The sequence below is a fragment of the Streptomyces sp. NPDC045470 genome (assembly GCF_040646595.1).
GTDB lineage: Bacteria > Actinomycetota > Actinomycetes > Streptomycetales > Streptomycetaceae > Streptomyces.
This window is the reverse complement of sequence record NZ_JBEZAN010000002.1, coordinates 1-115,343: the sequence shown is the minus strand read 5'-3', so window position 1 is coordinate 115,343 and position 115,343 is coordinate 1. Positions and strand designations below refer to the sequence as shown.

Genomic DNA, 115,343 nt, shown 5'->3' with positions numbered 1-115,343 from the left:
CGCACTTCAACGAGACATCGAGTCGGGGAGGTTCAAGGCTGAAGAGAAGCTGCCGGCGGTGCGGCAGATCGCTGAGCGGTTCGATGCTGCCGCCGGTACCGTGTCCAAGGCTCTTCAGTTGCTCGTTCAGCGCGGCCTTGTTCGTGCGGACTCCACGCGCGGGTACTTCGTGAACAGCCGCGAGGAGAGGGAAAAGAAGCAACCGAGCCCGGAGTTTTCGGCGATCATGCGGGAGATCGAGTCGATCCGTGATCACGTGGCTCGCCTTGATGGGCGCCTCCGCGAACTGGAGGAGCAGCAAGACCAGGGCTGACGGGGGTAGCCAACCGTTGTGCGCGTTGGGCTAGCCCGTCAATTTCGGTGGCCAGTTGCCGTAAAGCTTCCAGCAGTTGACGACGCTCGCTACCCGTCAAGGTCACGGTCGTACCCCCTAGTTGCCCGCCCTGGGTGTCTCGCTTCGGACAACCTCGAAGCTATGGCGGGACCCCAGAGCGACCCCGGAAAATCCTTCCGGGGTCCCTTGGAGAACCGAGGTGAGGGTTGAGATATGCGAGGAATGACGCAGCAACTGACGATCGGCGAGCGCGTAGCTTGGTACCGGCGCCGCCGCGGTCTGTCTCAGGAGGTGCTGGCCGGCTTGGTCGGTCGTACCGCTGACTGGCTCGGCAAGGCCGAGAACAATCGCATCGGACTCGATCGCCTCTCGGTGATCCGTTCCCTGGCACACGCACTCGATGTGTCCATTGGGGACCTCATCGGCGAGCCGACACTGCTGGAGTGGTCCCGTGACAGTGGGCGCCACACCGTACCCGCGCTTCGCGAAGCTCTCATGGACTATCGGCTTCTCACGCCTCTGATCGGTACGCCCACGAGTGGTGAGCCACCTGCACTATCGGCTCTGCGCACTGACGTACGCGAAGTCTGGGACGCCTATCAGGATTCACGGTTCGGCTTCGCAACCCGCCAACTCCCATTGCTGCTAGCTGATGCGCTACTTTCTGCACGGTCCTACTCGGGAAGGGAGCGCGAAGAAGCGAACGAACTGCTTGCGCTCACGTACCAAGGCGCTGCCATGGTGCTAGGAAAGCTCGGCGAAACCGAGCTAGCCTGGATTGCAGCGGATCGCGGTCTCGCCGCAGCACAGGAAAGCGGTAACAAGGTCATCGCAGGCTCTCTATTTCGATCGGTGACACACTGCCTATTGTCCAACGGTCGGTTCGAGACCGCGATGCAACTCGTCAACGACGCCGCTGGATTCCTCGAATCTGGCCTTTCAGGCGCGTCGCCGTCCTACCTGTCCGTTTACGGGACGCTGTTCCTTACCGGAACAATGGCAGCAGCTCGCGCAGAAGACAGGGCTACGGTCCAAGCATTTCTGCGCGAAGCAGAAGAGTCCGCGACCCGGCTCGGCGCCGATAGCAACCACATGTGGACAGCCTTCGGCCCAACGAACGTGGCTATTCACCGCGTGGCCGCTGCCGGCGAGCTGGGGGACGTGCAAGTAGCCGCAGACCTCGGCCCGCGGATCGACACCAGCGGGCTGCCGGTTGAACGACGCGTACGGCATGACCTGGAAGTAGCGCGAGCCCTGAGCGCCTGGAACCGCACTGACGAAGCCGTCGCCATACTGCTCACGGCCGAGCAGCTCGCTCCTGAGCAGGTGCGACACCACTACATGAGTCGTGAGCTGGTACTCGGCTGGGTCCGTGGCACGCGCGGACGGCCGACAGTACCAGTCAGGGAGCTAGCCGACAGGCTTCACGTGCTGTGAACTGGTTAGGCTCGGGCATGTGAGCGATAACGAACACGAGACGAAGATGGCGCGCCCGCGGATGGCCTCGGGCGCGTTGTTCTTTGATTCCCGAGGCCGTGTCATGCTCCTGGATACGACCTATAAGGACTACAAGGAGATTCCGGGAGGTTATGTAGAGACCGGCGAATCACCGCTACAGGCGTGCGTCCGTGAGGTCAAAGAGGAGCTAGGTATCTCGCCAGAGATCGGTCATCTACTCGTTGTGGACTGGGCCCCCGGAACGAAAGAAGGGGACAAGGTCCTCTACATCTTCGACGGTGGCACGCTATCGTCTGACGCGGAGGAGCGGATCGTGTTGCAAGCTGAGGAACTGCGCGATTACGCCTACTACCCGGTTGACCGTATCGAGAATCTTACGATTCCTCGCTTGGCTCGGCGTATTCGGGCAGCAGTCAAGGCGCGCGAACAGCGCTCCTTTCTCTACCTGGAGCATGGTCAAGAGGTAACCAGGCAGTTGGGCTAACGCGTAATCATCGCCCCGACGCATTGAACGAAGCTGCGGCGAAGAGGACGATGGCGGCAGAGCAGATGATCGGAGGGCGGGAGCCATGGGCTGGGTGGACCCTCAGTGGATTCCGACGTTGCAGCGGGACGGCCGGTATGTACGGCTCCTGAACCTGACCCAGCGCCTCCTGGAGGAGCGCGAGCAGAAGCGGGGGCAGCCGGTGCCGAAGTGCAGTTGCCAGGGTGGTGAGGTCACGGTCCGGGACGCAGACGGGAACGAGACCGCGGTTCAGTGTGAAGCATGCCAGGGGACAGGTGAGCTACCGACCTATGCCGACAACGAGGACGACGGCCAGGCCACAGACGGCCGGTAACCAGGAGGCCGCCCGTGGACGAGACGTGGACGAGATCCTGGTGATGGTCGCTACGCCAGCCTCTCCGCGCAGGTCAGGGGGCATGGTGCTGCTTCACCGGGCACGGTCTTGAAAACCGTCATGGCGGTTACGCCACCGTGGGGCAGCGCCAGGGGTCCTGGCGCTGCCCCACGATATGCCGTCCGCAAGTAGATCCAGGACGGATGGGCTGTCCGGCGGCTTACGCCTCCGAGTCCCCGTCATCGGCCGGACTGGCCTTCCGGCGCTTGCGGGCCCGTTCGTAGCTGGCGACGGCTTCGGGCGCGCCTTCGGCCGACCACGGCTCCCAGGAGCGCAGCTCGTAGGTGACCTGGGTGACTCCGTTTTCCTTGACCCGGTGGGCGACGATGTCCCAGCCGAGCACGAAGCGGAGTTCCCGGAGCCGCTTCTTGGGGTCGCCCTTGTGGGTTTCCTGGGCGACTACCTGTATCAGCTCGGCCGGCGTGTGCTCACCGCGCTCGGCAAACGCCTTGAGGAGTTCGCCGATGCGCTCCCAGGGGTTGGGGCGGTTGATCGCGCGGGCCAGCGCGTCCCCGTAGGGGTTGAGGCTCTGGAAGAACGCCTTCTTGCCGTTGTTGTGCGGCTGGCAGAGCGGCTCCAGGTTCTCCAGTTCGGTCTTGCCTCCCCATGAGCGCGGGACGATGTGGTCGATCTGGAGCTTGGCGTCCTTGGGACCGGCGCCGCACATTGCGCAGAACCTGCCCTTGACCGTGAAGACTTCCGCCTGGAGCTTCGGGGAGATGCGTGCGCCTTTGTCGGTGACCGGGGTCTGGCTCCACCCCTCGATGCGGTAGACCCAGTCGCCGCTGCCCTCGCGCCGGTAGGAGTTCACGGTGAAGTGGTCGCGCACTTCCCGGAGGCGGCGCTGACTGTGCACGTTGCCCTTGCCGAACACCTCCCGGGAGCGTTCGACCCACTCGCCCATCGTCGGCGGGTCGGACCGCCGTTCCAGCAGAAAGCGGCACGCCTCAGCCGTTTCCCGGTTCGGGAACAGCTCCGCGATCTCGCTGCTGTCCGGCTCCGGCAGCGGGCGCTGCTCCTGTCCGCTCGGCTCGTTCATGATGCGTCTCCCGTCCCGCCGCCCCATGGCTGGCGATACGGACGATCTTATGGGCGGCATGAGCGAACGGGCAAGTGATTTGGCCATGCCGCCGCAGTAGATGATTGGCGGTTTCGTGGTGTTGACCTGCAAGGATGTAAAAATCGTCGCCGCCGGAAACTGCGTGAGCAGAACGACTTTCCGGCGGCGACATCTGGTCGTGATGTTCAGCTTGGTAGGAGGCGGAGCCGTGTCGTCACCCCGGCTTCTGGTGCGGCCAGGCACGCGCTTCGTCGCAGCGGGCCGCCGACTGGTGATCGGGCTGAGGGTGAGAGGGGTCCCGCGTGGGCGGTGCCGGCGTACGCAGCTCCCGCCGTGACTGTGCAGGTGGGAGGAGGGGCCGCTCCGCCTGCTGGGGCCGTCTGTGGGCCGTGAAGGGACAGCCAGCAACCCCCAACGACCACCACCAACCACCATGACGGAACGCTCGTGGGGCAGGTCACAGAGACGCGTCTGCGACACTGGAAGAACCATGCCTAAGCCCGGAGAACTCACTTTCGTCGCGCCGCGCGGAGCCAAGAAGCCCCCGCGGCACCTTGCCGATCTCACCCCCGCCGAGCGGCGCGAAGCCGTGGCCGCGGTCGGTGAGAAGCCGTTCCGTGCCAAGCAGCTGTCGCAGCACTACTTCGCGCGGTACGCGCACGACCCGGCGGAGTGGACCGACATCCCGGCCGCGGCGCGGGAGAAGCTGGCGTCGGAGCTGGTGCCCGAGCTGATGAGTGTGGTGCGGCACATCTCCTGTGACGACGACACCACCCGCAAGACGCTGTGGAAGCTGCACGACGGGACCCTCGTGGAGTCCGTGCTGATGCGCTACCCGGACCGGGTGACGATGTGCATCTCGTCGCAGGCCGGGTGCGGCATGAACTGTCCGTTCTGCGCGACGGGGCAGGCCGGGCTGGACCGGAACCTCTCCACCGCCGAGATCGTTCATCAGATCGTCGACGGCATGCGGGCGCTGCGTGACGGTGAGGTGCCGGGTGGGCCGGCCCGGTTGTCCAACATCGTCTTCATGGGCATGGGCGAGCCGCTGGCGAACTACAAGCGGGTCGTGGGGGCGATCCGGCGGCTGACCGACCCCGAGCCCGACGGGGTGGGGCTGTCCCAGCGTGGCATCACGGTGTCCACGGTCGGTCTGGTCCCGGCGATGCTGCGGTTCGCGGACGAGGGCCTGAAGTGCCGGCTCGCGGTGTCGCTGCACGCGCCGGACGACGAGCTGCGCGACACGCTCGTACCGGTCAACACGCGCTGGAAGGTGCGGGAGGTGCTGGACGCCGCGTGGGAGTACGCGGAGAAGTCCGGACGGCGGATCTCGATCGAGTACGCGCTGATCCGGGACATCAACGACCAGGCTTGGCGCGGTGACTTGCTGGGGCGTCTGCTCAAGGGCAAGCGGGTCCATGTGAACCTGATTCCGCTGAACCCGACGCCCGGGTCGAAGTGGACCGCGTCCCGTCCCGAGGACGAGAAGGCGTTCGTCGAGGCCGTCGCCGCGCACGGTGTGCCGGTGACCGTCCGCGACACGCGCGGACAGGAGATCGACGGCGCCTGCGGGCAGCTCGCCGCCGCGGAGCGCTGACCGCCCGCTGGTACGGTGTGATCGAACAAATGCACATTCCGACAGGGGAGCGCCACAGCGCTGAGAGTGCGGCAGTGTCACGGACCGAGCGTCACGGACACCGAGGTGCCGCAGACCCTTGAACCTCGCCCGGGTCATTCCGGGTAGGAAGTTCGGTCGTCACTCATGCTGTTGCGCCCCGTCCGGCCTTCTTCGCGAAGCGCCGGGCGGGGCCGCGTCTCTTCCTGGCCAGCCAGGAGGAATTCAGTGAGCACCAACAGAAGGATCACCGTCACGGCGCTGGCCGTCGCGGCCGGCATGACGGCGCTCGCCGCGTGCGGCTCGGGAGGCAGCGGCGGCGGCAAGGATCCGAAGACCGTCACGCTCGTCAGCCACGACTCCTTCAATGTCTCGAAATCCGTGCTGGCGGAGTTCACCGAGCAGACCGGTTACAAGGTCGACGTGCTCAAGGGCGGGGACGCGGGCAAGGCCGTCAACCAGGCGATCCTGTCGAAGGGCAACCCGCAGGGTGACGTCTTCTTCGGTATCGACAACACGCTGCTGTCGCGCGGGCTGAAGGCAGGGATCTTCACTCCGTACCAGGCCAAGGGGCTGGAGAGCGTGCCCGCCGAGCTCCAGCTCGACAAGGCGGAGCACCGGGTGACGCCGGTGGACTACGGCGACACCTGCGTCAACTACGACCGGGCCTACTTCGCCGCGCACAAGATCGGGCCGCCGAAGACCTTCGACGACCTGCTCAAGCCCGAGTACAAGGGGCTGCTGGTCACCGAGAACTCCGCCACGTCGTCGCCGGGGCTCGCCTTCCAGCTCGGCACCATCGCCGAGTACGGCGAGTCCGGCTGGCAGGACTACTGGAAGAAGCTCAAGGCCAACGGCGTCGAGGTCGTGGACGGCTGGGAGCAGGCGTACAACGAGCGGTTCTCGGGTTCGGCGGCCGGTAAGGGCAAGGGGGACAAGCCCCTGGTGGTGTCGTACGCGTCGAGCCCTCCGGTGGAGGTGCTGGGCAAGAAGCCGGAGCCGAAGGAGGCGCCCACGGGCGTCGCGGTCGGCACCTGCTTCCGGCAGATCGAGTTCGCGGGCCTGCTCAAGGGCGCCAAGAACGAGAAGGGCGGCAAGGCGCTGCTGGACTTCCTGCTGAGCAAGCGGTTCCAGGAGGACATGCCGCTCCAGATGTTCGTCAACCCGGCGCGTCAGGACGCGAAGGTGCCGGAGCTGTTCACCAAGTACGGCGAGAAGATCGACAAGCCGGGGACGGTGGCTCCGGAGACGATCACCAAGAACCGCGAACAGTGGATCAAGCAGTGGTCCTCGCTCGTTCTGAAGTAACCGGCCGCGCGAGGCGGGCGCGCCGCGGACGGGCAACGGCCGGCCGGCTCGCCCTGATGGCGCTGCCGCTCGCCTTCTTCGCGCTGTTCTTCGCCTACCCGGTCGCCGCGATCGTCGGGCGCGGGCTGAAGGACGGCGGGCAGTGGCAGCCGGGCCGGGCCGGGGAGGTGCTCTCCGACCCGGACGTCCTGCGCGTCCTGTGGTTCACCGTCTGGCAGGCGGCGGCCTCGACCGGGCTCACGCTGCTGATCGCGCTCCCCGGCGCGTATGTCTTCGCGCGCTTCGAATTCCCCGGAAAGAGGCTGCTGCGGTCCGTGGTCGCGGTGCCGTTCGTCCTGCCCACGGTGGTGGTGGGGTCGGCGTTCCTGGCCCTGGTCGGGCGTGGCGGGGTGCTGGACGACCTGTGGGGCGTACGGCTGGACACGTCGGTGTGGGCGATCCTGCTGGCGCACGTCTTCTTCAACTACGCCGTGGTCGTACGGACCGTCTCCGGCCTCTGGGGGCAGCTCGACCCGCGGCAGGAGGAGGCGGCCCGGGTGCTCGGGGCGTCCCGTTGGGGCGCCTGGCGGCGGGTGACGCTGCCCGCCCTGGGGCCGGCCGTCGCTGCTGCCGCCCTGATGGTCTTCCTCTTCACCTTCACCTCCTTCGGCGTGGTGCAGATCCTGGGAGGGCCGACGTTCTCCACTCTGGAGGTGGAGATCTACCGGCAGACCGCCGACTTCCTGGACCTCCCCACGGCCGCCGTCCTCACCCTGCTGCAGTTCGCCGCCGTGCTGGCACTGCTGGCCCTGCACGCCTGGACCGTACGGCGGCGGGAGGCCGCCCTCACGCTCGTCGACCCGGCGCAGACGGTACGGCGGCCGCGCGGCGCGGGCCAGTGGGCGCTGCTGTGGGGGACGCTCGTCGTGATCGTGCTGCTGCTGGTGGTGCCGCTGGCGGTGCTGATCGAGCGGTCCTTCGCGGGGCCGGACGGCTACGGGTTCACGTTCTACCGGGCGCTGCAATCCGCCGCCTCCATGGACAGCACTTTTGCCGTCGCCCCCTTGAACGCCTTGTGGAACTCGCTCGCCTACGGGGCGGCCGCCACGCTGATCGCCCTGGTGGTGGGCGGACTGGCCGCGGCCGCGCTGACGAAGCGGGGCGGCAGGCTGGTGCGGGGGTTCGACGCGTTGCTGATGCTGCCCCTCGGGGTTTCGGCCGTGACCGTCGGCTTCGGCTTTCTGATCACTCTCGACGAGCCGCCGCTCGACCTGCGCTCGTCGTGGTGGCTGGTGCCACTGGCGCAGGCGCTGGTCGGGGTGCCCTTCGTCGTACGGACCATGCTGCCCGTGCTGCGCGCGGTGGACGAGCGGCTGCGGGAAGCGGCCGCGGTGCTGGGAGCCTCGCCCTGGCGGGTGTGGCGCGAGGTCGACCTGCCGCTGGTGCGGCGGGCCCTGCTGGTCGCCGCGGGCTTCGCCTTCGCCGTCTCGCTGGGCGAGTTCGGCGCGACGGTCTTCATCGCGCGACCGGACAACCCGACGCTGCCGGTGGCCGTCGCACGGCTGCTGGGACGCGCTGGAGAACTCAACTACGGACAGGCCATGGCACTGTCCACGATCTTGATGGTGGTGTGCGCGGGCGCGCTGCTGGCGCTGGAGCGCATCCGCACCGACCAGGCCGGAGAGTTTTAGATGGCGGGACACGCCGATACGGGACGCGCCGACACGGCGGACGGGGCACTGCTGCGGCTGGACGACGTCACCGTCCGCTTCCGCACCGGGCAGCCGCCGGCGCTGGACGCGGTCGACCTGAGCGTCGCCGCGCAGGAGACCGTGTGCGTGCTGGGGCCCAGCGGCAGCGGCAAGTCCACGCTTCTGCGGGTCGTGGCGGGACTGCAGGCCGCCGACGCGGGGCGCGTCTTCCTGGAAGGACGGGACCAGTCGGGCGTGCCCACCCACCGCCGCGGCCTCGGGCTGATGTTCCAGGACCACCAGCTCTTCCCGCAGCGCGACGTCGGCGGGAACGTGGCCTTCGGCCTGCGCATGCGAGGCGCGTCACGTGCCGAACAGGAGCGTACGGTTGCCGAACTCCTGGACCTGGTGGGTCTGCCCGGCGCCCAGCGGCGTGCGGTGGCGGCGCTGTCCGGCGGCGAACAACAGCGGGTCGCGCTGGCCCGCGCACTCGCACCGCGGCCACGGCTGCTGATGCTGGACGAGCCGCTCGGCCAGCTCGACCGCGGCCTGCGGGAGCGCCTGGTCGTCGAACTGCGCAGAGTCTTCGGCGAGCTGGGGACGACCGTGCTGGCCGTGACGCACGACCAGGGCGAAGCCTTCGCGCTGGCCGATCGGGTGGTGGTCATGCAGGAGGGGCGGATCGCGCAGAGCGGTACCCCGCTGGAGGTCTGGCAGCGCCCCGCCACCGAGTTCGTCGCCCGCTTCCTGGGCTTCGACAACGTGGTGGAGGCGACCGTACGGGGCGGGTCCGCCGACACCCCCTGGGGGAAGATCCCGGTACCGGACGGCACACCGGACGGCCCGTGCCGCCTGCTGGTGCGCCCGGCCGGGGTGCGCATCACGGCCGCCGCGGACGGGCTGCCGTGCAGGGTAGCGGCCCGCACCTTCCGCGGTACCCATGTCGCGCTGCTCCTCCAGCCGGACACCGGGCCGCAGGTGGAGGCGGCCTGCGCGCTGCGGGACGCCCCACAGGACGGGGAGCCGGTGGGCGTCACCTTCGCGGCCGAGGACGTCGTGGTCCTGAACCGCTGAGGGACGCCCACCACCGGGACGCGTGCCCGCGCTCGTACTACGGGGAGCTGGTGCGGCTGCCCGCCGTGGTCCGGGCGTCGCTCACGGCCGACGGCCCGTCCGGCGCCTTCGCTTCCTCCGCGGGAGCCGGTACGGCCGCCGGCCCGGACGCCGTACCGGTCGTGCCGCCGTCCTCCGGCTCGCCGAACCAGGCGACCGCGACGGCGCCGGCCACCGCCACGACGAAACCGAGCACCGCCATCCAGGCGAAGCCCGGCCGGGAGGAGTCACCGAGCCACAGCACCCCGAGGATGCCCGGTACCACCGTCTCGCCCACCACCAGCGCCGCCGTGGCACCGTTGACCGAACCGATCTGGAGAGCCACCGTGTGCAGGTACATACCGCCGATACCGGCGACGAGAATGGCGTAGAGCGCCGGGTCGGCCAGGAGCGTGGGCAGGTGGAACGGGTCGACGCCGTTCAGTACGCGCACGCCGACCCCGAGCGCGCCGAAGCCCAGGCCGGACAGCAGGCCGGCGAGGATCGCGGCGCGGCTGCCGAGCAGCCGGACGGCCAGCGTTCCGCCGCCCATCAGCGCCACCGAGGCGATCAGCAGCCACCAGTGGGTGGTCGTCGAGGCGTCCCCGCCGCCCTCCGGCCCGGCCGCGGTGGCCAGCAGGACCAGCGCCGAGCAGACCACGCCGATGGAGACCCACTCGCGGCCGTTCAGCCGGATGCCGAGCAGCTTGATGCTGAGGACGGCGGTGATCACGAGGTTGGCGCTGATGACGGTCTGCGAGAGGAAGAGCGGCAGCATCCGGGCGGCCAGCGCGCCGAGGCCGAACCCCACGAAGTCCAGCACCGTACCGACCATGAACTCCCACGTCACGGCGGCCTTGGCGGTGGAGGAGAGACTGGGGCCGCCGTGTGCGGTGACGCCGGTGGTGGACGCGGCGGCCGCCTCCCGGCGCGCGGACTTGCGCGACCCCACCGCTTGCAGGACCGACCCCGTGCCGTAGCAGGCCGAGGCCGCTACCGCCGTCAGAAGACCGATGAGCACCGAGAACTCCGTTTCGCGCACTGCCTGGTTTTACCTGTGCATTACCTGACTGGGAGACGTGGTTTCGGGGGCGTGAGTTGCCTCGGACGGTCGAGCAGATGCCGCGGGACCGGAACCGGGGACTTCGCCGAGGCGGGCCAGCGCTTCCGGCGCCTCTTCCACCGAGTCGACCAGAGCGATCCTGCCGGACATGGCGCGTTCCGCGGCGAGCGCCTGCAACAGCGGCCAGGCGGGCAGCCTCTCGGTCCAGTGGACACGGTCGACGAGCACCATCGGGGTCGGCTCACCCCGCGATCCGTAGTAGTTCGGAGTCGCGTTGTCGAAGATCTCCTGCACGGTGCCCGCCGCGCCGGGCAGGAAGACCACGCCGGCGTTGCAACGGGCCAGGAGGCCGTCCTCACGGACCGCGTTGACGAAGTACTTGGCGATGCGGGACGCGAAGGCGTTCGGCGGTTCGTGCCCGTAGAACCAGGTGGGGATGCCGACCGAGTCGCCGCCGCCCGGCCAGCGGCCGCGTACCTCGAAGGCGGCCCGCGCCCAGTCCGTCACCGAGGGAACGAACCGCGGCACCTTGGCGAGGAGCGCGAGGCTCTCGTCCAGCATGGCGTCGTCGAAGGGCGCGGCGTAGGCACCGAGGTTCGCGGCCTCCATCGCGCCCGGACCGCCGCCCGTGGCGACCGTCAGGCCGGCCCGGGCGAGCCGCCGCCCCAGCCGGGCCGCGCCTGCGTACGCGTCGGAACCGCGCTCCAGCGCGTGCCCGCCCATGATGCCGACGACCCGGGCGCCGGTGACGTGCTCGTCCAGCGCGTCCGAGACGGCGTCGTCGTGGATGCTGCGCAGCATCGAGGCGAGGATGTCGCCGTCCGACATGGTCCGCTGGTACCAGGCGTAGGCCAGGGCGTCGGGGGTCGCCGGGTAGCCGGCTTCCGTGGCGAGGGCGTCGAAGAGTTCGTCGGGCGAGTAGAGGCCGCCGCGGTACGGGTCGAACGGCAGGTCCGGTATCGGCGGGAAGACCAGTGCGCCGGCCGCCCGCACGCTCGCGGCGGCCTCCGGTTCCATCCGGCAGCCGAGGAAGACGGCGTCGGACACCGGCGTGCCGAGCAGGGCGGAGGTGCGGCCGGTCAGGTCGACGGACTGGACGCGGTAGCCGCGCAGACTGCCCGAGGCCAGCACCCGGTCGAACGCGGCGAGCGTCTCGATCTCGCGGTCGCTGCCGGGGTGTCGCGGCCGCTCGACGGGGCGATGGGGTGCGGGGGACGCGGGGGGCTCGGAGTTCGGCTGCACGCCCGTCATCGTAGGCGGGAGGCGCCGGGGCCCGGCGGCGAGGGCGGGGTGGCGGGCGGCGTGACGCCGGGTCAGGGGAGCAGGGGGAGGGCGGCGAGTTCGGCGATGGCCCAGGTCAAGGGGGCCAGGACGACAAGGAGGGCCAGGACGCGGAGGGCGGCGGCGCGGTGGAGGAGCGAGCGGGGCGTCCCGAGGCGGCGGAGGGCGGCGGTGGTGTGCTCACGGGCCCAGCGGGCTTCCAGCGCCGCGGTGAGGGCGCTCGCGGTGACGCAGGCCAGGACGAGGGCCGCGCCCAGCCCGGTGAGGGGGCCGAGAGGCCGGGCGGGGGCGGCTTCGTACACCTTCACCGCCGCATACGTACCGGAGGCGACCGCGCAGAGCACGCCGAGCGGACGGCCGACGCGCCGGGACTCCTCCTGGAGGACGCGGCCCGCGAGGAGGCGGACGGCGCCCGGGCGGCCGGCCGCCAGCAGCCGGCCGGACAGTTGCGTCAGGCCGGGGCCCGCCAGGACCAGGCCGAGGGTGGACAGCGCCCAGCCCGCCAGGACTCCCGGCGGGCTCCCGACGAGGCGCTCGGGCAGCGGGAGGAGAGCGCCGGCGTCGTCGGAGCCCCGGCTGACGTAGGTCTCCAGGGCGAGGCCGGCCGCCGTCAGCGTGATTCCCCACGGGAGCGCGGCGGGCACGGCGGAACGCGAGCTGTCGGTGGCCGTGGCCGTCAGGGGCTCGCCGGCTCCGGTGGCCGCCCGGGCGCCGCGCCGGCCGCCGCGGACGTCCTTACGGGGGCGCAGGACGACGGCGGTCGCGCCCGCAGCCGTCAGGGGGACGACGGCGAGCAGCAGCAGCGCGCCGGCGGGCGGCAGGGCATGGCCCGCGCCGAGGAGCTGGGTGGCGGAACCGGTGGCGGTCGCGCCGCCCAGGTCGCCGCGGAGCGCCAGGAAGACGAGCAGCGCGAGGAAGCTGCCCAGGACACAGGAGACGGCGGTGGAGGTGGCGGCGATCAGGGTCAGCCGGGCAGGCCCCAGCCCGGCGGCCGACATGCCCCGTTGAGGACGGGACGCGGGGTCGGTGCGGGCCGCGGACACGGCGAGCTGGGTGGTGGCCGCGACCGGGACGGCGCACCAGAGAAGGCGTACGAAGGCGTCCGTGGCCGACGCGGGGTGGGCGGCGGCGTGGCCGAGGACGGCCAGGAGGAGGAAGCCGGTGCCCGCGGAGGCGGCGGCCACGAGCAGGCGGCGGAACAGGACGAGGGGGTGGGCCCCGCGGGTCAGACGGAGAGCGAGCACTCTGCCCTGCTTTCCTTCTCGGGGGCGGGGGCCTTGAGACCGACGCGACGGCCGTCGAGGAGGGCCACGGTGCGGTCCGCGAGGGTGTCGGCCTCGGGTTCGTGGGTGGCGAGGACGACCGTGATGCCGTGCGAGCGGGCCGCCGTGGTGATGGCGCGCAGTACCTGGGCGGCGTCCGCGCGGTGCAGCGGCGCGGTGGGCTCGTCGGCGAACAGGACCTGCGGCGCGCAGGCCAGGGCGCGGGCGACGGCGATCCGCTGGCGCTGCGACTGGTCGAGGCGGCCGGGGCGTTGACGGGCGCACAGGCCCACGTCCAGGCGGTCCAGCCATTCGCCGGCGGTCTGCTTGGCGGCGCGGTGACCGACGCCGCGCAGCAGCAGGGGGAGGGCGGCGTTCTCCCAGGCGGTCAGCTCGGGGACGAGGTGCGGTTCGGTGTCCACCCAGCTGAACCGGTCCAGGCGCAGCCGTTCACGGCTGAGCGGCGAGAGCGTGTGCACGGGTGAACTGTTGAACCAGATCTCGCCGCTGTCCGGGACAAGTTGGCCGGAAAGGCACCGCAGGAGAGTCGACTTGCCGCAGCCGCGCGGCCCGGTGACGGCGAGGATCTCGCCCTCGCGGACACCGACGGAAACCCCGGCGAGCGCGGGGGAGCCGGCGTACGTGTGGTGCAGGCCGCGCGCCCAGAGAACGTCGTTGTCAGGTGGGGCCACCATCTGCGCACCTCATGCTCGTCGCGTCCGATCGTTCCCCCAACCGGGTGAACGACCATGGAGAGTATCGGTCACTGGCACGGTAAGGAGTGGCGACCCTCGGTATTCGGCGCTCGGCGCGCACCACGGCTCAGGTTCACTCAAATGGCCGCTTATATGAAGAACTTGGGCGAAGGGTGAGCGGCAGGGGCTCGCGGGAGGTGCGGGGCGGGCGGGGGAAGGCGGGCGGGCGCCCGGGACCCGCGCTCGTCCGTGCGCCGCGCCTGCCCGGAGGGCGTGCGGGGCCTGGGTCCATGGCCGTACGCGCATCACGGGCGGGCGCGCGAGCCCGCTGAGCGGGCTCGTCCGTACCGGCAGGTGGGCAGGCGGAGGCGACAAGCCCGCGGCCCCGCCCCGGACCGCGGGCCCGGGGCGGGGCCGCGGCCCTTCGCCGCTCGCTCCGCGACCCCGGGCCCGCGCCGCCGTTCCGTACTTCTCAGAGCTTCGCCCAGGCCTCCGTCAGCGTGCCGCGCAGGATCTGCTCGATCTCGTCGAAGACCGGCTGGTCGGCGATGAGCGGCGGGGCGAGCTGGACGACCGGGTCACCGCGGTCGTCGGCACGGCAGTACAGGCCGTTGTCGAAGAGGGCCTTGGAGAGGAAGCCGTACAGGACGCGCTCGGTCTCCTCGTCGTTGAACGATTCCTTGGTGGTCTTGTCCTTGACGAGTTCGATGCCGTAGAAGAAGCCGTTGCCGCGGACGTCGCCGACGATCGGCAGGTCGTGGAGCTTCTTCAGGGTCGAGAAGAAGGCGTCCTCCTTGTCCAGCACGTGCTGGTTGAGGCCCTCGCGCTCGAAGATGTCGAGGTTGGCGCAGGCTACGGCGGCGGAGACCGGGTGGCCGCCGAAGGTGTAGCCGTGCAGGAAGGTGTTGTCGCCCTTGTAGAACGGCTCGGCCAGCCGGTCGGAGATGACGCAGGCGCCGATGGGGGAGTAGCCCGAGGTCATGCCCTTGGCGCAGGTGATCATGTCGGGCACGTAGTCGAACTTGTCGCAGGCGAACATCGTGCCGAGGCGGCCGAAGGCGCAGATGACCTCGTCCGAGACGAGCAGCACGTCGTGCCGGTCGCAGATCTCGCGGACGCGCTGGAAGTAGCCGGGCGGGGGCGGGAAGCAGCCGCCCGCGTTCTGCACCGGCTCCAGGAAGACGGCGGCGACGGTGTCCGGGCCCTCGAAGAGGATCTGCTGCTCGATCTGGTCGGCGGCCCAGCGGCCGAACGCCTCCGGGTCGTCCCCGAAGAGCGGCGCCCGGTAGATGTTGGTGTTCGGGACCTTGTGCGCGCCGGGGACCAGCGGCTCGAACGGGGCCTTGAGGCCCGGCAGTCCGGTGATGGACAGGGCGCCCTGCGGTGTGCCGTGGTAGGCCACAGCGCGCGATATGACCTTGTGCTTGGCGGGCTTGCCGGTGAGCTTGAAGTACTGCTTGGCCAGCTTCCACGCGGTCTCGACGGCCTCACCGCCGCCGGTGGTGAAGAAGACCTTGTTCAGGTCGCCCGGCGCGTGGTGCGCCAGCCGCTCGGCCAGCTCCACGGCCTTGGGGTGCGCGTACGACCAGATGGGGAAGAAGGCCAGCTCCTGGGCCTGCTTGAGCGCGGTCTCGGCGAGTTCGGCGCGGCCGTGCCCGGCCTGGACGACGAAGAGGCCGGCCAGCCCGTCGATGTAGCGCTTGCCCTTGTCGTCGTAGATGTTCGTGCCCTCGCCGCGCACGATCGTCGGCACGGGGGCGTTCTCGTACGACGACATGCGGGTGAAGTGCATCCACAGGTGGTCGTAGGCCGTCTTCGAGAGGTCAGCGGTCATGGCTATCTGGTTCCCCAGGTGTAGGTCTGCTTGCGGAGCTTGAGGTAGACGAAGCTCTCGGTGGTCCGGACGCCGGGCAGCGTGCGGATCCGCTTGTTGATCATTTCCAGGAGGTGGTCGTCGTCCTCGCAGACGATCTCGATGAGGAGATCGAAGGAGCCCGCGGTCATGACGACGTACTCGACCTCTTCCATGGCCGTCAGGGCGTCGGCCACCGGGTCGAGGTCACCTTCGACGTTGATCCCGACCATCGCCTGCCGTCGGAAGCCGACCGTGAGGGGGTCGGTGACCGCGACGATCTGCATCACGCCTTGGTCGAGCAGTTTCTGTACGCGTTGCCGCACCGCCGCCTCGGACAGGCCGACGGCCTTGCCGATCGCGGCGTACGGACGGCGGCCGTCCTCCTGGAGCTGCTCGATGATCGCCAGGGAGACGGAGTCGATCGACTGGGTGCCGTTTCTGTCACGAGTGGCCACATCCCTCACTGTGCACGAGCCTCGTCAGTCCCGCAACCCCGATTCGATGAAATCAGTTGTCTACAGATCTCGGCGCCACTGATTTCGTTGTTCATCCTTTACGGGTATGTCGAAAACGTTGACTTCCTGGCTAGGGTGGGCATCTCAAGCACTGGACACCTGACTAGGAGGGGTCGCTCGTGACCACCGAACTGCGTCGGCTGCGCAACTACATCGACGGGGAGTTCCGGGACGCCGCCGACGGGCGGACCACGGAGGTGGTCAACCCGTCCACGGGCGAGGCGTACGCCACCGCTCCGCTGTCCGCCGCCGCGGACGTGGACGCCGCGATGGCCGCCGCCGAGGCCGCGTTCCCCGCCTGGCGCGACCTGGTGCCGGCCGAGCGCCAGAAGGTCCTGCTGAAGATCGCCGACCGCTTCGAGGAGCGGGCCGAGGAGCTGATCGCCGCCGAGTCGGAGAACTGCGGCAAGCCCGTCGCGCTCGTCCGCTCGGAGGAGATCCCTCCGATGGTGGACCAGATCCGGTTCTTCGCGGGCGCCGCCCGGATGCTGGAGGGCCGCGCGGCCGGCGAGTACATGGACGGTCTGACGTCCATCGTCCGCCGTGAGCCGGTCGGCGTCTGCGCGCAGGTCGCGCCGTGGAACTACCCCATGATGATGGCGGTGTGGAAGTTCGCCCCGGCGCTGGCCGCGGGCAACACCGTCGTCCTCAAGCCCTCCGACACCACGCCCGCCTCCACCGTGCTGATCGCCGAGATCATCGGCGGTGTGCTGGACGAGCTGGGCCACCCCCGCGGCGTCTTCAACGTCATCTGCGGCGACCGTGACACCGGCCGTCTGATGGTCGAGCACCAGACCCCGGCGATGGCCTCGATCACCGGCTCCGTACGGGCCGGTATGCAGGTCGCCGAGTCCGCGTCCAAGGACCTCAAGCGGGTCCACCTGGAGCTGGGCGGCAAGGCGCCGGTCGTGGTCTTCGAGGACACCGACATCGCCAAGGCGGTCGAGGGCATCTCGGAGGCGGGCTACTTCAACGCGGGCCAGGACTGTACGGCCGCGACCCGGGTGCTCGTCCACGAGTCCGTCCACGACGAGTTCGTGACCGCGCTCGCCAAGGCCGCCGCCGACACCAAGACCGGCGCGGTGGACGACGAGGACGTGTTCTACGGGCCGCTGAACAACGCCAACCAACTGGCACAGGTCAAGCGCTTCATCGACGGCCTGCCCGCGCACGCCAAGATCGAGGCGGGCGGCCACCAGGTCGGCGAGAAGGGCTACTTCTACGCCCCGACCGTCGTCTCCGGCCTGAAGCAGGACGACGAGATCGTCCAGCAGGAGGTCTTCGGCCCGGTCATCACCGTCCAGTCCTTCCGGGACGAGGACCAGGCCGTCGAGTGGGCGAACGGGGTGGAGTACGCGCTGGCGTCCTCGGTATGGACCAAGGACCACGCCCGGGCCATGCGGATGTCGAAGAAGCTGGACTTCGGCTGCGTGTGGATCAACACGCACATTCCGCTGGTCGCCGAGATGCCGCACGGCGGGTTCAAGAAGTCCGGTTACGGCAAGGACCTCTCGGGCTACGGCTTCGAGGACTACACGCGCATCAAGCACGTGATGACGTCGCTGGACGGCTGAGTCCGCGACCGCGGGCGGGCGGGAGTCCGCGGGCGGGCCAGGGGCCTCCGGCTCCCGTCCGGCTGCTCGCCCGCCCCGCGCCGCCTCGTCCCGCCCTCCGCCCCGCCGCTCGGCACACCGTCGTGGGCAGCGCCCCGGCAGGCGACGTTCTGTCGCTTGCCGCCGCTGCCCACCGCGCGTGAGAGTGCTCGCCATGGCTGAACTTTCGCGGCGTTCGCTGCTACGGGGCACGGTCGGTACGGGGACGGCCGGGGCGCTGGCCGCACTGGCGGCCGGATGCGGAGTGCCCGCCGCGTACGTCGCCCCCGCCGACCGCGCGGTCCCCGACCGCTCGGCCCGTGACCGGCGCCTGACCTTCGCCAACTGGCCGCTCTACATCGACGTGGACGAACGCGACCAGCAGCGGCGGCCGACGCTGGAGGCGTTCGAGCAGCACACCGGCATCTCGGTGACGTACACCGAGGAGATCAACGACAACGACGAGTTCTTCGGCAAGATCAGCCCAGCCCTGATGAACCGCCAGCCGACCGGCCGCGACCTGATCGTCGTCAGCGACTGGATGTGCGGCCGCTTCGTACGCCTCGGCTGGGTGCAGGAGATGGACCGGTCCCGGCAGCCCAACGTCGCGCGCCACCTCGACCCGCTGCTGCGCACCCCGCACTTCGACCCCGGCCGCAAGCACAGCGTCCCCTGGCAGTCGGGCATCACCGGCATCGCGTACCACCGCAAGAAGCTCGGCCGGGAGATCCGGCACACCGCCGACCTGTGGAAGGACGACCTGCGCGGCCGGGTGACGCTGCTGTCCGGGCTGGACGAGTCCTTCGCGATGCTCATGCAGGGCGACGGCGTCGACATCACGCGCTGGACGGAGACCGACTTCTACCGGATGACGGGACGCATCCGCCGCCTCGTGGACAGGAAGCACATCCGGCGCTTCACCGGCAACGACTACATCAAGGACCTGGCCTCGGGGGACGTGCTCGCGGCGCAGGCGTACTCGGGCGACGTCATCCAGCTCAAGGAGGACAACCCGGACATCGAGTTCGTGGTGCCGCAGGAGGGGGCCGAACTGTGGGCGGAGAGCCTGATGATCCCCGGCCGCGCGGAGCACAAACACAACGCGGAACAACTGATCGACTTCTACTACCGGCCGGAGATCGCCGCCGAACTGGCCGCCTGGGTCAACTACGTCTGCCCGGTCCCGGCCGCGCGGGACATCCTCGCCTCCTCCAAGGACGAGAACCGCGCCACGCTGGCCGAGGACCCCCTGGTCTTCCCGGACGGCGCGATGCGCGACCGACTGGCCATCGCCCGCGACATCACGTCCAAGGAACGCCCGGCGTTCGCCAAGGAGTGGAACGGGATCGTGGGGCTCTGAGCGGGCCGGGGCATCGCGCTGTTCAGCGGCGTACGCCCTGCGTGACGGCTTCCTCCAGGGCCGTACGGAGTCGCTCGTACGTGGGAGCGAGCTGCCGCAGCCCCGCTTCCAGCGCTTGGTCGTCACCGGAGACGACGGGGTACTGCAAACTGCCGAGGACGCGGGACTGTTCGGCCAGGAGGGCGGCCGGGGTGCTCAGGCCCAGTGAGGCCAGGCATGCCGCTGCGTCGTTGAGGCGGTGGGCGCCTACCTGGACGGCGAAGTCTCCGAGCAGGGCGCGGGTCTCGGAGGACAGGGCGCCCTTGGCGACCTGGTCTGCCAGTGCTTCGACCGCGGCGGCTCCGCCCAGCGTTCCCGGCGGGACCGGCAGGTCGTCGCGGCCGGCCAGCCACCGTACGGCGCCGGGCAGGGACTGCCACAGGGCGTCCGCCGGGTCCACGGCTCGCTCTCGGGTGAAGGCGGAGCGCATCACGTACGTGTCTTCGGTGTACGCCACCGTCTCCGCGCGCCAGGCGGCGGCGAATGCGGGGGCGGGCAGGGTGGCGTACGGGTGGGCGTGCGGATCGTGGAGGAGGACGGTGTCGTTCTCGACCGCCAGGACGACCAGGTAGTGGTCGGCGCCGATCGCGGTGCCGGAGCCGTGCTGGTACAGGAGCAGGCCCATCTCCAGCGGGCCGGCCAGGACAGGGCCTTCCGCGCAGGCGGCGCGCAGGCGGGCCAGGGCCTCGTCCTCGGTGCCGCCCGCACCACGGACGCAGCTCAGGCCGAGTGCCGAGACGGCGGCTTGCAGGCCCAGCTCCGGGTGCCAGCCGTACGGGTCGAACAGGGGCATGGTGCCGCCGATGAGCTCGAAGCCGAACGGGGAGCCGGTGAGGGTCTCGATGACGGCGGTCGACGGGGCGGCGGGGCCGAGCACCATCGCGAGGGAGTTGCTGTAGCAGTACGGGCCGGATCCGGTGTAGGTGAGCATGGGGTCCTCGGTGAGGGAAGCGGGGATGGGCGGGTACGTCCCTCAGTGCACTGCTTGACACCGTGACAAGGTCAAGTGCGTTCGTAATTGGCCGGGTGTGAGCGGGAATTGAGCCCGTGGCAGACTCGGCGGTCATGTCGGAGATCACGCAGGATTTGAGCCCCGCTGTCACGTTCGGACTGCTCGCTGCCTGGGCGCTGCACGACGCGGAGGAGGTGGTCCTCGGGCCGCGGTGGATCCGGGATCACCTGCCGGAGCTGCGGAAACGGTGTCCCGGGGTGCCGGAACGGCTCTGGACGGCGCTGGAGGGCGTCGATCAGCGGGAGTTCACGGTCGCGGTGGGCGCCATGGCGGTGATCGTGGCCGCCGCCTCGGTGCGCGGGCACCGCACCGGAGGCCGGTCGGCCTTCTTCCAGGGTGCGGTGGACGGGTTCGGGCTGCACGGCCTGGTGCACCTGGCGCAGGCCGCAGCCGTACGCGGCTACACCCCCGGCTCGGTCACCTCACCGCTGATCGTCATCCCGTACGCGGTGTGGGCGCGCCGCAGGCTGCGGCGCGCGGGGCGCCTCAGGCCCACGGACGCGCGCGGGGCGGTGAGCGGGACGGCCATGGCCGGAGCGGCCACGGCCCTGTCCCACTTCGTGGCGCGGCGGCTGGTCAGGCGCTGAGCCGGGGGCGGGGCCAGGGCCGTGGCCTGGCCGGGGGCCGGGTACGCGCGTCAGAGCGCGGCGCGTACGGCGGCCACCCGGTTGGTCGTGACGGCGTCCACGCCCGCGCGCTTGAGGCGGCGCGCGGCGCGGGGCGTGTCGGTGGTCCAGGCGGCGAACAGGTAGCCGTCGCCGTGCGCCCGTTCGACCAGGTCCTCGGTGACCAGGCCGAAGTGGTAGTTCAGCCAGCGGGGTCGGACGCGGGCCAGCAGCTCGGGGCGGGGCGGGGCCGTGCGGCACCAGGACAGGGCCAGTTCGGCGGCCGGGTCGGCAGCGCGGACGGCCAGCATGGACAGCCCGCCGCCGCAGTAGTACGCGCGGTCGGCGGCACCGGACTCGTGGACCTCGCCGACGGCGGACTTCGCGGCCGCCGGGTCCGGCAGGTCGATCAGGGCACGGGCGGACGGGTACTCGGCCGTGAGGGCGAGGGCGTCGCGCAGCGTGGGCACACCGCCCGCCGTGACCTCGTCCACCTGGGCGTACGTCAGCGAGGAGAGCAGGCGGTCGTGGTCCCACAGGCGTTCCAGCGTCGGGTCGTGCAGCAGGACCGGTATCCGGTCGGCGGTCAGCCGTACGTCGATCTCGACCGCGTCGGCGCCCGCTTCGAGCGCGGCGCGGAGCGAGGCGAGGGTGTTCTCGCGGTGGTCGTACGGAGCGCCGCGGTGACCGATGACCGCGATGCGGCCGGTGGCGGGTGCCGGTGCGGCCGGACGGGCCGACGGCTTCCGTGGCGGCGCCGGGGCCGGGGCGTGGCGCGCGGCCCTCACCGCGGCCACGTCGCGGTGTAGTCGTCGATCTCCGCGGCCAGCGCCGCCTTGGCGGAGACGTCCATGAACGACGCCTCGACGGCGTTCTTGGCCAGGGCGGCGACCCCGGCGGCGTCGAGGTCCAGCAGGCGCGCGGCGACGCCGTACTCCAGGCACAGGTCCGTGCCGAACATCGGCGGGTCGTCACTGTTGATCGTCACCAGCACCCCCGCGTCCACCATCTCCTTCAGCGGGTGCTCGTCGAGGGTGCGCACGGCGCGGGTGGCGATGTTCGAGGTCGGGCAGACCTCCAGCGGGATGCGGTGCTCGGCGAGGTGGGCCAGCAGCTTCGGGTCCTGGACGGAACTGGTGCCGTGACCGATCCGCTCGGCCCGCAGGTCGGTGAGCGCGTCCCAGACGGTCTGCGGGCCGGTGGTCTCGCCGGCGTGCGGGACCGAGTGCAGGCCCGCGGCGATGGCGCGGTCGAAGTACGGCTTGAACTGCGGGCGCGGCACACCGATCTCCGGGCCGCCGAGCCCGAACGAGACCAGGCCCTCCGGCCGCAGGTCACAGGCGATCCGCGTGGTCTCCTCGGCCGCGTCCAGCCCGGCCTCGCCGGGAATGTCGAAGCACCAGCGCAGCACCACGCCCAGCTCGGTCTCCGCCGCCCGGCGCGCGTCCTCGATGGCCTCGACGAACGCCTCGTCGGGGATACCGCGGCGGGTGGAGCTGTAGGGGGTGACGGTCAGCTCGGCGTAGCGGATGTTCTGCCGCGCCATGTCGCGGGCGACCTCGTACGTCAGCAGCCGGACGTCGGTGGCGTCGCGGATGAGGTCCACGACGGAGAGATAGACCTGGATGAAGTGGGCGAAGTCGCGGAAGGTGAAGTAGTCGGTGAGCGCCTCGGGGTCGGTGGGGACCGCGGAGTCCGGGTGGCGGGCGGCCAGCTCGGCGACGATGCGGGGGGAGGCCGATCCGACGTGGTGGACGTGCAGCTCCGCCTTGGGCAGTCCGGCGATGAAGGCGTCGAGATCGGACAACGGTTCCTCCTGGTCGAGGGGCGAGCTGGGCGTGCGGTGGACGGTGGCCATCGTATGCGGGCCCCCGGCGGCCCGAACGGTGCAGGTCTTGGCGAAACGGTGCAGGTCTTAGCATGAGGCGGACCGTGAACATGGGGGGAATGTGGGGATGTCGATGTCCGACAGTCAGCAGCCCGAGCCGCGCGACCCGTGGGCGCCGCCGGAGGACCGGAGCCGGCGGCCCGCGCCGCCGGCGAGCGCGCCGACGGCCGGTGCGGCTGCGGGCGAGACGGCCGGTGCGACGGCCGGGGGTGCGACGGCCGGGGGTGCGACGGTGACGTCCGGGCCGCGGTCGACTGGCCCGGTGAAGGCTGCGTCCGCGGGGAACGAGCTTGCGGAAGGCGGGGTTGCGGAGGGCAGTGTTGCGGTGGCTGCGCCCGTGACGGACGGGGGGAGCGCTTCGGAGGGTTCGGACGGGGCGAGTGCTCAGAGCACTACGGGCAGGGCTGGTGGTGCGAGTGCCTCGGGTGCCCCGGACGGGGCCGGTCGCGCGAGCGGTTCGGACACCGCAGGCGGGGCCGGTCGCGCGAGCGGTTCGGACACCGTGGGCGGGCCCGCTGTCCCCGGCGGGACGAACGGTTCCGACCTGCTGAGCAAGCCGGTGACTCCGGGCGGACGGTACGACGTTCCGCCGCCGCCACCCGCGCCGGGTACGGCGGAGACGTACGCACCTCCTGGTGCCCCCGGTTCCGGAGTGCCGCCCATACCCGGCGCCGGGGCGGACGGGCAGCATCCCGAAGCCCCGTACGGCGCGCCCCGGCCTCCCTACGGCTCCCCGCAGCCCCCGTACGGCCCCGCCGGCCCGGGCGGCGGCCCGGGGCAGGAGCTGCCGCCGGGCTATCAGCCCTACTGGGCGCCTGCCGGGCCGAACAACGGCTACGGCACGGCCGCGCTCGTCCTCGGGATCGTCGGCGCCACCCTCTGCTTCACGATGGTGATCGGCTTCCTCCTCGGCGTGCTCGCGATCGTTTTCGGCATTCTCGGGCGCGCGAAGGCGGCCAGGGGCGAGGCGGACAACGGCGGGAGCGCGCTGGCCGGGGTGGTGCTGGGCGGTGTGGCCCTGCTGCTGAGCGCGTTCATGCTCTGCTGGGTCGTGATGGCGTCCGCCACCGACGAGGGCGGCGACGACCCGTGGTACCCCGGCTACTACGACGGCGGAGACTCCGGCGGCTCGTCGTCCGGCGGCTCCGGTTCCGACGACGACGGTCCGGACACGTACCAGGCCGCGCCTGCCCCTGGCCCGCGCCCGTACGAGGCCGTGTCCGCCGACCCGGCCGCGGTCCCCGTCCTGTCGGCGCCCTCCCGCGGCCGGCTCGTCGTCTCGGCCTAGCCCTCTCCGCCTAGCCCTCTCCGGCTAGTCCTCCGCGGAACCCACCCCCGTCTCCGTCCCTGTTCCCGTCCCCGGTTCCCACTCCGCTCCCGTGGCCAGCCGCTGCCGCGCCTCCATCAAGGCGAAGCCGAGCAGGTTGAGGCCGCGCCAGCGGGCCGGGTCCTGGGCGCGCTCGTCGTCGGCGGTCAGTCCGATGCCCCATATCCGGTCCATCGGGCTGGCCTCGACGAGTACGCGGGAGCCGGTGCCGAGCAGGTAGTCGCGCAGGGCCGGGTCCTGGCCGAATTTGTGGACGTTGCCCTCGACGACGTACTCGAAGCGGTGCCGCTCCCACTCGGCGCCGTCGAAGCCGCGCACCGAGCGGCCGGCATCCTTCGCCTGCTTCGGGTGGGTGGCGGAGACGGCCCGCCGCTCCGCCTCCGCGTCGCCGAACAGCCGCGCCTTGCAGGCCATCATCCAGTGCTCCGCGGTGGCGTACCGCACGCCGTCGACCGTGAACGGAGCGGGCCACCACTGGCTGAAGCAGCTCGCGCCGAGCTGTCCGTCGCGCCGCGGCGCATGGCCCCAGAAAAAGATGTACTCGAACCGCTCACCGGCCGCCGCGGCGATCAGTTCCGCCACCGACCGCGGCTCGTTCCGTTGCTCGTTCATCCCCGTACCCCCCGTGCTGTTGTGCATCATGCCGGGATTCTGTCAGCGGGCACTGACAACGTGTCGGGGTGCCCCCCGACGGAAATCGCAGAATCCGTCGCGTAACCAAAAGGCAACAACGGAATCACTTGTTGAGACCCTGCACCTCTGTCAAGATCAGCCATCGATTCCGGAAAGAGCTACGCCTGGGTGTGCCGCCGAGCGGCCCCGGCGCCCGGCGGAGGAGAGCACCATGGTTCAGCGATTCGACGTGCACGAACGTTTCGCCGAGGGCGCGCAGTTCCTCGCCGGCGAGCTGCGGGACGGCAGTTCCGGCCGCACCCAGCAGGTGGTCGATCCGGCCACCGGCGAGCAGGTGTACAGCTACCGGCTGGCCTCGACGGCGGACGTGGACACGGCCGTACGGGCCGCCGCTGACGCCTTCCCCGGGTGGGCGGGCGCGACCCCGGGCGAGCGTTCGGACGCCCTGCACCGCTTCGCCGCCGTCCTCGGCGAGCGGGCCGGTGAGCTGGCGTACGCCGAGTCGGCGCAGTGCGGCAAGCCGGTCAAGCTCAGCGAGGGGTTCGACGTACCGGGGTCGGTCGACAACGCGTCCTTCTTCGCGGGCGCCGCGCGGCACCTGGAGGGCAGGTCGGCGGGGGAGTACAGCCCCGACCACACTTCCGTGATCCGCCGCGAGCCCATCGGCGTCGTCGGCTCGATCGCGCCGTGGAACTACCCGTTGCAGATGGCGGCCTGGAAGGTGCTGCCGGCCATCGCCGCGGGCAACACGGTCGTCCTGAAGCCCGCCGAGATCACGCCGCTGACCTCGGTGATGTTCGCGCAGGCGGCCACCGAGGCGGGCATCCCGGACGGTGTGCTGAACATCGTCTCCGGCGCGGGCCGGGAGGCCGGCGAGCACCTGGTCGCCCACCCCGACGTCGCCATGACCTCCTTCACCGGTTCCACGGCCGTCGGCAAGCGGGTCGCCGAGATCGCCACGAGCACCGTCAAACGGCTGCACCTCGAACTCGGCGGCAAGGCACCCTTCGTGGTCTTCGACGACGCCGACCTGGAGGCGGCGGTGCACGGCGCGGTGGCCGGTGCCCTGATCAACTCCGGGCAGGACTGCACCGCCGCCACCCGCGCCTACGTGCAGCGCCCGCTGTACGACGCGTTCGTCGGCGGCGTCGCCGACCTGATGGCGACCGTACGGCTCGGCGACCCGTTCGACCCCGCCACCGATCTCGGGCCGCTCGTCTCGCACGCCCAGCGCGACCGGGTCGCCGGTTTCGTCGAGCGCGCCCGGTCGTACGCCACCGTCGTCACCGGCGGCGAGGCGCCCCAGGGCGACCTGGCGAAGGGCGCGTACTACCGGCCCACGCTCATCACGGGCGCCCCGCAGGACAGCGAGGCCGTACAGCACGAGATCTTCGGCCCGGTGCTGGTCGTGCTGCCCTTCGACAGCGACGACGAGGGCATCGCGCTCGCCAACGACACCCCGTACGGCCTGGCGGCCTCCGCCTGGAGCCGGGACGTGTACCGCACCGGCCGCGCCACCCGCGAGATCAAGGCGGGCTGCGTCTGGGTCAACGACCACATCCCGATCCTGAGCGAGATGCCGCACGGCGGCTACCGGGCCAGCGGCTTCGGCAAGGACATGTCGTCGTACTCCTTCGAGGAGTACACGCAGGTCAAGCACGTCATGTACGACAACACCGGGGTCGTCAGGAAGGACTGGCACCGGACCGTCTTCGGGGACCGCGCCTGACCCGGAACGGCCGTCGTCGCCCGCTGACCACCGGGCTCATCAGGAAGGGCACCGCGCATGGAGGACAGTCAGCAGCCCGGGAGCCTGTCGCCGCCCGAACGCGCCGCCGTACGGCGCAGCCTCACCGACGGCCGGATGGCCATGACCCGGCGGTCGCTGCTGCGCGCGGCCGGGGCGGGGGCGCTGGCGCTCGGCGGTCCCGGCGCACTGGCGGCCTGCGGCATCCCGCCCGCGGGCCGTACGGACGCCGGACGGTCCGTGGACCACTCGGCGCAGGAGAAACGTGTCGTCTTCTCCAACTGGACGGAGTACCTGGACGTCGGCGACGACGGCAAACGCCGGCCGACCCTGGACGCCTTCACCCGCCGTACCGGGATCACGGTCAAGTACACCGAGGACATCAACGACAACGACGAGTTCTTCGGCAAGATCCAGGCGCAGCTCGCGGTCGGCCAGGAGACCGGCCGGGACCTGATCGTGCTGACGGACTGGATGTGTGCGCGGATGATTTCGCTGGGCTGGATCCAGCGGCTGGACACGGGGAACCTTCCGCACGCGTCCGAGCGTCTCGCGCCGCAGTTCCGCGCCCCGGACTGGGACCCCGGGCGTGTCCATTCCTATCCCTGGACCGGCATTCCGGCGGTCATCGCGTACAACGCGAAGGCCACCGAGGGACGCACGGTCGATTCCGTCAGCCAATTGCTCGACGATCCGCGGCTGAAGGGGCGGGTCGGATTCCTGTCGGAGATGCGGGACAGCGTCGGGCTGACGCTCCTGGACATGGGAAAGCGCCCCGAGGACTGTACGGGCGACGATTTCGACGCGGCCGTCGCCCGGTTGCAAAAAGGCGTGGACGGCCGGCAGATCCGCCGGTTCACCGGCAACGACTACATCAACGACCTCAGCAAGGGCGATCTCGCCGCGTGCGTGGCCTGGGCCGGGGACGTCGTCCAGTTGCAGCAGGACAACCCGGATATCAAGTACGCCGTGCCGAAGGCCGGGTACATGACGTCGACGGACAACCTGATGGTGCCGAACCGGGCCCGGCACAAGAAGAACGCCGAGCGCCTCATCGACTACTGCTACGAACCGAAGGTGGCGGCGCGGATCGCGGCGTACATCAATTACGTGAGTCCGGTCGACGGTGTACGCGAGGAACTGGCGAAGATCGACCGTGACCTGGCGGACAATCCGCTGATCCCCCCGGACCCGGAGACGGCCGCCAGGTCGCATTCCTTCCGGGCCCTCAGCGCCGGGGAGAGCAAGGAATTCGCCCAGAAATTCGCCGATCTGACGGGAGCCTGAAAAGGCCCCGGGGCCTTCCCGGTTCCCGAGCAGGCCCCGGGCCGGTCCGGGGCCACCCTCTCGGGACCGCCCCCGCCCCGCCCTCCGACCCACGGGACCACCCATGACACAGACCTCCGGCGGCGATGTCCGCCTCTCCGGGATCAGCAAGTCCTACGGCTCCTTCACCGCCGTCCACCCGCTCGACCTGACGGTCCCGGCGGGCTCCTTCTTCGCGCTGCTGGGCGCCTCCGGCTGCGGCAAGACCACCACCCTGCGCATGATCGCGGGCCTGGAGGACCCGTCCACCGGCACCGTCGCGCTGGACGGCAGGGACGTCACCGCGCTGCCCCCGTACAAGCGCCCGGTCAACACGGTCTTCCAGAACTATGCGCTCTTCCCGCACCTGGACATCTTCGAGAACATCGCGTTCGGTCTGCGTCGCCGTGGCATCAAATCCGTGAAGAAACAGGTCGAAGAGATGCTCGACCTGGTCGAACTCGGTCCGATGGCGCGCCGTAAACCCCAGCAGCTCTCCGGCGGCCAGCAGCAGCGCGTCGCGGTGGCCCGCGCCCTGATCAACCATCCGCAGGTGCTCCTCCTGGACGAGCCGCTCGGCGCCCTCGACCTCAAGCTGCGCCGCCAGATGCAGCTCGAACTCAAGCGCATCCAGACCGAGGTCGGCATCACCTTCGTGCACGTCACCCACGACCAGGAGGAGGCCATGACCATGGCCGACACGGTCGCGGTGATGAACGGCGGCCGGGTCGAGCAGCTCGGTGCCCCCGCCGACCTGTACGAGAACCCCGGCACCACCTTCGTCGCCAACTTCCTGGGCACCTCCAACCTCATCGAGGCCGAGGTGGTGACGGTCGGCGGCGACGACCTGCTGCTCACCGCGGGCGGCAGCAAGCTGCGGCTGCCCGCCGGGCGATGCCGCACCGCGGCCCGTACCGGCGGCACGGTCCTGGCGGGTGTACGGCCGGAGAAGATCAGCCTCGCGCACGCCGGCGACGCCGGCACGATCGCCGACGGCCGCAACCGGCTGACCGGCCGCATCGCCCACGCCGGGTTCCTCGGCGTCAGCACGCAGTACGTCGTCGAGACCCCGGGCGCCGGACGCCTCGCCGTCTACGAGCAGAACGTCGAGCGCGACGCGCGCCTGGCGCCCGGCGCCGAGGTCGTCCTGCACTGGAATCCCGCGCACACCTTCGGCCTGGACGCCTCCCAGGACATCGGGGCCGGCGCGGACACCGGCGAGGAGACGGCATGACGACGACCACCGAGGCGCCGCCGCCCGCCTCCGAAGGCGTGCCGGAGGTCCGGGCGCGCGCCACCCGCAAGCGCCTCGTCCCGTACTGGCTGCTGCTCCCCGGCATCCTGTGGCTGGTCGTCTTCTTCGCCGCGCCCCTCGTCTACCAGGCGTCCACGTCGGTGCAGACCGGCTCCCTCGAAGAGGGCTTCAAGGTCACCTGGCACTTCGCCGCCTACTGGGACGCCCTCGGCGCGTACTGGCCGCAGTTCCTGCGGTCCGTCGGCTACGCGGCCACCGCGACCGTGCTCTGCCTGGTCCTGGGCTATCCGCTCGCGTACCTCATCGCCTTCAAGGCGGGCCGCTGGCGCAACGTCGTGATGATCCTGGTCATCGCCCCGTTCTTCACCAGCTTCCTGATCCGCACGCTGGCCTGGAAGACGATCCTGGCGGACGGTGGCCCGGTGGTCGGCGTACTGAACTCGCTGCACGTCCTGGACGTGACCGGCTGGCTCGGGCTGACCGAGGGGCAGCGGGTGCTGGCGACGCCGCTGGCGGTGGTCTGCGGTCTGACGTACAACTTCCTGCCGTTCATGGTGCTGCCGCTGTACACCTCGCTGGAGCGCATCGACCCGCGGCTGCACGAGGCCGCCGGCGACCTGTACGCCCGCCCGGTCACCACCTTCCGCCGGGTGACGTTCCCGCTGTCCATGCCGGGCGTGGTGGCCGGCACCCTGCTGACCTTCATCCCCGCGGCGGGCGACTACATCAACGCCGAACTGCTCGGCTCCACCGACCAGAAGATGATCGGCAACGTCATCCAGTCGCAGTTCCTGCGCGTCCTGGACTACCCGACCGCCGCCGCGCTCTCCTTCATCCTCATGGCGGCCATCCTCGCCATGGTCACGTTCTACATCCGCAAGTCCGGGACGGAGGACCTGGTCTGATGGCCGTGCTCCGGTGGCTGCGCCGCCACCTCGTCGTACTCGCGGGCCTCGGCACGCTCGGGTACCTGATCCTGCCCAACCTGGTCGTCCTGGTCTTCTCGTTCAACAAGCCCAACGGCCGCTTCAACTACGAGTGGCAGCGCTTCTCCGCGGACGCCTGGACCGACCCGTGCGGCGTCGCCGACCTGTGCGGGTCGCTGGGCCTGAGCCTGCGGATCGCGCTCTGGGCGACGGTCGGCGCGACCGTACTGGGCACCATGATCGCCTTCGCGCTGGCCCGCTACCGCTTCCGGGCCCGGCCCGCCGTCAACACCCTGATCTTCCTGCCGATGGCGATGCCCGAGGTGGTGATGGCCGCCTCACTGGCCACCCTCTTCCTCAACATGGGCATCCGGTTCGGGTTCTGGACGATCCTGATCGCGCACATCATGTTCTGCCTGAGCTTCGTCGTCACGGCGGTCAAGGCCCGCGTGATGAGCATGGACCCGCGCCTGGAACAGGCGGCCCAGGACCTCTACGCGTCCCCCACGCAAACGTTCCTGCGGGTGACGTTGCCGATCGCCGCGCCCGGCATCGCGGCGGGCGCGCTGCTCTCCTTCGCGCTGTCCTTCGACGACTTCATCATCACCAACTTCAACGCCGGCTCCACCGTGACGTTCCCCATGTTCGTCTGGGGATCGGCGCAGCGTGGCACACCCGTGCAGATCAATGTCATCGGAACGGCGATGTTCCTCATCGCCGTGCTCTGCGTCCTGGGAGGGCAACTGCTCTCCGGACGCCGGAAGAGGAGCTGAGAACCATGGCACGAGCTGCCATGACCACCCCCGCCCACGCCCTCGCGGACGCCGCACCGGTCTCCTTCTGGCTGGACGACGAGGACCGTCCCGCCGCCCTGCCCGCCCTCGTCGGCGACGAACGCACCGACCTGCTCGTCGTCGGCGGCGGCTACTCCGGACTGTGGACCGCGCTGCTCGCCAAGGAACGCGACCCCGGACGCGACGTCGTCCTCGTGGAGGGCCAGGAGGTCGGCTGGGCCGCGTCCGGCCGCAACGGCGGCTTCTGCGCGGCCTCTCTGACCCACGGCCTCGGCAACGGCCTGGACCGCTGGCCGGACGAGCTGGCGAAGCTCGAAGAACTCGGCGCCCGCAACCTCGACGCCATCGAGGACACCGTCGCCCGGCACGGCATCGACTGCGCCTTCGAGCGCACCGGCGAGATCGACGTCGCCACCGAACCGCACCAGGTCGCCGAGCTGAAGGAGGGCGCCGAGCTGGCCGCGCGGCTGGGCCTGCCCGGCGTGGAGTTCCTGGACCGCGACGCGGTGCGCGACCAGGTCGACTCCCCGACCTTCCTGGCCGGGCTCTGGAACCGTACGGGCGTCGCCATGCTCAACCCCGCCCGCCTCGCCTGGGGCCTGAAGCGGGCCTGCCTGGACCTCGGTGTACGGATCTACGAGCACACGCCCGCCACCGCGCTCGCCGCCGACGGCGTGGGCATGGCCGCCCGCACTCCGTACGGCCGGGTCTTCGCCCGCCGGATCGCCCTCGGCACCAACGTCTTCCCGTCCCTGGTGCGCCGCGTCCGCCCGTACGTCGTCCCCGTCTACGACCACGCGCTGATGACCGAGCCGCTGTCCGCCGAGCAGCAGGCGGCGATCGGCTGGCAGGGCCGCCAGGGCCTGTCCGACAGCAACCACCACTTCCACTATTTCCGCCGCACCGCCGACCACCGCATCCTGTGGGGCGGCTACGACGCCGTCTACCGCTTCAACGCGTCGGTCCGGGCGGAGTACGACCACCGGCCCGCCACGTACGAGAAGCTGGCCCGGCACTTCTTCCAGTGCTTCCCCCAACTGGAGGGGCTGCGCTTCACCCACGCCTGGGGCGGCGCCATCGACACCTGCTCGCGCTTCTCCGCCTTCTTCGGCACCGCGCACGCCGGACGGGTCGCCTACGCCGCCGGATACACAGGCCTGGGCGTGGGCGCCACCCGTTTCGGGGCCGAGGTGCTGCTCGACCTCCTGGCGGGGGAGCGGACCGAGCGCACCGAGCTGGAGATGGTCCGCAGGAAGCCGCTGCCGTTCCCGCCGGAGCCGCTGCGCTGGGCCGGGATCGGGCTGACGCAGTGGTCGATGACGCGGGCCGACACCCACGGCGGGCGACGCAACCTGTGGCTGCGCGCGATGGACAAGGCGGGGCTCGGCTTCGACAGCTGAGGCGCCGACGGGCCCCCGGTGGGCGCGTTCCGTACCCGGTCGGTGTCAGGGACCCGCCGCCCGCCCCTCGTGCGCGCCGGTACACCACTCCGCGCCCCCGCCTGCTCCTGTCTTCCGCGAAAAACCCCGGCAAACCCGTGTAAGGATGCCGCCTCCGTCGCCTCTCACCGGACGGACAGCGGTCCGAGGGGGCCGCGGAAGCGAGGAGACATGGACGCCGCGGGGGCGAAGAACGCAGTGGAGTGGCTGGTGACGGCGGCAGCGGACCCGGACACCTGCCGGTGGGAATGGGAGCGCAACCCCCTCGGGGTCGCCCTGCTCCCGGCCGGCCGGCTCTGGGACGTGCTGATCGTGCCCGGCGCCCTGGGACGCCCGACCCTGGACGTACTGACCCGCGTACTGGACCTGCCGGGCCCGGTCCTCGCCGACTTCGGGGACACCCGTACGGGGTTCTTCGTGCCGCCGGGCACCGCGGCACGCTGGCTCGGCACGGGCGTGCGCGGCGCGGGCGACGGTAGCTGGATCGTGGTGCCGTACCCGGGGCGGGCGACCGGCGGGGTGCGCTGGCTGGTCGTCCCGGACGGCACCGGCCGGCTCACCGAACCGGCCGTGCTCGAACTGGCGATGCACGAGGCCGCCGCCCGGCTCGCCGGGGACCGGTGAGGAAACCGGCGCGACAGCACCGTGAAACAGGACACAGTCGCGCTTCCCCCCGGCGCGGCGTTGAGTGTTTCGGCCCCCGCATCCGTGGTCCCGGGTGGGACGCCCGACAGGGCTCCCCGGCCGGCCGGGCGTGTGGGGCGCCCGCCGCCGTGGTCAGGTGCATCTCAGGGGGAATCATGCGCACATCGGAGTACGTTCTCGGGCGGCTGGGCGTCGAACCGGCGACGGAATCGGTCTACCGCGCCCTGCTGGCGCAACCGCACGCCTCGGCGGCGGAATTGGCAGCCCGTACGGGAATGACCGAGCAGGAGGCCGAGCGGGCCCTCGGCCGGCTGGCCGGCCTCGCCCTGGCGCACCCTTCCACGGAGCGCCCCGGGCGGCTTCACGCGGTGAGCCCGCGCCTGGGCGTGGACATGCTGCTCGCCCGGCAGCAGGCCGAACTCGCCGCGCAGCGACAGCGGGTGGAGGAGAGCCGGGCCGCTGCCGCCCGGCTCGTCTCCGCATTCGCCACGCACCAGCGTTCCGTCGCCGACCACGGGGTGTTCCGGATCACGGGAGCCGACCGGATCGGCGACCAGGTGCGGGAGATCGGCGCTCTCGCCGAGGAGGAATTGCAGGTGTTCGCCGCCGGGCAGCCGTACCCGTCGTCCGACGCGTCCGCGTCCCCGCGCCTGCACGAGGACCCGCTCGCCCGCGGAATCCGGATACGCACCGTCTGCCTCGACAGCGCCCGCAACGATCCGGACGCCGTGGCACACGCCGAACGGCTGGCGGCGGCCGGCGCGGAGGTCCGTACCGCCGCCGTGCTCCCCACCCGCATGGTCGTCGCCGACCGCCGCTCCGCGCTCGTCTTCACGGCCGGCGAGGGCGCCACGGAGGCCGCCGTCTCCGTACGGGTGCCGGGCGTCGTGGCCGCGCTGAGCACGCTGTTCGACGCCGTGTGGGCAGCGGCGGAACGGCTGGGCCCACCGCCGTCCCGGCGCGCGGCGGACGGCTTCACCCGGCAGCACCTCGCCGCGCTGCACCTGCTCGCCGAGGGCCACACGGACGCCACGGTCGCCCGGCGGCTGGGCGTCTCGGCCCGGACGGCGCGCCGGATCGCCACCGAAGCGATGACGGGGATGAAGGCGCGCAGCCGGTTCCAGGCCGGGGTGCTCGCCGCGCAGCTCGGCTATCTGCCGGCGTCGTCGCCCCAGGCACAGCGCACCGCGTGAAGCGGAAAGCCGCTCTTCGGCACCTGCCTGCGCGCCGACGTCTCCCGACGGGTGCGCATTCCGCCGACGAGGTGTACGGCTCGGTCGGCGACGGCCGTGCAGCCGGGCGCGGGCAGCGCGGCCTCGCGGGCACCGAACGCGGCGGCTCGGGTGGCGGGTTGGGCGGCGCGCCTCGCCGGTGAGTCCCGTGCGGGCCGCGGGGGCGCAGAAGCGGGGGACGCGGGCCCGAACGGGCCACGGCCGGTTCGGGCCACGGCCGGTTCGGGCCACGCGGAGGGCCTTTCCCGCGTGGGGCGGTGGCTGGAAAGTCGTGGATGTCAGCGAGATGTCGTCCACGACGTAGAAAGTTCTTGAACTCTCAAGTACTGTGTCGCTGTCACCGCGCCCGGGCCGACCGGTCCGGCGCGCCGCCATCCGGAGAGGAACCATGACGTCCCAAGCCGTCCACTCGTCCGGCCCGACCGCCGCCGACGCACCTGACGACACCCGGCCCTGGACGACGGCCGCGGCCGGCTCCTTCGGCGTGCTGATCACCGCGGACCGGCCCGGTACCCCGGTCGACGCCGTACCCGTACCGTGGTTGCGCGACCTGACCCGCCGTCACCACATCGTCGCGCTGCGAGGGTTCACCGCCCCGGCCGACGCCACGGAACTCGACGCCTACGCGCGCACCTGGGGCGAGGTGATGGAGTGGCCGTTCGGCACGGTCTTCGACGTACGCGCCCACCAGGACCCCGAGGACCATGTCTTCGACACCGGCTTCATGCCGCTGCACTGGGACGGCATGTACGTCGACTTCGTGCCCGAGTTCCAGGTCTTCCACTGCGTCGCGGCCCCCGGCGCGGCCGAAGGCGGCGGCACGCTCTTCTGCGACACCACCCGCGTCCTCGCCGACGCGGACGCCGAGACCCTCGAACGCTGGCGCGGCCTGACCCTGCGCTACCGCAACGCCAAGGTCTCCCACTACGGCGGCCTCGTCGTCTCACCCCTGATCGAGCCGCACCCCGACGCCGGCTTCCCGGTCATGCGGTTCCTCGAACCGGTGCCGGACGGTGAGCACATCATCAACCAGCCCGACGTGAGCGTCGACGGGCTGGAGGGCGAGGCGGCCGCCGCCGAACTGGCCGCCATCCGCGCCGCCGCGTACGACCCCCGGCACGTGTACGTGCACGCCTGGCAGCAGGACGACATCGTCATCGCCGACAACTACACCCTGCTGCACACCCGCGTGCCCTACCGCCGCGGACTGCCGCGCCACCTGCGCCGCGTCCACGTCCTGGGCGATCCCCCGCTGCCCAGCCACATCCACGACCACCGAGGCGCCACCGGGGCCGACACCCAGCGAGGGACCGCATGACCGTGACGTACGAGCAGCACGCCGAGCGCGGGGAACAGGGGGAGGACGAGGGCGACGCCGCGTACGCGGCCCGCACGGAGCAGTACACCGCCCGCGTCCTGGAACTGCTGCTGCCGCACCGCAGGCCCGCCGGCGTGCCGGCGGACACCCGGGCCGACGGGGGAGACGGTGCCGGCAGCGCCGACAGCCGCGGCCACGACAGCCACCTGCCCGGACAGTGCTTCGCCGAACAGCTCACCCAGATCCGCGGCTTCGTCGCCCGCCGCGAGCCGGTGCTGCTGACCCTGCCGGCGTTCCCCTGCAAGTCGCCCAACCCCGCCAAGGTCGTCGGCCACCTCCCCGACCTCGGCGAACTGCTCTCCCTGCGCTTCCTGGACGACCTGTGCGCCGCGATCGGCGCGGTCTACCCGCCCGGCGCCCGGCTGCTGATCTGCTCGGACGGCCATGTCTTCGGCGACCTCATACGGGTGCCGGACGCGCACATCGACGCGTACGGCAAGGCGCTGCGCGACATGATCGACGCCAACGGCCTGCGGCACATCGACACCTTCGGCCTCGACCACGTCTACGACGGCCGCACCTACGACGAGAAGCGCGCGCTGCTGGAGAAGGACTACGCCCAGAGCGTGGAAGAACTGCGGGCCGAGGTACGGGCCGGCGGACCGGCGCTCAGCCACTACCGCGGCACCATCCGGTTCCTGGTCGAGGACACCGCGGACTGGACCGGCTCCAAGGCCCAGTTGCAGCGCGAGTGCCGCAGCCGCGCGTACGGCGTGCTGCGGCGCAGCCGGGCGTGGGGCGAGCTGATAGCCCACCACTACCGGCAGACCGTACGGCTCTCCATCCATCCGCAGACCTGCGGCTCGGCGAAGTTCGGTATCGCGCTGCTGGAGGCGGCGGACAACTGGCTCACGCCCTGGCACGCCGTCGTCGTGCAGACCGGCACCGACCGCTTCCGGCTGATGAAGCGGCACGAGGCGGAGCGGGTGGGTATCCCGGCGGGCCCGAGCTGGCGCCCGAGCCACTACATCGCGTCGGAGCTGTTCGGCGTGGCGAGCTGACCGTCCTGCTCCCGGTGCGGGCGGTCCGCCCACCGCCCGCACACCGCCGCGCAGGCCGCTAGCAGCACCCCGGCCAGGCACCAACTGGCCAGTACGTCCAGTGGCCAGTGATAGGCGCGGCGCACCAGGCCCACGCCGACCGCGAGGTCGAGCAGCCCCACGGCGGCCGCCGGTGCGGGTCCGTACGACCGTCCCGGGCATGCGGCCCACGGCGCGGCGAGCAACAGGGCCACCGCCCCGTACGCGACGGCTGCCGTCGCCCCGTGGCCGGACGGGAAGAAACCGGCGTGCGCGCCGCCCGCCATCTCCGGCGGGCCCGGCCGGGCCAGCCACGTCTTCACCGGCACCACCAGCGCGGGCACCAGGGCCATCGTCACCAGGGCGGCCACCGGCGGCAGCCACCAGCGCGCGGCGGCCGCCCGCCGTCCGCGCCAGGCCGCGTACAGCGCGGCGAGCGCCAGCACCGGTAGCGCGACGGCCGCGTTGCCGAGGTCGGCGAAGAACTCCGCCAGGGTGGACGGCACCGGGCTGTGCACGACGGCGCGGCCGAATCGTTCGTCCAGCGCGCGCAGCGGACCGCCGGAAGCCACTTGCCAGGTGAGGGCCGCGAAGAGCGCGGCGCACAGCACACCCACCCACAGGAGGGAGCGGAGGAAGGCGGTCGGCCGCCTCGGAACAGGGGGGGTGGTTCCGAGGCGGCCGTGCTGACCGGATCGCCGCGCGCCCCGGGGGGTCTGGGGCGGGCGGCCGTCCGGTCGGTGAGGATTCCCGGGGCGCGGGGCCCCGGACCCGTGCGCGAAGGCACGGCCTGGCCGGAGCCGGGGAAGCGTCGGCCGGGCGTCACCCACAGTCCCCTGCGGGCGGGGTGTCTCTCTCATCTGCAGAAACCGTACGGCAGTGAGCCGGGGCCGGACAGCCGGATCACCTGCCCGCCATGGGCCCCGCACACATTCTTCACGACCAAACGCTCAGTTACTTCGGGTCACACCGTCCCGAGCGCACCCTCGATGATGTCCAGGCCCTCGTTCAGCAGGTCCTCGCCGATGACCAGCGGCGGCAGGAAGCGCAGCACGTTGCCGTACGTGCCGGTGGTCAGCACCAGCAGGCCCTCCTGGTGGCAGGCGGCCGCCAGCGCCGCGGTCGCCTTCGGGTTCGGCTCCTTGGAACCGGACTCCACCAGCTCGATGGCGATCATCGCGCCCCGGCCGCGGACCTCACCGATGATGTCGTGCTTCTCCGCCATCGCCGCCAGGCGCGGCTTCATGATCTCGCCGATCCGCCGGGCCTTGGCGTTCAGGTCCAGCTCGCGCATGGTCTCGATGGAGCCGAGCGCCGCCGCGCAGGCCACCGGGTTGCCGCCGTAGGTGCCGCCCAGACCGCCCGCGTGCGCCGCGTCCATCATCTCGGCGCGGCCGGTGACGGCGGCCAGCGGCAGGCCGCCCGCGATGCCCTTGGCGGTCGTGATCAGGTCCGGGACGATGTTCTCGTCCTCGCACGCGAACCACTGGCCGGTACGGCAGAAGCCGGACTGGATCTCGTCCGCGACGAAGACGATGCCGTTCTCCTTCGCGAACTCCGCGATGGCGGGCAGGAAGCCCTTGGCCGGCTCGATGAAGCCGCCCTCGCCGAGCACCGGCTCGATGATGACCGCGGCCACGTTCTCCGCGCCGATCTGCTTGGTGATCTGCGAGATGGCCTGGTCGGCGGCCTCCTTGGCGCAGTTCTCCGGGCCGGTCAGCCAGCGGTAGGGGTAGGCCAGCGGCACCCGGTAGACCTCGGGCGCGAACGGGCCGAAACCGTGCTTGTACGGCATGTTCTTCGCGGTCAGCGCCATCGTCAGGTTCGTCCGGCCGTGGTAGCCGTGGTCGAAGACGACGACCGCCTGGCGCTTGGTGTACGCGCGGGCGATCTTGACGGCGTTCTCCACGGCCTCCGCGCCGGAGTTGAACAGCGCCGACTTCTTCGCGTGGTCGCCCGGCGTCAGCTCGGCGAGCTGCTCGCAGACCTCCACGTACGGCTCGTACGGCGTGACCATCACACAGGTGTGGGTGAAGTCCGCGAGCTGCGCGGTGGCGCGGCGCACCACGGCCTCCGCGCTGTTGCCGACCGAGGTCACGGCGATGCCGGAGCCGAAGTCGATGAAGGAGTTGCCGTCGACGTCCTCCAGGATGCCGCCGCCCGCGCGCTTGGCGAAGACGGGCAGCACCGCCCCCACACCGCCGGCCACGGTGGCCTGCTTGCGGGCCCACAGCTCCTGGGACTTCGGGCCGGGGATCGCGGTGACGACGCGACGCTCCTGGGGGAGGGCGGGGCCTCCGGACAGTTCGGTCATGGCAGTCTCCTGGGGGTGGAACGGGACGTACTGAAGACGTACTGAAGGGGTTGTGCTCGCAGGCTAGGGGGAGGAACGGGGCGTCGGCATGTTCCGTTCGGGAGAAGTGCGCGTGTTGCGTTGTCCGCACCGGACATAGCGGCGTCCCGCGGCCAGTAGATTGAACGGCGGCAATGCGCGGGAACAGCAGGGCGCACGGGCGGAACCGTTTCCGTCCGGCGTCCGGACGTCTCAAGGGGGACGAGGGGCACCGGATGGACACCGAGGGCACGCAGCACGACGCACCGCACACCCGCACCGACCACCCCGTACCCCGCCCCACGGCACCACCGGTCCCGTCCGCACCGCCGGCCCCGAGAATCCCGCCGGTGCCGCCGGCTCCGCCCACCGCCCCCGGGGACGGCGCGTTCCTGCGCTGGCTGCGCGCCCCCCGCCGGGCCGCCGCGCCCGGCATCTGGACGTACGGGCACGTGCCCCGGCCCGAGGAGAGCCCCGACCGGGTGCCCACCCGGCAGCTCGTCACCGGTGCGCTGATCTCGTTCCTGTGCGGCTGGCTGCTCTGGTCGCTGCTCTGGAACGGCTACCTAGGCCCGTACTGGCTCTACCCGCTGCTGCTCCTGACGCCCGACTCCTGGCGCTCGGCCGGCGGCGACAAGATGGTCTTCGTCTGGGCCACGTACCTCTACTACGCGCTCTGCCTCGCCCTCCTCGTCCTCGTCTTCGGGCGCCTCGGACGCTGGGCCGAACTGGGACGGCGTTGCCTCGGGCCCGTACTGCGCCGCGCCCGGGAACGCCGCCCCGACGCCGTACCGGAGCCGCAGGAGGACCGCGCCCAGTGGCCCGCACTGCGCGCGGGCGGCGCGCCCGACGCCGCCGACAAGCTCGCCGCCGAGGCCCTCGCAGGACGCATGAACGACGTCGACGTGGCGCGCATCGAACGCGCCTGGCACTCGGTGCGCTCCGGCAACAACTCCCTCGCCTCCTTCACCGACGCCGTCCTGCGCCACGGCGCCGCCGCCTGCCCCCACCCCTCGGGACGGCGCGACCTGCCCGCCCGGACGGCCCACCACGACCTGCTCGCCCACCAGGTGCGCATCGGCACCGCCACCGACCACCCGCGCAACCCCCACCAGCACCGCGGTACGGGCTTCGCCCTCGACCCGGCGCTGCTGGGCACCTCACTGCTGGCCGTCGGCCCGCCCGGCTGCGGCAAGACCACCCGCGTGGTGCGGCCGGTCGTGGAGGCCATGTGCCTCCAGGCGCTGGCCGGACGGAGCGCGGTGGTCGCCGTCGGCGCGGCCGGCTCCGCCCTCGGCCCGGACGACGCGTTCGACGTGATCGTCCGGATCGGCGCCCCCGAGCCGGACTGCGACCTCGACCTGTACGGCGGCACCACCGACCCCGACGAAGCGGCCGGCATCCTCGCCGAAGCGCTCGTCGGCGACCTCGCCGCCACTCAGCCCGGTGGCGACAGCCGGCGCGCCGCCACCGCGCTCGGCCAGTTGCTCGGCCCGTTCCGCGCCGCACACGGCCGCTTCCCGTCCGTCCCCGAACTCCGCGAACTCCTCGACGGCTCGGACACGGCGCTCGCCGCACTGCGGACCGCCCTGAAGACCACCGAGTCGCACCCGCAACTGCGCGAACTCGACGCCCGCGCACGGCAGTCCGGGCGCCCCGGCGACATCGGCGACCTCCTCGCCGACCGCGTCGCCCTCCTCGACCGCCCCGCCTTCGCGCCGTACTTCCGCCCCGAGGGCGGCGACCGGCAACTCTCCCTTCGTGCCCTGGACCGTCCGCTGCGCGTCCGCGTCGACCTGCCCGAACGCGGCCACGCTGAGGCGTCGCGCATCCTGGCCCGGCTGGTGCTGGCCCAGTTCACCGAGTGCGCGGCCGCCCGCGGCGACCGCTCGCTCTTCACCTGCCTGGTCCTGGACGACGCGGCGCACACCGTCACCGCCGAATCCCTGCGCGGCCTGCAACGGCTGCGCGCCGCCAACGCGGGCGTCCTGATGACCCTGCGCTCCCTCGACGACGTCCCCGAGACGCTGCGCAGCGCGCTGCTGGGCGCGGTGGGCTGCCGGATGGCGTTCGCGGGCGTGACGACCTGGGACGGGGCGCGGTTCGCCGAGGTGTGGGGCAAGGAGTGGGTAGAGACGCGGGACGTGACCGATCGCCAGATCATCGCCGAGGGCGCCGCGATGAAGGCGTTCCACCTCTTCCGCCACCTGGTCACCGGCAAGGCCGTCACCGCCAAGGCCGTCACCGTCCGCACCGTCGAACGCGAACGCTGGTCCGCCTCCGACCTGGCCAACTCCGTCCCCCCGGGGCACGGGGTGCTGTCGGTGACGTCGGTGCGAGGGGAGCATGCGCCGCCGGTGTTGGTGGATCTTCGGAGGTGAGGAGGGCCCCGGTGTCCGGTGTCCGGTGTCCGGTGAGAGTCAACCGGTGGACGCGCCGGATGAGGAGTGACCCGCCGCAGTCCCGGGGCGGATCGCCTACTTGTCGCCGGTGAACCCCTCGAAGTCCCCGCGGTCGGCCATCTCGCCGAGCCGCGTCGAGGCGGCTTCCCGCTCCGCCCGCCGATCGGCCGTACGCGACGGGGCATCGCCGGAGGAATCCGGTACCACCCCCGTCGCCGTGATCTCCACCAGTTGGCCCGGATAGCCGAGGACCGTGACGCCCACGAGCGTGGACGTGTGCGGGCCCGTGGAGAGGGCCGAGGCGCGGACCTCCTCCCAGGCGAGGGAGAGCGCCTCGGTGGTGGTGGCGGTGACGTACACGGTGCTGGCGATCACCTGGTCCAGGCCGCTGCCCGCCGCCTCCAACTGGGTGGCGAGATTGGCGAGGACCTGGCGGGTCTGGGCGGCGGGATCGCCCGGGCCCACGAGGTTGCCGTCCGCGTCCAGCGGGACGGCGCCCGCGCTGAAGACCAGGCGCTCACCCGCCTCGACGACGGCGGCGTGCGAGTAGTGCGGGGGCGGGAACAGAGCGGGCACGGTCGTGAAGCGGGCCATCGGGCTCCTCCGGGGCAGCGTCTGCGGTGCCGTATCGGTCGGTGCCGATGAGCTCACGGCAGGGCCGGGCGCGTCCACCGGTTATTCCCGGGTCCGGCCCGGCCCGGGCGGTCGCGCCCCGCCCCGGGCCGCCCCACCCGTACGGCTGCATCTCCGGACGCTCGCACCCCCGCACCCCACCACTGAGGCAGAATCGGCAGCGACCGTTCATACGGGACGGCGAAGAACCGACCGCCGCCAGCACGCCCACCGACGCCCCGAAGGTCCCATGCCGCACACCCTCGCCTCCCTGGCCCACCACTCCGCGCTCAAGCTGACGGTGCTCGCGGGCGAGGACCGGCTGGACACCCCGGTGCGCTGGGCGCACGCCAGTGAGCTGATCGACCCGGTGCCGTACATGGAAGGCGGCGAGCTGCTGCTCATCACCGCCCTCAAGCTGGACGCCGAGGACCCGGAGGAGACCCGCCGGTACGTGCGGCGCGTCGCGGGCGCCGGTGTCGTCGGGCTCGGCTTCGCGGTCGGCGTCAACTACGCGGACGTGCCGCAGGCGCTGGTCACCGCCGCCGCCGAGGCGGAGCTGCCGCTGCTGGGCGTGCCCCGCAGCACCCCGTTCATCGCCATCAGCAAGGCCGTATCCGCCGCGGTCGCCGCCGACCAGTACCGCGCCGTGACCGAGGGCTTCGAGGCGCAGCGCGAGCTGACCCGGGCGGCCCTCGGCACCGAGGGCCCGGCCGAGCTGCTGGCCCGGCTCGCCGCGCACCTCAAGGGCTGGGCCGCGCTGTACGACGCGTCCGGCTCGGTGGTCGCCGCGGCCCCCGACTGGGCCGCCCGCCGCGCCGCCCGCCTCGGCGGCGACGCGGGGCGGCTGCGCGAGCGCCCGGCCCCCGCCAGCTCCGTCGTCAGCGACGCCGAGGGCGACGACCGCGTCGAGCTCCAGTCCCTGGGCACCGGCCGCCGCGCCCGCGGCGTCCTCGCGGTCGGCACGGGCGCGCCGCTGGGCACCGCCGAACGCTTCGCCGTGCACTCCGCCGTCGCCCTCCTGACCCTGACCACCGAGCGCTCCCGCGCCCTCCAGGAGGCCGAGCAGCGGCTCGGCGCGGCGGTGCTGCGGATGCTGCTGGCCGGCGAGCCGGACCACGCGCGGGCGGTCGCGGGCCGGCTCTACGGCGGGCTCCTGGACGCGCCCTTCCGGGTGGTGGTCGCGGAGCCGGTCGCCGCCGACGGCGCGGAGTCCGGCGACGCGCCGTCCGCCCTGGACGCGCTCGCCGACGCCATGGAGTCGGCGGCCGCCCGTACCGGCGAGGCGGTGCTGGCCGTACCGGAGGGTGCCCGGCTGGTCGTGCTGGCCGCCGACGGAGGGGCCGCCGTCGAGGCGTGCGCGGAGCACGCGGTCGCGACCGAGGCCCGGTACGGCGGGCAGCCGCTGCCGCGCGGCCGCACGGCACGGGCGGAGGCGGGGCGGTCCGGGGCGCAACTGGCCGTCGGCCTGTCCGCGCCGTCCGGTCCGCGGGACGCCGCGCACGCCTACCGCCAGGCCGGACAGGCCCTGTCGGTCGCCCGCCGCCGCGGCCGGGTGCTCGTCGAGCACGAGGACGTGGCGGCCGGTTCGGTGCTTCCGCTGCTGGCCGACGACGCCGTACGGGCCTTCGCCGACGGCCTGTTGCGCGCCCTGCGCGAGCACGACGCCACCGGCCGCGGGGACCTCGTCGCCTCCCTGCACGCCTGGCTGTCCCGGCACGGCCAGTGGGACGCGGCCGCCGCCGACCTGGGCGTGCACCGGCACACCCTGCGCTACCGGATGCGGCGGGTGGAGGAGATCCTCGGCCGCTCGCTGGACGACCCGGACGTACGGATGGAGCTGTGGCTGGCGCTGAAGGCGACGGCGGCGGTCGCGGACCCGTACGGGGGCGGCTCCGGGGAGCGGCAGGCGTAGCGGGCCGGGGAGAAGAGGCGGTCCGGTCGTGGCGGGCCGCGCCCCGCTCCCGTATACCGAGGCGGCGGACCGGTCGCGGTGGCCCGCGCCCCGCCCGCGTACGCCAATGCGGCGGGCCGCGCCGTACGACTACTCCGCGCCGGACAAACGCCGCGGACGCACCCCGCCCCTACGGTGGACCCAGGCCCGAGAGGGCCGTCCGTACCACCCCCACTTCGGAAGGGCCGGGACCCCTGTGACTTCTCCCACCGCCTTTTGGCTCGCCGGTCGCCAGGCCACCGGCGAGGACACCTTCGACGTCACCTCCCCCTGGGACGGCCGTCTCGTCGGCACGGTGAGCGTTCCCACCGAGGCCCAGACCGAGGAGGCCGTCGCGGCCTCCGTCGCCGTGCAGGAAGCGTTCGCCGCCACCCCCGCCCATGTGCGGGCCGCGGCACTGGACCACGTACAGCGGCGTCTGGTGGAGCGCACCGAGGAGATCGCCCGGCTGATCTCCGCCGAGAACGGCAAGCCCATGAAGTGGGCCCGCGGCGAACTGGGCCGCGCCGTGTCGGTCTTCCGGTTCGCGGCCGAGGAGGCCCGCCGCTTCAACGGCGGCGAGGCACAGCGTCTGGACACCGACGCGGGCGGCGCCGGCCGGCTCGCCCTGACCCGCCGCTTCCCGCGCGGCACGGTGCTGGGCATCGCGCCCTTCAACTTCCCGCTCAACCTCTGCGCCCACAAGATCGCCCCGGCGATCGCGGCGGGCGTGCCGATCATCCTCAAGCCGGCCCCGGCCACCCCGCTGTCCGGCCTGATCCTCGGCGAGCTGCTGGCCGAGACCGACCTGCCGGCCGGCTCCTGGTCGATCCTGCCGGTGACCAACGACCGGATGCCGGCGCTGGTGCGGGACGAGCGGCTGCCGGTGATCTCCTTCACCGGTTCCGAGCAGGTCGGCTACGCGATCATGGACTCGGTGCCGCGCAAGCACTGCACCCTCGAACTGGGCGGCAACGGCGCGGCCGTGGTGCTGGCGGACTACGCCTCCGAGGCGGACCTGGACTGGGCGGCGCAGCGCATCGCGACCTTCTCCAACTACCAGGGCGGCCAGTCCTGCATCTCCGTGCAGCGGGTGATCGCCGACGCGTCGGTCTACGACCGGCTGGTCCCGAAGATCGTCGCCGCGGTCAACGCACAGGTCACCGGCGACCCCTCGGACGACGCGACCGAGGTCGGCCCGCTGGTCAGCGAGGACGCCGCCAAGCGCGTCGAGGCGTGGGTGGACGAGGCCGTCGGCGCGGGCGCGAAGCTGCTCGCGGGCGGCAAGCGGGACGGCGCCTCGTACGCGCCGACCGTGCTGGAGGACGTGCCCGCCGGCGCGACCCTCGCCTGCGAGGAGGTCTTCGGCCCGGTCCTGAGCCTGACGAAGGTGGACGGCGAGGAGGCGGCGTTCGCTGCCGTCAACAACTCCAAGTACGGCCTCCAGGCGGGTGTGTTCACACACGACGTGCAGACCGCGTTCCGGGCGCACCGGGCGCTGGAGGTCGGCGGTGTGATCGTCGGCGACGTGCCGTCCTACCGCGCGGACCAGATGCCGTACGGCGGCGTCAAGCAGTCCGGTGTGGGCCGCGAGGGCGTGCGCTTCGCGATGGAGGACTACACCTACGAGCGGGTGCTCGTGCTGACCGGTCTGGACCTGTAGGACCCGGCCGCCGGTACGGACGTACCGGCCGGACCGACGAGCAACGCGCTCCGGCACCCTGTCCCGGAGCGCGTTGCCTCCCCCGTTCCCCCGTGCGGCGGTGCTGTTCTTCCCCCGTGCCCCCGCACTCTTGTGGTGGTACGGCGACCGTACGCGCCCGCCGCGCGCCGGGGCGTCCCGTCACAGGTGGAAAACCGGATGTGACTTCCGCGGTACCGGCGGCCCGGACGTACGACTTCCGCGGTACCCGCACGGCCTCCTCCGGGCCGACGACGCGCCGTACACGCCGGGTTACGCTGCGGGCGTGCGCATGCGCGGGGTGGCCGGGGAGGTGCGACGGCGGGTACGGAGGGTGCCGCCGCTGACCCTCGACGCGGGCATCGCGGCGGGCTTCGCGACCGTCTCGCTGCTGCTCGGCCACGACAACGTGCCCGCCGGCTGGGAGCGCCTGGACGGCCTCGGCTCCGCGCTGACCTGCCTGATCAACCTGCTGGTCGTGGCCCGCAGGCAGGCCCCCGCCACCGTGTGCCTGACCGTCTTCCTGCTGTGGGCCGGCTACATCGCGCTGGACTACTGGCCGGTCGTCAACAGCCTCGCCGGCCTGATGGCCCTCTACACCGTCGCCGCCCACCGCCCGCCGCGCGTCGCGGCCGGCTGCTCGGTCCTGCTGGCCGTGCTCTGGAACTTCGCCGGCCTGACGGGCGAGGAGAGCTCGTGGGCCACCACGCTCGGCCAGAGCGTCCTGTACCCGGTGATCCTGTGCTGGTTCGGCAACGTCGCCCGCACCTCCGCCGAACGCAACGTCCGCCTCGCCGAGATGGCCGGACAGCTCCGCCGCGAGCAGGAGGAGAACGCCCGGCGCGCGGTCGCCGAGGAACGGGTGCGCATCGCCCGCGAACTGCACGACGTGGTCGCCCACCACATGTCCGTGATCTCCGTGCAGGCCGGACTGGCCGGGTACGTCTTCACCTCCGACCCGGACACCGCCCGCCGCGCCCTGGGCACCATCGCCGGGACGAGCGGCGAGGCCCTGGAGGAGATGCGGCGGCTGCTCGCCGTACTCCGGGTGGACCCGCGGGAGATGGCGGGCGGGCCGGCCGCCGCGGACCGCCGGGAGACGGGCGGAGGCGAGCCGGCCGACGCCTACGAACCGGCGCCCGGCCTCGACCGGATCGGCGCGGTCGTCGCCCGGGTGCGGGCCGCCGGACTGCCGGTCGCCCTGCGCACGACGGGGGAGCGGCGGCCGTACCCGCCGGGGCTGGAACAGTGCGCCTACCGCGTCGTCCAGGAGGCTCTGACCAACGCCCTCAAGCACGCCGGGGCCGCCCGTGTCGACGTGCGGATCGACCACGGTGCCGACCGCCTCACGGTCGAGGTGCGCGACGACGGCAGCACACCCGGCGCTTCCGGCTCTCCTGTGCCGCACGTCCCGCCGAGCGGAGCCGCGGCCCCACCACCGGCACCGTCGGCATCCGGCCATCTCTCCACCGGACACGGGTTGATAGGGATGCGCGAGCGGGCCAGGATTTACGGCGGCAGTCTGCGCGCCGGTCCTGTTCCGGGCGGCGGCTTCCAGGTGCTGCTCACCCTGCCCGTCCATCCCGCGGCGGGCCCGGCGCCGCCGCGGAAAGGGACGACAGAGCATGATCAGGGTGCTGGTGGCCGATGACCAGGTCCTCATCCGGGCCGGTGTCGCCGCCCTGCTGCGGGCCGCGCCCGACGTCGAGGTGGTCGGCGAGGCGTCGGACGGCGAGGAGGCGGTCCGGCTGGCCGCCGACCACCGTCCCGACGTGATCCTCATGGACATCCGGATGCCCGGGGTCAGCGGCATCACGGCCACCGAACGCATCCTGCGGGCCGCGGCCGAGTCCGGCGGGCCGGCCCCGCGCGTCGTGGTGCTCACCACCTTCGACCTGGACGAGTACGTCTACGCCGCGCTGCGCGCCGGAGCCAGCGGCTTCCTCCTCAAGGACACGCCGCCGCAGCGGCTGCTCTCGGCCATCGCCACCGTCGCGGGCGGCGACATGCTCTTCGCGCCGAGCGTGACCCGCAGGCTGGTCGAGGCGTACGCCCAGCGGCTGGACGAGCCCACCCCGGAGGCCGCCGACGGGCCGGAGTCCCTCCAGGCGCTCACCGCCCGTGAACGGGAGGTGCTGCGGCACACCGCCAAGGGCCTGTCCAACCCGGAGATCGCGGCCCGCCTGGTGATCAGCGAGGCCACCGTGAAGACCCATCTGAACCGGACGATGGCCAAGCTGGGGCTCTGCAGCCGGGCCCAGGCGGTGGTGCTGGCGTACGAGACGGGGCTGGTCACGCCGGGCACCCGCTGAAGACCGGGACACCGCGGACACCGGCCCTCTCCCGCCCCGCCTGCCCCCGGAGGGGCGCAATCCGGACGGCGGCGCTCACCCGTCCGCCCCCGTCGGTGCCGCGAACCCTGGTGCAAGTCGAACGGAACGGGTACAGACTCACAAGTAGCACTGACCGGTAGCCGGACGGCCGCGGGACACCGTACGCCTGCCCGCACGGCGCGGCACCGTACGGAACGCCGGATTCCGTGCCGGCCGACCGCACGGTCCCCGGCGGACCGCCGACCCACTCCGAGACCCGACTCCGCGGCGAGGTGAGCCCCTCATGACCGCTCCATCCACCCGCAATGTGTCCGAGCGCGAGGCCCGGCAGGTCGCCGAGGCCGCCCGGGAGCAGGACTGGCGCAAGCCCAGCTTCGCCAAGGAACTGTTCCTGGGCCGCTTCCGGCTCGACCTCATCCATCCGCACCCCACCCCCGCCGACGAGGACGCCCAGCGCGGTGAGGAGTTCCTCGCCAAGCTCCGCGACTTCTGCGAGACGAAGATCGACGGCGCCCGGATCGAACGCGAGGCGCAGATCCCGGACGAGACCATCGACGGTCTCAAGGAGATCGGCGCGCTCGGCATGAAGATCGACACGAAGTACGGCGGCCTGGGCCTCACCCAGGTCTACTACAACAAGGCGCTCGCCCTCGTCGGCTCCGCCAGCCCGGCCATCGGCGCGCTGCTCTCCGCGCACCAGTCGATCGGCGTACCACAGCCGCTGAAACAGTTCGGCACCCAGGAGCAGAAGGATGTCTTCCTGCCGCGCTGCGCCCGTACGGACATCACGGCGTTCCTGCTCACCGAGCCGGACGTGGGCTCCGACCCGGCCCGGCTGGCGACCACCGCCGTGCCGGACGAGAGGGGAGACTACGTCCTGGACGGCGTGAAGCTGTGGACCACCAACGGCGTCGTCGCCGACCTCCTGGTCGTCATGGCGCGCGTCCCGAAGAGCGAGGGCCACAAGGGCGGCATCACCGCCTTCGTCGTCGAGGCCGCCGCCGAGGGCGTCACGGTCGAGCACCGCAACGCCTTCATGGGTCTGCGCGGCATCGAGAACGGCGTCACCCGCTTCCACCGCGTACGGGTGCCCGCCGCGAACCGCATAGGGCCCGAGGGCGCCGGCCTGAAGATCGCGCTGACCACGCTCAACACCGGCCGCCTCTCGCTGCCCGCCATGTGCGTGGGCGCCGGCAAGTGGTGTCTGAAGATCGCCCGCGAGTGGTCGGCCGCCCGCGAGCAGTGGGGCAAGCCGATCGCGAGGCACGAAGCGGTCGGCTCCAAGATCTCCTTCATCGCGGCCACCACCTTCGCCCTGGAGGCCGTCGTCGACCTCGCCTCCCAGATGGCCGACGAGGACCGCAACGACATCCGCATCGAGGCCGCGCTGGCCAAGCTGTACGGCTCCGAGATGGGCTGCCTGATGGCCGACGAACTCGTCCAGATCCGCGGCGGCCGCGGCTTCGAGACCGCCGCCTCGCTCGCCGCCCGCGGGGAGCGCGCCGTGCCCGCCGAGCAGATCCTGCGCGATCTGCGCATCAACCGGATCTTCGAGGGCTCCACCGAGATCATGCACCTGCTGATCGCGCGCGAGGCGGTGGACGCGCACCTGTCCGTGGCCGGTGACCTCATCGACCCCGACAAGTCCCTGGGCGACAAGGGCAGGGCCGCGGCCAAGGCCGGCACGTTCTACGCCCGCTGGCTGCCCAAGCTGGTCGCGGGCCCCGGCCAACTGCCGCGTACCTACGCCGAGTTCGGCGACCTCGCCGGGCATCTGCGGTACGTGGAACGCGCCTCCCGCAAGCTGGCCAGGTCCACCTTCTACGCCATGTCCCGCTGGCAGGGCCGGATGGAGACCAAGCAGGGCTTCCTCGGGCGGATCGTCGACATCGGCGCCGAACTCTTCGCCATGAGCGCCGCCGTCGTACGGGCCGAGCACCTGCGCGCCACCGACGACCACGGCCGCGAGGCGCGCCAGCTCGCCGACGCGTTCTGCCGGCAGGCCCGCATCCGCGTCGACGAACTCTTCGGCCGGCTGTGGACCAACACCGACGACCTGGACCGCAAGGTCGTCTCCGGCGTACTGACCGGCACCTACGCCTGGCTGGAGGAAGGCGTCGTGGACCCGAGCGGCGACGGCCCGTGGATCGCCGACGCGACCCCCGGACCGACGACGAAGGAGAACGTGCACCGGCCGATCCGCTGACCCGGGCGGGGCGCGCTTCACCCGGGCTCCCGGAGGAACGGGAGGCACCTCCAGGTGAAGCGCGCCGCCGCGACGTTCCGCGCGGCCGATCCCGGGGCGGGACGTGGGCCGCGGTCAGCCGTTGCGGTGCATCGCCTGGCGGATCCAGCCCGCGTAGGCGGGCGCGCTGGTGTAGAGCCCCGGGCCCTCGCTGCACCGCACGCCCGGGGCGCCCGGGCCCGACGTGACACCGATGAGTTCCCAGCGTCCCTTCCGGTCCCGCCGGAGCTGGGGGCCGCCCGAGTCGCCGTGGCACGCCATGGCCTTCGGCAGCCGGCTGATCGTGCACAGGCGGGTGCTGCCCGCGTAGCCCGGTGCGCACTCGGAGACGGCTCCCCTGCGCGTGTCGAGCTCCTGGAGCCGGTCGGGGAAGACGCCCTTGGCGGGGTCGGAGGCGGTGTCGTCGACGGTGCCGAAGCCCAGAATCCGGGTCGGCGTGCCGGGCCGCCCCGGCTTGCCGGCGATGCGGACGGGCTTCTCGGAGACCGGGCGGTCCAGACGGATCAGAGCGATGTCGTCGCGGTTGGCGACGACGTTCTCGCCGTTCTCGTAGCCCGGGTGGGACACCGTCTTCGCGACGGACCGGACCGTGCCCCCGGACTTCTTCCCTCCACTGCCGATCCGGACGGTGCCGTCCAGGGTGACGAGCGTCGGGTCCACGCAGTGCGCCGCGGTGAGCACCCACTTCGAGTCGATCAACGACCCTCCGCAGACACCCTTGAAGGTGGGGTCGTCCACACCCGTCACCGGGACCGACACCATGAACGGGTAACGCTGCGTCGCGTCCCTGCCGTTGACGACGGCTTCGGCGCTGCCGGACAGCATGGCGGCGCACGCCGCGCCCGTCAGGGCCACCGCGGTGGTGCGCGCCACCGTACGGCGCGAGGACTTCAGGCTGAACACTGGTTCTCCGATCGGACGAGCGTTTGCGGCCTGTTCAGCCTCCGCCGTCGAGCGGAACCGGTCCATCCGGTCAGCGGGCCTGTCCGGGGTTCGGCCAGGTGGCCCGTCCGGGGTGGGGAAAACCCCAGGAACCCCCAGGCCCCCAGGCCCCCAGGGAAAGCCCAGGTCGACACGTGCCGCGTCCGTCCGCACGACGACCCGTCCGCGCCAGGCGTACCGCCGGACGGAGCAGCGCCGCCCAGCGCTCCGCCGCCTCGGCGGGGCCGCTGTCCGGCGGCCGGTACGCCGCCGGGGGCGTCGTCCGTGCCGTGTCCGTACGGTCGCACGCGCCGCCGACGGTCCCCTGCGGCTCACCGCACCGCCCGGACCGGCGACAATGGTCCCCATGACGGACACCCTCGCTGACCCGCATCTGCGCTTCACCCCCGCCCCGCTCACCGGCGGCGGCGACGGGCCGCGTGACATCGTGATCCTCGGTTCGACCGGTTCGATCGGCACCCAGGCCGTCGACCTGGTGCTGCGCAACCCCGACCGCTTCCGGGTGACCGCGTTGTCCGCGGCCGGCGGCCGGGTGGCGCTGCTGGCCGAGCAGGCGCATCTGCTGCGGGTCCGTACGGTGGCGGTGTCCCGCGAGGACGTGGTGCCGGCCCTGCGCGAGGCGCTGTCCGAGCGGTACGGGGCGGGGGAGCCGCTGCCGGAGATCGTCGCCGGGCCCGACGCGGCCGCCGAGCTGGCCGCGTCCCCCTGCCACACCGTGCTCAACGGCATCACCGGCTCCATCGGCCTCGCGCCCACCCTCGCCGCCCTGGAGGCGGGCCGCGCGCTGGCGCTCGCCAACAAGGAGTCGCTGATCGTCGGCGGCCCGCTGGTCAAGGCCGCGGCGCGCCCCGGCCAGATCGTGCCCGTCGACTCCGAGCACTCCGCCCTCTTCCAGGGCCTGCTGGGCGGCCCCCGCAAGGAGGTGCGCAAGCTGGTCGTCACCGCCTCCGGCGGGCCCTTCCGGGGCCGTACGAAGCAGGAGCTGGCGTCCGTCACGCCGGAGCAGGCGCTCGCCCACCCCACCTGGGCGATGGGCCCGGTCATCACGATCAACTCCGCGACCCTGGTCAACAAGGGGCTGGAGGTCATCGAGGCACACCTGCTGTACGACGTGCCGTTCGACCGGATCGAGGTCGTCGTCCATCCGCAGTCCTACATCCACTCGATGGTGGAGTTCACCGACGGCTCCACCCTGGCCCAGGCCAGCCCGCCCGACATGCGGATGCCGATCGCGCTCGGCATCGGCTGGCCGGACCGGGTGCCGGACGCCGCTCCCGGCATCGACTGGACCAGGGCCCACCGGTGGGACTTCCTGCCGCTGGACACCGAGGCCTTCCCGTCCGTGCCGCTGGCCTGCCACGTCGGCGATCTGGGCGGCACCGCGCCCGCCGTCTTCAACGCCGCCAACGAGGAATGCGTCGACGCGTTCTTGCAGGGCGGGCTGCCGTTCACAGGAATTGTCGATACGGTCGCCGAGGTGGTCGCGGAGCACGGTACGCCGGCCAGGGGAACCTCCCTGACGGTCGCGGACGTCTTGCAGGCGGAAACCTGGGCGCGCGCCCGCGCCCGTGAGCTGGCCGCCCGAGCGGCCCGTACGACATCGGAGGCTCGCGCATGACGACATGGATGACCGTTCTGGGCATAGTCGTCTTCGTCGTCGGCCTGCTCTTCTCGATCGCCTGGCACGAGCTCGGACACCTGTCCACGGCCAAGATGTTCGGCATCCGGGTGCCGCAGTACATGGTGGGCTTCGGGCCGACGCTCTTCTCGCGCCGCAAGGGCGACACCGAGTACGGCATCAAGGCCATACCGCTCGGCGGCTACATCCGCATGATCGGGATGTTCCCGCCGGGGGAGGACGGCGCCATAAGCGCCCGGTCCACCTCGCCCTGGCGCGGCATGATCGAGGACGCCAGGTCGGCGGCCTTCGAGGAGCTGCAGCCGGGCGACGAGAAGCGGCTGTTCTACACGCGCAAGCCCTGGAAGCGCGTCATCGTGATGTTCGCCGGGCCGTTCATGAACCTGATCCTCGCCGTCGTGATCTTCATGAGCGTGCTGATGGGATTCGGGATCAACACCCAGACCACCCAGGTCGGCTCGGTCTCGGACTGCGTGATAGCGGCCTCCGCCAAGACCGACAAGTGCACCGCGGGCGCCAAGGACTCCCCGGCCAAGGCCGCGGGCCTGCGCGCGGGTGACAAGATCGTCGACTTCGACGGCAAGCCGGTACCGGACTGGGCCACCCTCCAGCAGAGCATCCGGGACACCACGGGCCCGGCGACCATCACCGTCGAGCGGGACGGCAAGCGGCAGCAGCTGCACGCGAACCTGATCGAGAACAAGGTCGCCAAGACCGACGGCAACGGCGCGTACGTGCCGGGCGAGTACGTCACCGCGGGCTTCCTCGGCTTCACCCCGGCCACCGGCATCGTCCCGCAGTCCTTCGGCCAGTCCGTGGACCGCATGGGCAGCATGGTCGAACAGGGCGTCCAGTCGCTGGTCCACCTGCCCGCCAAGGTCCCCGACCTGTGGGACGCCGCCTTCAACGGCGGTGAGCGCAAGCAGGACTCCCCGATGGGCGTGGTCGGCGCGGCCCGGGTCGGCGGCGAGGTGTTCTCGCTGGACATCCCGCCGGAGCAGCGGGTGGCGACCATGCTCTTCCTGGTCGCCGGATTCAACCTGTCGCTCTTCCTGTTCAACATGCTCCCGCTGCTGCCCCTGGACGGCGGACACATCGCGGGCGCCCTGTGGGAGTCGGTCCGCCGGGCCTTCGCCCGCGTCTTCCGCCGCCCCGACCCGGGCCCGTTCGACGTGGCCAAGCTCATGCCGGTGGCCTACGTGGTCGCCGGGATCTTCATCTGCTTCACGCTGCTGGTGCTGGTGGCGGACGTGGTGAATCCGGTGAAGCTGACGTAGGTACCTGGGCGCCGCGGGGGCACCGGGCAAGAAGGAGCCCGTCCGGCGATCGAGGGCGAGCGGACGCCAGGCCGGCGACATACCGGTGACCCGCGCCCCGGGCGCCCAAACCGCGCACATGGGTGCTCCTCCGCCCCCCAACGGGGGGCAGGAGGGGATCGATGTGCCCACGGCAACCCTCGTGCCGTAATCTCGAAGGCCGGAGCCCGCCGATCTCGGGACCTAGATCCACACCTTGGGGTTGCTCGCCAGATGACTGCCATTTCACTGGGAATGCCGGACGTACCGACCAAGCTGGCCGACCGCCGGGTCAGCCGCAAGATCCAGGTCGGACCGGTCGCCGTGGGCGGGGACGCACCGGTCTCGGTGCAGTCGATGACGACCACACGCACCTCCGACATCGGCGCCACGCTCCAGCAGATCGCCGAGCTGACCGCGTCCGGCTGCCAGATCGTCCGGGTCGCCTGCCCGACCCAGGACGACGCCGACGCGCTGCCGGTCATCGCCCGCAAGTCGCAGATCCCGGTCATCGCCGACATCCACTTCCAGCCGAAGTACGTGTTCGCCGCGATCGACGCCGGCTGCGCCGCGGTCCGGGTCAACCCCGGCAACATCAAGCAGTTCGACGACAAGGTCAAGGAGATCGCCAAGGCGGCCTCCGACGCGGGCACCCCGATCCGGATCGGTGTGAACGCGGGCTCCCTCGACCGCCGCCTGCTCCAGAAGTACGGGAAGGCGACGCCCGAGGCGCTGGTGGAGTCGGCGCTGTGGGAGTGCTCGCTGTTCGAGGAGCACGGTTTCCGTGACATCAAGATCTCGGTGAAGCACAACGACCCGGTCGTCATGGTCAACGCGTACCGGCTGCTGGCGGCGCAGTGCGACTACCCGCTGCACCTGGGGGTGACGGAGGCCGGTCCGGCGTTCCAGGGCACCATCAAGTCGGCGGTGGCCTTCGGCGCGCTGCTGAGCGAGGGCATCGGCGACACGATCCGCGTCTCCCTGTCGGCCCCGCCGGCCGAGGAGGTCAAGGTCGGCCTGCAGATCCTGGAGTCGCTGAACCTGCGCCCGCGCCGTCTGGAGATCGTCTCCTGCCCGTCCTGCGGCCGTGCCCAGGTGGACGTCTACAAGCTCGCCGACGAGGTCACCGCGGGCCTGGAGGGCATGGAGGTGCCGCTGCGCGTCGCGGTCATGGGCTGCGTCGTCAACGGTCCCGGTGAGGCCCGCGAGGCCGACCTCGGGGTGGCGTCCGGCAACGGCAAGGGCCAGATCTTCGTCAAGGGCGAGGTCATCAAGACGGTGCCCGAGTCGAAGATCGTCGAGACTCTCATCGAAGAGGCCATGAAGATCGCCGAGCAGATGGAGAAGGACGGCGTGGCCTCCGGCGAACCCACCATCGCCGTCGCCGGCTGAGCGCCGCCACCGCTCCTGGCGCTCCCGTACAGCCCTTGGCGCCCAGCGCGCCCCCGAGCCCCGCCGCCGGACCACACCGGTGGCGGGGCTCGTGCGTGAACCGCGCCAGGAGCGGTACCCGGAGCGGATCCGCTGCCCGGCCGCCGGGGAGGTAAAGTTCCAGGACCTGCAGTTGCCTGGCCTCCCAGGCCCGTAAAGGTGAGGCTTTCCGACACGTGCTGACGACCACGACCACCAAGGTTCTGGAGCCCGGGGAGCTCGACGCCGCACTGGCGGTACTGGACCGCGACCCCGTCGCCAACGCCTTCGTCGCGGCCCGTGTCCAGGTCGCCGGGCTGGACCCCTGGCGGCTCGGCGGCGAGATGTGGGGCTGGTACGCGGACGGCCGCCTGGAGTCGCTGTGCTACGCGGGCGCCAACCTCGTCCCCGTCTGCGCCACCCCCGAAGCGGTACGCGGCTTCGCCGAGCGGGCCCGCCGTCAGGGACGGCGCTGCTCCTCCATCGTCGGCCCGGCCGGGCCCACCGCCGAGCTGTGGTCCCTGCTGGAGCCCGCCTGGGGCCCGGCCCGCGAGATCCGCGCGAACCAGCCGCTGATGGTCACGTCCGCCTTCGCCACCGAGGTCGAGCCCGACCCGTACGTACGGCGCATCGGCAAGCACGAGATGGACCTGATCATGCCCGCGTGCGTGGCGATGTTCACCGAGGAGGTCGGCATCTCGCCGCTGGCCGGCGACGGCGGGCTGCTCTACCAGGCGCGCGTCGCCGAGCTGGTCGGCGCCGGGCGGTCCTTCGCCCGCGTCGACGACGGCAAGGTGGTCTTCAAGGCCGAGATCGGCGCCGCCACCCAGCGGGCCTGCCAGATCCAGGGTGTCTGGGTCGCCCCCGAGTACCGCGGCAAGGGCCTCTCGGAGACCGGCATGGCGGCCGTGCTGCGCCACGCGCTCACCGAGATCGCGCCCATCGCCTCGCTGTACGTGAACGACTTCAACACGGCGGCGCGGGCCGCGTACCGGCGGGTGGGCTTCGAGGAGACCGGCGCCTTCATGAGCGTGCTGTTCTAGCCACCGGCGTCCCGCCGCCCGCGCCGGGCCCGCCGGCCGATCGTCTTACGGCCCGGTGCCTTGTACGCTCCCGACCATGGATGACGTCGCGGTCGGCCCCCTGGATCTCGCCGTCCGTGTGGACGACGCGCTCGCCGTGCAGGCACTGGCGTTCGGACTGACCGACGACGAGATCGGCGTCCGCCGCCACATCGTCCTGCGGCACCTGACCAGCCCCGGGGCCCGCGCCCTCGGCGCCACCACGCCCGCCGGGCGCCTGATCGGCTTCGTCTACGGGATGCCCAACAGCCGTACGCACTGGTGGTCCACGGTCGTCGAGCCGTACCTGCGCCACCAGGACCGGGACCACTGGCTCGACGACTCCTTCGTGATCACCGAGCTGCATGTGCTGCCCGCCTTCCAGAACCGGCGCATCGGCCGCGAACTGATCACCCGCATCACCGACGACGCGGCCGAACCCCGCAGCATCCTGTCCGCCATCGACACCGACAGCCCCGCCCGCGGCCTGTACCGCTCCCTGGGCTACCACGACCTGGCCCGCCGCGTGCTCTTCCCGAGCGCCCCGCTGCCGTACGCGGTGATGGGCGCGCCCCTGCCCCTCAAACGCTGACCGGACGGGACCGGGCGAGGGGCGGATCCCATTTCCGTGGGGCGCGTCCCTCCGGATAACCTCGCGGAAGTCACCTTTCTTACGCAGGAGAATCACCATGGCCCAGGTCCAGCGCATGTCCCGGTTGATGATCAAGACGCTGCGCGACGACCCGGCCGACGCCGAGACCGCCAGCCACAAGCTGCTCGTGCGCGCCGGCTACGTCCGCCGCACCGCCGCCGGCATCTGGACCTGGCTGCCGCTGGGCAAGAAGGTGCTGGAGAACGTGTCGCGCGTCATCCGCGAGGAGATGGACGCGATCGGCGCGCAGGAGGTGCTGCTGCCCGCCCTGCTGCCCAAGGAGCCGTACGAGGCCACCGGCCGCTGGGAGGAGTACGGCGACCAGCTGTTCCGGCTCAAGGACCGCAAGGGCGCCGACTACCTCCTCGGGCCGACCCATGAGGAGATCTTCACCCTCATGGTCAAGGACCAGTGCACGTCCTACAAGGACCTGCCGGTGATGCTGTACCAGATCCAGACCAAGTACCGCGACGAGGCCCGCCCGCGCTCCGGCGTGCTGCGCGGCCGCGAGTTCCAGATGAAGGACTCGTACAGCTTCGACACCACCGACGAGGGCCTGGAGGAGTCGTACCGCCTGCACCGCGAGGCGTACCAGAAGATCTTCCAGCGGCTGGGCCTGGACTACCGCATCGTCTCCGCCGTCTCCGGCGCCATGGGCGGCTCCGCCTCCGAGGAGTTCCTGGCCCCCGCCGCGGCCGGCGAGGACACCTTCGTCGACTGCCCGGCCTGCGACTACGCGGCCAACACCGAGGCCGTCACGGTCACCGTCCCGGCGGTGGACGGCACCGGGCACGGCCCTGTCGAGGAGCTGGACACCCCCGACACCCCGACCATCGAGACGCTGGCCGAGCACCTGGGCGTACCGGCCTCCGCCACGCTGAAGAACCTGCTGGTCAAGGTGGACGGCGAGATCGTCGCGGTGGGCGTGCCCGGCGACCGCGAGGTCGACCTCGGCAAGCTGGGCGAGCACCTGGCCCCGGCCACGGTCGAGCTGGTCACCGCCGAGGACTTCACCGGCCGCGAGGACCTGGTGCGCGGCTACGTCGGCCCGCAGGGCCTGGCCGGGAAGTCCTTCACGTACCTCGCCGACCCGCGGGTCGCCCCCGGCACCGCCTGGATCACCGGCGCCAACAAGGACGGCAAGCACGCCCGCAACGTCGTCGCGGGCCGTGACTTCGAGGTGGACCGGTACCTGGACGTCGTCGTGGTCGAGCCGGGCGACCCCTGCCCCCAGTGCGGCGCGGGCCTTCGCATCGACCGCGCGATCGAGATCGGCCACATCTTCCAGCTCGGCCGCAAGTACGCGGACGCCTTCCAGCTGGACGTGCTCGGCCAGAACGGCAAGCCCGCGCGCGTCACGATGGGCTCGTACGGCATCGGCGTCTCGCGCGCCGTCGCGGCCCTCGCCGAGCAGACCTGCGACGAGTCCGGCCTGTGCTGGCCGCGCGAGATCGCCCCGGCCGACGTGCACGTGGTCGCCGCGGGCAAGGCCAAGCAGACCGAGCTGGCCCTGGAGGTCGGCGACAAGCTGGGCGCCGCGGGCCTGCGCGTCCTGGTGGACGACCGGGCGGGCGTCTCGCCGGGCGTGAAGTTCACCGACGCCGAGCTGCTGGGTGTCCCGAAGATCCTGGTCGCGGGCCGCCGCGCCGGCGAGGGCGTGGTCGAGCTGAAGGACCGCCGTACGGGCGAGCGCGAGGAGCTGACGGTCGAGGAGGCCGTGGCCCGGCTGAGCGCCTGACGCGGAGCGGCGCCAGGGGCCGTGCGGGACCGGGGAGCCGGTTCCGCACGGCCCCTGGCCCGTCTCCACAGCAGTGCCGCCCCTACAGCCAGGTGGCGAACTCCAGCAGCAGCTCACCGCGCTGCACGTCGCCGCCCGTCGTCGTCATCTCACGGATTCCCGAGTCCACCGCCCGGTACAGCGTCCAACTGCGCAGCCGGTCGCGGTCCACGTCCAGGGAGTCCGCCAGCTTGGCCACCCGGCGCCGGGCCGCCGAGGCCGCCCCGGAGCCGGCCGCCAGGTCCTCGAAGCGGTCCAGCACCAGCCAGGCCAGGTCGTACGCCCGCTCGCCGACCACCGGCGACGGGCCGACCGCCAGCCACGGCGCCCGTTCCCCGGCCAGCACCTTGCCCTGCCGGAACGCGCCGTGCAGCAGGACGCTCTCGGGGGCCTCGGCCGGCAGCGCGCGGCGCAGCTCCAGGCTCTCGTCCAGCAGCGGCCCCGCGGCCGGGGTCGACGCCCCGAGGGCGCGCAGCTCGGCGACGGCCTCCTCCGTACGGCCCGCCAGGGACGCGAAGGGGTGGCCGTCGGCCGGGGACACCCACAGCCGCCGTACCGTGCCGGCCGCCTCCAGCAGCGCCTTCGCCTCCGGCAGCGAGCGCAGGGACACCGCGCCCTGCAAACGCTCCAGGAGCAGCGCACCGGTGTCCGCATCGGCGCGCAGCAGTTGTGCCGCGCCCCAGCCGTCCCACTGCGCCAGCGCCGCGCCCTGGTGCGCCGGCGCACGGCCGGGGGCCGGGAACTTCAGCGCGGCCGGGGTGCCGTCGGCCTGCCGCACGTACACGAGCAGGCTGCTGCGGCCACCCGGCTCGTGCACCCGCTCCGGCGTCAACTCCCAGGCGTCCAGGCGCTGTCGCACCAGGGCGGGCAGCGCCTCCAGCCAGGCACCGGCCGGGCCGTCCGGATCGCCGCCGAGCGCGCTCACCAGCCGTCGCGGCGGTTCGATGGGTGCCGTAGCCATGCCTGTGCTGTCCCTTTCGGTGGACGTTCGGTGACCTCCCGGTGCGGGCGGTCGTCAGTGCCGGTCCGCGGCGGCGCCGGGTGCCGCGCCGGACGGGGTGCCGGCGCTCCCGGTCCGTTCCGCGAGCCCAGGGAAGGCTACGCCGCTGCCGCGCCAGCGCACCGCACGCACCGCGGCCTCCCGCAGCGCCCCGGCCGCGTCCCGGCGCCGCGGCCCGGCGCCGTCCCGTACGAGATCCGCGTACACGGCCGCGACCCGGTCCTCCAGCTCGGCGGCCAGCCGGACGGCGGCCGCCGCGTCCGGCACCGGGAACGGCAGCTCGTAGGCGGCCGCGGCGGCCCGCGGGGTGCCGCCCAGGTCCCGTACGCCGCGCCGCAGCTCGTCCCGGCGCGCGCGGTGCGCGTCGTAGCCCTCGCGCGCCTCCTTGCGCCGGTCGTCGCCGATCCGGCCGCCGACCACGCCGTAGCCGTAGACGGCCGCGTGCTCGGCCGCCAGCGCGGCCTGGAGTGCCCGCAGCTCGGCGCCGCGCGCGTCGCCCTCCGCCGCGTCCGTACGCGCCGCCCTGGATGTCAGCATCGCTGTGCCCCTTCCGTGGCCGGGCCCCGGCCCGGCCGCTGTCCCGTCGTGCGTGCGGCCGTCGCTGCGGCGTTCCTCACGCGCCGTCCTCCGCGAGCGTGAGCAGGTACGCGTGCGCCGCGCCCGCCGCCGCGACCGACGCCAGCAGCCTGGCCAGCTCCGGCGCCGCGCTCACCAGGGCCGTGGCGCGGGCGTCCGCGGTACGGCGCTCCGCCGCCGCGAGGTCCGTACGCGCCTGCTTCTCGTCGGGCGGGACGGCGGGCGCGGACGGCCCGGGGGAGGATGCGGCGGGCGAGGCGCCCGTACCGGGCCGGGCGGACGGGGCGCCGGGCGCGCCGGGCGCGGGGGAGACCCCGAACGCCGCCGCGTGCCGCGCCACTTCGGCGCGCAGCGGCCGCAGCCGTTCGCCGAGCCCGGGGTGGGCGGCGAGCGTCGCGTCGTACCGGGCGAGCAGCGCGGAGCTGTCCCGCGCGGCCTGCGCGCGCAGCCGCTCGTCCGCCGCCGCGTCCGCGTCCTGCCGGCCGCCGCCCGGCCCGGAACCGTCCGAGCAGCCGGTGAGCAGCAGGGCCGTCCCGCCGAGCACGGAACCGGCCAGCAGGGTCCTCCTGCGCGTGAGCGCGACGTTGTGCACGTGTGACTTCCCGGGGTCTTCGGTGGGGGCGGCCGTAGTGATCACCGCAGGCGAGCGTATCCGTGACCGGCCACCGAATCGTCAGTACCCCGCCGGAACAGCTAGGCTTTGACCCGACACGCGACCTTCCCACAACAGCACACGCGGCCGAGGAGTCACCCGGATGAGCACCACCCAGAGCGAGAGGCTGCGCGGACTGCTTGAACCGCTCGTCGCCGCGCGAGACCTGGATCTGGAAGAGATCGAGGTGACACCGGCCGGAAAGCGGCGTGTGCTGAGGATCGTGGTCGACTCCGACGACGGCGTGCAGCTCGACGAGTGTGCCGAGCTGAGCCGCGAGGCGTCGCAGGCGCTCGACGACTCCGACGTGATGGGCGGCGCCCCGTACACGCTGGAGGTCACCTCCCCCGGAGCCGACCGCCCGCTGACCGAGCCGCGGCACTACCGCCGCGCCGTCGGCCGCCTCGTCCGGGCCCAACTCCACGAGGGCGGCGAACTGGTGGCGCGCATCACCGCCATGGACGACGAGGGCCTGGACCTGGAAGTGCCGGGTGTGAAGGGGCGCAAGCCCACCGCCCGCCGGGTCGCCTTCGCCGAGATCGCCAAGGCGCGCGTGGAGATCGAGTTCAACCGCAAGCAGGACCAGGGGCGCGCGGACCGCGCCGAGCAGAACGACGAGAGCCAGGAGGAGGCGTAGCCGTGGACATCGACATGAGTGCCCTGCGGGGTTTGGTACGGGAGAAGGAGATCTCGTTCGACCTGCTGGTCGCGGCCATCGAGTCGGCCCTCCTCATCGCGTACCACCGCACCGAGGGAAGCCGCCGCCACGCGCGGGTGGAGCTGGACCGCAACACCGGACATGTGACGGTGTGGGCCAAGGAGGACCCGGCCGACCTCGAAGAGGGCGCCGAGCCGCGTGAGTTCGACGACACCCCGTCCGGCTTCGGCCGGATCGCGGCGACCACCGCCAAGCAGGTCATCCTCCAGCGGCTGCGGGACGCCGAGGAGGAGATCACCTTCGGCGAGTACGCCGGACGGGAGGGCGACGTCGTGATGGGCGTCGTCCAGCAGGGCCGGGACCCGAAGAACGTCCTGGTCGACATCGGCAAGCTGGAGGCCATCCTGCCGGCGCAGGAGCAGGTCCCCGGCGAGGAGTACGCGCACGGCACCCGGCTGCGCTCGTACGTCGTCCGGGTGGTCAAGGGGGTGCGCGGCCCGTCCGTGACGCTCTCGCGCACCCACCCCAACCTGGTGAAGAAGCTCTTCGCCATGGAGGTGCCGGAGATCGCCGACGGTTCGGTGGAGATCTCCGCCATCGCCCGTGAGGCGGGGCACCGCACCAAGATCGCCGTACGGTCCACCCGCTCCGGGCTGAACGCCAAGGGCGCCTGCATCGGCCCGATGGGCGGCCGGGTGCGCGCGGTCATGGCCGAGCTGCACGGCGAGAAGATCGACATCGTCGACTGGTCGGACGACCCGGCCGAGCTGGTGGCGCACGCCCTGTCGCCCGCCCGGGTCAGCAAGGTCGAGGTCGTCGACCTCGCGGCCCGCTCCGCCCGGGTGACGGTGCCCGACTACCAGCTCTCGCTGGCCATCGGCAAGGAAGGGCAGAACGCCCGGCTCGCCGCCCGGCTCACCGGCTGGCGCATCGACATCCGCCCGGACACCGACCAGGGCGCGGGCCAGGAATGATCCCGAGCCGCCGCCGGACGCGGGTCCTCCCCGCGCCCGGCGACGGCCCGGGACGGACCGGGGTGCGGCCGCAGCCGGAAAATCGGTGGCGGTCCACCGGAATTTTGAGCGACCGTTCGGGCATTACCCCGTAGGGGTGAGGTCGGCGCGGGGAGGTAGACTTAAGCAGTGTCTGGCCGGACGCATGCCCGCGTATGCCCTGAGCGCACCTGTGTGGGGTGCCGGGAGCGAGCGGCCAAGGACGATCTGTTGCGGATCGTGGCGATCGAGGGTGAGTGTGTCCCCGATCCTCGCGGTACGCTGCCCGGCCGGGGTGCTTACCTGCACCGGACCCGGGTCTGTCTCGACCAGGCGGTCCGCCGCCGGGTCTTCCCCCGGGCCTTCCGGGGCCGGGGACCGTTCGACGTGACGGCCTTGCGCCGGTTCGTCGAACGGACGCATGTTGATCAAGCTACACCGGTTGATCAGGCAACACCGTAAGAAAGCACAGCGCACGGAAAACCGTGCGGTCAGGTACCTCGCGAGTCGGAAGTAGGTCGAGATTGCGATGAGCACTCGATGAGTACGCGATGAGTACGCCCATGAAGTAGCGACGGTCCGGTCGACACCCGGACCTAGAAGGAGCGAAGTGGCTAAGGTCCGGGTATACGAACTCGCCAAGGAGTTCGGCGTTGAGAGCAAGGCCGTCATGGCCAAGCTCCAAGAACTTGGTGAATTCGTCCGTTCGGCGTCCTCGACGATCGAGGCGCCGGTTGTTCGAAAGCTGACCGACGCTTTCCAGGCGGGCAACGGCAACGGCCGTTCCGCCGGCAAGCCCGCGGCGCCGCGCAAGAGCGCGCCTGCAAAGCCGTCCGCGCCGTCCCCGGCGCAGGCGGGCCGTCCTGCCGCCCCGAAGCCGGGCGCCCCCAAGCCGGGCCCCGCGGCTCCGGCGCCGGCCGCCCCCGAGGCGCCGGCCGCCCCCGAGGCACCCCAGTCCCAGGCCCCGGCGGCTCCCGCCGAGGCTCCGAAGTCGGCCCCGGCCCCGGGTCCGCGTCCCACGCCGGGCCCCAAGGCCCCGGCGCCCAAGCCCGCTCCGGCCGCCCCCGCGCAGCCCGAGTTCCAGGCCCCGCCGTCGGCTCCGGCTCCCAAGCCGGGCGCCACCCCCGGCCCGCGTCCGGCCCGCCCGCAGCAGGGCGGCCAGGGTGGTCGTGACGGTGGTCAGGGCCGCGGCAACGCGCCCCGTCCCGGCGGCGACCGCCAGGGCGGCGCCCCGCGTCCCGGCGGCAACCGTCCGTCCGGCCCGCGTCCGGGCAACAACCCCTTCACGTCCGGTGGCTCCACCGGCATGGCCCGTCCGCAGGCCCCCCGTCCCGGTGGCGCGCCGCGCCCCGGCGGCCAGGGTGCCCCCGGCGGCCCGCGTCCGCAGGGCGGCGGCCAGGGTGGCCAGGGCGGTCCCCGTCCGCAGGCTCCCGGCGGCAACCGTCCGACCCCGGGCGGCATGCCCCGTCCGCAGGGTGCGGGCCAGGGCGGCCCGCGTCCCGGCGGCGGTAACCGTCCCAACCCCGGCATGATGCCGAAGAGCCCGGCCGCCGGCCCGCGTCCGGGTCCCGGTGGCGGCGGCGGTCGCGGTCCCGGTGGCGCCGGTCGTCCCGGCGGCGGCGGTCGTCCCGGTGGCGGCGGCTTCGCCGGCCGTCCCGGTGGCGGCGGTGGCGGTCGTCCGGGTGGCGGCGGCGGTTTCGCCGGTCGTCCCGGTGGCGGCGGCCCCGGTGGCGGCGGCGGCTTCGGCGGTCGTCCCGGCTTCGGCGGACGTCCGGGCGGTCCCGGTGGCCGTGGTGGCACGCAGGGCGCCTTCGGCCGTCCCGGCGGTCCCGCGCGCCGCGGTCGCAAGTCGAAGCGGCAGAGGCGTCAGGAGTACGAGGCCATGCAGGCCCCGTCGGTGGGCGGCGTCATGCTGCCCCGCGGCAACGGTGCGACGGTCCGCCTGTCGCGCGGTGCCTCGCTGACCGACTTCGCCGAGAAGATCAACGCCAACCCGGCGTCGCTCGTCCAGGTCATGCTGAACCTGGGTGAGATGGTCACCGCGACGCAGTCCGTCTCCGACGAGACGCTGCATCTCCTCGGCGAGGAGATGAACTACGTCGTAGAGATCGTCTCCCCGGAGGAGGAGGACCGCGAGCTCCTGGAGTCGTTCGACATCGACTTCGGCGAGAACGAGGGCGGCGAGGAGATGCTCGTCGCGCGTCCGCCGGTGGTGACCGTCATGGGTCACGTCGACCACGGTAAGACGCGACTGCTGGACGCGATCCGCAAGACGAACGTCATCGCGGGCGAGGCCGGCGGCATCACCCAGCACATCGGTGCCTACCAGGTCGCGACCGAGGTCAACGACGAAGAGCGTCGGATCACCTTCATCGACACCCCGGGTCACGAGGCGTTCACCGCCATGCGTGCCCGTGGTGCCAAGTCGACCGACATCGCGATCCTCGTGGTGGCGGCCAACGACGGTGTGATGCCGCAGACGATCGAGGCCCTGAACCACGCCAAGGCGGCCGACGTGCCGATCGTGGTCGCGGTCAACAAGATCGACGTCGAGGGCGCGGACCCGACCAAGGTGCGCGGCCAGCTCACCGAGTACGGCCTGGTGGCAGAGGAGTACGGCGGCGACACGATGTTCGTCGACATCTCCGCGCGCCAGGGCCTGAACATCGAGGAGCTGCTGGAGGCCGTGGTCCTGACCGCGGACGCCTCGCTCGACCTGCGGGCCAACGCCGAGCAGGACGCGCAGGGCATCGCGATCGAGGCCCACCTCGACCGTGGCCGCGGCGCCGTGGCGACCGTCCTGGTCCAGCGCGGCACGCTGCGCGTCGGTGACACGATGGTGGCCGGCGACGCGTACGGCCGGGTCCGGGCGATGCTCGACGACAAGGGCCAGAACGTGCAGGAAGCGGGTCCCTCGACCCCCGTCCTGGTGCTGGGTCTGACCAACGTCCCGGGTGCCGGCGACAACTTCCTGGTCGTCGACGAGGACCGCACGGCCCGCCAGATCGCCGAGAAGCGCGCCGCCCGTGAGCGCAACGCCGCGTTCGCCAAGCGCACCCGCCGGGTGTCGCTGGAGGACCTGGACAAGGTGCTCAAGGCCGGCGAGGTCCAGCAGCTCAACCTCATCATCAAGGGCGACGCGTCCGGTTCGGTCGAGGCCCTGGAGTCCTCGCTGCTCCAGCTCGACGTCGGCGAAGAGGTCGACATCCGGGTCCTGCACCGCGGCGTCGGTGCGGTCACGGAGTCCGACATCAACCTGGCGTCCGGCTCCGACGCGATCGTGATCGGCTTCAACGTCCGCGCCGAAGGCCGCGCGACGCAGATGGCCGAGCGCGAGGGCGTGGACGTGCGCTACTACTCGGTCATCTACCAGGCGATCGAGGAGATCGAGGCGGCCCTCAAGGGCATGCTCAAGCCGGAGTACGAAGAGGTCGAGCTCGGCACGGCGGAGATCCGCGAGGTCTTCAAGTCGTCCAAGCTGGGCAACATCGCGGGTGTTCTCATCCGTTCCGGCGAGGTCAAGCGCAACACCAAGGCCCGCCTGGTCCGCGACGGCAAGGTCATCGCGGAGAACCTCAACATCGAGGGTCTGCGCCGCTTCAAGGACGACGTCACCGAGATCCGCGAAGGCTTCGAGGGCGGTATCAACCTCGGCAACTTCAACGACATCAAGGTCGACGACGTCATCGCGACGTACGAGATGCGGGAGAAGCCGCGCGGCTGATCGCGTTCTCACCCCCGGGGCCGGTCGGCGGAAGGAAAATTCCGTCGATCGGCCCCGGCCGTTGCCTGTACGGTTCGAACAGTTCGTACATCTGGCATCTAGTGCCCCACGGGTGGCCTTACCCGCACCGCATGTACGTAGGGACGCTGTCCTTCGACCTCCTCCTCGGCGACGTACGGTCGCTGAAGGAGAAGCGCTCCGTCGTCCGCCCGATCGTCGCCGAACTGCACCGCAAGTACGCGGTCAGCGTGGCGGAGGTCGGCGAGCAGGATCTCCACCGCAGAGCCACCATCGGACTCGCGGTGGTGTCCGGGGACACGGGGCACCTCACAGACGTACTGGACCGCTGCGAGCGCCTGGTCGCCGCACGGCCCGAAGTGGAGCTGCTGTCGGTACGGCGGCGGGTCCACGGCGACCATGACGACTGAGCGGGTCGTCGGCGCCACACGCACCATGGTGAAAGACACAGAAGGAGACGGACCAGTGGCCGACAATGCGCGGGCGAAGAAGCTGGCGGACCTCATCCGGGAGGTGGTCGCCCAGAAGCTGCAGCGCGGTATCAAGGACCCGCGGCTCGGCAGCCACGTGACCATCACGGACACCCGGGTCACCGGCGACCTGCGGGAGGCCACGGTCTTCTACACGGTCTACGGCGACGACGAGGAGCGGGCCGGCGCGGCCGCCGGGCTGGAGAGCGCCAAGGGCATCCTGCGTTCCGAGGTCGGCAAGGCGGCGGGCGTGAAGTTCACGCCGACCCTGACCTTCGTCGCGGACGCGCTGCCGGAGACCGCCAAGACGATCGAGGACCTGCTCGACAAGGCACGGGCCTCGGACGCCAAGGTGCGCGAGGCGTCCTCGGGCGCCGCGTACGCGGGCGAGGCCGACCCGTACCGCAAGCCGGGCGACGAGGACGAGGACACCCCGCAGTAATGAAGCGCGAGAACACCGGCGCGAAGCGTGTCGAGCGCACCCGCGCCAAGCAGGGGGCGCCGGACGGCCTGGTCATCGTGGACAAGCCGGCCGGCTTCACCTCGCACGACGTGGTGGCCAAGATGCGCGGCATGGCCCGCACCCGCCGCGTCGGGCACGCCGGCACGCTGGACCCGATGGCGACGGGCGTGCTCGTGCTGGGCATCGAGCGCGCCACGAAGCTGCTCGGGCACCTCGCGCTGACCGAGAAGGAGTACGTCGGCACGATCCGGCTGGGCCAGACGTCGGTCACCGACGACGCGGAGGGCGAGATCACCGCGTCCAAGGCCGCGCACGGCCTGGACCGGGCGGCGATCGACGCGGGCGTGGCGGAGCTGACCGGCGCGATCATGCAGGTGCCGTCCAAGGTCAGCGCCATCAAGATCGACGGCAAGCGGTCCTACGCACGGGTGCGCAAGGGCGAGGACGTGGAGATACCGGCCCGTCCGGTGACCGTCTCCTCCTTCGTCGTCTACTCCGTCGAGGAGGCCGAGGCGGCGGACGGCACGCCCGTCACCGACCTGCTGGTCTCGGTGGAGTGCTCCTCCGGTACGTACATCCGGGCGCTCGCCCGCGACCTGGGGGAGGCCCTCGGCGTCGGCGGTCACCTGACCGCGCTGCGGCGCACCCGGGTGGGCCCGTACAAGCTCGACCGGGCCCGCACGCTGGAGCAGCTCCAGACGGCCGTGGACGACGAGGCGGGCGGCGGTCTGCCGGTCATGCCGATCGGCGAGGCGGCGGCCGCGGCCTTCCCGCGCTGGGACGTCACCCTCGACCAGGCGCGGCTGCTCACCAACGGGGTGCGCATCCCGATGCCGCGGTTCGACGAGGAGGGCGACGGACCGGCACGGCCCGCGGCGGCGTTCGCGCCGGACGGGACGTTCCTGGCGCTGCTGGAGAACCAGGGCGGCCGGGCGAAGAGCCTGGCGGTCTTCGCGGAGTGACGCGGTCCGCGGCTCGGGGCCGAGGCCCGGGGCTGCGGAGCAGGAGGACGGGCGGTGCCGTGCTGACGGCGCCGCCCGTCGCCGTACGTACCCGCCGCGCCCGGCGGCCCGTGGCTCCGGCGGCTGTCGGGGCGCGGACGGCGGCGGCGTGCTCCGGCGTACGGGTGACACGCGCGGGCCGGTACGGCGGAACACACAACCGGGGGTGCCGCACTCCACAGAAGCGAGGTGACCCTTCCCGCGAAGCGATGCGCGAGGCATGGCAGTCTTAGACCTGCGTAAGGCCGAGGGTGCCCGGATCCGACCGGGTTCTTCCCGGCGCAGTGACGGACGAGAGTTCTGGCGAGGAGCGGGCACAGTGCAGCGCTGGCGTGGCTTGGAGGACATCCCCGAGGGCTGGGGACGCAGCGTCGTCACCATCGGCTCCTACGACGGCGTGCACCGCGGGCACCAGCTGATCATCGGGAAGACGGTGGCGCGCGCCCGGGAGCTGGGTGTACCGGCCGTGGTGGTCACCTTCGACCCGCATCCCAGCGAGGTCGTACGGCCCGGCACCCACCCGCCGCTGCTGGCGCCGCACGAGCGGCGCGCGGAGCTGATGGCGGGCCTCGGTGTGGACGCCGTGCTGATCCTGCCGTTCACCACCGGGTTCTCGAAGCTGGCCCCGGCCGACTTCGTGGTCAAGGTCCTGGTCGACAAGCTGCACGCGCAGCTGGTCGTCGAGGGGCCGAACTTCCGCTTCGGGCACAAGGCCGCGGGCACCGTCGAGACGCTCACCGAGCTGGGCGGCACCTACGACTACGCGGTCGAGGTCGTCGACCTGTTCGAGCGCGGGACGGCGGGCGGCGGCGAGCCGTTCTCCTCGACCCTGACCCGGCGGCTGGTCGCCGAGGGAGACGTCGCGGGCGCGCGGGAGGTCCTGGGGCGGCCGCACCGGGTCGAGGGCGTCGTGGTGCGCGGCGCCCAGCGCGGCCGGGAGCTGGGCTTCCCGACGGCGAACGTGGAGACGCTGCCGCACACCGCCATCCCGGCGGACGGGGTGTACGCGGGCTGGCTGCACGCGGACGGCGAGAAGATGCCGGCGGCGATCTCGGTCGGCACCAACCCGCAGTTCGACGGCACCGCGCGGACCGTCGAGGCCCACGCCATCGACCGCGTCGGCCTGGAACTGTACGGCCTGCACGTCGCGGTGGACTTCTACGCGTACCTGCGCGGCATGGAGAAGTTCGAGACGCTCGACGGGCTGCTGGAGCGGATGGCGGTCGACGTGAAGGAGACACGCGAGCTGATCGGGGCGGCCGAGGCCGAGGATCAGGCCGGGAGCTGACGGCGGATCACGAGGGCCCGCTCGCGGGCCCCGCGACAACGGGACAGGGCCCGGCACTCTTCCGAGTGCCGGGCCCTGTCGTGTGCCGTGGTGCTCCTGCGCGCGCCGTGGTGCTACTGCGGCGGGGGCTGCTGCGTCCACCCCGGCTGGAGGCCGGGCTGTCCGGGCGCCTGCGGGGCGTCCGGGGGCTGCTGCCAGCCCTGGGGCGGCTGCCCCTGCTGCTGGGGCTGCTGGGTCCAGCCGCCCTGTTGCGGCGGGTACCCGGCGGGCTGCTGGCCCGGGGCCTCCTGGCCCGGCTGCTGCGGGTACGCCTGCTGGCCGTACTGCTGCTGCCCGTACTGCTGCTGGGCGTTCGGGTCGCCCGGCTGCATCTGCTGCTGGGCGGGGTCCTGCCAAGCGCCCTGCGCCTGCTGGGTCCGGGAGAAGTCCTCGGCCACCAGCGCGGACAGGTTGAAGTACGCCTCGCGGGTCTTGGGCCGCATCATGTCCAGGTCGACCTCGGCACCGGCGGCCAGATGCTCGTCGAACGGGACCACGACCACACCGCGGCACCGCGTCTCGAAGTGCGACACGATGTCGTCGATCTTGATCATCTTGCCGGTCTCGCGGACCCCGGAGATCACCGTGATACCGCGCTGCACGAGGTCGGCGTAGCCGTGCGCGGACAGCCAGTCCAGCGTGGTGCTGGCGCTGGACGCACCGTCCACCGACGGCGTGGAGATGATGATCAACTGGTCGGCGAGGTCCAGCACACCGCGCATCGCGCTGTAGAGCAGGCCCGTGCCCGAGTCGGTGAGGATGATCGGGTACTGCTTGCCGAGCACGTCGATCGCGCGCCGGTAGTCGTCGTCGTTGAACGTCGTCGAGACGGCCGGGTCCACGTCGTTGGCGAGGATCTCCAGACCGGACGGCGCCTGCGAGGTGAACCGGCGGATGTCCATGTAGCTGTGCAGCTGCGGAATCGCCTGCACCAGGTCACGGATGGTGGCGCCGGTCTCGCGGCGCACCCGGCGGCCGAGCGTGCCGGCGTCCGGGTTCGCGTCGATCGCCAGGATCTTGTCCTGCCGCTCGGAGGCGAGCGTGGCACCCAGCGCGGTCGTCGTCGTGGTCTTGCCGACGCCGCCCTTGAGGCTGATGACCGCGATCCGGTAGCAGGACATCACCGGCGTACGGATCAGCTCCAGCTTGCGCTGACGCTCCTGCTCCTCCTTCTTCGCACCCAGCTTGAAACGTGAGGGCTGCGCGTTCGCGCCCGGCTTCTTCTTCTTGGGCTGGTTGCGGAGCAGCCGGTCGGAGGTCAGCTCGACGGCGGCGCTGTAGCCCAGGGGCGCGCCGGGGGCGGCCCGCTGCTGTTGCTGCTGCTGACCCGGCTGCGAGTACTGCGCGTAGTTGGCGGCGGCGTTCGGGTCGGCGCCCTGGACCGGGGTGGGGGCCTGCGGCTGCTGCGGGGCCTGCGGCTGCGCCTGCGGGGGCTGTTGAGCCTGCGGGTGCTGCGGCTGCTGGGGCTGGGGCTGCTGGGCCTGCGGCGGGACCTGCTGCTGGCCGTACCCGGGGTACTGCTGCTGTTGCTGCGCGGGTGCGGCCTGCTGCGGGTAGCCCTGGGGGGCCTGCGGGTAGCCGTAGCCACCCTGCTGCTGCGGATAGCCGTAAGCGGCCTGTTGCTGCGCTTGCTGCTGGGCCTGCTGCGGCGTCTGCTGCTGAGGCTGGGCCTGCTGCGGATACCCGTAACCGCCCTGCGCCGCAGCGGCGTTGGGGTCGACGGGTGCCTGCTGCGGGGTCGGGGCGCCCTGCTGGGGATGCTGGTGCGGATACCCGTAAGCGGGCTGCGGGTAGCCGTAAGCGGCCTGCGGCTGGGCCTGCGGAGGAGCCGGCTGCTGGGGGTGGGCCTGCTGAGCCTGCTGGGGGTACTGCTGCGGATAGCCGGACTGCTGAGGGTACGGCTGCTGCTGCGGCTGCTGTTGTGCGTACGGCGGCTGCTGATCGGGCTGAGACTGGAGCTGCGCCTGCTGCTGGTACGGCTGTTGAGCCTGAGCTTGCGCCTGCGCCTGGGCCGTCTGCGGATCCGCAGGCTGGTACTCAGGAGGCAGCGGCGGGAGGTTCGCAGGCGCACCTGCCTGCTGCCCGGCGGCAGCGCCCCAAGGCGCGCCCTGCGGGGGAGTGCCGTGCTGCTGCGGTACCTGCTGCTGCATCTGCTGCGGTGCTGCCTGCTGCTGAGGCGGCAGCTCCTGCGGAATCTGCTGCTGGGGCAACTCCTGGGGAGCGCCCTGCTGCGGAGCTTCCTGCTGGACTACCTCCGGCTGCTGCTGCGCTTCCGGAGCGGGCTGCTGCAGCACGGGCGGTTGCGGCGCCGCGACGGGCGCTTCGGCCTCCGGCGCGGGCTGCGCCGGGGGAGCGGGAGCGGGAGCGGGGGCGGGTGCCTCGGCCGTGGCGGGGTCGCCGGGCCGGTCCGCTTCGTTGGCCCGCTGCTCGTCGGCGGCCGGTTCGGCCTCCACCGGGGCGGGCGCGGGGACCGGTTCGGGCTCCGGGTCGTCGCCCCACAGGGACGCCGACGGGTCGACACCGCTGCCGGCGCGTACGGTCCCGGACGCGGACGCCGCTGCCGTCGCGTCGGACTCCGCTGCCTCGGCGGGCGGTTCCGGCGCGGTCTCGGCCACGGGCGCGGGAGGCGGCACGGGAGCCGTCGGCTCCGGTGCGGGCGGCGCGGGCGTGACGGAGGCCGGGGCGGGGGCGACGGGCGCCGGTGCGACCGGCGGCGCGGTGGGCGCGGGCGCCGGAGCGGCGTCGGGAGCGCCCGCGTCGGGACGGAGCGTCGGGAACCCGGGAGGGGCGGCAGGCGGCATCGCCTCGCTCTGCGGGGCACCGTGGGCGGGAGCGGCCTGCGGACCGGTCCGGCCGGGGCCCGGCTGGGCCGGCCCGCTCGGCGGCGCACCGGTGGGCGGTGTGGAGGACGTGGCGGCGGGAGGTGTGGCCGGTGCGGCCGCGGCCGTACCGCCGCCGCTGGTGTCGTTGCTGGCGTACCAGGCCGGAGCCGCAAAATCGATCTTGAATTCACCCGTCAGATCGAACTCGGACTGGTCGTCGTCAGGATCGTTCCCGTCCGGACGGAAAGCCTCCTGCTCCCTCACTGTGCCTCCTGGTGTACTGCAACGCACCTGAACGGCAGGACCGGATACAGGCGGATCGATCGGATGTAGCGGACGTCGGACCACACCACCCCGGGTAGCGCCAACACTAACTGTCTCCATCCCCGTATCGGCAGCCGTCGGTGTGCTCCTGCGGCTCACGACACAGCCTAATCAACAGTCGGCCACGAACGGCAGTCGACGGCGTCTCGTCTTGGCACCCGGCGGCGCACCCGTGGGCGCGCCCGTGACCGCACCCGCGCGGGCCCGCGCCCCCCCGAGAGGTGTCCGCGAAGGCCCGCGCCGTACGTGACGCGCTGTGCGTACCGCGCCCGTACGTACCGTTCCGTCAGTCCATGCGCCGCGCGCCGCCGAGCAGATTCGTCTCCGCGTCGGTCGGCTGCGTCATCACGAACTGGTGGCTGTCGCGCGTGCACCAGAGCATCGCGTTGTCGCTGAGCGTCGGCAGCACGCCGCCGATCTGCGCCGGGAGCCGCATGATGCGCGTCACGACCTCGGCCTCCTCCGGCGACAGCCGCTGCAGGCAGACCAGGTCGGCGCGGGCCAGTAGCTGGGGCGACCGCGGGCCCAGGAAGGGCAGCACGGTCAGCGTGGTCTGCCAGGGGCCGGGCGCCAGCTGGTTGCGCGGCGGCCGCGCGCCCATGTCCCGTACGACCAGGACCGGGCTGGAGACCGACGGGCCCTGCGGCGCGATCTGCCGTACGTCGTGCACCGATACGCACTGCTGGCCGCCGCCCGCTGCCTGCGCCATCTGCGCCCAGGCCGGCGGCCGCGCGGTCTCGACCGCGACCCGCGCGCCGGTGGCGACCGTACGCAGCGACAGCACCTGCGCCAGCCACATGCTGCCCACCAGCACCACTTCGAGCGGGCTGGGCCGCAGCAGGTTCACCACCGCGGGCTGGTTCTGCGGGTCGATACCGATGACGACACCGTCCTCGGCGACCGGCAGCGTCAGCGAGCCGAGCGACTCCGGCGTCAGGACGTGCGGGCTGCGCCGCGGGCCCTTCAGGCCGAAGCCCGGCTGCGGGCGCGGCCCGGTGGACGCCGACTGCCGCTCGTCGGGCCGGGGCTCGTGCGAGAGCCGCCGCCCGCCGCCCGCGGGCGCGCCGCCGATGGGGGGATTGCGCCAGCCGTCGCTGCTCGGAGTGGCGCGGGGCTGGTAGGTGGGCGTCGCCATCAGCGGGTACCTCCGAGGGGGAGCGTGGCCAGAAGGCCGGGGAGCTGCTCACGGTCCAGCCGTACGAGCCCGACCTTCGCGGAGCCGGAACGACGCTCCAACTCGCCCTGCGCGGCGGTCAGTTCGTTCTCGCTGCGGGTCGAGAGGCGGACGTAGCCGGAGATGGCGGGCGCCCGGCCGCTGCCGTGCGCGGCGGTCAGCGAGAAGGTGCTGGCCATGGCCGGGGTGCTGCTCAGCAGCTGTACGACGTCCGCGAGCGGTGTGCCGCCCTGGCCCAGTTGGGGCCAGCGGCCGATCCAGTACGTGGTGTGCCAGCGGTCGTCGCAGCGCATCGCGCGGACCGTCTCCTGGGTGCGGCGCGCGGCACGGCCGTCGCGGCCCATCGCGCCGTTCGCGGCCCGCGGGCTGACGCACACCGCGGTGCCCACGGCGGCGACCACCTCGCGCTCGGCGAGCACCTTGGCCCGTACACCGTGCGCGGAGAGGCGGCTGACGAGCTGGTCGGCGGCGCGCAGCAGCGACCGCTTCGCGCCGTCGAGGCCGCCGCCGCGCGCCTCGATGGCCTCCGCGCACAGCTCCGGGTCCAGCTTCAGCGCGATCCAGGTGAGCTGGAGGGCGGGTGTCTTCGTCTGCGCCTGGAGCGGCGCGTAGGAGCGGGCGGCGACGGCCTGTTCGGGCAGGTGCGGGGCCGGGGCCGGCTGGGTGTACTGGACGAACTGCACCGATTCGAGGTGGATGTCCTCCACGTCCAGCGCGGTGTGCAGCACGTCCATCGGCAGCTGACGGCCGCCGCTCGCCGGGCGCAGCGGCTCGTCGCGGCCCTCCAACTGGACGATGGCGGTCAGGAACGTGCCGTCCCCGACGAAGCCGATCGCCCGCTGGTCGGAGTCGGTGTACTCGTACGTCCGCAGCGCCGGGTCGCACTCCACCAGCGGCGCGAAGGCCGGGTCGACGCCGCCGGAGCCCGCGGCCGAACCGCTCCGCTTGGCCCGGCGCTTCATCGCGCGCACCGTCGTGATCCACTCCGGCAGCGGGATGCGCCGGCGCCGGCCGAGGGCGAAGACGACGAGTACGGCCGCCAGCACCGCCGCGACGGTCAGGGCCACGGGGTGGATCGCCCATCCCACCAGTACCAGCGCCGCGGCGATTTCGATGATCGCGAGCTGTTGGACACGGACGCCGCCGATGCTTCCGGCCTGTGCGCGCAGCCGGGGTGCCACCGGTCCGGCCGGCCGGTCCGCGGTTCCGCGGTCTTGATTTCCTCCATTGCCCGGAGCTATACCGTTTTGGCCCGCATTTCCCGCGTAATGCGGCGCAACGGAAGGCTGTTGCTGTTGCTGCCGCCCATTGCGGCGTCGAGCCCTGGTGGCGCTGGACATCCCCCGGCCTGCTCCTCTACTGGTGGTGTGGCTCCGAGCATTGTGCCTCTGAGCGGTATGTCTTCCCGGCCTCAGTACCGTCGTCGAGACTGGTGCACCGGAAGGTGGCACCCGTACCGTACGGGTCGATCGACACACGGCATAGTAGAGGGCGCTGCGGCCCGAGTGCCGGGGGCGGTCCACGGTGGATCCGACAGGCGGGGAGAGAAAGCAACAATGGCATCACGTCGGGACGAGCTGAATGCGTATTCGTTCGCTCGAAAGCGGACGACTGCGGCATTTCTGAAGCCGCTGCCGAACGGCTCGATCGAGAGCGCGCCGCGGCCGCTCAAGGCGGTGCTCCCGAGCATCCTGCTCGGCCTGGTGGTGACCGTGGGCTTCGGCGCCTGTGGCATCCTCAAGCCGGTCGCCCCGAAGGGCTGGGACACGCCGGCGCAAAACGTCATCGTCGGCGACAAGTCCACCACCCGCTATGTCGTACTGAACAGCAAGGGCGAAAACGGCAGCAATCAGAAACTTCTCCACCCGATCCTCAACCTGGCCTCCGCCAAACTCCTTCTCGACCCGAAGAAGTTTCAGGTCGTAAAGGTGAAGGAAGAGGAACTCGACGGAAAGATTCCGCACGGCCCGGCCATCGGAATCCCGTACGCCCCCGACCGGCTGCCCACCGACAAGGAGGCCGGCACCCCCAAGGTGTGGGCGGTCTGCGACCGTCCCGGCAGCGGCGAGAACAGCAAGTCCCAGCAGGCCGTGTTCGTCCTCGGCGGCAAGGACAAGGCCAAGGTGCTCGACCACGGCAAGCTGGACCTGCACCAGGCGCTGTACGTCCAGGACCCGGACGGCGAGAAGTACCTGGTCGACGAGAACGGCGTGGCCTTCAGATTCGACGCCCTCGGCGGCAAGGCCCCCTCGCCGGCCGTCAAGGAGCAGCAGGACGACAAGCTGCGCCAGGTCATCTTCGGTGACGCGCAGCCGCAGCAGGTGACCTCCGAATGGATGAACACCCTCATCAAGAGTCAGATGCCGCTCACCATGCCCCGGGTGGAGAAGGCGGGCACCCGGGCGGCCGTCGAGGGCGTACCGAGCAACTACAGCGTCATCGGCAACGTCCTGCAGGCCGGTGACAGCCAGAAGTACGTGGTGACCGCAGACGGCCTGGAGAAGGTCACGAATTTCCAGGCCAAGCTGCTGCTGGAGGGGCCGAACGCGACCGCCGTCAAGAAGGGCGGCGAAAAGATGGACGTCATCAAGGTGTCCACCGACAGCATCACCCCCAAGCGTGACGACAAGGACCAGGTCGTCCAGTTCATGGGCAACTTCCCCGGCACGGCCCTGTGGCCCTCCGAGGCTGTCAGCATGGCCAACGCCGCGGCGACGCGGCGCAGCTCCGGCATCGGCGACTCCGGCAAGGGCGCGAGCGTGGCCTGCAGCGTCTACCACGGCACCAGCACGGAGTACGCGAACGGCGCGGGCAAGGCGCTCGGCTTCAGCGGCGCCGTGCCGAAGATGACCACCTGGGTCGGCAAGGACTACCCGGCCACCATCGCCTCCGGTTCGGCCTCCTACGTGACGCCCGGCAGCGGCCTGCTGTACCAGCAGGTGACGGGGAATGCCAAGGAGGGCACGCTCTTCCTGGTGACCGACACCGGTCTGCGGTATTCGGTGCCGCGCAGCAACGACAGCGCCACCAAGGCGGGCAATGCGGAGAAGGCGCGCGATCAGGCGCAGATCCACCTCGGATACGAGAGCGTACGCCCGCCGACGGTGGACAAGGCGTGGTCGCAGCTACTGTCGGAAGGGCCGCAGCTGGATGTCGAGAGCGCCAAGAAGCCACAGAGCTCCTGACCTCCTGACCCGCACTGTTCCTTCACATCCGAAGGAGCCGCTCCACCTTCCCGCTTGACCGAAACAAAGGCATCTGTCCGTTTCCATCGAATTGGCATTCGCGATCGGCCAGTTGCCTTTGTTGTGATCCCGTCACAACCGCCCACCCGCTGTTGGGAACAGGCGTATGGAGTGGTTAAAGTGGCGGAAGGCGTCAACAGAAGATGCCGACCGGGGGCTCACTTCACGTCAGTCCCCCGGCACGACGTACGAGTCTCATGGGGGACGTTGACTTATGGCTGGTCAGCAGTTCACAACCACTGAGGAGGAGATGGTCGCATTCAGCGGCCGTATCTCCTCCGTCAACCAGTCGATCCAGGGCGAGATCACTCGCCTGAACGGGGTCGTCGAGGGCATCACGTCCGGGTGGAAGGGCGCTGCCGCCACCTCGTACCACCAGCTGCAGACCCAGGTGAATGACGACGCCAAGCGCCTGAACCAGCTGCTGAACGAGATCAAGGAAGCGATCGACTCGACCACGAAGAACTACGTGGCCTCGGAAGAGGAGCAGGCTCAGACGATGTCCCACGTCTCCGCGCAGGCTTCGCCCTTCGGATGACGGGACCGCGCCGCACTCCGCGGCGCGCCCACTTCGCCGCAGCACACACCGGCCCACCGCCCCGGCGGACCGTGGGCCGGCCGGTCTGCTGCGGCATGTGAATCGATCTCAGCTCAACTCCCCGAGGAGACTTCATGTCCGGCCAGATCCTCGTCAATTTCGCGACGATCTCCCAGGCCGCCTCCGACGTGCGCGGAACGGCCAACAACATCCGTACCCAGCTCGACGACCTCGAGTCGGGTGTCAAGAAGATCGCCGCCAGCTGGGAAGGTGCCGCGCAGGAGGGCTACCAGGCCCGTCAGCGCGAGTGGGACCAGCGCGCGGCTTCCCTGCACTCGACCTTGGAAGCCATCGCCAAGGCCCTGGACCAGGCCGCTCAGAACTACCAGAGCACCGAGTCCAAGAACGCCAGCATCTGGGGCGGCTGATCCGTCCCCGTCCATCGCGACGGGAACGGACACGGCACAACGGCTGAGCAGCCACGAAGGCTCGCACAGTGGTGAATGAGGGCGGGCGCGCTGCACCAGTGCGCTCGCCCTCACGCAGTCCACCCGCTTCCTCCACCGCCTCCCCGGTTCCTCCCCCTCACCTTCCCGAATCCGCCACACACGGAGAGCAGACACCTCGTGGGATCTCGCGCCAATGGTCACCGGGCCGGCCACCGCCGACGCGCGGCGGTAGCACTGGCCGGTGCGGCCTCGGCCGTCGCCCTGTCCTGCGCGACGGCAGCGCCGGCGTTCGCGGACCCGAACGTGCCCCTGAACAGTGGCCAGTGCACGTTCGGCACCGACGACATCAAAGAGACCCCGTGGTCGCTGCAGCGCCTGCTCACCCGGCAGATGTGGGCCTACGGAGAAGGTACGGGCGTCAAGGTCGCCGTGATCGACACCGGCGTCGACTCCGGCAACGAGCAGCTGCGCGGCGCGATCAGCGGCGGCAAGAGCTACGTCGAGAAGGGCAAGCCCACCGAGGACCAGGTCGGCCACGGCACCAAGGTCGCCGGCATCATCGCCGCCCGTACGAAGGCCGGCTCCGGCTTCTACGGCCTCGCTCCCAAGGCGACCATCATCCCCTTCCAGCAGACGGACAAGGAAAAGGGCGGTACGGCCGCGAGTCTCGCCAAGGCGATAGACGACGCGGTCGCCGCGGGCGCCGACATCATCAACATCTCCCAGGGCACCAACGCGAACCCCGCGCTCCTCAGCGGCCTGCACGCCGCGGTGACCCGGGCCGAGGCCAAGGACGTCCTGATCGTCGCCTCGGCGGGCAACGGCGGCGCGAGCGGCGCCGAGCAGAGCATGTACCCGGCCGCCTTCGAGAACTCCAACGTGCTGGCCGTCGCCGCCTCCGACCGCAACAACGAGCGCGCCCCCTTCTCCCAGGCAGGCGCCTTCGTCGACATCGCCGCCCCCGGCGTGGACATGGTCTCCACCGTCCCCAACGGCGGCAACTGCGTCGACCAGGGCACCAGCTTCGCCGCTCCGTACGCCGCCGGCGCCGCGGCCCTCCTGATCGGCCGCAACAAGGCCGAGCACCAGCAGTGGAAGCCGCGCGAGATCATCTGGCACCTGGAGAAGACCGCCGAACGCGTCCGCAAGGACCGCGACCACAACATCGGCTGGGGCGTCGTCGACCCCGTAGCGGCCCTCAACGACAAGACCAAGCCGACCGGCGAACCCCGGCCGGACACCGACTCCGGCCGCGCCGACAACGGCGCCGACATCCAGGCGGCCGCCCTGACCATCGGCGAATCCACCGAGGAACGACAGGCCCGCATCGCCCTCTACATCATCGGCGGCGGCGCTCTGGCCGTCGCCACGGTCGTCGGCACCTCGATCGCCCTGCGCGACTGGCGCCGCAAGAACACCTTGAACACACGGGGAGGACATTAATGGGCAGCAGCGACGAGTACTACGTCGATCTCGAAGCGCTGGACACCGTCGGGCGCAAGCTCAACGGAGTGCTCAGGGCCATGACGGAGGCCAAGAGCAAGGCGGGACACAGCACGTTCCTTCCGGCCGGGACGCTCGGGACCGGATTCCAGGAAGAAGACGAACTGCGGCGGGCGCACGACAAGATGAAGTCGTTCATGGACGACCAGATTCTTAAGAAGCTCGCTGATCTCGTCGATGACCTGAGCCAGAAGACGGCAAAGACGAAGGACGCCTACCACGACCGCGAGTACGACGTACACAACGCGCTGAACCCCGGGGGTAAGTAACCATGTCGGAAAGCAATGGGGGAGTCACCACCGACAAGGGGTGCTTCTACGCGAAGCACGAGACCAAGTTCTACGAGCGCGACATGGATGAGCTCAAGGCCATGGTGGCGCACGCCAACCCCGGCAAGGTCAAAGAAATCGCCGTCAACTGGAAGTGGATCCACGACACTCTCGTGGGCGAAGACGGACGAGGCGGCCTGCGGAAGGAGTTCGACGACGCCGTCAAGGAAGTCCTCGAACACTGGGGCGGTAAGGCCGCCGAGGGATTCCGGCAGCGCGCGAACACGATCAGCCAGAACATCGGCAACTCGGCGCCGTACGCGTCCAACATGCACCACGTCATGGAAGGCGTCGGACACACGCTGGAGGAGTACAAGAAGAAGATCGACGCGATGGAGAAGCCCTCCGGTACGGAGAGCAACCTCGACGCCGCGGGCAACTACGCACTCAAAGTGGTGACCTTCGGTTCGAAGGGTGGACGCGACGACTCGAAGGCGATCCACGAACTCCAGCAGGGCAAGGACACCACGGACGTCCTCAACGGCAACTCGGGAGAGCTGTCGGAGGGCAAGGAGCGTCAGCTTCAGACTGCGGTCATGATGGAGTACTTGGGGTCGGCGTATCGATCCAATGCCAAGGCGATCGGAGACCCGCCGCTGGGCGGTGGTCGGGACCGCGAGGTCCCGGAGCGAGGCGACACACCTTCGCCGCCCCCCTTCGTACCGCTGCCCGACGGAGTGGTCAACCGGCCGAAGCCGTCTACCCCGAAGGGGTCTCTTCCCTCCTCGAAGGGGCCGGGGTACACCTCGCCCGGTGATCTGGAAGCTCCACGTCAGCGCGGCATTTCCGGCGGTGTCGGGAGCACGACCCCGCCCAAGACAACGACCCTTCCGCATGTGGGGACCGGACTCAACAGCCTTCCCGGAGGCGGCTCCGGTGGTGGAGGCCTCAACGGTGGCGGTGTCGGTGGCCTCAATGGTGGCGGGGGCCTGAGCGGTGCCGGTGGTGGCGGTCACTTGAGCGGTGGCGGCTCCGGAGCGACGGGCATCCCGGGTGGCGGTATGCCCGGTGGCACGGTGGCCGGCCGGTCGGGTACGGGCGGCGGCGGTGCCGCTGGTGCCGGATCCCGCAGCGGACGTGCCGGCGCACCCGGCATGGGAGGCGCAGCCGGCGCGGGTGGCGGAGCCAAGGGCGCCGCAGCCGGACGCGGAGGGGCGCTGGCCCGGCAGAAGGGCGGCGTCGTCGGAGGCACCGGTGGCAAGACCGGCGCCGGCGGGCAGGGCGGCTCGGGCCTGCACCGTAGCCGTGGTGGTACGCAGTCCGGTGCAGGCGGCGGCCGTCGCCCAATGGGCATGGCCGGTATGCCGGGTGCACACGGCGGCAAGGGCAAGGAAAAGGGCCCGAACGGCGAGCGTCCCGATTACCTCGTGGAAGATGAGGAGACCTGGACGCCCGAGCGTAATGTGGCGCCCAAGGTCATCGAGTAGGGCCGATCTGGCCCAGTAGCCGGCGGAACCAAGACGGGGCCCGCGGTCCTAGGGCTGTGGGCCCCGTCCTGCAGAGGAGAGGTGTACGGCATGAGCTTCACGCGAACGCTGCGTGCGGTGGGCGGCGCGGCGGTGGCGGGAGCGCTGCTCTTCGGCACCGCGCCAGATGCTTCGGCGGACGGGATCCGTAATGATCAGTGGGCTCTTCGCTCTCTTGATGCCGAGAAGGCGTGGCAGCAGTCCACTGGCAAGGGCATCACTGTCGCTGTGATCGACAGCGGTGTGAACGGCAGTCACCCGGACCTGAAAGGCAACGTCCTACCAGGTAAGAATTTCGCCTCAGGTGACCCTGCAGACCGAGAGACCAAGAACAATCACGGCACTTCGATGGCCTCGCTGATTGCCGGTCACGGGCACGGACCCGGAAACGCGCAGGGTGTCATGGGAATCGCCCCCGACGCCAAGATCTTGCCGCTCAAGCACTCGGACTCCGAGGGTGATACATACGGTTCCTCCTTTGCCGAGCCGCTGCGCTACGCAGTCGATCACGGGGCGAAGGTCGTCAATATGTCGATTGGTGGCATCGGTGACGGCACGGACGCCGATAACGCCGCCATTGCCTACGCCGTGCAACACGACGTCCTCTTGGTGGCCAGCTCGGGGAACGATGGCTCGGCAAACCCCAACTACCCAGCGGCCGCGCCGGGCGTCCTTGCTGTGGGAGCCGTGGGAGAGAACCGGAGAATCTGGGAAGACTCCAACTATGGCCCTCATGTTCTCCTGACAGCGCCCGGTGAAGTAATCCGATCCGCAGCCGCGACCAAGCCCTATCGGCTGGCGAGCGGTACCTCCGATGCTGCGGCCTACGTATCCGGTGCTGCCGCGCTGGTCCGCGCCAAGTTCCCTGACCTTACGGCGGGGCAGGTAGCTAACAGGCTGGTCAAGTCTGCGCAGATGCCGGCGGGGGGTTCAGCAGGTGAAGGCCCGGACGCTCATTATGGTTACGGCGTCGTCCGCCCATACGAAGCCCTGACTCAGAACATTCCCGCCGGCTCGAAGAGCGGCCCCTTGAAGGCGCCAACGGCCCAGGGGCAAGAGCAGCCTTCCAACGGCAATGTGAACCAGGACCGCTGGAAGGAAGAAGAAGACAACAGCAACACCAAGGCGGCCATTGGTATTGCGGCCTTCTCGCTCATTGTTCTGGCGATCATCACCACGATCGTCATCCTGGTGAAGAAGAGGAAGAAGAAGCGTAACGGCCCGCCCCCCGGTGGTGGTTACGGCGGTCCTGGCGGGCCGGGTTACTACCCGCCGCAGCAGCCCGGCCCCTACCAGCAGCAGGGTCCTTACCAGCAGCCCGGCCCCTACCAGCAGTCCGGCGCTCCCGGCGGCTATCCGCCGCCGGCGCCCCCCAACCAGCCTCCGGGCCAGTAGAAAACGTGTGAGCTTGGGCAGGCTCCGCCGCCGAATACTTCTTCGCGGGAGCCTTTTCCCACGGGTCCCACAGTCCTCGGGCTGTGGGACCCAACTTGTTTCAGGAGAGGTGTACGGCATGAGCTTCACGCGGACGTTGCGTGCGGTGAGCGGCGTGGCGATGGTAGGAGCGCTGCTCTTCGATATCGCGCCAGTCGCTTCGGCAGACCAGGTCAGAGCCGATCAGTGGGCGCTCGGCTACCTGAGTGCGAACAAGGCTTGGTCGCAGTCCACAGGGAAAGGCGTCACTGTCGCTGTCATCGACAACGGTGTGAACGGGAATCACCCGGACCTGACGGGAAACGTGCTGCCCGGAAAGAATTTTTCCGGCGGGGACCCGGCTGATCATGAAACCCGGAACAATCACGGTACGGGCATGGCTTCCCTCATCGCCGGCCACGGGCACGGAAGTGGCGGCAGTCAAGGAGTCAAAGGCCTGGCTCCCGATGCGAAGATTCTGCCCATCAAAATTTGGGACTCGGACGGCAACACCCTCACCAACAGCATGGCTGAACCGTTGCGGTATGCGGTAGACCGGGGCGCCAAGGTGGTGAACATGTCGTTCGCCGGTGTGGGATCACTCCGTGACGACGAGAAGCAGGCAGTCGCCTACGCCGCCTCCAAGGACGTTCTGCTGATCGCGGGATCGGGAAACGACAGGTCGGCGCACTATTACTACCCGGCTGCAGAGCCGGGTGTGTTGGCTGTTGGCGCGGTCGACCAGGAAGGGAAGATCTGGGAGGACTCGAATTACGGGCCGCACCTTCTCCTCAGCGCTCCGGGTAGGCAAATCCGTTCGGCCGCAGCCAGTCAGCCGTATCAGTACACCCGTGGGACGTCCGACGCGACTGCTTACGTGTCCGGTGCCGCAGCGCTGATCCGGTCGAAGTTCCCGGACCTGACGGCAGGGCAGGTGGCGAATCGGCTCACCAAGACCGCGCGGTTCCCGTCTACGGCTTCGGGCACGGCTCCGGACGCGTACTACGGGTACGGGATCATCCGTCCCTATGACGCTCTCACCAAGAACATCCCCGCCGGATCGAAGAACGGCCCGCTCAAGGCTCCTGAAGCCCAGGGGCAGGAGCAACCTCCCAACGGGAACGCGGACCAGGACCGCTGGAAGGAAGAAGAAGACAACAGCAACATCAAGGCGGCCATTGGTATTGCGGCCTTCTCGCTCATTGTTCTGGCGATCATCACCACGATCGTCATCCTGGTGAAGAAGAGGAAGAAGAAGCGTAACGGCCCGCCCCCCGGTGGCGGTTACGGCGGTCCTGGCGGGCCGGGTTACTACCCGCCGCAGCAGCCCGGCCCCTACCAGCAGCAGGGTCCTTACCAGCAGCCCGGCCCCTACCAGCAGTCCGGTGCCCCCGGCGGCTACCCGCCGCCGGCGCCCCCCAACCAGCCTCCGGGCCAGTAGAAAACGTGTGAGCTTGGGCAGGCTCCGCCGCCGAATACTTCTTCGCGGGAGCCTTTCCCCACGGGTCCCACAGTCCTCGGGCTGTGGGACCCTTCTTGCTTTTCAGAAACGGCACCGCGATGGCGGTGGCGTTCGGATCGGGTGCCGCCATCGACCTCGATGAGAAGAATGCGATCAGCTACGCCCTGCCGAAGGACGTTCTGCTCGTGGCTGCTACAGGAAATGCCGGCAGCTCTTCGCCTGAGTACCCCGATGCCGCACCAGGGTGCTGGCTGTCGGTGCGGTCGCGGCAGTAGCCGCGTCGCGCAACTACGAAGAGGGGCCCGCAGCTCGTTGTGGGCTCCACTCTGTGCGTACGAGGGAAGGGGGCGGCAAGGTTGTCAGCTGCGTGCACGTTGTTCGCTCGGATGAGTGGTGATTGATGTTGGTGTGGGTGTGTGCTGTTTGTTTCGGGTGTTGGTCTGGGGGTGACTGGTTCTTGGGGGTGGGTGTGCGGGAATGATTGTGTGGCGCTGTGGGGGTGGGTGGGTGGTTTTGGGTCGGAGGGGTTTGGCCGTGGCGCGGTAAAGGTTTCTTCGGATTGTCTGAGCGGTGGGGCGTCGGGGGGATGGAGGGTGATGGATCGGGCGTGCGAGCGGGGTGGGGCGGGTGCGTGCGGCGGACGGCTGTTTGCCGGTCCTGCGGTGGAGTGGAAGGCTCGCGGCACTTCACCAGGGGGCGGTGATTTCGCCGCCTCTTTCGCCGGCTGATTGTTCGAGTGGGGGCTGTGTGGTGGGCAGGGCATTCGATGTCGATACGGATGGGATCAGGCGTCAGGGCGGAGAGTTCGTCCACATCGGTGCGGAGTTCGGGAGCGCTTCGAAGCGGCTGCGGGACACGTTGCAGGGGTTGGGGTCGCCATGGCGGGGCGCTGAGTTCGCGGAGGCGTTCGCCATGGTGTACGAGCCGGTCCGGGACGGCATGTTCGCTTCCATGGATTCGCTCGGGAAGCGGATGGAGGGAATGGGGGAGAACCTCCAGGAAATGGCGAGGAGGTATGAGGCGGCTGAGGGGGAGGGCGTGCGGCTCGTCGGGCAGGTGTCGCGCTCGTACCCGACGTCTCGGGGGCTGTGATGGTGGCAGGCGTCCGGGGAGGAGGCGGCCGTGGCGCTGACGCTGCCTGGTGAGGTCGTATGGGTGCTCGATCTGCTCGGGTACCAGTGGCCCGAGGCCGACGAGGACAAGCTCATGGAGTGCGGGCGGGCCTGGCTGGACTTCGCGGCCCAGGTCGGACGGACCGACGGGCGGGGCGGATGCGCCGTACGGGAGGTCGTCGGCGGCAGTTCGGGCGAGGCGGTGCGCCGCTTCTTGGGTGAGTGGGAGGACTTCTCGGGCGGCCCGGGCTCCTACCTGACCGACGCGCGGATCGCGGCGCAGGTGATCGGTGTCGCGTTCGAGGTGGCGGCGGCCGCGGTATTCGCCGCGAAGGCCGAAGTCGTCGCGCAGCTCGTCGTGCTGGCCGTCGAACTCATCGCGGCGCAGGCCGCGGCGCCCTTCACCTTCGGACTCTCGGAGATCGGGGCCCTGGGGGTGACTCAGGCCACCCGCCTCATGGTGCGACGGCTCTTGGACACGCTGAAGCGGGAGGTCGTCGAAGCGGTCACCGAGGCGATGGCGGACGCCGCTCAGAAGGGCGTCAGGGAGATCGCTTCCGACTTCGTGAAGCACCAGGTCAAGGACTTCGCGACGGACTACGCGCGGAAGGCCGTCCGGGACGTCGTGGTCGATCCCGCCAAGGAGAAGGCCATCGACATCGTGACCGGGGCCGGGCAGAACATCGCCCAGCAGGGGATCGAGAGCCATTTCGGCGCCCGCGCCGGCATCGATCTGGGCGACACCGTGGACGGTGCCCAGGAGGAGTGCGCGAAGCAGTTCGGCACGGTGCGGGGCGGTGAGTTCACCGCCGGCGAGTACGTCGTCGGCGCACCGAGTGGCCCGGGGGAGAGGGCGGGGGGCTTGGCCGGTCTCCTCGACCCCGCGACTCATCGTGACCGGTTGCTCGACGGCGCTACGGAGGCGGGGACGAATGTCGCGGCGGTGAGGGCGAGGGAGGCCGTTCAGGTCGGGAGGGGAGGTGGTGGCGGAGACGGGGGTGGAGGAGGCGGAGGTGGAGAAGGAAGTGGAGGTGGTGGTGACGGTGGGGGGAAGCCCGGTGTCGCGGAGGACGTCCGGGCTGTTTTCGGGTGAGGCCCGCTGAAGCCTGAGGGCTCAGCGCGAAGGGCGTGTGGCGCGCCCACGCCCCGCAACCTCTCCCGCCACGCCCCGCAACCTTTCCCGCCACGCCCCGCAGCCTCCCCCGCCGCCGCGCCGAGGCCCGCACCCCGCACCCCGCACGCCTCAGGCCCTCACCCGAACACAGCCTGCACCGAATCCCTCGCGCCGTCGGTGACGCCCTGGTGGCGGGTCGCGGCGCCGCCCGTGCGGTGGTCCACGTGTTTCTGGGCCGCGTCGAGGCCGCGGTGGGTGAGGTCCTCCCGGGCGTGGTCGACGTAGGTCCGGGGGGCGGCCAGGCTCTGGGCACCTTCCTTGAGCCCGTCGACGTATTCGCCGGCCTTTTCCTTGCCGATGTCGGCGGTTTCACCCCAGTCCATGCCGTCACGGGCACCAAAATGATTCTCGATGCCCTGCTGGGCGACGTTCTGTCCCATTTCCGTGGCGGCTTCGGTGGCCTTCGCCTTGCCTTCTTCGACGACCTTGTCCTGGACGGTCTCCTTGACCGTGTCCTTGACCGTCTTCTTGGCACAGTCCATGGCCAACTGTCGGGCTTCCTTGGACACCGCCTTCTTGGCCAGCTCCTTGATGGCGTCCATCGTCGCGTGTTCCATGGCCTTGGTGACGGCCTGGACGACCTCTTGCTCGATCTTGTTCAGGATCTCGCGGACGGCGACGCGGGTGATTTGTGTGGCGCCTGCCGCACCCGCTTCGGACAGCCCGAACGTGAAGGGGGCGGCCGCCTGTGCGGCGATGAGTTCCACCGCGAGGACGACGAGTTGCGCGATAATGGCGATCTTGCCGGTGAGTACGGCGATGGCGGCCGCGTCGAAAGCCAGGGCGATGGTCTCGGCGGCGATCCGGGCGTCCCGCAGATAGTGGTCGGAACCGGAGCCGCCGGAGAAGGCGCCCCATTCCTTGGTGAATCCGTCGACGGCTTCGCCCGTGTTCGCCCCGAATACCTCGTTCGCCGCCGACGAGCCCTGGGAGGCCGCCTGTTCGACCTGTGCGGCGAAGGTGCGCCAGGTCTCGGCGCACTTGAAGAGCGCGTCCTCGTCGGCCTGCGGCCAGTCGTACCCGAGGAGCCCGAGGACCCAGGCGACCTCGCTCGGCAGTGTCAGTGACACAGTTGATCGTCCCCCGTGCGGTTGCAGCCGTGTGCGGCTGGAGTGATCGTGTTGACGGCCATGCGTACGGCCACGGGCGCGGCGATGCGTACGGCCATGGGCACGGCTGCGTAGGGCCGCGTCTATGGCCGCACGGACCGGCGGTATTTCTCAGACGGCGGGGCGGGAAACCGAGCTGACGACGTGGACGCCCTGTTCGTCGGAGGCCGTGTAGGTACGGGCCATGCCCTGGAGTTTGTCGCCGATGTCCTCGATGCGTTCGCCCAGCGAATCCATGGAGGTGAACATGCCGTCGCGGATCGGGGTGTAGATGACGTCGAAGGCCGCGCCGAAGTCGGCGTCCTCCCAGGGCTTTCCGAGGCCCTCCAGGTCGTCCTTGAGTTTCTTGGCGGCCTTGCCGAACTCCGTACCGATGTTCACGAACGCATGTCCCTGGGTGCGCAGCACCTCAGGATCCACGTCGAATGCCTTGCCCGCCATCACGACCCCCGTCATTGCCCTGTTATTCGCGCCTGGCGCGTTTGTCTCCCGACAGGCCCGGCGTGACCACTTTATGTGTTCTTAACGCAGGCATGTCAAGGCGGCTCCGCGTGGGCGGGCGCCGGGCCGGCGGCCCGCGTTCCCCGGGGGGGCAGGGACCGGGAAAAGGGTTCCAACGGGGCGCCGTCGCCAGGTCGTTGCCTGCCATATGGCTGCGTAATCCGCTCGAATGAAGCTCGAATTCGGGGGGATTGACCGTGCTGGGATGTTGGCGACGGCCGGAATGCGAGACGGGAGGGAGTGGTGCGGACGGGGAAAGAGGTGGTTAAGTTTTGGTACCTGCCCGGTCAAGAGGCCGCGCGCCCCGGGTGGCGTGCGTGCGCGTGGCGTACGACTGCCGAGCGGGCCGGCGCTGCCCTCCGCCTCAACACGGTCCTCGTCCCCCATATCAACACGGTCCTCGTCCCCCACCCCAGCACGCCCCTCGTCCCCCACAGCAACGCGGTCTCTCCATGCCAACGCAGCCCTTCTTCCGTCCGCGCCCGTCGCCCCTACGCATGCGCCCGTCGGCCCGGCTGCCGTCCTCGGCGGGCAGGGTCGTAGGTGCCGGTCTGGTCCTCGCCGGGCTCTTCTTCGGCGGGATGACCGCCAAGGACATGGGGTACGCGAACGGCCGCAAAGGTGACGCGGGCACACTCACCGTCCAGGACTGCCGCACGCAGTTCGACCGCGTCGGTTCGTCCCGCCACCGGTATGCGCCGCCCGTCGTCACCTGTACCGGTACCTTCCGGGACGACCGGGAGGGCCGCGGCCACCTGGACGACGGGGGCGGCCGGGAGGACGAGGGCGGCCGGGGCGGCGCCACGGTCGAGGACGCGACGGTGGAGACCGGCGCCAAGTTCGAGCCCGGCAAGCAGTTGGCGGTCCAGAAGACGGACCACGAATTCGTCATCATCGACGGGCAGTGGATCCGGCAGAGCCCGGCCATCGTCTGCGTCTCCGTGTGCGCGCTCGTGGCCGGAGTGTTCTGCCTGCTCACCGGCTTCGGCGCACGTCGTGGCCCGAAGTTCCGGAACGCCTGGCGCGGGGTACCCGGCGGTACGGCGGTCCGCGCCGTTCTGGCCGGTACCGGCTGCCTGGCCGCCCTCGGCGCGGGCGCGGTGCTGCTCATCGACGGGATCGTCTGATGCCGCCGCCGAGCGTGATCGGGCGGGCCGTCGGCCTCGTCCTGGTGGTATTGGGGGTGACGGTCTGCGCGATCTCGGTCCGAGGGGTGGCCCTCGCCGCCGGACACACCGGCACGCAGGGCACGTACACCGTCGAGAAGTGCAAGGAGCGGTACACGGTCGGCGGCAGCGGCCGTCACGGCAGCCGGACGATCAGCTGTGCGGGCACCTTCCGGGCCGATCGGGGCGTCGACGGTGCCCGCACGGTCAATCCCTTCGGGGCGTTCCACCCCGACACGGTGTACCCGGCGGGCGCCCGGGTCTCCGTACAGAGCGGCGACGACGGCACGTACGTGGCCACCGGCCGGAAGCAGGTGTGGGGCCGGGCCGCCGGGGTGTCCGTGTCCCTGTCGATGCTCGCGGCGGGTGCTTTCTGCCTGCTCACCGGCTTCGGCGCGCGCCGGGGACGGCCGTTCGGCGACGGCTGGGACGGGCTGCCCGGCGGGACGGTGCTGCGCCCGCTGCTGCTGTCCGTCACCGGGGTGGGCATCCTTGGTACAGCCGTCTTTCTCTTTTTGCAGCATTACGGGTGACGCTGCGGACCGCCTGGCCGGCCGGGCGGGTGCGCGCGGGCCGTAGGCTCGGCACATCGCGGAAGCACGTACACCCCCGTACGCGCGGCATGACCGGCATACCGACGCGTGCATCGTTCGTCCTGCACCTTCGCACGCCCCTGGAAAGGATCGCTGACCATGGCAGCACAGTCGGAACACACCAGGTCAGGCGCGTCCCATGCCTCCAGTGCGGGCGATGCGCCGGGTGTGGGGGACGAGGTGAAGCGCGGCCTGGGGCGGCTGATCGGGGTGGGCGTTCTGCTGGCCGCGCTGCTGCTGATCGCGATCGGCGTCTACGTGGGCCCGTACTCGGTGTGGGTGGACGGCAGCCCCGGCAAGATCACCGTGGAGGCGTGCGCCACGGACTACCACTACGCGAACAAGCAGCATTCGGGGAACCGTACGCGCGACATCCAGTGCTACGGCACGTTCCGGTCGGACGACGGCCGGACCAAGGACCTGAACGCCAGTGTCGACTCCTGGCACCGGTTCAAGGAGGGTGACCTGATCGAGGTACGCCAGGTGGGCCGCTCCAGCTACGTCCAGCACAGTTGGAACCGGCTGGCCAACGGCGTGCTGTGCCTCTGCGGCGGGCTGGTCGTCCTCGTCCTGGGCGTGCTCTGCACGGTGACCGGCTACCGCTTCCGGAGCGCCCCGACCTTCGACGACGCGTGGCGGTCGGTCGGCCCCGGCGTGCTGCGGACACTGATGGTCGGGCTGATGGCAGCGGGGCTGATCGGCGCGGTGCTGTCCGGCGCGGTGCTCTTCTTCACTTAGCCGGGAGCCGGGAGCCGGAGGCAAGAGCCGGAAGCCGCAAAGCAGGCAGCGAGGGCCGGAAGCCGGGGAGCGGCGGAGAAGACCGGCGGAGAGGAACGGCGGAGGCGAACACAGCCGTACGGGACCGAACGGCTGTCCCGTACCATTCCCGCTCATGGACGCACCCGCCGATGCCGCCGATGCCGATGAACCGTCCCCGACCGCCCGCCGCGTGAGCCTGACTCCTCGTCAGGCCCGGCAGGTCCGGATCGTTCTGGCCTCCGTGCTGATGGCCGCGATGGCGGCCGTGCTCGTGATCCGCCTCGCGAGCCGTACGTCGGTCCTGGTCGTGGGGGTGTACGGGGCCGCGCTGATCCTGTGCGGGGTCGTGATCGAGCTGAGCCGGAACGGGCGTACCCGGCTGGGCACCTGGCTGCTCGGCCTGGGCCTGGCGGCGGCCCTCGCCGCCGACTGGCTGCTGCTGCCCTGAGAGCCCCGCCGCGCCTCTCGCCTCCCACCCCGGCGGGTCCGCGCGCCCGGCGCCCGGCAGGGCTCAGGTCGTCAGAACAGCCCGTGCCACATCTGCTCGACGACCAGGGACCACCAGTTCTTGTCACTGTCCAGGGACCACGCGTCGATCGCGACCAGTTGTTCCTGGAAGGCGGCGACCGCCGCCCCTGCCGCGCGCGGGTCCATGCCCCGCATCCGCTGCCGAGTGGTCGTCAGCAGGGCCAGGGAGCGCAGGAACGCCGCGAGGGAGGCGTTGACGAACCGGCCGCCGCCCGAAGACGGCTGGACCGCCCACACCGCGCCGATCAGCGTCCGGCTCTCCTCCGGCGCCGTGCACTGGACGGTGACCAGGTAGGCGCCGTCCGTACCGATGCGGACATGGCCCGCCAGATGGCCGAGCGTCGCCTCGGAGGCCTCCGTGCCGATCGAGCGCAGCTGCGTCGCCGCGTCCGTGAACAGGCCGCCGGCCGGCGCCCGGCCCGCCTGGTCGGCGGTGAAGAAGTACGGCACCTCCACGGGCAGCCCGGCCCAGGTCAGCGTCTTCTTGGCGGCCTCGGGCAGCGCGGTGCCCGCGATGTCGTCGGCGTCCGGGCGGAACACCCCCTGCGGGCCGAAGACCTCGGCGAGCTGCTTGCCGAGCGCCACGTCCCGTACCGGTTCGGCCCGCGGCACGCTGTCGGGCGACGGGACCGGCAGCCGGTGCGGTCGCGGCGGCGGCTGCTGCCCCGAGAGCTGGTGCGTCATCTCGACGTGCCGCAGCAGTCCGGCGACGCCCTCGGCGCGCTCCTCGGGCGTCGCGCCGTACCCCGCGGTGCAGGAGAAACGGGCGTTGGGGAAGGCGCGGAAGACGAAGTTCCCGGTGTAGCCGCCGGGGAACAGCGCGGGACGCAGGTCGGTGTGGACCGCGCGTACGTCCTCGCCGCGGACGCCGATGCGCCGCAGTTCGTCGAAGAGCTGGTACTCGGCGGGCGGCAGGCCGGGGCGCGACACGCGCACCAGGTTCGTCTCGGCGCCGCTGGACGGGTCGTCGTACGTGGCGACGGCGGTGTTGCCGGGGCCGGTGACCGGCGGTCCGGCGGGCGTCGCCGCGGAGGTCCCGCTGCCCACATCGCTGCCCGTGCCACTGCCCGTGACGCTGCCCGCATCACCGTGCGCGCCGCTGCCCGTACCGCTGTCCGCGCCGTGCTTCTGGCGGTACATCCGGACGACCTCCTCGACCGGTACGGAAGGCCAGACGGTCAGCTCACCGCCGGCCCGGTCGACGACGCCACAGGCGTTGCCCACCTCCGCCGGCGGCCGCCGCAGGCCGGTCGCCGGATCGACCTCGGGCGGCGGCGGAACCGCCCACACCACCCAGCCGAGCTCGAACTCCTCCATACCGACCTGGCGCCGCGGGCCCTGGTGCCCCTCGGGATTGAGCCAGCGGTCGGCGGTGGCCTGGGCCTGCGCCTGGGTGATCACGTGCGGTCTCCTTCGCGGCCGTGCGGACCGGCGGGGGTGTCGGCAGGGGGAGCAGGGGCGGGTACGGGGGCGGAGAGGGACACGGAGACGGGTGCGGAGGCGGGCGGGGGCGCGGGCAGCGGGATCTGCAACGCCTTGACGCCGCGCTCCGTGGCGACGACCAGGACGCCCTCGGGTGAAAGGTCGGCGTCCGTGAAGGGGACATCGCTGACGAGGGCGGCCACCACCTCCGTACGCTGCCGGTCCCACACCCGGACGTAGTCCGCGCCCTGGCTCAGCGTGAGCGGCGCCGCTGCCCGTACGTCCTCCGAGGGGTGCAGGACCTGTGCCGGGTCGGCGTCCACGAGCCCCGGGCCCAGCAGTTGGTGGACGAGCACGGCGGAGCCATCCGTCTCTCCGGTCCCGGTCGCAGAGCCGATCTTGGACTCGGCACCGGTTCCGGCGAAGACCGTACGGGAGCCCGGGGTGCCTTCGGGAACGACGAAGACGGCGACCGGCAGCGCGGCGACGACCGGGTCCGTACCGGCCGTATGCGTACTGGGCGGGGCCGTACCGATCGGGTCCGTACCGGCCGGGTCCGGACCGGCCACGCCCCCGGCGGCGGGAGTCCGCGGCAGGCTGCCGACCGTCACGCCGGTGACCCCGGGCAGCGGCACGCTCCACAGCGTGCGCCACGGCAGGCCGAGTCCGAGCGCGTGCACCGCGTCCGCGTACGGGCCGAGGCCGTCCTCGACGAAGGCCGTCTCCAGGAGCGCCGCACGCATGACGACGGACGCCTGGGACCGGGTGAGCAGCGGCGCCGTCCGCAGGTACGTACGGGCGGGAGCGCCCAGGGTCTCGTACGGCACGGCTTCGACCGCCGTACGCAGCGCGACCGGGTCGGCATGCGCGAACAGGCCCGGGTCGGTGAGCAGTTGCGGCAGCAGACCGGCGGCCAGCGTGTGCGCGGCGAGGTGGTCGCGGACGTACGGGTCGGCGCGGGACCAGTCCTGCTCCGGCACCGCCTCCAGGAGCGCCATGGCGATGCGAGTCTGCGCGTCGCGCGCGTCGGCCAGTCCGGCGCGAACCGCGTCCGCGACGCCGGGATGCACGAGGCGCAGCAGCTTACGGCCGGCACCGTCGGCATCCCCGGGGCCCCCGGCCGCTTCGACGAACGGCCCCGCCAGCAGCATCCCGTCCGCGATCTCCTCGGTCAGGTCGCGCCCGGCGACGGCGGACGCCAGCGGCCCCCACAGCCTGAGCGGCAGCCCGGCCCCTTCGGCGAGTGCCAGCGGCGCCAGTATCAGCCGCAACGTTCGCGGGTCGGCGCCCAGCCGCCGCGCGTGCAGGTCCAGCGCCTCGTCCACACTGCCCGGCAGGTGTGACCCGTCGGACGGGTCGAAGCCTTCCGGCCGCATCAGGACACACCGTACGGCGAGCCGCGCGGTCAGCCGGTTGCCGTCGGCGCGCTCCGCGACGGCCTCGGCGAGCGCCCGGCGCGCCCCGGGGTCTTCGGTGTACGGCAGGGCGGGGGCGCCGACCTCCGGGGCGAGCGACGTCTCCACCTGGTGGACGAGCCCTTCGGGGTCGGCCCAGCGCGGCTCGTCGAGGTCGATGATCTGTCCTTGGCCGGACGGCAGGGCCGCGATCACCTCGGCGGCGAGCGCCCGCGGCACGTCGGCGAGGAGCTGGACCGTGCCGGTCTCCGCGAGCGGTTTCAGCACGTCCCGTACGAGGCGCGCGGGCTCGTCGGCGGCCCGCACCGGGCCCGCCCGGTCGACGTCCGGCACGACGACCGTCACCGGGCCGGCAGCAGCGGCGAGTCCGGGGACGATGTCCGCGCCGCGGGTGGCGGCCAGGCCGAAGTGGTCGGCGAGGGTCCACAGGACCTGTCCGGCGGTGCGGCCCTCGGGGGCGGCCACGGCGGGGGCGGGCAGGTCGGGCGGTACGGTCGTCGGATCCAGGTCGTCCAGCGGCAGGCGCTTGCGGTGCTCCGGGTCGCACAGCATGAGGAAGCCGGCCACCAGGTGCGAACGCCCGCTGCCGGGGCTGCCGGTGAGCACGACTACCCGGGGGGCGCCGGGCCACTGCATCCGCCAGGCGGCGAGCGCACGCAGGACGGCGGTACGGCCGCCGATGTACGGATGCGGCGCATAACCCCCCGTACCGCCGCGCTCCTCGCCCGTGGCGTGCATGAATTCCTCGTCCCCCATGAATCCTTCGCCCTCCGCTTTCCGCTCTCCGCCTTCTGACTTCCGCTGTCCGCCTTCTGACGTCCGCTCTCCTCGACTTCTGGCTGATCCTACGATCCGGCACTGACACCGGCGCTGCTGCCCGCCGAAGCCCAGGTCAGCAGGGTCAGCCCGCGGGCGGCGGGCCGAAGCCGCCCTGCGGCGGCGGATATCCGCCGGGCGTCTGGAACCCGCCCGGCGCCTGGTAGCCAGGAGGCGCCTGATATCCGGGAGCTCCTGGAGGGCCCTGATGTCGCGCGGGCGGCCCCTGGTGGCCACCAGGGGCCGGGGCGCCCGGCACCGGCCCTCCGACCGGCCCGTACGCGGGCGCGCCCATGGCCCCCGGCGCATAGGGCCCTGGCACACCCTGGCCACGACCAGGACCAGACCCATGAGCAGGAACCGTGAACCCAGGAACCCCCGCCGTCCCTGGCCCCGGAGCCCCCGGCAGTCCCGGTGCCCCTGGCTGAACCGGCACCCCGGGCCGCCCCATCAGCACCAGCGCCACCACCGAACCGACCAGCTCCACCAGCATCTGCACCCGGCCCAGCAGCACGCCGCCCGGCGCGACGTCACCCAGCTCGAAGAGCGTGCCGGTACGGAGCGAGCCGATCAGGCTCAGGAAGGCGACCGGCAGCAGGACCAGCGCCGTCCCGAGGGCGAAGCCGCGGGCGGAGACCCGGCGGGTGGCGGCCAGGAGCGCGCCGACCGCGCACAACGGCAGGAAAGTGAGCCAGGCCCAGCCGGGCGCCATGCCGAGCATGGCCCTCAGCACGCCGCGGCCGGTGAACAGGATCTCCAGCGACGCCCCGGGCCCGCTGCCGAGGGACTCCGCCAGCGCGTAGCAGATCCAGATCACCCACAGGAGCGTGAACGCGCCCAGCACGATCGCGGACACGGGGCCCGCGGGGCCGCCGGGGCGTACCGGAGGCAGGCCGGGCGCCCGGCCGGGGCGCGGCCAGGCCCGGATACCCGCCGGCAGGACGACGGCGGCGACGAGTGCCGGCGGCACCAGCGCGCCCGCGGAGAGGAAGACGGCCATGAGGGTGGAGTCGTCGATGTCGCCCGCGCCGAGGAACCAGCGGTCGGTCGAGGTGTGGCTGCCCGTGCTGACGATGGCCTGCACCCGCAGGGAGAACGTCAGCGCCGTCGCCACCGCGAGCAGCCCGCCGGCCGGCCGCCTCCCGGCGAACGCGGTTACCGCGGCGGCGCCTTGCAGCAGGGCCAGGCCCAGCTCGTACGGAGTCGTGACCGGATAGGCGGCCATCGGGGCACCGCCGAGACCGGCGGACGTGCCTCCCGCCCACACGTCCCACAGCGTGCCGGGCCCGAGCGTCACAAGATCATGTCCGAGCCAGTACAGGGTGTGCAGGAGGAAAAGCAGGCACAAAGCGCCTGCCGTGATCCGCGCGCCCTTACTGAGCACTCGAATATGTGGCATTTTGCTCCGCTCTCTCCCGCGTGCGCTTCTCCGGCACGCGATCGCGCACGATAGTAATGCCGGTCAAGTTCCCATCCAGCGCAGGCAAGCTCAGGCAAGCGCAGTCCAACTAAGACAAGCGCAGACAAGAGCGGGCATGCGTCGACAAGGGAAGATCACGTATCGGCGCATGCGGTCAAACACCGGACGGAAGAGCGGACAAGCGGGAAAACATGGTGACGAGCCGGGCCCCGAGGAGTACGGCACCAAAGACGCCGAACGCGCCGAAGACCCAGAAGACCCAGAAGACCCAGAGAAGCCCAAACCGTCCAGGACGCCGAAGCCGTCCAAGCCGTCCAAGCCGTCCAAGCCGACGAAGCCGTCAAGCCGCCGAAGGCGTCAAAGAACCGACTCCGTACGCCGGACAACGTGCAGGGCCCGGCCACCGACAGCCGGGCCCGCAGGGTCAGTCCCGGTGGCTCGACCCGCCCCGGCCGCCCCGCCGCGGCCCCGTCACGATGGCACCCGAAGGTCCGTCGCGCTCGGCGCGCTCCTGGTCCTCCTTGGCCTCCTGCTCCTTCTGCCACTTCGCGAACTGCTCGCGGGAGGCCTCCCGCTCGGCCTGCGTCTGGTTCTCCGCCGCCCGCCGCATCTCGTTCATACGGTCGCCGATGGCGCCCATGTACTCCTCGGACTGGATGGCGTCCTTCATGCCGATCCGCCCGGAAAGCACCTCCTGAGCCATCTCCTGGAGCTTTCCGCCGACCTTGGGGTTGGTGGCCAGCGTCTGCAGGGCCTTGCGCAGCCGGTGCGCCTGTTCGGGATCCTGGGCGACGTCCATCAGATCCGCGTCCTGGATCTGCCGCTCATTGCCCGCGCCGTTCGTGCCGTTCATGTCTTCTGCCCCCGGTGAACTCGGTGGTACAGCAACCGCGTGTGCTGCACCGGCGTCATGAGTCTAATGACGGATCGGAACCACTCGTCAAGGAGGCTTGTTGGCATTGCGGGATATTGGTCCCTTTTCCCGCCCCGTACTGCCGCCCCGCCGCTCCGGACGTGCCGGTCGGTCGCTATCCGGGTGTGCTAGACCTGAGGACTTGTCCGGCAGGCCGTCGCCGCTTTCGAGCCGCGTCATTCGCGCCGCGCCAATCAATTCGGGGAGAAAAGATGTCAGACGAGGTCCGGATCAGTACCGAGGAGCTGCACAAGCTCGGTACCGAGTTCGAGATATCCGCGGACGACCTGGGCCGTCAGCTGACCGCTTTCAGACGGCGCAGTGACGCCGCGGCGCTGTGCGAAGGGTTCGGCTCACGCGAGGCGGCCGGACCGTACCTGGAGCTGTACGAGCAGGCCGAACGCGCCCTGGATCAGCTGCGGAAGCGGCTGACGGAGGTCGCCGACGGCCTCCGGGAGACCGCCGTGTCGACGGACACGGCCGAGGAAGAACTCGTCAAGGCGATCCGGGGTGTCCAGTGACCGAGCAGCGCGACCCCCAAGCCCTGCACGAGGCGGCAGCCGGCTGGCGGGACATGGGAAAGCACCTGGACGGCCTGGTGCGGGACCTGGACCGGCAGGTGGGCAAGGCAGCGGCCGCCAACTGGCAGGGCCCCGCGGGTGAGGCGTTCGCGGCGGAGTGGCACCAGCTCAAGCGGTCCGTCGACGAGACCCTGCCGGCCTTCGAACTCGCCGCCGCCGACCTGGAGAACGCCGCCTCCCAGGACAAGGGGGCGCACGCGGGCGTGGGCTCCGGCGCTCACGACACCGCACCGGACGCCTCCCAGAACAACGGCGCGCAGTCGTCCGGTACGCAGACCGCGTACGGCTTCATGGCCCTGGGCCAGCTCGCCACATCGCTGGGCGGCGCCTTCCGAGGGAAGGGGGGCAAGGGCGGCGGCCGGGGGCAGCGGCCTCCGCTGACGGCGCAGTGGGAGACCTCCAGCGCGCCTCAGGGGCCCGACCCCTTCGGACCGCCGCAGACCGGACCGAAGAACGCACGGGGCGGCGCGGGCGTGGCCAAGGGGGTACGTACGGGAGAGACCGCGGCCGCGGACGGCGCCTCCGAGGCGCCCCCCAAGGCGCCGTCTGCCGAAAAGCCGTCCGGCCCCCAGGAACGGCCCGGCCTCCAGGGACGGCCCAGTACCCAGAAACAGCCCAGCCCCCAGGAACAACCCAACACCAAGAACACGGCCGACAAGGCCGACAAGGACGCCAACCCCCCGTCCCCCGACGTCCGCCGCCACGGCGCCTTCGGCTGAAGCCGGAGCCCCGCCCCGACGCCCGCACCCACCCGCACACTCACACCCGGAAAAGCGCCAGGGCGCCCCTCCCGAAGGAGAGGCGCCCCACCGCTTTCGTCCGGCGCCGCGACGGCGCCGGACCGCCCGTCAGCCGCTGTGCGCCGGCAGCCACCCGGTCTGCACCAACTGCGCACCGCGCTTGCGCGTGATGAAGTGCGCACGCCCCGGTGTCAGGCTGGTCGCCTTGATGTTGCCCATCAGCGGCCCCTCGCCCGGGTCGCCCGACAGGATCAGACCCTGGGCGCCGAGTTCCTTCGTCCGCTGCATCACGGGCTCGAAGGAGGAGCGTCCGGCCCCCGAGGAGCTGCGCGCCAGGATCAGGCGCAGACCCAGGTCGCGGGCGAACGGCAGGTACTCCAGCAGCGGCTGGAGCGGGTTGCCGCTGCTGGTCGCCACCAGGTCGTAGTCGTCCACGATCACGAACGCGTCCGGCAGGTCGTACCAGCTGCGGTTGCGCAGCTGCTCCGGCGTGACGTCCGGGCCCGGCATCCGGCGCCCCAGCGAACCGGCCAGCCCGGTGATGACCTCCTGCAACTGCGGCCCCGCCGCACAGTACTTGTACATGTGGCTCTCGGGGATCTCACCGAGCAGCGCGCGCCGGTAGTCGGAGACCACCATGAGGGCCTTGTCCGACGGGTAGCGCTCCGCGATCTGCTTGGCGATCAGACGCAGCAGCGAGGACTTGCCGGACTCGCTCTCGCCGTAGATCACCAGCAGCGGGTCGGTCTCGAAGTCGATGAACGCCGGCGACAGCGTCGTCTCGTCGACACCGATCGCGATGCCGTGCTCCGGGTAGTCGCTGCCCTTGGGCAGGTCGCTCGCCGGGAGCAGCGTCGGCAGCATCCGCACCTTCGGGGCGGGCTCGCCCTGCCAGTGCTCCTTGACGGTGGCCACCAGGTGCGCCATGCCGTCGCTGAGGCTCTCCGCCTCCTGGACGCCGTCGATACGGGGCAGCGCCGCCAGGTAGTCCAGCTTCTCGGGGGAGAGGCCGCGACCTGGGCGGCCCATCGGCACGTTCTCCGCGCGCTTGCGGTCGAACTCCGACTCCATCGGGTCGCCGAGCCGCAGCTCGACGCGGTTCAGCAGCTGGTCGCGCAGGGCGGGCCGCACCTCGGTGTAGCGGGAGGCGCCGAGGATCAGGTGGATGCCGAAGCCGAGACCGCGGCTGGCGATGTCCAGTATGACCGGGTCGAGCTGCTCGTAGTCGGTCTTGAAGGTGCCCCAGCCGTCGATGACGAGGAAGACATCGCCCCACTTCTGGTCCGGGAACGCGCCGGCGGCGCGCCGCTGGCGGTAGGTCCCCATGGAGTCGATGGAGTTCGCGCGGAAGAACTCCTCGCGCGCGTTGAGGATGCCGACGACCTCGGCGACCGTACGGCGGACCTTCTCCGCGTCCAGCCGGGAGGCGACGCCGCCGACGTGCGGCAGCCCCTCCATGGCCAGCATGCCGCCGCCACCGAAGTCGAGGCAGTAGAACTGCACCTCGGACGGGGTGTGGGTGAGCGCGAAGCCCGCCATGGCGGAACGGATCAGCGTCGACTTGCCGGACTGCGGACCACCGACGACCAGGCCGTGACCGGCGCCGGCGGAGAAGTCCAGGTACATCACGTCGCGCCGCTGCTCGAACGGCTTGTCCACGAGCGCGACCGGCACGACCAGCTTGCCGAGCGCCGTGTACTCCGGGGCGTGCACGCCCCGCTCGGGCGTGACGGCGAGCGCCGGGAGCAACTGGTTGACGGTGGGCGACTCGTCCAGCGGCGGCAGCCACACCTGGTGCGCCGGCGGACCCTGGCCCTGCATCCGCTGCACGATCACGTCCAGGACGGTGTCGGCCAGCGCGTCGTCCTGCTGCTGGGTGAGCGACGGCTCCTCGGCGATGATCTCCTCGACGATCGGCGCCAGCACCGGGGACGCTGTGAACGGCACCGGCATCCGGCTCGTACGGCTGCCACCGCCGCCACCGCCGGCGCCGGGACCGCGGTACGGGCCCGACACGTACGCGGCCTTGAACTGCACCATCGTCTCGGTGTCGTACTTCAGGATGCCGGAACCCGGCACGTTGGGCAGGTGGTACGCGTCCGGCACGCCGATCGCCGTACGGGACTCGGCGGCGGAGAACGTCCGCAGACCCAGCCGGTAGGACAGGAAGGTGTCCAGGCCGCGCAGCTTGCCCTCTTCGAGGCGCTGCGAGGCGAGCAGCATGTGCACACCCATCGACCGGCCGATCCGGCCGATCTGGATGAACATGTCGATGAAGTCCGGCTTGGCGGTCAGCAGCTCGGAGAACTCGTCGAGCACCATCACCAGCGAGGGCAGCGGGTCCAGCGGGGCGCCGGCGGCGCGGGCCTTCTCGTAGTCGGTGATGTTGGCGTAGTTGCCCGCCGACCGCAGCAGCTCCTGACGGCGCTGCAGCTCACCGGTGATCGAGTCGCGCATACGATCGATCAGGCTGACGTCGTCGGCCAGGTTGGTGATGACCGCGGCGACGTGCGGCATCTCGGACATGCCGGTGAAGGTGGCGCCGCCCTTGAAGTCCGCGAGGATGAAGTTGAGCGTCTCCGAGGAGTGGGTGACCGCGAGGGCGAGCACCAGGGTGCGCAGCACCTCGGACTTGCCGGAACCGGTCGCGCCGACGCACAGGCCGTGCGGGCCCATGCCCTCCTGGGACGCTTCCTTGATGTCGAGCATGACGGGCTGGCCGTCCTTGTCGACACCGATCGGCACGCGCAGCCGCTCGTGCAGCGTGCGCGGGCGCCAGGTGCGCGAGACGTCCACCGAACCGGCGTCGCCGATGTTCATCAGATCCGTGAAGTCCAGGTTGGACAGCAGCGGCTCCTCGCCGTCGGCGCCCGAACCGGCCCGCAGCGGCGCCAGCAGGCGCGCCAGCGACTCCGCCTCGGAGACCGACAGGGTGTCCACGGTCCCGTTGTAGACCGCGCCGCCCGCCGACTCCAGCACCAGCTTGCCCGGCCACACCTGCACGGCCAGTCCGCCCCGGATCTCGTCCAGGTCGCCCGGCACGACCTCCAGGATCGTCACGCCCTGCAGGCCCTCGGCCCCGGCGATCACCGAGTCCATCGGCACCTCGCCGGCGTCCAGCACGACCACCACGTGCGGGGTGTCGGTGACCGGCGTGCCCTGCGGGTTGAAGCGGCCGCGGCCCTCCAGCTCCTCGGCGAGCAGTTCCTCGATCTCCCCCAGGTCACCGACGACCAGCCGGCGGGTGCCGGCGCCGTCGGTGGTCTTGTCCTGCACGTGCGGCAGCCACTTGGTCCACTCCCACTCGGCCTGCGCGCCCGGCGCCGCCACCACGGCGACGACCAGGTCCTCCGGCGAGTGCAGGGTGCACAGCTGCGCGAGGATGGCGCGCGCCGACCCGTACACGGTGTCCGGGTCGCCGGAGACCGTCAGGTGGTAGAAGGCCCGCAGCGAGACCGCGAGCGGCAACTGGTCCAGATACCCGTGCTTGTCGAGGAACTCCTTCATCGCGTGCGCGGTGAGCGGTTCCAGTTCGTCGACCGGCGCGGTCTCCGGCGCCTTCAGGGGAGTGGCGAGCTGCTGCGGGCCCAGCCCCATCCGTACTTGTGCGAAGTCGGGGTCGGACGGGCGGCGTTCCCACACCCGTTTGCCTTCGGCTACGACCGCCCACAATTGCCCCGGATCGGGGTGGAGGAAAAGCTGCGCGTCACGCTGTTTGCGCGCGGTGCGCCGCACTTCCTTTCGCTTCTGCGCCAGGTATTTGAGGTAATCCTGGCGCTCCTGGAGCATTTGCCCGGAAGGCCCTTGGCGGGCCTTGACGATCTGGACAATAGCCATCGCGAGGGTGGAAACCACCATCACGCCGCCCATGATCTTCATGAACGGCTGGGTGCCCATGAACAGGAAACCCGCCGAACCCGCCATGCCCATCATCGGCATGAGGTTCATCAGCATGTTGTCCTCGCCTTCGCGAGGCAGCTCCGGCGGAGCTTCGAGCGTCAACTCCTCACCGGGGATATCAGGTGGAAGCGCGCGGGGCGGGCGCTTGACGATGACAACGCTCACCGAGGCATCAGTCCTTCATGCATCTCGCAGTCTCGGACCGCCCCCGTTGGTTCGACGGTCCCCCGGACCAAGTCCATGGCCCGACGCAGGCGTTGATCCTACTGTTAACGGTCAAGTGCCGGGGCGGGTGGGGCGGCGGCCTAATTGGGGGGTACGCTGACGCCTCGCGAGCGCGCCCAAGGCCCCGTAACGACGTCCCTATATATAAGGCACGGTGGCGGCGCCCCTATATATAAGGCACGCACGCGACAAACTGCCCAACGGATAGGGGGAACCGCCAGGTGAGCACGACTACAGGCACCGGCTTCTGCCGGGTCACAGTCGCCGCGCCGGACGCACGGATCGACGTGGCACTGCCGGAGGATGTCGCACTCGTCGATATTTATCCGGAGATCCTGCGACTCTCCGGTCAGTCCCAGGCGGAGGGCGCCCCCACCGGATACCACCTGGTGCGCCGGGACGGCACCGTCCTGGACGCCGGCCAGTCACTCGCCCAGCAGCGCATCCTCGACGGCGACCTGCTCCTGCTGCGCCCGTTCGCCGAGTCGCTGCCGCTGCCCGTCTTCGACGACGTCTCGGACGCCGTCGCCTCCGCGGTCAAGCGCAACCGCAACCGGTGGAGCGACGACCTGATGAACATCGTCGGCCTCACCGCCGGCGTGCTCCTGCTCGTCATGATGGCGTTCGCCCTGTGGTTCTCCAACCCGGCCGACCGCGACATGCACCGCCTGCCCGGCATCATCGCCGGCGTGACCGGCATCGTCCTGGTCGCCCTGTCCGGCGTACGGGCCCGGGTCTACGACGACCACGCCTCGTCCATCGCCCTGGGCCTGGCGTCGCTGCCGCACCTGCTGATCGCCGGTTCCGGGATCATGCCGGTGGCCGACGGCGAGGGCCCCGGCCGGCTGCAGTTCCTGGTCGGCTGCGTGACCGTACTGATCGCGTCCGTACTGCTGGTGGTCCTCCTGCCGCGCGGCGACGCGCCCTTCGTGGCCGCCGCCTTCCTGGCCACCATCGGAACCCTCGCGGTCTTCGCCGCCATCCTCACCGAGGCCGAGCCGCGCGAGGTCGCCGCGGTCACCGCCGTCGTCGCCATCGCGGTGGTCGCCTGGCTGCCCGGCCTGTCCTCGCGCTTCGCCCGGCTGCCCATCGGCTACAAGTCGCCCGACCAGATCGCCGCCGGTCCGCACAACGACGGCGAGCCGGGCGCGGCGACCGAGTCCGTCGACTTCGTCAAGATCGGCAACCAGGCCAAGCGCGGCCACGAACTCCTGCTCGGCCTGGTCGCCGGCTGCTCCGCGCTGGTCGTCGGCGCCGCCGGCGTCGTCCTCGGTTTCTCCGACAACAGCTGGGCACAGCTGCTGGCGCTGGCCGCCGGCATCACGATCATGCTGCGGGCCCGGCTCTTCGACTACACCGCGCAGGTCGCCTGCCTGACGATCGCCGGCATCCTGACGGTCGTCCTGCTCATCCTGGGCATCGCGCTGCACCCGCCGGTCGACGTCATCGCCGACCTCGTGCGCTTCGGCGACTCCGGCCCGCTCAACGTCCGTACGGTCTGGTTCTCCGGCAGCATCGCGGCCGGCGCCGCCATCCTGGTCGGTGTGGGCCTGGTCGTCCCGCGCAAGGGCGTCACCCCCTTCTGGGGCCGCGTCTTCGACATCTTCGACGGCGTCGTCCTGCTGTCGCTGGTGCCGCTGTGCCTGGCGGTACTGGACGTGTACGGCACCGTGCGCGGTCTGACCGGCTCCTCGTAGGAGACCGCGAAAAGCTCCTCGTACGGATGACCCGCCCACGACAGGGGGTCACCCGTCCGCACGGCCCCCCGACCGCCCGGTCGGGGGGCCGTTTGCAGCTGGTACTCTGGGTGACGGCCTTTGTTGAGTCATCCAAGATCCCCTGTGAAGTCGATCCAGGGGCGCTCGCGGGCCGATGGACATCAAGAGGAGTACCGCGTGTCGCTCGACGCCGCTACGAAGAAGCAGATCATGGCCGAGTTCGCCACCAAGGAGGGTGACACCGGCTCCCCCGAGGTCCAGGTCGCGATGCTGTCCCGCCGCATCTCGGACCTGACCGAGCACCTCAAGGTCCACAAGCACGACCACCACTCCCGCCGTGGTCTGCTGCTGCTCGTCGGCCAGCGCCGTCGCCTGCTGCAGTACCTGGCGAAGAAGGACATCACGCGCTTCCGTGCGCTGGTCGAGCGCCTGGGCATCCGCCGCGGTGCGGCGGGCGCCAAGTAAGACGACGTGAAGGGAGCGGTTCCCACACCCGGGGGCCGCTCCCTTTGCCGTACGTACCGGACGTCCGGTCCCCTGCCCGGTGGACCGGAGCTTTGTAGTCTGGTCCCATAACGCCATAGCGAAGAGGTGGAGCGCCTTTCAGCCGCCGGTCCTCGGTAGTGGCCCCCGGAAGGCGCGCGGACGAACCGCGCGACCCCGTATCCGGGTGCTTCGATCGAAGACCGGCCCGCAACCCCGGCGCTCCACCGACGAAGGTCCACCGCCACACGGGCGGTGGACGCAGACGAGGAGATATCCCTGGTGGAGAACGAGACCCACTACGCCGAAGCCGTCATCGACAACGGCTCCTTCGGCACCCGCACCATCCGCTTCGAGACGGGCCGCCTGGCCAAGCAGGCCGCCGGTTCCGCCGTCGCGTACCTGGACGACGACACCATGGTGCTGTCGGCCACCAGCGCGTCCAAGACGCCCAAGGACCAGCTCGACTTCTTCCCCCTGACGGTGGACGTCGAAGAGCGCATGTACGCCGCCGGCAAGATCCCCGGCTCCTTCTTCCGCCGTGAGGGCCGGCCCTCCGAGGACGCGATCCTCACCTGCCGCCTGATCGACCGGCCGCTGCGCCCCTCCTTCAAGAAGGGCCTGCGCAACGAGATCCAGATCGTCGAGACGATCATGGCGCTCAACCCCGACCACCTCTACGACGTGGTCGCGATCAACGCCGCCTCCTGCTCCACGCAGCTGGCCGGCCTGCCCTTCTCCGGCCCGATCGGCGGCACCCGGGTCGCGCTGATCGACGGCCAGTGGGTCGCCTTCCCGACCCACACCGAGCTGGAGAACGCGGTCTTCGACATGGTCGTGGCCGGCCGTGTCCTCCCGGACGGCGACGTCGCGATCATGATGGTCGAGGCCGAGGCCACCGAGAAGACCATCCAGCTGGTCAAGGACGGCGCCGAGGCCCCCACCGAGGAGGTCGTCGCCGCCGGTCTGGAGGCCGCCAAGCCCTTCATCAAGGTGCTGTGCAAGGCCCAGTCGGACCTGGCCGCCAAGGCCGCGAAGCCGGTCGGCGACTTCCCGGTCTTCCTCGACTTCCAGGACGACGTCCTGGAGGCGCTGACCGCCGCCGTCAAGGGCGAGCTGGCCCAGGCGCTGACCATCGCGGGCAAGCAGGACCGCGAGGCCGAGCTGGACCGCGTCAAGGCCGTGGCCGCCGAGAAGCTGCTGCCGCAGTTCGAGGGCCGCGAGAAGGAGATCTCCGCCGCCTACCGCGCGCTGACCAAGTCCCTCGTGCGTGAGCGCGTCATCAAGGACAAGGTCCGCATCGACGGCCGTGGCGTGACGGACATCCGTACGCTCGCCGCCGAGGTCGAGGCGATCCCGCGGGTGCACGGCTCGGCGCTGTTCGAGCGTGGCGAGACCCAGATCCTGGGCGTCACCACCCTGAACATGCTCCGCATGGAGCAGCAGCTGGACACCCTCTCCCCGGTGACCCGCAAGCGCTACATGCACAACTACAACTTCCCGCCGTACTCCGTCGGTGAGACCGGCCGCGTGGGCTCGCCCAAGCGCCGCGAGATCGGCCACGGCGCGCTCGCCGAGCGCGCCATCGTGCCGGTGCTGCCGACGCGCGAGGAGTTCCCGTACGCCATCCGCCAGGTCTCCGAGGCGCTGGGCTCCAACGGCTCCACCTCGATGGGCTCGGTCTGCGCCTCGACGATGTCGCTGCTGAACGCCGGTGTGCCGCTCAAGGCCCCGGTCGCCGGCATCGCCATGGGCCTGATCTCCCAGGAGATCGACGGCAAGACGCACTACGTCGCCCTCACCGACATCCTCGGTGCGGAGGACGCGTTCGGCGACATGGACTTCAAGGTCGCCGGTACGAAGCAGTTCGTCACCGCCCTGCAGCTCGACACCAAGCTGGACGGCATCCCGGCGTCCGTGCTGGCCGCGGCCCTCAAGCAGGCCCGCGACGCCCGCCTGCACATCCTGGACGTGATGAACGAGGCGATCGACGTTCCGGACGAGATGTCCCCGAACGCGCCGCGCATCATCACCGTCAAGATCCCGGTGGACAAGATCGGTGAGGTCATCGGCCCCAAGGGCAAGATGATCAACCAGATCCAGGAGGACACCGGCGCCGACATCACGATCGAGGACGACGGCACCATCTACATCGGTGCCGCCGACGGCCCGGCCGCCGAGGCCGCCCGCGCCACGATCAACGGCATCGCCAACCCGACCATGCCGGAGGTCGGCGAGCGCTACCTGGGCACGGTCGTCAAGACCACCACCTTCGGTGCGTTCGTCTCCCTGCTGCCGGGCAAGGACGGTCTGCTGCACATCTCGCAGATCCGCAAGCTGGCCGGCGGCAAGCGCGTCGAGAACGTCGAGGACGTGCTCGCCGTGGGCGCCAAGGTCCAGGTGGAGATCGCCGAGATCGACCAGCGCGGCAAGCTGTCGCTGGCTCCGGTCATCGAGGGCGAGGACGAGGCGAAGGACGACGCCGCCAAGTGACGTCCCGTAGCTCACGGACGACGGCCCGCACCTCTTCGGAGGGGCGGGCCGTCGCCCGTACCCAAACGCTTCTCAAGGGCACCAACGGCGCCGGCACGGTCCGCAAGACGGTCCTGCCCGGCGGCCTGCGCGTGGTCACCGAGACCCTGCCCTCCGTCCGCTCCGTCACCTTCGGGATCTGGGCCAATGTCGGCTCCCGTGACGAGACCCCCTCGCTGAACGGCGCCACCCACTACCTGGAGCACCTGCTCTTCAAGGGCACCAGGAAGCGCAGCGCGCTCGACATCTCCGCCGCGATCGACGAGGTCGGCGGTGAGATGAACGCCTTCACGGCGAAGGAGTACACCTGCTACTACGCGCGGGTGCTGGACACCGACCTGCCGCTCGCCATCGACGTGGTCTGCGACATGCTGACCGGCTCGCTCATCGAGCCCGCCGACGTCGACGCCGAGCGCGGCGTGATCCTCGAAGAGATCGCGATGACCGAGGACGACCCGGGCGACTGTGTGCACGACCTGTTCGCGCACACCATGCTCGGTGACACCCCCCTCGGCCGCCCGGTCCTGGGCTCCGTCGACACGGTCAACGCCCTCACCCCCGAGCGCATCCGCCGCTTCTACAAGAAGCACTACGACCCGACCCGCCTGGTCGTCGCCGCCGCCGGCAACGTCGACCACGCCAAGGTCGTCCGGATGGTCCGCGCCGCCTTCGAGAAGGCCGGTGCCCTCGACCGTACGGACGCCGTGCCGATGGCCCCGCGCGACGGCTCCCGCACCATCCGTACGGCGGGCCGCGTGGAACTGCTCAACCGCAGGTCCGAGCAGGCCCACGTGATCCTCGGCGTGCCGGGCCTGGCCCGGACCGACGACCGCCGCTGGGCCATGGGCGTGCTGAACACGGCCCTCGGCGGCGGCATGAGCTCCCGCCTCTTCCAGGAGGTACGGGAGAAGCGCGGCCTGGCCTACAGCGTGTACTCGTACACCTCCGGCTACGCCGACTGCGGTCTGTTCGGCGTGTACGCGGGCTGCCGCCCGAACCAGGTCGACGACGTCCTGAAGATCTGCCGCGACCAGCTCGACCAGGTCGCCGACGAGGGCCTGACGGACGACGAGATCCGCCGCGCGATCGGGCAGCTGCGCGGTTCCACCGTGCTCGGCCTGGAGGACACCGGCGCGCTGATGAACCGCATCGGCAAGAGCGAGCTGTGCTGGGGCGCCCAGATGTCGGTCGACGACATGCTGGCCCGGATAGCGGCGGTCACCCCGGACGAGGTACGGGAACTGGCCCGCGATGTACTGGGACAGCGCCCGTCGCTGTCCGTCATCGGCCCGCTGAAGGACCGGCAGGCGGACCGGCTGCACGACGCGGTCGCCTGACCTTTCGTATCAGGCGTACCGGAGGTACCAGGCGTACCCACTGGTACTGGGAAAGAGAGAGCGGGAAACGATGAGCAAGCTGCGCGTGGCGGTCATCGGCGCCAAGGGCCGCATCGGCTCCGAGGCCGTACGGGCCGTCGAGGCCGCCGAGGACATGGAACTGGTCGCGGCCCTGGGCCGGGGCGACGGGCTGGAGACGTTGACCGGGGCCGGCGCCCAGGTCGCGGTCGAGCTCACGCACCCCGACGCCGTCATGGCGAACCTGGAGTTCTGCGTCCGCAACGGCATCCACGGGGTCGTCGGCACCACCGGCTGGACCGACGAACGCCTCGCGCGGCTGCGCGCCTGGCTGGACGCGTCGCCCCGCACCGGCGTGCTCATCGCCCCGAACTTCTCCATCGGCGCGGTGCTGACCATGCGGTTCGCGCAGCAGGCGGCCCGGTTCTTCGAGTCGGCCGAGGTCATCGAGCTGCACCACCCGAACAAGGCCGACGCGCCCTCGGGCACCGCGGCCCGCACGGCCAAGCTGATCGCCGAGGCCCGTGCCGCCGCGGACTGCCCGCCGCAGCCGGACGCCACCAGCAGCGCGCTGGACGGCGCCCGCGGCGCGGACGTGGACGGCATCCCCGTCCACTCCGTACGGCTGCGCGGTCTCCTGGCCCACCAGGAGGTGCTGCTCGGCGGGGTGGGGGAGACCCTCACCATCCGCCACGACTCGCTCCACCACAGCAGCTTCATGCCGGGCATCCTGCTCGGCGTGCGCCGCGTGGTGACCACTCCCGGCCTGACCATGGGCCTGGAGAACTTCCTCGACCTGGACTGACGGGGTTCGCGCGTGCGTGCAAAGATCACCTACTGCGTCCTCGCGGCGGTCCTGGTCGTCTACTTCGTCCTCGTCGGCAGCCGGGGCATCCTGCTCATCGAGCAGGGCACCGTGCTGACCGTCGCGTTCGGCGTCGCCGTCCTGATCCTGCCGTTCATCGGACTGTGGTTCCTCTGGCACACCACCCAGTTCGCCCGCAAGGCAAGCCGCCTCGCGCGCGAGCTGGAGGCCGAGGGCGGGCTGCCGGTCGACGAGCTGAAGCGCACCCCGGGCGGTCGTATCGACCGGGACTCCGCCGACGAGGTCTTCGACCGGCGACGTGCCGAGACCGAGCAGGCGCCGGAGGACTGGCGGGCCTGGTTCCGGCTGGCGGTCGCCTACCACGACGCCCGGGACACCCCGCGGGCCCGTAAGGCGATGCAGCGGGCCATCGCCCTGCACGAGGGCAAGCCCGTACGGGCCTGAACGACGCGGTGCCCGTACGGCCTGAGCCGTACGGGCACCGTTGCCCACCGGGGCCGGTTCCCACCAGGAGCCGGCCCCGATCTGCGGCTACCGGCAGGACTTCCCGGCCTGCGGTTACCGGCAGGACGGCTCGGCGCGGCTACCGTCGTACTCCGCCGCCCACGCCTCCAGGACGTCCGCGGCCAGCTCGAACGCCTCGGGACGCGCCAGGAAGTCCGCGTTGTGGTCCGTCACGAGCGTCCGCAGCGCGCTGCCGCCCTGCCGCTCGACCACCAGGGCCTGGCCCTGGACCGTCCGCGGCAGACCCAGCCAGCGCACCGGCCGCTGGGCCGTACGGACGGCGGCGACCTCGCTCCAGCGCAGCGTCGTCGTCCGTAGCAGCTCCACCTGGCGCAGGCCGTGGGCGCTCACCCACACCCCCACCCGCAGGAAGCGCAACGCGAGCGCGATGATCAGCACCGCGACACCGGCGCAGACGGCGGCGGCGGGCAGCGTCCCGGCGGTCACGATGATCACCGCGGACAGCAGGACGAACGAGGACAGCAGCAGAAGCACGGCGGCCGCCCCCACGCGTCCGGGGCCCGGACGGTAGGGACGGCGCCAGCGGTCCGGCCCCGCATGGGGCAACGGCGCTTCGAGTGCCTGATCGGCCTGGTCGTCGAGGTCGCGGTCGGCCGTCAGAAAGGTCAGGGGCACGGCGGATCCTCACTCCAGGCACGCAGATGAAGGCTGTGACCGGTGAGGTTATCGAGACTTACGTGCCGGAACCACTTCGCACCGGGCGGCACGCGCGACGACAGCGCGCGGACCGCCCGGCCGGATCAGCGGCCGTGCGCCGCCTCGGACTGGTGCGTGCCGACACCGCCGGTCTCCTGCTGGAGCGCCGGGACGCCGAGCAGCAGGGCGCCGGCGAGACCGCCGACGACCGTCAGGCCGATCAGGGACCGGCCCGCGAGCTGGGCACGACTGACGCGTTCTCGGGGCGGGGGCGCGACATTGCTGCGGAACCGGTCGGCCTCGGCGACGAAGGCGAACGGCACTGGCTCTCGCCGGCGGAACATGAGCGGGCTCTCCTTGGAACCTCGAAGTGGGCACTGTCACAGGGTTAGACGTCTGTCGCGCCCGTTTGGTGCCCGTTTTCTGCAAGTTCTGTGAAAAATATCAACCACAGGACGAGCCGGGCGAGACAGAGTCCGATTTTGTACGGTACGCGGCATCCTGCCGTATTTCCGGGACTGTCGGTGGCGGGCCGTAGGCTGGGGCGCGCCACGTGGAATGAACGGAAGGAACCGTCGGTGTCCCCTACCCCCGCCGAGAGCGTCGAAAGCTCCGAAGGCACAGCCCCCAGCTTCCGGAGCGAAGTGACGGTGGAGCTGGTCAAGCACAGCGCCGCGGACAGTGACGTGCTGTGGGCGGCCCGTGTCTCCACCGCCGGCGAGCAGTCGCTGGAGGAGCTGCAGAAGGACCCGGAGCGCTCCAAGGGCCTGATCAACTACCTGATGCGGGACCGGCACGGCAGCCCCTTCGAGCACAACTCGATGACCTTCTTCATCAGCGCGCCGATCTTCGTCTTCCGCGAGTTCATGCGGCACCGCGTCGGCTGGTCCTACAACGAGGAGTCCGGCCGCTACCGTCAGCTCGAACCGGTCTTCTACGTGCCCGACGCGTCCCGCAAGCTGGTCCAGCAGGGCCGCCCCGGCAAGTACGAGTTCGTCGAGGGCACCCCCGAGCAGCACGCGCTCACCGGCAAGGTCATGGAGGACTCCTACCGGCAGGCGTACGCGGCGTACCAGGAGATGCTGGCCGCCGGCGTCGCCCGCGAGGTGGCCCGCTCGGTCCTGCCGGTCGGCCTGTTCTCCTCGATGTACGCGACCTGCAACGCCCGTTCGCTGATGCACTTCCTCGGCCTGCGCACGCAGCACGAGCTCGCGGCCGTGCCGTCCTTCCCGCAGCGCGAGATCGAGATGGTCGGCGAGCAGATGGAGGCCCACTGGGCCCGCCTGATGCCGCTCACCCACGCCGCCTTCAACGCCAACGGCCGTATCGCCCCGTAAGGCCCCGGCCCCGCGGGCGACCCGCCGGACCGGTGTGCGGACCGGCCGTCGCCCTTCGGGGCCGTACCGGACCGCACAGACGTGCCAGGTGTCCGTATTGCGGCATTTTGAGAAGTTCATCTACGCTGAAGAAACGGACCCGGCACTGCTTGAACCCCCGAGCAAGCAGTGCCGGAGTCCACATCCCGGCTCCCCAGGGGCGCGACCCGAGGTGAGCTACGAGTAGCGTGGTGCCCATGGCTCCGACTTCCACACCGCAGACCCCCTTCGGGCGGGTGCTGACCGCCATGGTCACGCCGTTCACGGCGGATGGCGCTCTCGACCTCGACGGTGCGCAGCAGCTCGCCACGCACCTGGTGGACTCCGGCAACGACGGTCTCATCGTCAACGGCACCACCGGTGAGTCACCGACCACCAGCGATGCGGAGAAAGCCCAGCTGGTCCGGGCCGTGGTGGATGCGGTCGGAGACCGGGCCTTCGTCGTCGCCGGAGCCGGCACCAACGACACCGACCACAGCCTCCAGCTTGCCCGCGCCGCGCGCGACGCCGGAGCCCACGGTCTGCTCGCCGTGACGCCGTACTACAGCAAGCCGCCGCAGGAAGGTCTCTTCCGGCATTTCACCGCCATCGCGGACGCCACCGACCTGCCGGTCATGCTCTACGACATCCCCGGCCGCAGCGGTGTGCCGATCAACACCGAGACCATGGTGCGGCTCGCCGAGCACCCGCGCATCGTCGCCAACAAGGACGCCAAGGGCGACCTCGGCCGCGCCAGCTGGGCCATCGCCCGCTCGAACCTCGCGTGGTACAGCGGCGACGACATGCTCAACCTCCCGCTGCTGTCCGTCGGCGCCGTCGGCTTCGTCTCGGTCGTCGGCCACGTCGTCACGCCCGAGCTGCGCGCCCTGCTCGACGCCCACCTGCACGGTGACGTCACCAAGGCCACCGAGATCCACCAGAAGCTGCTGCCCGTCTTCACCGGCATGTTCCGCACCCAGGGCGTCATCACGACCAAGGCCGCGCTCGGGCTCCAGGGCCTGCCCGCCGGGCCGCTGCGCCTGCCGCTGGTGGAACTGTCGGCGGACGAGACCGAACAGCTCAAGCGCGATCTCGCCGCCGGCGGGGTACAGCTGTAACCACAGACTTCACAACTGAACATGGAAAACAACCGCCAAACCGCAAGTGCACGAATGTCATGCGCGCCACGTGTGCCTCACGGCGACGTGGCGTGTGTGGTGAGGAGAGTCTTTTGAGTCATCCGCATCCTGAGCTCGGCGCGCCGCCGAAGCTCCCCAAGGGCGGCCTGCGCGTCACCCCCCTCGGCGGCCTGGGTGAGATCGGCCGCAACATGACGGTCTTCGAGTACGGCGGTCGGCTGCTGATCGTCGACTGCGGAGTGCTTTTCCCGGAGGAGGAGCAGCCCGGAATCGATCTGATCCTGCCGGACTTCTCGTCCATCAGGGACCGCCTCGACGACATCGACGGCATCGTGCTCACGCACGGCCACGAGGACCACATCGGCGGTGTCCCCTACCTCCTGCGCGAAAAGCCGGACATTCCGCTGATCGGCTCCAAGCTGACCCTCGCCCTGATCGAGGCGAAGCTCCAGGAGCACCGCATCCGGCCGTACACGCTGGAGGTCGCGGAAGGCGACACGGAGGCCATCGGCCCCTTCGACTGCGAGTTCGTCGCGGTCAACCACTCCATCCCGGACGCCCTCGCGGTCGCCATCCGCACCCCCGCGGGCATGGTCGTGCACACTGGCGACTTCAAGATGGACCAGCTCCCGCTGGACCGCCGCCTGACCGACCTCCCGAAGTTCGCCAAGCTGGGCGAGGAGGGCATCGACCTCCTGCTGTCCGACTCCACGAACGCCGAGGTCCCGGGCTTCGTCCCGCCCGAGCGCGACATCTCCAACGTGCTGCGCACGGTCTTCGCGGGTGCCCAGAAGCGCATCATCGTCGCCAGCTTCGCGAGCCATGTGCACCGCATCCAGCAGATCCTGGACGCGGCACACGAGTACGGACGCCGGGTCGCCTTCGTGGGCCGCTCGATGGTCCGCAACATGGGCATCGCCCGCGAACTGGGCTATCTGAAGGTCCCGGCCGGGCTGGTCGTCGACGTCAAGGCCCTCGACGACCTGCCGGACGACGAGGTCGTGCTGGTCTGCACGGGTTCCCAGGGCGAGCCGATGGCGGCCCTGTCCCGGATGGCCAACCGCGACCACCAGATCCGCATCGTCCCCGGTGACACGGTGATCCTCGCGTCGTCGCTGATCCCGGGCAACGAGAACGCGGTCTACCGCGTCATCAACGGCCTGACCCGCTGGGGCGCCAACGTCGTCCACAAGGGCAACGCCAAGGTGCACGTCTCGGGCCACGCCTCGGCCGGCGAACTGCTGTACTTCTACAACATCTGCAAGCCGAAGAACCTGATGCCGGTGCACGGCGAATGGCGCCATCTGCGCGCCAACGCCGAACTCGGCGCGCTGACCGGCGTCCCCAAGGACCGGATCGTCATCGCCGAGGACGGCGTGGTCGTCGACCTGGTCAAGGGTGTCGCCAAGATCGTCGGCAAGGTTCAGGCGGGATATGTGTACGTGGACGGCCTGTCGGTCGGCGACGTCACCGAGTCCTCCCTCAAGGACCGCCGCATCCTCGGCGACGAGGGCATCATCTCGGTGTTCCTGGTCGTGGACTCCAGCACCGGCAAGATCGTCGGCGGGCCGCACATCCAGGCCCGCGGCTCGGGCATCGACGACGCGGACTTCGCCGCCGTGATGCCCAAGATCGACGAGATCCTCGCCAAGGCCGCCCAGGACGGTGTCGCGGAGCCGCACCAGCTCCAGCAGCTGGTCCGCCGGGCCATCGGCAAGTGGGTCTCCGACAACTTCCGCCGGCGCCCGATGATCCTCCCGGTGGTCGTCGAGGTCTGACCCCCAGGGGCCGCCTGCACAGGTACGGGAGCGGGGCAACCGGATTTGCATCCGGGCGCCCCGCTCCAGTACGTTTACGGCTCCGCCTGAAGGGGAACCCGGTACGCCTGCGCGTCCGGACGACCTCCCGACGGGACGGAATTCCGGCCCGGAGAAATCTGATAGCGTCGGAACAGCCGAAAGGCAAAACCCTCCGACGGAAATCGGAAGCGAATTCAGACCGGCAACGGACTGGGAATCGGATCTGATAGAGTCGGAAAGGCCGAAAAGCGAAAGCCGGACGGTCGCCCCGCTCCAGCAGGGAGCCGGAAACGGAAAGCGGAAACGCCGAACGGATCTGGTAAGGTTGGAACCGCGAAGAAGCCGAAAGGCCGAAACGCACCGGCGAAAATCAGGACC

Annotated in this window: 98 protein-coding genes and 1 riboswitch (1 of these 99 running past the window's edge); of the genes, 67 read left to right on the top strand and 31 right to left on the bottom strand. The window is 71.3% G+C overall.

What is annotated here, in order from left to right; translation table 11 throughout:
- From AB0A97_RS06825 to AB0A97_RS06815, 3 genes are all read left to right on the top strand, one after another.
- Positions 1-313, top strand: the 3' portion of a protein-coding gene (locus AB0A97_RS06825) for a winged helix-turn-helix domain-containing protein (protein ID WP_361145596.1). It extends 50 nt beyond the left edge of the window; the window shows 313 of its 363 coding nt (coding positions 51-363); its start codon lies beyond the left edge, outside the window; the stop codon is at positions 311-313.
- 243 nt (positions 314-556) lie between these two features.
- Complete coding sequence (locus tag AB0A97_RS06820) at positions 557-1,771, top strand: helix-turn-helix transcriptional regulator (RefSeq protein ID WP_361145593.1); 1,215 nt, start codon at positions 557-559, stop codon at positions 1,769-1,771.
- A gap of 19 nt (positions 1,772-1,790) precedes the next feature.
- Positions 1,791-2,276 carry an NUDIX hydrolase gene (locus AB0A97_RS06815; protein ID WP_361145590.1) on the top strand — a complete coding sequence of 162 codons (486 nt, stop codon included), beginning with the start codon at positions 1,791-1,793 and terminating at the stop codon, positions 2,274-2,276.
- A 575-nt stretch (positions 2,277-2,851) separates the two neighbouring features.
- On the opposite strand, the gene AB0A97_RS06810 is transcribed toward AB0A97_RS06815, so the two are convergent.
- On the bottom strand, positions 2,852-3,730 hold the full coding sequence (locus AB0A97_RS06810; RefSeq protein WP_361145587.1) for an HNH endonuclease: 879 nt from the start codon (positions 3,728-3,730) through the stop codon (positions 2,852-2,854).
- Between the two features lie 511 nt (positions 3,731-4,241).
- Between AB0A97_RS06810 and rlmN the strand changes: the two genes are divergently transcribed.
- The 4 genes from rlmN to AB0A97_RS06790 all read left to right on the top strand — a co-directional run bounded on the left by rlmN (position 4,242) and on the right by AB0A97_RS06790 (position 9,418).
- Complete coding sequence (gene rlmN / locus AB0A97_RS06805) at positions 4,242-5,348, top strand: 23S rRNA (adenine(2503)-C(2))-methyltransferase RlmN (RefSeq protein ID WP_361145584.1); 1,107 nt, start codon at positions 4,242-4,244, stop codon at positions 5,346-5,348.
- Positions 5,349-5,381: 33 nt separating this feature from the next.
- Positions 5,382-5,516, top strand: a riboswitch (TPP riboswitch).
- A gap of 78 nt (positions 5,517-5,594) precedes the next feature.
- Positions 5,595-6,674 carry a thiamine ABC transporter substrate-binding protein gene (locus tag AB0A97_RS06800; RefSeq protein WP_361145582.1) on the top strand — a complete coding sequence of 360 codons (1,080 nt, stop codon included), beginning with the start codon at positions 5,595-5,597 and terminating at the stop codon, positions 6,672-6,674.
- A 56-nt stretch (positions 6,675-6,730) separates the two neighbouring features.
- Positions 6,731-8,344, top strand: a complete 1,614-nt coding sequence (locus AB0A97_RS06795; protein WP_361145579.1) for an iron ABC transporter permease — start codon at positions 6,731-6,733, stop codon at positions 8,342-8,344.
- Entirely contained in the window at positions 8,345-9,418 is a 1,074-nt protein-coding gene (locus tag AB0A97_RS06790) for an ABC transporter ATP-binding protein (RefSeq protein WP_361145576.1), read from the top strand.
- 37 nt (positions 9,419-9,455) lie between these two features.
- Here the strand turns inward: AB0A97_RS06790 and AB0A97_RS06785 are convergent, their stop codons facing one another.
- The 6 genes from AB0A97_RS06785 to AB0A97_RS06760 all read right to left on the bottom strand — a co-directional run bounded on the left by AB0A97_RS06785 (position 9,456) and on the right by AB0A97_RS06760 (position 16,047).
- Positions 9,456-10,457, bottom strand: a complete 1,002-nt coding sequence (locus tag AB0A97_RS06785) for a hypothetical protein (protein WP_361147297.1) — start codon at positions 10,455-10,457, stop codon at positions 9,456-9,458.
- A gap of 30 nt (positions 10,458-10,487) precedes the next feature.
- Positions 10,488-11,657 (bottom strand): Rossmann fold nucleotide-binding protein, encoded by a 1,170-nt coding sequence (locus AB0A97_RS06780; RefSeq protein ID WP_361147294.1) that lies wholly within the window; start codon positions 11,655-11,657, stop codon positions 10,488-10,490.
- 155 nt (positions 11,658-11,812) lie between these two features.
- Positions 11,813-13,024, bottom strand: a complete 1,212-nt coding sequence (locus AB0A97_RS06775; protein WP_361145573.1) for a hypothetical protein — start codon at positions 13,022-13,024, stop codon at positions 11,813-11,815.
- Entirely contained in the window at positions 13,006-13,737 is a 732-nt protein-coding gene (locus AB0A97_RS06770) for an ATP-binding cassette domain-containing protein (RefSeq protein ID WP_361145570.1), read from the bottom strand. The genes AB0A97_RS06775 and AB0A97_RS06770 overlap by 19 nt, the downstream gene beginning before the upstream one ends.
- Positions 13,738-14,209: 472 nt before the next feature.
- Positions 14,210-15,571: an aspartate aminotransferase family protein gene (locus AB0A97_RS06765; RefSeq protein ID WP_361145567.1), complete on the bottom strand. Its 1,362-nt coding sequence runs from the start codon at positions 15,569-15,571 to the stop codon at positions 14,210-14,212.
- Positions 15,572-15,573: 2 nt separating this feature from the next.
- Entirely contained in the window at positions 15,574-16,047 is a 474-nt protein-coding gene (locus AB0A97_RS06760; protein ID WP_003980199.1) for an Lrp/AsnC family transcriptional regulator, read from the bottom strand.
- 179 nt (positions 16,048-16,226) lie between these two features.
- Between AB0A97_RS06760 and AB0A97_RS06755 the strand changes: the two genes are divergently transcribed.
- Both AB0A97_RS06755 and AB0A97_RS06750 read left to right on the top strand, forming a co-directional pair.
- Positions 16,227-17,681, top strand: a complete 1,455-nt coding sequence (locus AB0A97_RS06755) for a gamma-aminobutyraldehyde dehydrogenase (RefSeq protein WP_361145563.1) — start codon at positions 16,227-16,229, stop codon at positions 17,679-17,681.
- Between the two features lie 193 nt (positions 17,682-17,874).
- Positions 17,875-19,059, top strand: coding sequence for a spermidine/putrescine ABC transporter substrate-binding protein (locus AB0A97_RS06750; RefSeq protein WP_361145560.1), 1,185 nt, complete (start codon positions 17,875-17,877; stop codon positions 19,057-19,059).
- A 22-nt stretch (positions 19,060-19,081) separates the two neighbouring features.
- On the opposite strand, the gene AB0A97_RS06745 is transcribed toward AB0A97_RS06750, so the two are convergent.
- Complete coding sequence (locus tag AB0A97_RS06745) at positions 19,082-20,029, bottom strand: hypothetical protein (RefSeq protein WP_361145558.1); 948 nt, start codon at positions 20,027-20,029, stop codon at positions 19,082-19,084.
- Between the two features lie 134 nt (positions 20,030-20,163).
- Between AB0A97_RS06745 and AB0A97_RS06740 the strand changes: the two genes are divergently transcribed.
- Positions 20,164-20,697 carry an HXXEE domain-containing protein gene (locus AB0A97_RS06740; RefSeq protein WP_361145555.1) on the top strand — a complete coding sequence of 178 codons (534 nt, stop codon included), beginning with the start codon at positions 20,164-20,166 and terminating at the stop codon, positions 20,695-20,697.
- Between the two features lie 50 nt (positions 20,698-20,747).
- Here AB0A97_RS06740 and AB0A97_RS06735 read toward each other — a convergent pair whose 3' ends face one another.
- Positions 20,748-21,416 carry a glycerophosphodiester phosphodiesterase gene (locus AB0A97_RS06735; protein WP_361147291.1) on the bottom strand — a complete coding sequence of 223 codons (669 nt, stop codon included), beginning with the start codon at positions 21,414-21,416 and terminating at the stop codon, positions 20,748-20,750.
- Between the two features lie 83 nt (positions 21,417-21,499).
- Entirely contained in the window at positions 21,500-22,522 is a 1,023-nt protein-coding gene (locus AB0A97_RS06730) for an adenosine deaminase (RefSeq protein WP_361145552.1), read from the bottom strand.
- A gap of 733 nt (positions 22,523-23,255) precedes the next feature.
- Between AB0A97_RS06730 and AB0A97_RS06725 the strand changes: the two genes are divergently transcribed.
- Positions 23,256-23,891: a DUF4190 domain-containing protein gene (locus tag AB0A97_RS06725; RefSeq protein WP_361145549.1), complete on the top strand. Its 636-nt coding sequence runs from the start codon at positions 23,256-23,258 to the stop codon at positions 23,889-23,891.
- Positions 23,892-23,915: 24 nt separating this feature from the next.
- Here the strand turns inward: AB0A97_RS06725 and AB0A97_RS06720 are convergent, their stop codons facing one another.
- A complete protein-coding gene (locus tag AB0A97_RS06720; RefSeq protein WP_361145546.1) occupies positions 23,916-24,572 on the bottom strand; it encodes an NADAR family protein in 657 nt (218 codons plus the stop codon).
- A gap of 202 nt (positions 24,573-24,774) precedes the next feature.
- Between AB0A97_RS06720 and AB0A97_RS06715 the strand changes: the two genes are divergently transcribed.
- The 10 genes from AB0A97_RS06715 (at position 24,775) to AB0A97_RS06670 (ending at position 36,285) form a co-directional block, all read left to right on the top strand.
- Positions 24,775-26,292, top strand: coding sequence for a gamma-aminobutyraldehyde dehydrogenase (locus tag AB0A97_RS06715; protein ID WP_361145543.1), 1,518 nt, complete (start codon positions 24,775-24,777; stop codon positions 26,290-26,292).
- A 57-nt stretch (positions 26,293-26,349) separates the two neighbouring features.
- Complete coding sequence (locus tag AB0A97_RS06710; RefSeq protein WP_361145540.1) at positions 26,350-27,597, top strand: spermidine/putrescine ABC transporter substrate-binding protein; 1,248 nt, start codon at positions 26,350-26,352, stop codon at positions 27,595-27,597.
- A 103-nt stretch (positions 27,598-27,700) separates the two neighbouring features.
- Positions 27,701-28,849 carry an ABC transporter ATP-binding protein gene (locus AB0A97_RS06705; protein ID WP_361145537.1) on the top strand — a complete coding sequence of 383 codons (1,149 nt, stop codon included), beginning with the start codon at positions 27,701-27,703 and terminating at the stop codon, positions 28,847-28,849.
- Positions 28,846-29,775: an ABC transporter permease gene (locus AB0A97_RS06700; protein ID WP_361145534.1), complete on the top strand. Its 930-nt coding sequence runs from the start codon at positions 28,846-28,848 to the stop codon at positions 29,773-29,775. The genes AB0A97_RS06705 and AB0A97_RS06700 overlap by 4 nt, the downstream gene beginning before the upstream one ends.
- Positions 29,775-30,569 (top strand): ABC transporter permease, encoded by a 795-nt coding sequence (locus AB0A97_RS06695; protein ID WP_361145531.1) that lies wholly within the window; start codon positions 29,775-29,777, stop codon positions 30,567-30,569. The genes AB0A97_RS06700 and AB0A97_RS06695 overlap by 1 nt, the downstream gene beginning before the upstream one ends.
- Positions 30,570-30,574: 5 nt before the next feature.
- Positions 30,575-31,990, top strand: a complete 1,416-nt coding sequence (locus AB0A97_RS06690; RefSeq protein WP_361145528.1) for an FAD-dependent oxidoreductase — start codon at positions 30,575-30,577, stop codon at positions 31,988-31,990.
- Positions 31,991-32,200: 210 nt separating this feature from the next.
- On the top strand, positions 32,201-32,653 hold the full coding sequence (locus tag AB0A97_RS06685) for a hypothetical protein (protein ID WP_361145525.1): 453 nt from the start codon (positions 32,201-32,203) through the stop codon (positions 32,651-32,653).
- Between the two features lie 176 nt (positions 32,654-32,829).
- Positions 32,830-33,867 carry a helix-turn-helix domain-containing protein gene (locus AB0A97_RS06680; protein ID WP_361145522.1) on the top strand — a complete coding sequence of 346 codons (1,038 nt, stop codon included), beginning with the start codon at positions 32,830-32,832 and terminating at the stop codon, positions 33,865-33,867.
- A gap of 427 nt (positions 33,868-34,294) precedes the next feature.
- Positions 34,295-35,224, top strand: coding sequence for a TauD/TfdA family dioxygenase (locus AB0A97_RS06675; protein WP_361145519.1), 930 nt, complete (start codon positions 34,295-34,297; stop codon positions 35,222-35,224).
- Complete coding sequence (locus AB0A97_RS06670) at positions 35,221-36,285, top strand: isocyanide synthase family protein (protein ID WP_361145516.1); 1,065 nt, start codon at positions 35,221-35,223, stop codon at positions 36,283-36,285. Before AB0A97_RS06675 ends, AB0A97_RS06670 begins: the two co-directional genes overlap by 4 nt.
- On the opposite strand, the gene AB0A97_RS06665 is transcribed toward AB0A97_RS06670, so the two are convergent.
- Complete coding sequence (locus AB0A97_RS06665; protein WP_361145513.1) at positions 36,249-36,920, bottom strand: phosphatase PAP2 family protein; 672 nt, start codon at positions 36,918-36,920, stop codon at positions 36,249-36,251. The genes AB0A97_RS06670 and AB0A97_RS06665 overlap by 37 nt on opposite strands.
- Before the next feature lie 347 nt (positions 36,921-37,267).
- A complete protein-coding gene (gabT, locus tag AB0A97_RS06660; protein WP_361145510.1) occupies positions 37,268-38,617 on the bottom strand; it encodes a 4-aminobutyrate--2-oxoglutarate transaminase in 1,350 nt (449 codons plus the stop codon).
- Positions 38,618-38,871: 254 nt separating this feature from the next.
- Here gabT and AB0A97_RS06655 point away from each other — a divergent pair, with 254 nt between their 5' ends.
- A complete protein-coding gene (locus tag AB0A97_RS06655; protein ID WP_361145507.1) occupies positions 38,872-41,016 on the top strand; it encodes an ATP-binding protein in 2,145 nt (714 codons plus the stop codon).
- A 96-nt stretch (positions 41,017-41,112) separates the two neighbouring features.
- On the opposite strand, the gene AB0A97_RS06650 is transcribed toward AB0A97_RS06655, so the two are convergent.
- A complete protein-coding gene (locus AB0A97_RS06650; protein WP_361145504.1) occupies positions 41,113-41,631 on the bottom strand; it encodes a RidA family protein in 519 nt (172 codons plus the stop codon).
- A 268-nt stretch (positions 41,632-41,899) separates the two neighbouring features.
- Here AB0A97_RS06650 and AB0A97_RS06645 point away from each other — a divergent pair, with 268 nt between their 5' ends.
- From AB0A97_RS06645 to AB0A97_RS06625, 5 genes are all read left to right on the top strand, one after another.
- Positions 41,900-43,564 carry a PucR family transcriptional regulator gene (locus AB0A97_RS06645; protein WP_361145502.1) on the top strand — a complete coding sequence of 555 codons (1,665 nt, stop codon included), beginning with the start codon at positions 41,900-41,902 and terminating at the stop codon, positions 43,562-43,564.
- A gap of 235 nt (positions 43,565-43,799) precedes the next feature.
- Positions 43,800-45,245 carry an aldehyde dehydrogenase family protein gene (locus tag AB0A97_RS06640; protein WP_361145499.1) on the top strand — a complete coding sequence of 482 codons (1,446 nt, stop codon included), beginning with the start codon at positions 43,800-43,802 and terminating at the stop codon, positions 45,243-45,245.
- 310 nt (positions 45,246-45,555) lie between these two features.
- Positions 45,556-46,914 carry a sensor histidine kinase gene (locus AB0A97_RS06635; RefSeq protein WP_361147288.1) on the top strand — a complete coding sequence of 453 codons (1,359 nt, stop codon included), beginning with the start codon at positions 45,556-45,558 and terminating at the stop codon, positions 46,912-46,914.
- Positions 46,889-47,575 carry a response regulator transcription factor gene (locus AB0A97_RS06630; protein ID WP_361145497.1) on the top strand — a complete coding sequence of 229 codons (687 nt, stop codon included), beginning with the start codon at positions 46,889-46,891 and terminating at the stop codon, positions 47,573-47,575. Before AB0A97_RS06635 ends, AB0A97_RS06630 begins: the two co-directional genes overlap by 26 nt.
- Before the next feature lie 304 nt (positions 47,576-47,879).
- Positions 47,880-49,802, top strand: coding sequence for an acyl-CoA dehydrogenase family protein (locus AB0A97_RS06625; RefSeq protein WP_361145494.1), 1,923 nt, complete (start codon positions 47,880-47,882; stop codon positions 49,800-49,802).
- Between the two features lie 114 nt (positions 49,803-49,916).
- Here AB0A97_RS06625 and AB0A97_RS06620 read toward each other — a convergent pair whose 3' ends face one another.
- Positions 49,917-50,744 (bottom strand): serine protease, encoded by an 828-nt coding sequence (locus AB0A97_RS06620; protein WP_361145492.1) that lies wholly within the window; start codon positions 50,742-50,744, stop codon positions 49,917-49,919.
- 385 nt (positions 50,745-51,129) lie between these two features.
- Here AB0A97_RS06620 and dxr point away from each other — a divergent pair, with 385 nt between their 5' ends.
- The 6 genes from dxr to AB0A97_RS06590 all read left to right on the top strand — a co-directional run bounded on the left by dxr (position 51,130) and on the right by AB0A97_RS06590 (position 58,578).
- On the top strand, positions 51,130-52,401 hold the full coding sequence (dxr, locus tag AB0A97_RS06615) for a 1-deoxy-D-xylulose-5-phosphate reductoisomerase (RefSeq protein WP_361145488.1): 1,272 nt from the start codon (positions 51,130-51,132) through the stop codon (positions 52,399-52,401).
- On the top strand, positions 52,398-53,699 hold the full coding sequence (locus AB0A97_RS06610) for a site-2 protease family protein (RefSeq protein WP_361145486.1): 1,302 nt from the start codon (positions 52,398-52,400) through the stop codon (positions 53,697-53,699). The genes dxr and AB0A97_RS06610 overlap by 4 nt, the downstream gene beginning before the upstream one ends.
- Before the next feature lie 252 nt (positions 53,700-53,951).
- Entirely contained in the window at positions 53,952-55,109 is a 1,158-nt protein-coding gene (ispG, locus tag AB0A97_RS06605) for a flavodoxin-dependent (E)-4-hydroxy-3-methylbut-2-enyl-diphosphate synthase (protein WP_361145483.1), read from the top strand.
- Between the two features lie 215 nt (positions 55,110-55,324).
- Positions 55,325-56,170, top strand: coding sequence for a GNAT family N-acetyltransferase (locus AB0A97_RS06600; protein WP_361145480.1), 846 nt, complete (start codon positions 55,325-55,327; stop codon positions 56,168-56,170).
- Positions 56,171-56,246: 76 nt separating this feature from the next.
- Positions 56,247-56,780 (top strand): GNAT family N-acetyltransferase, encoded by a 534-nt coding sequence (locus AB0A97_RS06595; RefSeq protein ID WP_361145477.1) that lies wholly within the window; start codon positions 56,247-56,249, stop codon positions 56,778-56,780.
- Between the two features lie 97 nt (positions 56,781-56,877).
- Positions 56,878-58,578: a proline--tRNA ligase gene (locus AB0A97_RS06590; RefSeq protein ID WP_361145474.1), complete on the top strand. Its 1,701-nt coding sequence runs from the start codon at positions 56,878-56,880 to the stop codon at positions 58,576-58,578.
- A gap of 82 nt (positions 58,579-58,660) precedes the next feature.
- Here the strand turns inward: AB0A97_RS06590 and AB0A97_RS06585 are convergent, their stop codons facing one another.
- From AB0A97_RS06585 to AB0A97_RS06575, 3 genes are all read right to left on the bottom strand, one after another.
- On the bottom strand, positions 58,661-59,578 hold the full coding sequence (locus AB0A97_RS06585) for an aminoglycoside phosphotransferase family protein (protein WP_361145471.1): 918 nt from the start codon (positions 59,576-59,578) through the stop codon (positions 58,661-58,663).
- Positions 59,579-59,632: 54 nt separating this feature from the next.
- Positions 59,633-60,154 carry a ferritin-like domain-containing protein gene (locus tag AB0A97_RS06580; protein ID WP_361145468.1) on the bottom strand — a complete coding sequence of 174 codons (522 nt, stop codon included), beginning with the start codon at positions 60,152-60,154 and terminating at the stop codon, positions 59,633-59,635.
- 76 nt (positions 60,155-60,230) lie between these two features.
- Positions 60,231-60,830 (bottom strand): hypothetical protein, encoded by a 600-nt coding sequence (locus AB0A97_RS06575; protein WP_361145465.1) that lies wholly within the window; start codon positions 60,828-60,830, stop codon positions 60,231-60,233.
- A gap of 118 nt (positions 60,831-60,948) precedes the next feature.
- Here AB0A97_RS06575 and rimP point away from each other — a divergent pair, with 118 nt between their 5' ends.
- From rimP to AB0A97_RS06535, 8 genes are all read left to right on the top strand, one after another.
- Complete coding sequence (gene rimP / locus AB0A97_RS06570) at positions 60,949-61,482, top strand: ribosome maturation factor RimP (RefSeq protein WP_361145462.1); 534 nt, start codon at positions 60,949-60,951, stop codon at positions 61,480-61,482.
- 2 nt (positions 61,483-61,484) lie between these two features.
- Positions 61,485-62,477: a transcription termination factor NusA gene (gene nusA, locus AB0A97_RS06565; RefSeq protein WP_031009511.1), complete on the top strand. Its 993-nt coding sequence runs from the start codon at positions 61,485-61,487 to the stop codon at positions 62,475-62,477.
- Between the two features lie 168 nt (positions 62,478-62,645).
- Positions 62,646-62,957 (top strand): YlxR family protein, encoded by a 312-nt coding sequence (locus tag AB0A97_RS06560; RefSeq protein WP_361145459.1) that lies wholly within the window; start codon positions 62,646-62,648, stop codon positions 62,955-62,957.
- Positions 62,958-63,105: 148 nt separating this feature from the next.
- Positions 63,106-66,219, top strand: a complete 3,114-nt coding sequence (infB, locus tag AB0A97_RS06555) for a translation initiation factor IF-2 (protein WP_361145456.1) — start codon at positions 63,106-63,108, stop codon at positions 66,217-66,219.
- Between the two features lie 131 nt (positions 66,220-66,350).
- On the top strand, positions 66,351-66,647 hold the full coding sequence (locus AB0A97_RS06550; RefSeq protein WP_031009515.1) for a DUF503 domain-containing protein: 297 nt from the start codon (positions 66,351-66,353) through the stop codon (positions 66,645-66,647).
- A gap of 55 nt (positions 66,648-66,702) precedes the next feature.
- Positions 66,703-67,149, top strand: coding sequence for a 30S ribosome-binding factor RbfA (gene rbfA / locus AB0A97_RS06545; RefSeq protein ID WP_030024332.1), 447 nt, complete (start codon positions 66,703-66,705; stop codon positions 67,147-67,149).
- Positions 67,149-68,132: a tRNA pseudouridine(55) synthase TruB gene (truB, locus tag AB0A97_RS06540; protein WP_361145452.1), complete on the top strand. Its 984-nt coding sequence runs from the start codon at positions 67,149-67,151 to the stop codon at positions 68,130-68,132. Before rbfA ends, truB begins: the two co-directional genes overlap by 1 nt.
- Positions 68,133-68,490: 358 nt before the next feature.
- Positions 68,491-69,459 carry a bifunctional riboflavin kinase/FAD synthetase gene (locus AB0A97_RS06535; RefSeq protein WP_361145448.1) on the top strand — a complete coding sequence of 323 codons (969 nt, stop codon included), beginning with the start codon at positions 68,491-68,493 and terminating at the stop codon, positions 69,457-69,459.
- Positions 69,460-69,572: 113 nt separating this feature from the next.
- Here the strand turns inward: AB0A97_RS06535 and AB0A97_RS06530 are convergent, their stop codons facing one another.
- From AB0A97_RS06530 to eccE, 3 genes are all read right to left on the bottom strand, one after another.
- Positions 69,573-72,584 carry an SCO5717 family growth-regulating ATPase gene (locus tag AB0A97_RS06530; RefSeq protein WP_361145445.1) on the bottom strand — a complete coding sequence of 1,004 codons (3,012 nt, stop codon included), beginning with the start codon at positions 72,582-72,584 and terminating at the stop codon, positions 69,573-69,575.
- Between the two features lie 346 nt (positions 72,585-72,930).
- Positions 72,931-73,779: a hypothetical protein gene (locus tag AB0A97_RS06525; RefSeq protein WP_361145442.1), complete on the bottom strand. Its 849-nt coding sequence runs from the start codon at positions 73,777-73,779 to the stop codon at positions 72,931-72,933.
- Positions 73,779-74,999, bottom strand: a complete 1,221-nt coding sequence (gene eccE, locus AB0A97_RS06520) for a type VII secretion protein EccE (protein ID WP_361145439.1) — start codon at positions 74,997-74,999, stop codon at positions 73,779-73,781. Before eccE ends, AB0A97_RS06525 begins: the two co-directional genes overlap by 1 nt.
- 375 nt (positions 75,000-75,374) lie before the next feature.
- Here eccE and AB0A97_RS06515 point away from each other — a divergent pair, with 375 nt between their 5' ends.
- From AB0A97_RS06515 to AB0A97_RS06465, 11 genes are all read left to right on the top strand, one after another.
- On the top strand, positions 75,375-77,003 hold the full coding sequence (locus AB0A97_RS06515) for a type VII secretion protein EccB (RefSeq protein WP_361145437.1): 1,629 nt from the start codon (positions 75,375-75,377) through the stop codon (positions 77,001-77,003).
- 274 nt (positions 77,004-77,277) lie between these two features.
- A complete protein-coding gene (locus tag AB0A97_RS06510) occupies positions 77,278-77,601 on the top strand; it encodes a WXG100 family type VII secretion target (RefSeq protein ID WP_125053955.1) in 324 nt (107 codons plus the stop codon).
- Between the two features lie 134 nt (positions 77,602-77,735).
- Entirely contained in the window at positions 77,736-78,029 is a 294-nt protein-coding gene (locus AB0A97_RS06505) for a WXG100 family type VII secretion target (protein WP_030024340.1), read from the top strand.
- Between the two features lie 324 nt (positions 78,030-78,353).
- A complete protein-coding gene (gene mycP / locus AB0A97_RS06500; RefSeq protein ID WP_361145433.1) occupies positions 78,354-79,493 on the top strand; it encodes a type VII secretion-associated serine protease mycosin in 1,140 nt (379 codons plus the stop codon).
- Positions 79,493-79,822 carry a hypothetical protein gene (locus tag AB0A97_RS06495; protein WP_361145431.1) on the top strand — a complete coding sequence of 110 codons (330 nt, stop codon included), beginning with the start codon at positions 79,493-79,495 and terminating at the stop codon, positions 79,820-79,822. Before mycP (AB0A97_RS06500) ends, AB0A97_RS06495 begins: the two co-directional genes overlap by 1 nt.
- Before the next feature lie 2 nt (positions 79,823-79,824).
- Positions 79,825-81,309: a hypothetical protein gene (locus tag AB0A97_RS06490; RefSeq protein WP_361145428.1), complete on the top strand. Its 1,485-nt coding sequence runs from the start codon at positions 79,825-79,827 to the stop codon at positions 81,307-81,309.
- 90 nt (positions 81,310-81,399) lie between these two features.
- A complete protein-coding gene (gene mycP, locus AB0A97_RS06485; RefSeq protein ID WP_361145425.1) occupies positions 81,400-82,743 on the top strand; it encodes a type VII secretion-associated serine protease mycosin in 1,344 nt (447 codons plus the stop codon).
- A 118-nt stretch (positions 82,744-82,861) separates the two neighbouring features.
- A complete protein-coding gene (gene mycP, locus AB0A97_RS06480) occupies positions 82,862-84,202 on the top strand; it encodes a type VII secretion-associated serine protease mycosin (RefSeq protein WP_361145422.1) in 1,341 nt (446 codons plus the stop codon).
- A gap of 95 nt (positions 84,203-84,297) precedes the next feature.
- Positions 84,298-84,498, top strand: a complete 201-nt coding sequence (locus AB0A97_RS06475) for a hypothetical protein (RefSeq protein ID WP_361145419.1) — start codon at positions 84,298-84,300, stop codon at positions 84,496-84,498.
- A gap of 475 nt (positions 84,499-84,973) precedes the next feature.
- Positions 84,974-85,315 (top strand): WXG100 family type VII secretion target, encoded by a 342-nt coding sequence (locus AB0A97_RS06470; protein WP_361145417.1) that lies wholly within the window; start codon positions 84,974-84,976, stop codon positions 85,313-85,315.
- A gap of 30 nt (positions 85,316-85,345) precedes the next feature.
- Positions 85,346-86,428: a PE-PGRS family protein gene (locus AB0A97_RS06465; protein ID WP_361145414.1), complete on the top strand. Its 1,083-nt coding sequence runs from the start codon at positions 85,346-85,348 to the stop codon at positions 86,426-86,428.
- A gap of 158 nt (positions 86,429-86,586) precedes the next feature.
- Here AB0A97_RS06465 and AB0A97_RS06460 read toward each other — a convergent pair whose 3' ends face one another.
- Positions 86,587-87,579, bottom strand: a complete 993-nt coding sequence (locus AB0A97_RS06460) for a PE-PGRS family protein (RefSeq protein WP_361145411.1) — start codon at positions 87,577-87,579, stop codon at positions 86,587-86,589.
- 150 nt (positions 87,580-87,729) lie between these two features.
- Positions 87,730-88,074 carry a hypothetical protein gene (locus AB0A97_RS06455; protein WP_361145408.1) on the bottom strand — a complete coding sequence of 115 codons (345 nt, stop codon included), beginning with the start codon at positions 88,072-88,074 and terminating at the stop codon, positions 87,730-87,732.
- A gap of 497 nt (positions 88,075-88,571) precedes the next feature.
- Here AB0A97_RS06455 and AB0A97_RS06450 point away from each other — a divergent pair, with 497 nt between their 5' ends.
- From AB0A97_RS06450 to AB0A97_RS06435, 4 genes are all read left to right on the top strand, one after another.
- A complete protein-coding gene (locus AB0A97_RS06450; RefSeq protein WP_361145405.1) occupies positions 88,572-89,246 on the top strand; it encodes a hypothetical protein in 675 nt (224 codons plus the stop codon).
- Entirely contained in the window at positions 89,246-89,818 is a 573-nt protein-coding gene (locus AB0A97_RS06445; protein ID WP_361145402.1) for a hypothetical protein, read from the top strand. Before AB0A97_RS06450 ends, AB0A97_RS06445 begins: the two co-directional genes overlap by 1 nt.
- 159 nt (positions 89,819-89,977) lie before the next feature.
- Positions 89,978-90,616, top strand: coding sequence for a hypothetical protein (locus AB0A97_RS06440; protein ID WP_361145399.1), 639 nt, complete (start codon positions 89,978-89,980; stop codon positions 90,614-90,616).
- A 154-nt stretch (positions 90,617-90,770) separates the two neighbouring features.
- The gene (locus tag AB0A97_RS06435) at positions 90,771-91,085 is read left to right on the top strand and encodes a hypothetical protein (RefSeq protein WP_361145396.1); all 315 of its coding nucleotides are present in this window, start codon (positions 90,771-90,773) and stop codon (positions 91,083-91,085) included.
- Positions 91,086-91,156: 71 nt separating this feature from the next.
- On the opposite strand, the gene AB0A97_RS06430 is transcribed toward AB0A97_RS06435, so the two are convergent.
- The 4 genes from AB0A97_RS06430 to AB0A97_RS06415 form a co-directional block, all read right to left on the bottom strand.
- Positions 91,157-92,566 (bottom strand): SUKH-4 family immunity protein, encoded by a 1,410-nt coding sequence (locus tag AB0A97_RS06430; RefSeq protein WP_361145393.1) that lies wholly within the window; start codon positions 92,564-92,566, stop codon positions 91,157-91,159.
- Entirely contained in the window at positions 92,563-94,758 is a 2,196-nt protein-coding gene (locus AB0A97_RS06425; RefSeq protein WP_361145391.1) for an ATP-binding protein, read from the bottom strand. Before AB0A97_RS06425 ends, AB0A97_RS06430 begins: the two co-directional genes overlap by 4 nt.
- 145 nt (positions 94,759-94,903) lie before the next feature.
- Positions 94,904-96,217 carry a hypothetical protein gene (locus AB0A97_RS06420; protein WP_361145388.1) on the bottom strand — a complete coding sequence of 438 codons (1,314 nt, stop codon included), beginning with the start codon at positions 96,215-96,217 and terminating at the stop codon, positions 94,904-94,906.
- Positions 96,218-96,662: 445 nt separating this feature from the next.
- Positions 96,663-97,091 (bottom strand): hypothetical protein, encoded by a 429-nt coding sequence (locus tag AB0A97_RS06415; RefSeq protein WP_361145385.1) that lies wholly within the window; start codon positions 97,089-97,091, stop codon positions 96,663-96,665.
- Positions 97,092-97,363: 272 nt separating this feature from the next.
- Here AB0A97_RS06415 and AB0A97_RS06410 point away from each other — a divergent pair, with 272 nt between their 5' ends.
- On the top strand, positions 97,364-97,672 hold the full coding sequence (locus AB0A97_RS06410) for a hypothetical protein (RefSeq protein WP_361145382.1): 309 nt from the start codon (positions 97,364-97,366) through the stop codon (positions 97,670-97,672).
- Positions 97,669-98,451, top strand: a complete 783-nt coding sequence (locus AB0A97_RS06405) for a WXG100 family type VII secretion target (protein WP_361145379.1) — start codon at positions 97,669-97,671, stop codon at positions 98,449-98,451. Before AB0A97_RS06410 ends, AB0A97_RS06405 begins: the two co-directional genes overlap by 4 nt.
- A 129-nt stretch (positions 98,452-98,580) precedes the next feature.
- On the opposite strand, the gene eccCa is transcribed toward AB0A97_RS06405, so the two are convergent.
- Positions 98,581-102,537 (bottom strand): type VII secretion protein EccCa, encoded by a 3,957-nt coding sequence (eccCa, locus tag AB0A97_RS06400; protein ID WP_361145376.1) that lies wholly within the window; start codon positions 102,535-102,537, stop codon positions 98,581-98,583.
- 281 nt (positions 102,538-102,818) lie between these two features.
- On the opposite strand from eccCa, the gene eccD reads away from it, so the two are divergent.
- From eccD to AB0A97_RS06370, 6 genes are all read left to right on the top strand, one after another.
- On the top strand, positions 102,819-104,294 hold the full coding sequence (gene eccD / locus AB0A97_RS06395; protein WP_361145373.1) for a type VII secretion integral membrane protein EccD: 1,476 nt from the start codon (positions 102,819-102,821) through the stop codon (positions 104,292-104,294).
- A 198-nt stretch (positions 104,295-104,492) separates the two neighbouring features.
- Positions 104,493-104,780 (top strand): 30S ribosomal protein S15, encoded by a 288-nt coding sequence (gene rpsO / locus AB0A97_RS06390; protein WP_003982664.1) that lies wholly within the window; start codon positions 104,493-104,495, stop codon positions 104,778-104,780.
- A gap of 300 nt (positions 104,781-105,080) precedes the next feature.
- The gene (locus tag AB0A97_RS06385) at positions 105,081-107,291 is read left to right on the top strand and encodes a polyribonucleotide nucleotidyltransferase (RefSeq protein ID WP_361147285.1); all 2,211 of its coding nucleotides are present in this window, start codon (positions 105,081-105,083) and stop codon (positions 107,289-107,291) included.
- Positions 107,288-108,667: a pitrilysin family protein gene (locus AB0A97_RS06380; RefSeq protein WP_361145370.1), complete on the top strand. Its 1,380-nt coding sequence runs from the start codon at positions 107,288-107,290 to the stop codon at positions 108,665-108,667. The genes AB0A97_RS06385 and AB0A97_RS06380 overlap by 4 nt, the downstream gene beginning before the upstream one ends.
- A 70-nt stretch (positions 108,668-108,737) precedes the next feature.
- The gene (gene dapB / locus AB0A97_RS06375) at positions 108,738-109,490 is read left to right on the top strand and encodes a 4-hydroxy-tetrahydrodipicolinate reductase (protein ID WP_361145367.1); all 753 of its coding nucleotides are present in this window, start codon (positions 108,738-108,740) and stop codon (positions 109,488-109,490) included.
- Positions 109,491-109,502: 12 nt separating this feature from the next.
- Positions 109,503-109,955: a tetratricopeptide repeat protein gene (locus AB0A97_RS06370; protein ID WP_361145365.1), complete on the top strand. Its 453-nt coding sequence runs from the start codon at positions 109,503-109,505 to the stop codon at positions 109,953-109,955.
- 114 nt (positions 109,956-110,069) lie between these two features.
- Here AB0A97_RS06370 and AB0A97_RS06365 read toward each other — a convergent pair whose 3' ends face one another.
- Positions 110,070-110,651, bottom strand: a complete 582-nt coding sequence (locus AB0A97_RS06365) for a hypothetical protein (RefSeq protein WP_361145362.1) — start codon at positions 110,649-110,651, stop codon at positions 110,070-110,072.
- Between the two features lie 125 nt (positions 110,652-110,776).
- The gene (locus tag AB0A97_RS06360) at positions 110,777-111,016 is read right to left on the bottom strand and encodes a hypothetical protein (RefSeq protein WP_030023054.1); all 240 of its coding nucleotides are present in this window, start codon (positions 111,014-111,016) and stop codon (positions 110,777-110,779) included.
- Between the two features lie 234 nt (positions 111,017-111,250).
- Here AB0A97_RS06360 and thyX point away from each other — a divergent pair, with 234 nt between their 5' ends.
- From thyX to AB0A97_RS06345, 3 genes are all read left to right on the top strand, one after another.
- On the top strand, positions 111,251-112,009 hold the full coding sequence (thyX, locus tag AB0A97_RS06355) for an FAD-dependent thymidylate synthase (RefSeq protein ID WP_361145359.1): 759 nt from the start codon (positions 111,251-111,253) through the stop codon (positions 112,007-112,009).
- Positions 112,010-112,245: 236 nt separating this feature from the next.
- Positions 112,246-113,145, top strand: a complete 900-nt coding sequence (gene dapA, locus AB0A97_RS06350) for a 4-hydroxy-tetrahydrodipicolinate synthase (RefSeq protein ID WP_361145357.1) — start codon at positions 112,246-112,248, stop codon at positions 113,143-113,145.
- 113 nt (positions 113,146-113,258) lie between these two features.
- The gene (locus AB0A97_RS06345) at positions 113,259-114,944 is read left to right on the top strand and encodes a ribonuclease J (protein WP_361145355.1); all 1,686 of its coding nucleotides are present in this window, start codon (positions 113,259-113,261) and stop codon (positions 114,942-114,944) included.
- A gap of 215 nt (positions 114,945-115,159) precedes the next feature.
- Here the strand turns inward: AB0A97_RS06345 and AB0A97_RS06340 are convergent.
- Positions 115,160-115,343 (bottom strand): hypothetical protein (locus AB0A97_RS06340; RefSeq protein ID WP_361145352.1); only part of this gene is annotated, 184 nt, incomplete at its 5' end.

What these genes read in the sequence shown, in the direction of transcription:
- AB0A97_RS06360 (WP_030023054.1), bottom strand. Translation starts at nt 111,016, where the DNA reads ATGTTCCGCCGGCGAGAGCCAGTGCCGTTCGCCTTCGTCGCCGAGGCC.
- AB0A97_RS06445 (WP_361145402.1), top strand. Translation starts at nt 89,246, where the DNA reads ATGCCGCCGCCGAGCGTGATCGGGCGGGCCGTCGGCCTCGTCCTGGTG.
- AB0A97_RS06595 (WP_361145477.1), top strand. Translation starts at nt 56,247, where the DNA reads ATGGATGACGTCGCGGTCGGCCCCCTGGATCTCGCCGTCCGTGTGGAC.
- AB0A97_RS06450 (WP_361145405.1), top strand. Translation starts at nt 88,572, where the DNA reads ATGCCAACGCAGCCCTTCTTCCGTCCGCGCCCGTCGCCCCTACGCATG.
- AB0A97_RS06525 (WP_361145442.1), bottom strand. Translation starts at nt 73,779, where the DNA reads ATGGCGACGCCCACCTACCAGCCCCGCGCCACTCCGAGCAGCGACGGC.
- AB0A97_RS06820 (WP_361145593.1), top strand. Translation starts at nt 557, where the DNA reads ATGACGCAGCAACTGACGATCGGCGAGCGCGTAGCTTGGTACCGGCGC.
- AB0A97_RS06425 (WP_361145391.1), bottom strand. Translation starts at nt 94,758, where the DNA reads ATGGGGGACGAGGAATTCATGCACGCCACGGGCGAGGAGCGCGGCGGT.
- AB0A97_RS06795 (WP_361145579.1), top strand. Translation starts at nt 6,731, where the DNA reads ATGGCGCTGCCGCTCGCCTTCTTCGCGCTGTTCTTCGCCTACCCGGTC.
- AB0A97_RS06695 (WP_361145531.1), top strand. Translation starts at nt 29,775, where the DNA reads ATGGCCGTGCTCCGGTGGCTGCGCCGCCACCTCGTCGTACTCGCGGGC.
- AB0A97_RS06510 (WP_125053955.1), top strand. Translation starts at nt 77,278, where the DNA reads ATGGCTGGTCAGCAGTTCACAACCACTGAGGAGGAGATGGTCGCATTC.
- AB0A97_RS06455 (WP_361145408.1), bottom strand. Translation starts at nt 88,074, where the DNA reads ATGACGGGGGTCGTGATGGCGGGCAAGGCATTCGACGTGGATCCTGAG.
- mycP (WP_361145422.1), top strand. Translation starts at nt 82,862, where the DNA reads ATGAGCTTCACGCGGACGTTGCGTGCGGTGAGCGGCGTGGCGATGGTA.
- AB0A97_RS06590 (WP_361145474.1), top strand. Translation starts at nt 56,878, where the DNA reads ATGGCCCAGGTCCAGCGCATGTCCCGGTTGATGATCAAGACGCTGCGC.
- AB0A97_RS06685 (WP_361145525.1), top strand. Translation starts at nt 32,201, where the DNA reads ATGGACGCCGCGGGGGCGAAGAACGCAGTGGAGTGGCTGGTGACGGCG.
- AB0A97_RS06550 (WP_031009515.1), top strand. Translation starts at nt 66,351, where the DNA reads ATGTACGTAGGGACGCTGTCCTTCGACCTCCTCCTCGGCGACGTACGG.
- AB0A97_RS06610 (WP_361145486.1), top strand. Translation starts at nt 52,398, where the DNA reads ATGACGACATGGATGACCGTTCTGGGCATAGTCGTCTTCGTCGTCGGC.
- AB0A97_RS06505 (WP_030024340.1), top strand. Translation starts at nt 77,736, where the DNA reads ATGTCCGGCCAGATCCTCGTCAATTTCGCGACGATCTCCCAGGCCGCC.
- AB0A97_RS06490 (WP_361145428.1), top strand. Translation starts at nt 79,825, where the DNA reads ATGTCGGAAAGCAATGGGGGAGTCACCACCGACAAGGGGTGCTTCTAC.
- AB0A97_RS06675 (WP_361145519.1), top strand. Translation starts at nt 34,295, where the DNA reads ATGACGTCCCAAGCCGTCCACTCGTCCGGCCCGACCGCCGCCGACGCA.
- AB0A97_RS06680 (WP_361145522.1), top strand. Translation starts at nt 32,830, where the DNA reads ATGCGCACATCGGAGTACGTTCTCGGGCGGCTGGGCGTCGAACCGGCG.
- AB0A97_RS06670 (WP_361145516.1), top strand. Translation starts at nt 35,221, where the DNA reads ATGACCGTGACGTACGAGCAGCACGCCGAGCGCGGGGAACAGGGGGAG.
- AB0A97_RS06580 (WP_361145468.1), bottom strand. Translation starts at nt 60,154, where the DNA reads ATGCTGACATCCAGGGCGGCGCGTACGGACGCGGCGGAGGGCGACGCG.
- AB0A97_RS06495 (WP_361145431.1), top strand. Translation starts at nt 79,493, where the DNA reads ATGGGCAGCAGCGACGAGTACTACGTCGATCTCGAAGCGCTGGACACC.
- AB0A97_RS06790 (WP_361145576.1), top strand. Translation starts at nt 8,345, where the DNA reads ATGGCGGGACACGCCGATACGGGACGCGCCGACACGGCGGACGGGGCA.
- AB0A97_RS06410 (WP_361145382.1), top strand. Translation starts at nt 97,364, where the DNA reads ATGTCAGACGAGGTCCGGATCAGTACCGAGGAGCTGCACAAGCTCGGT.
- AB0A97_RS06715 (WP_361145543.1), top strand. Translation starts at nt 24,775, where the DNA reads ATGGTTCAGCGATTCGACGTGCACGAACGTTTCGCCGAGGGCGCGCAG.
- AB0A97_RS06650 (WP_361145504.1), bottom strand. Translation starts at nt 41,631, where the DNA reads ATGGCCCGCTTCACGACCGTGCCCGCTCTGTTCCCGCCCCCGCACTAC.
- mycP (WP_361145425.1), top strand. Translation starts at nt 81,400, where the DNA reads ATGAGCTTCACGCGAACGCTGCGTGCGGTGGGCGGCGCGGCGGTGGCG.
- gabT (WP_361145510.1), bottom strand. Translation starts at nt 38,617, where the DNA reads ATGACCGAACTGTCCGGAGGCCCCGCCCTCCCCCAGGAGCGTCGCGTC.
- AB0A97_RS06720 (WP_361145546.1), bottom strand. Translation starts at nt 24,572, where the DNA reads ATGATGCACAACAGCACGGGGGGTACGGGGATGAACGAGCAACGGAAC.
- AB0A97_RS06435 (WP_361145396.1), top strand. Translation starts at nt 90,771, where the DNA reads ATGGACGCACCCGCCGATGCCGCCGATGCCGATGAACCGTCCCCGACC.
- AB0A97_RS06770 (WP_361145570.1), bottom strand. Translation starts at nt 13,737, where the DNA reads ATGGTGGCCCCACCTGACAACGACGTTCTCTGGGCGCGCGGCCTGCAC.
- ispG (WP_361145483.1), top strand. Translation starts at nt 53,952, where the DNA reads ATGACTGCCATTTCACTGGGAATGCCGGACGTACCGACCAAGCTGGCC.
- AB0A97_RS06585 (WP_361145471.1), bottom strand. Translation starts at nt 59,578, where the DNA reads ATGGCTACGGCACCCATCGAACCGCCGCGACGGCTGGTGAGCGCGCTC.
- AB0A97_RS06750 (WP_361145560.1), top strand. Translation starts at nt 17,875, where the DNA reads ATGGCTGAACTTTCGCGGCGTTCGCTGCTACGGGGCACGGTCGGTACG.
- AB0A97_RS06440 (WP_361145399.1), top strand. Translation starts at nt 89,978, where the DNA reads ATGGCAGCACAGTCGGAACACACCAGGTCAGGCGCGTCCCATGCCTCC.
- rlmN (WP_361145584.1), top strand. Translation starts at nt 4,242, where the DNA reads ATGCCTAAGCCCGGAGAACTCACTTTCGTCGCGCCGCGCGGAGCCAAG.
- AB0A97_RS06645 (WP_361145502.1), top strand. Translation starts at nt 41,900, where the DNA reads ATGCCGCACACCCTCGCCTCCCTGGCCCACCACTCCGCGCTCAAGCTG.
- dapA (WP_361145357.1), top strand. Translation starts at nt 112,246, where the DNA reads ATGGCTCCGACTTCCACACCGCAGACCCCCTTCGGGCGGGTGCTGACC.
- AB0A97_RS06420 (WP_361145388.1), bottom strand. Translation starts at nt 96,217, where the DNA reads ATGCCACATATTCGAGTGCTCAGTAAGGGCGCGCGGATCACGGCAGGC.
- AB0A97_RS06415 (WP_361145385.1), bottom strand. Translation starts at nt 97,091, where the DNA reads ATGAACGGCACGAACGGCGCGGGCAATGAGCGGCAGATCCAGGACGCG.
- AB0A97_RS06810 (WP_361145587.1), bottom strand. Translation starts at nt 3,730, where the DNA reads ATGAACGAGCCGAGCGGACAGGAGCAGCGCCCGCTGCCGGAGCCGGAC.
- rimP (WP_361145462.1), top strand. Translation starts at nt 60,949, where the DNA reads ATGAGCACCACCCAGAGCGAGAGGCTGCGCGGACTGCTTGAACCGCTC.
- AB0A97_RS06635 (WP_361147288.1), top strand. Translation starts at nt 45,556, where the DNA reads ATGCGCGGGGTGGCCGGGGAGGTGCGACGGCGGGTACGGAGGGTGCCG.
- dxr (WP_361145488.1), top strand. Translation starts at nt 51,130, where the DNA reads ATGACGGACACCCTCGCTGACCCGCATCTGCGCTTCACCCCCGCCCCG.
- AB0A97_RS06705 (WP_361145537.1), top strand. Translation starts at nt 27,701, where the DNA reads ATGACACAGACCTCCGGCGGCGATGTCCGCCTCTCCGGGATCAGCAAG.
- AB0A97_RS06630 (WP_361145497.1), top strand. Translation starts at nt 46,889, where the DNA reads ATGATCAGGGTGCTGGTGGCCGATGACCAGGTCCTCATCCGGGCCGGT.
- AB0A97_RS06765 (WP_361145567.1), bottom strand. Translation starts at nt 15,571, where the DNA reads ATGACCGCTGACCTCTCGAAGACGGCCTACGACCACCTGTGGATGCAC.
- AB0A97_RS06740 (WP_361145555.1), top strand. Translation starts at nt 20,164, where the DNA reads ATGTCGGAGATCACGCAGGATTTGAGCCCCGCTGTCACGTTCGGACTG.
- dapB (WP_361145367.1), top strand. Translation starts at nt 108,738, where the DNA reads ATGAGCAAGCTGCGCGTGGCGGTCATCGGCGCCAAGGGCCGCATCGGC.
- AB0A97_RS06700 (WP_361145534.1), top strand. Translation starts at nt 28,846, where the DNA reads ATGACGACGACCACCGAGGCGCCGCCGCCCGCCTCCGAAGGCGTGCCG.
- AB0A97_RS06625 (WP_361145494.1), top strand. Translation starts at nt 47,880, where the DNA reads ATGACCGCTCCATCCACCCGCAATGTGTCCGAGCGCGAGGCCCGGCAG.
- AB0A97_RS06655 (WP_361145507.1), top strand. Translation starts at nt 38,872, where the DNA reads ATGGACACCGAGGGCACGCAGCACGACGCACCGCACACCCGCACCGAC.
- truB (WP_361145452.1), top strand. Translation starts at nt 67,149, where the DNA reads ATGAAGCGCGAGAACACCGGCGCGAAGCGTGTCGAGCGCACCCGCGCC.
- AB0A97_RS06515 (WP_361145437.1), top strand. Translation starts at nt 75,375, where the DNA reads ATGGCATCACGTCGGGACGAGCTGAATGCGTATTCGTTCGCTCGAAAG.
- AB0A97_RS06690 (WP_361145528.1), top strand. Translation starts at nt 30,575, where the DNA reads ATGGCACGAGCTGCCATGACCACCCCCGCCCACGCCCTCGCGGACGCC.
- AB0A97_RS06710 (WP_361145540.1), top strand. Translation starts at nt 26,350, where the DNA reads ATGGAGGACAGTCAGCAGCCCGGGAGCCTGTCGCCGCCCGAACGCGCC.
- AB0A97_RS06745 (WP_361145558.1), bottom strand. Translation starts at nt 20,029, where the DNA reads ATGCTCACCTACACCGGATCCGGCCCGTACTGCTACAGCAACTCCCTC.